Below are 112,294 nucleotides of genomic sequence, written 5' to 3' on the forward strand. Positions count from 1 at the left end.
CGCCGGTGCGCGCTGCTGAAGTCCGCGTCACGACCCTGCCTCCGTTCCGGAGCGGCGGCCCTGTTGACGGCGCCGTCGGGCGATTCTATCTTCGGTGAATCCGACCAGTCGGTATGTTCCATTGGTCTCGGGGGAGTCCGCGTCCGTTCCGACGGCGAGGTGACGTCCATGTCCGGTCCCCCGTCCGCCGACCTCCTGGAACTCCGCGATGTGACGGTCCGCTTCGGCGGGCTCCTGGCGCTGGACGCGGTGTCGCTCACCGCGCCGCGCGGCCGTGTCACCGGCGTCATCGGCCCGAACGGGGCCGGCAAGACGACCCTGTTCAACGTCGTGTGCGGCTTCGTCCGGCCCGAGTCGGGCGAGCTGCGCTGGCGCGGCGCGCGCCTCGGCCGGCACCGGCCGCACGACCTCACCCGGCTCGGCATCGGCCGGACGCTGCAGGGCCTCGGCCTGTTCCAGGGGCTGACCGTCCTGGAGAACGTCATGGTGGGCGCCGACCGGCACGCCCGCACCGGGTTCGCGTCCGGGCTGCTGGCGCTGCCGCGCGCCGACCGCGACGAGGCCGCGCTGCGCGGCCGCGCCCTGGCCCGGCTGGAGGAGCTCGGCATCGCCGACACCGCCGCGCGGCCGCCCGGCGGGCTGCCGTACGGGGTCCAGAAACGGGTCGCGCTCGCCCGCGCGCTGGTCTGCGAGCCCGACCTGCTGATGCTGGACGAGCCCGCCGCCGGGCTGTCGGCCGCCGAGATCGACGAGATCGCGGAGCTCATCCGGGGGATGCGCGGCGGCCCCGGCGTCGTCCTCGTCGAGCACCACATGGACCTCGTCATGGGCGTCTGCGACCGGGTCGTCGTCCTCGACTTCGGAAAGGTCATCGCGGCCGGCGAGCCCGCCGGGATCCGCGACGACCCGGCCGTCCTGGACGCCTACCTCGGTGAGGAGGTCCGCCATGACGAAGGCACTGCTTGAGGTGCGCGGGCTGGACGTCGACTACGGCGCCGTGCGCGCCCTGCGCGGCGTCGACCTGTCGGTGGAGCGCGGGTCGGTCACCGCCGTCCTCGGCGCGAACGGCGCCGGGAAGACCACGCTGCTGCGCGCCCTGTCCGGGCTGCTGCGGCCCGCGTCCGGGACGATCGAGCTGGACGGGCGGGACCTCACCCGCGCGGCCGTCGAGCGGATCGTCCGGCTCGGCGTCGCGCACGTCCCGCAGAGCGGCGGCGTCATCACCGAGCTGACCGTCGCCGAGAACCTGCGGCTCGGCGGGCTGTGGCGGGGGGACCGCGCCGCGCTCGCCCGCCGGATCGACGAGATGTACGCCCTGTTCCCGCCGCTCGCGGAGCGGCGCTCGCTCCCCGCCGCGACGCTGTCCGGCGGGGAGCGGCAGATGCTCGCGCTGGCCCGCGCGCTCACGGGCTCGCCCCGGCTGCTGCTCGTGGACGAGCCGTCCCTCGGCCTCGCCCCCCGCGTGGTCGCCCGGCTCATGGCCGTCCTGCGGCGGCTCTGCGACGAGGACGGCCGGACGGTCCTGCTCGTCGAGCAGAACGCGCGCAGCGCCCTGTCCATCGCCGACCGCGCGATCGTGCTGGACCTCGGCGCCGTGGTCGCCGCCGAGCCCGCCGCGACGATCGCCGCCGACGACCGGCTCCGCCACGCCTACCTGGGGTTCTAGATGGTGCGCTTCATCAATCTCACGCTCGCCGGCATCACCTCGGGCGCGGTGTTCGCGGCGGTCGCGCTCGCGCTCGTGCTGATCTGGCGCGCCACCCGGGTCGTCAACTTCGCGCAGGGCGCCATGCTGATGATCACCACGTTCATCGCGTGGAGCGTGATCGACGCGGGCGGCTCCTACTGGCTCGCGCTCGGCGCGGCGCTCGCGTCCGGGCTGGTGCTCGGCGCGGTCGTCGAGCGGGTCGTCGTCCGTCCGGTGGAGAACAAGCCGCATCTGAACGCCGTCATCGTCACGCTCGGGCTGTTCGTCGTCCTCCAGGCCGCCGCCGGGATGATCTGGGGCGACACCCCGCACTCCTACCCGCCCGCGTTCACGATCCGGGGCCTGTCGGTCGCGGGCACCTGGCTGCTGCTGTCGCCGTTCGACCTGTTCGTCATCGGCGCCGTCGCCGCCGTGATGGTCGCGCTGACCCTGCTGTTCGTCCGGACCGACCTCGGCCTGAAGCTGCGCGCCGCCGCGTTCGCCCCCGAGATCGCGCGGCTGCAGGGCGTCCGGGTCGGCCGGATGCTCACGCTCGGCTGGGCGCTCGCCGCGCTCGTCGGATCCCTCGCCGGGGTGCTCGTCGCCCCGTCGGTGTTCGTCGGACCCACTCAGTTCGACGCGATGCTCGTGTTCGGGTTCACCGCCGCCGTCATCGGCGGCCTCGACAGCCCCGCCGGCGCCGTCGTCGGCGGGCTGCTGCTCGGCTGCGCGCTGAGCTACGTCTCCGGCTACGTCAGCTCCGACCTGGTCACGATGGGCGCGCTCGCCGCGCTCATCACCGTCCTGATGGTCAGACCGAACGGGCTGTTCGCCGCGAGCGGCGGAAGAAGGGTGTGACGCCGTGTCCATTGACAGCCGGGCGCTCTTCAGGCTCACCCTCGTGCGCCACACCTGCGGCGCGGTCGCGGCGATCGCCGTCCTGTACGTCCTCACGACCACCGCGGGGCCCTACCGCGACCTGCAGATCGCGCAGGCCGCCTACCTCACCTGCGCGGTCGCCGGGCTGACCGTGCTGACCGGGCTCGGCGGGCAGATCTCCCTCGGGCACGGCGCGTTCATGGCGGTCGGCGCCTACACCGCCGCGCTCCTCATCATCCACCAGGGCTGGCCGCTCGCCGCCGTGCTGGCCGCCGCCACCGGCGCCACCGCGCTCACCGGCGCCGTCGTCGGCGCCGTCGCCGCCCGGCTCGAAGGGCCCTACCTGGCGGGCGCCACGCTCGCGTTCGCCATCGGGCTCCCCGGCCTCGCGAACTACGAGCCGCTCATCGACCTCCTCGGCGGGCAGAACGGCCTCGCGGTGCCGCCGCCCGTCCCGCCCGCCGGGCTCGGCGCCGCCTTCCCGCTCGAACGGTGGCAGGCGTGGATCGCGTGCCTCGGCGCCGTCCTCACCCTGTTCCTGCTCGCCAACCTCACCCGCGGCCGGTTCGGCCGGACGCTGCGCGCCGGCCGCGACGACGAGATCGCCGCCGCGCTCGCCGGGCTGCGTGTCGCCCGGCTGCGGATCGTCGCGACCGTGGTGTCCGCCGCCTGCGCCGGCCTCGCCGGGGGCCTGCTCGCGCTCGTCGCGACGCTCGCCGCGCCCGGCGCGTTCCCGCTCGCGCTGTCCCTCCAGCTCATCGCGGCGATCATCATCGGCGGGCTGGGCAGCCTCGCCGGCGCCGTGTGGGGCGCGCTGATCCTCGTCTTCGTCCCGACCTGGGCGTCGGACGCGGCGTCGACGTCGGGGCTGTCCCACAACATCGCGTCCAACCTCCCCCTCGCCATCTACGGCCTCGTCCTCATCGCGGTGACGCTGGCCTTCCCGCGCGGCCTCCAGGGCGGGCTGCGCGATCTCGGCGGCGCCCTCCGGCGCCGCCTGCCACCGCCCCGGCTCCCGACCAACCCCCCAGGAGGAGCAGATGAAGCGACCACGGACGATGCGGGCGCTCGCCCTGATGACCGCGGCGGTGCTGGCGGCCGCGGCGAGCGCGTGCGGCGGTGACGGCGGCGACGGCGACGGCTCGTCCGCGCCCGGCGTGACGGCCACCACCGTCACCATCGGCAGCCACCAGCCGCTGACCGGCCCGGCCGCGCCCGGCTACAGCGCCAACTCCGCCGCCTCCAAGGCGTTCTTCGACTACGTGAACGCCAACGGCGGCGTGCACGGCCGCAAGATCGTCTACAAGTACGTGGACGACGCCTACAACCCGACCCAGACCGTCGGCGTCGTGCAGAAGCTCGTCCTCCAGGACAAGGTCTTCGCGATCGTCAACGGGCTGGGCACGCCGACGCACTCCAAGGTCGTGGACTACCTGAACGCCCAGCGCGTCCCCGACCTGTTCGTCGCGTCCGGCTGCAGCTGCTGGGACCAGCCGAAGAAGCACCCGCAGACGTTCGGCTTCCAGACCGACTACATCCGCGAGGGCAAGATCCTCGGCGACCACGTGAAGAAGGCGTTCGCCGGCAAGCGGATCGCGTACTTCTACCAGAACGACGACTTCGGCCAGGACGGCGTCAAGGGCCTCGACAAGTACATCCCCAAGGACCAGGTCGTGACCCGGCAGTCCTACCAGCCGGGGAACACCGACATCGGCGCGCAGGTCCAGGCCATCGCGCAGGCCAAGGCGGACGTCGTCGTCATGTTCAGCATCAACACCTACACCGCGCTGTTCCGGCTCGCCGCCCTCAAGCTGAACTTCAAGCCGACCCTCGTTGTCAGCGGCGTCGGCTCCGACCCGATCACCCTCACCGGGCTGCTGGAGAGCTTCGCCAAGAAGGGCGGCTCCGCCGTCGAGGGCAACCCCCTCATCCAGGGCATCATCACCGCCGGCTACCTCGCCTCGCCCGGCGACACCTCGAACGGCTGGACGCAGCTCTACAAGAAGATCCACGCCCGGTACATCCCGAAGCTGCCGTTCAACGGCAACATCGTCTACGGGATGTCGGTCGCGTACACGTTCGTCCAGGCACTGCAGGCCGCCGGTCCCAACCCGACGCGGGCGGGCCTGGTGGCCGCCCTGGGCAAGTCGAAGTTCACCGGGCCCGGCCTCGTCCCGTTCGCCTTCGGCACCGGCTCGCACGCCGGCTACACCGGTGCGCAGATGGGCACGATCAAGGGCCAGGCCATCGTCCCGCTCGGGCAGCCCCTCACCACCGACGCCGCCGACGGCCCCATCACCCCCTACACGACGCCGCAGCCGCCGGCCCCGGCCAACGGGATTCCGCCGGCCCCCTGACCAGGCTCCTCGGGGCACGTCCTTTCTGCGGGTAGCGTGATCTCCGCAGAAAGGACGGTCCTGGTCTCGAGACGCGCGTTCACGATCGGCGGCTGCCACGACGACGCGTACCGGCGGCGGCTGCCCGGTCAGCTCGCGTTCCTCGGCCGGCACCTCGCGTCCCGCTGATCCCGCCGGTCAGGCGGGGGCGGCCGGGTCCCCGGCGCGGACCAGCCAGTTCAGCAGCAGCATGACGTCGAGCCGGTCCGCCAGGTCGGAGAACCGGCCGTCGGTCACCTCGGCGATCCGCCGCAGCCGGTAGCGGACCGTCTGCTCGTGGATGTGCAGCCGCTCCGCCGCGATGACCGCGTTGTCGCCGCACTGCAGGTACGTCAGCAGCGTCTCGATCAGGGGCCCGCGCCGCGCCGCCGGAAGATCGAGGAGCGGTCCAAGGACGGTCGCCGCGGTCGCGCCGATCAGCTCCTCGGCGGCGAGCGTCGCCAGTGACGCGACATGGTCGGCGCACCGGACAGGGACGCCCTCCGGAAGCATGCCGCGCTCCACCAAGGTGAGGGCGTGCCGCGCCCAGCGCAGCGACACCGCGCCCTGCCCCAGCGGGACAGCCGGCCCGATCGCGGCCGTGCCGAACCGCCGCAGCACGGGCCACAGCCGGTCCTGGCCCGGCCCCTCCGGATCGGGGACGATCAGGAACGGGACGGCGGCGTCCCAGTCGGCGAGGACGCCCGGCGGCAGGATCCGGCCGCCCGCCGGAGCGCCCGGCGGAAGCGCCACCACCCCGATCCGGCGCGGCGGATCCCACCGGGCCGCGGCCGCCGCCTCCGCGAGCGCCTCCCGCCCCGGGGCGGGCTCGACGACCAGCAGGTCCCGCAGCCGGTCGCGGCGCCGCTGCCGCTCGGTCGCCAGCTGCCCCTGCTCCCGCGCGAAGCCCCGCGCCGCCGCGTCCGCGATCCGCGCGACCAGCATGAACAGCGAGTCCGTCAGCCGCCCGAGCGTCTCCCGCGACCAGCCGAGCCGGTAGGCGTCCATGATGAACCGGCGGCACGCGACCTGGCTGCTGACCCGCATCGCCGTCTGCAGCGGCTCCAGGCCGCGCCCGTTGCGCGCCTCGAGCTCGCCCAGGCGCGTGTACATCTCGGTGATCCGGCGTGCGTCGGCGTCCGGGTGGTCGACCGAGTCGATGAAGAACGCGACGGTCTCGCTGACCGTCTCCTCCATCCGCGCGACGTACTCCGCCTCGCCGCCGCCGGCGTATTCGGGGACCTGCGCGCGGATCTCACGCTCCATCTCGTCGACGGCGGCCTGCAGATGCTGCCGGAGCACATCCGGCAGCTCGGCGGGCATGGCTTCGTGCGACATCCGATGTCCGTTCGGGGCGGGGGGTGGGTCGGGCTCACCTTAGGCAACATCGGGTTCTCTGTCATCACCCTCCCAGGCGCGGGTACCCGGGTGCATCTGAGTAGCCGAGCGGATACCCGGCCACCGGCCCCGGCGCCACCATCGCCCTATGCGCATCATCTGCCCGGGATGCCGGACGCCTCTGCAGCCGGGTCCGCGACCGGCCTGCCCGGTCTGCGACCTGGTCCTGACCGGCCCGGCCGCCGCCGAACTGTGGAACGTGGACGTCCTGCTCCTCGACCTGAACCGGCGGCGCCGGGCACTCCTCGCGGGCCTCTACCGGGCGACGCCCGCTGCCGCCCCTGCCGTCCCAACCGCGGCCGGTGGATTCGCGGGCCGGCCGGGTGCCGCGAAGCCGGATGCCTCCCGGACCACGGCCCGGAACGTGCTGCTCGGCGTGGGCGGGGCGATGCTCGGCGTCGCCGCCGTCGTGTTCACGGTGCTCACCTGGACGACGCTCGGGCCCGGCGGGCGGGCGCTGCTCCTGCTCGGGCTCACCCTGCTGACCCTCTCCGCCGCCGCGGCGGTGGCGCGGCGCGGGCTCACGGCCACGGCGGAGACGGTCGCGCTGCTCGGGCTCCTGCTCGTCCTGCTGGAGGCGTTCGCGGCGCACGCCAGCGGGCTCGCGGGCCTGGACCGGCTGGACGCCCGCTGGTACATGGCCGGGGTGCTGGCCGCCGTCGCGGCCGGCTGGGCCGGGTACGGGCGGGCGGTCGGGCTCCGGCTCGCCCCGCCCGCCGCGCTCCTGGTGGCGCAGCCGGCGCTGCCGCTCGCCGCCGCCGCCCTGGGCGCCGGACCGTCCGGGGCGGCGTTCGCGCTGCTGGCCGTCTCCGCCGGCGATCTGGCCGTCCGGCGCGCCGCCACGCGGACGGCGACGGCGGCGGGGCTCCTCGCGGGCTTCGCGGGGACGGCCCTGGCACTGGCCCACGCCTCGTCCCCGGAACCGGACGCCCACTGGTCCGCGGCCGCCCTGATGGCGGCGGCGGGAATCGCGGCGGCGTGGGCGCACCGGCTCCACCCGGTTCTCGCGGCCCTCTCGGGGGCGCTGCCGCCGGTCGCGGTCGCCACGGTGCTGCCGCTGTCCGGCCGGTGGCTGCCGGCGGGTGCCGCGCTCGCCGCCGTCGCGGCCCTGGCCGCCGCGCGCCTCGCGCCCGCCCGGCTGCGGACGGCCGCGTCGGCGGGCGCGGCGGCCGCCCTGGCGGGATGCGCGGCGTGGATCCTCCCGGCCGCCGGCGCGCAGGCGCTGCGCCCGGCCGCCCGCCTCGCGGCCCCCTGGTCCGGGACGGCGCGCGGCCCCGGCGTGTGGGCGGCGGACCTCGGACCCTGGACATCGGACGCGGCGCCCCTCGTTCTTGCCCTCGTGCTGGCGGTGCTCCTGGCGGCGCGGCTCCGGCAGGCCGCTCCGGCCGTGGCGCTCCTCGTCGTCCTGACCACGCCGGGCCTGCCGTTCGGAGTGCTGCTCGCGCTCGTCCTCGCGGCCGCCGCCGCCCTCGCGGGCTGGGCGGCGCTCGACCGGACGGCCCGCCCGGCCGCCGGGGCGGCGGCGGTCATCGCCGCCTGCTGGGGGGTCGCGGAATCGCTCGCCGTGCAGGAGGCCACGCTGTCGGTGCTGGCGGCGGTGACGGTCATGGCGGCCGCCTTCGCGACGCTGCCGATCCTGCGGGACGGCGCCGCCTCCGTCGCCGTCCTCGCCCTGGCCGGCGAAGCGGCCGCCTCTTGCCTGGCCGCCGGACTGGCCCCCCGGCACGCGGCCTTCCCGATGCTCGCCGCAGCCGCCCTCGGCCTCCTGACCGCCTCCGCCCTCCGCCCCTCCGCCCCTCCCGCCACCTCTGCTCCTCCTGGTGCCTCCGCCCCGCGTGCCGCCTCCGCTTCGCGTGGCGTCTTCGCTCTGCGTGGTGCCGCCTTCGGGATTCCTCCGGTTCCGCGGGGGCGGGCCGGGGGTGCGGTGCGCGGGGTTCCGGTGGAGGTGTCGGCGTGGGTGGCGGCGGTCGCCGGGATCCTGCTGGCGGCCGGGCACGCCGCCGAGTCGAGCCTCGCGCTGGCGGTGGCCGGTGTGCTGGCCTTCGGGTGCGCGGTGCGCGCCGACCGGCGGGCCGCCGCGTGGGCGGGGTCGGCGCTGCTGCTCGCCGCGTGGTGGGTGCGGCTCGGCGCGTCCGGGATCACGGTGCCGGAGGCGTACACGCTGCCGGTGTCGGCGGCGCTGCTCGTGATCGGCCTCGTCCGCCGGTCCCGGGGCACCGCGGGGAACTCCTGGACGGCCTACGGCGCGGGGCTGACCGCGACCCTCGGCCCGAGCCTGGTGGCGGCGTGGACCGACTCCGGAGGCCCCCGCCCCCTCCTGCTCGGCGCGGCGGCGGCCGTGCTCGTCCTGGCCGGTGCGCGCGCCCGGCTGCAGGCGCCGCTCGCGCTCGGCGCGGCGGTCCTGCTGCTGGACGCGGCGCGCTGGCTCGGCCCGTACGCGTGGGAGGCCCTCGCGAAGCTGCCCGGCTGGGTGCCGATCGCCGCCCTCGGCCTCGCCCTGCTGCTGACCGGCGCGACCTACGAGCGGCGGCTGCGCGACCTGCGCCGGCTCCGCGACGCCCTGGCACGCCTCGGCTGAGGCGTCAGCGGACGCCCACGACCCCGTACAGGACGGGCGGGAGCCCCGCCGGGGCGCCCACCTCCGCCACCGGGACGACGCCGGGCGGCAGCGGCGTGAACGGGCCGAGCAGCCGGCGCAGCTCGCCCGCGCCGCGCGGGAACAGCCGGAACCCGCCCGCGGCGCCGCACAGCCGGGCGGCCTCCCCGCACGCGGCGGGCGCGAAGTCGGCCGTCACGTGCGTGATCACCATGGCGCTGCCGGGCGGAGCGGCGGCTCCGAGCGCGGAGACGGGCGTCCACGGGTCGGGGAGGAGGTCCAGGACGGACGAGAACACCAGCGCCACCGGCTCGGCCGGGTCGATCAGCCGGCGCATCTCTGGGCTGGCCAGGATCGCGGCGGGGTCGCGCAGGTCGGCCCGCAGGGCGGCGAGCTCCCCGTCTCCGATCAGCAGCGCCCGCGTGTGCGCGATGACGAGGGGGTCGTGGTCGATGTAGACGCAGCGGGCGCCGGGCCCCGCGAGCCGGTGCAGCCCGGCGGAGGTGGGCAGACCGCAGCCGAGGTCGACGAACTGCCGGATGCCGCGCGCGGTGAGGTCCGCCACCGCCCGCGCGAGGAAGGCGCGTCCGGCACGGGCGGCGGTCGCCGCCTGCGGCAGGGCGGCGAGGACCCGTTCCGCGAGCTCGCGGTCGGCGGCGTAGTTGTCCTTGCCGCCGAGCAGACAGTCGGTCACGCGGGCGCTGGATGGGCCGGTCAGGTCGAGCGGCGGGCCGGCGCGCGGCCGTTCCGCCGCGCGCCCGTGCCGGGGCGCCGGGGGGTGGGGTGCCGGGAAGCCCATGCCGTGTCACCTGCCGCCTGTCCAAGGGAGTGGTGCGGTGGTTCACCTCCGACGGTAGGGGGCCGGGGCGTGCCCGCGCGGGGCGGCGGGCGTGTGCCGGACGTCACCGTGGCCGGATCGGGCCGGGCGGGTTTAGTGCGTGGTCGGGGGTCCGGCGCGGGGATCAGGAACGCGGCGGGCGAGCGGCCGGTCGCGGAACGCGCGCGGCGCGGCGATCATCTGACCGGTTCCGGTCATGACTTTTCCCTGACCGGCGTCTCCGGTGCCCGTCAGGTCCCGATCCTGGCTGCCGCCACATGAGCCACGCCGGGCGGCGGCCTCGCCACGCCGCGACCGTGCCCCGGCGTGGTCGGCGGGGTGTGGGTTCAGGTGCGCATGTAGACGCGGATCGCCGTGCCCTCCGGGCCGGTGTGCACGCGGACGAGGTCGGCCAGGTGGTTGACCAGGAGGATGCCCCGGCCGCCGTGCGGGCTCATCTCGGCGGGGCGGCGGCCCGCGAGCGGGTCGGTGATCGTGCCCGCGTCGCGGATCTCGCAGACGACGTGGCCGTCCTCGGCCCAGATCCGGAGGGCGCCGGAGCCGCCGCCGTGCACGCAGGAGTTGGCGGCGAGCTCGTTGACCGCCAGCTCCAGATCGCCGACGGCTGCGGGGGAGAGGCCGAGGCGTGCCGCGTGCGCGCAGGCGAACTCGCGGACGAGGGGGAGCGCGCCCAGCTCGAAGTGCAGCGCGACGGCGGCCGGGGGCTCGGGCAGCGGCCGGTTGTAGCCGCTGATCACCCGTTCGGGGGCGTAGTCGCCGCTGGGGCGGTCGCCGTCGCGGTCGATGATCAGGGGGTGGGTGACGCGGGCGTCGGCGAGCACGGCGCCGTCGAGGCCGTCCTCGTCGTAGGGGCACAGGATCGACACGTCGCGGCCCTCGAACGCCAGGTTGATCAGTGCCTCGTGCTGGGCGCAGGCCGGGTACTCGGCGGGCGACCGGCCGGGCCAGATCGGCTCGCCGATGATCCGGACGTGGCCGGCCGCCTGCCGGTCGGCGAAGGCGCGCAGGACGCCGGGGATGATGCGGCCGGGGTTGCGGCCCGCGGCGTGCATGTCGATCCAGGTCACGTCGGCCGCGATGTCGGGGACGGCGTTCCGCAGGACGCCGAGTCGCGGGCCGGGGACGGCGACGGCCACGGGCTCCCCGGCGGCGCGGCCGGCGCGGATGAAGGGGACGGTGCCGGCGAGGTACTCGTCGTCGCCGCGGTAGAAGAGCGCGGGATGGTGGAACGTGGCCGCAGGTGCGCCCCGGGGTGTGCCGGGCCTGGCCTTCATCGCGCCGTCACTCCGTTCCAGACAGCCGTCACATGCTCAGGGACGAGGGTACGCGGCGCTGTCCGTGGTCGCGACCACGGAGGTCCGCCGTGTCCGCCGCGGGGAGATCCTCGCAGGTCGGTACCCGTCTCCGCCAGCCGAAAACTCCAATAAGGCGGACATATGCCGTCAACGGGTCGGCTCGTCGGCCTCCACCAGCAGCGCGTCGACGACGTCCGTGAGGCGGCCCCGGCGGCGGTGGGCGGCGCGCTGACGGTCCGCTCCCGTGCCCCGGCGGAGCAGCCGCCGCAGCCCGTGCACGACGTGGTCGAGGTCACCGGCGGCGCTCAGCGCGGGCAGCGCGTGCGCGAGCAGGTCGGCGGCCAGGGCCCGGAACGGGGCGGGCCGGCCGGTGCGCACGTCCACGCCCGTCCCGGCGAGCCCGTCCCGGGCGGCCAGCCAGTACGCGGCGCGCAGCAGCTCCTGGGGCGGGTCGGGCGCGGGCTCGCCCGCGTCGACCGCCACCGCCGCGACCTGCACCAGCGCCCGGACGAGCGCCGCGAACACGGTCGCCTCGGCCGCGGTCGGCGCCACGTCGGCGAGCCGGATCTCGATCGTGGGCAGCCGCGCCGACGGCCGCACGTCCCAGAAGATCGTCCCGGTGTCCATCAGGGCGCCGCAGCCGAGCAGCGTTCCGACCACGTCCTCGTAGTGGGCGTAGGACGCGAAGTGCGGCGGCGGCCCCGCCACCGGCCAGCGCGCCCACGTCAGCGCCCGCCAGCAGGCGTGCCCGGTGTCACGGCCCGCCCAGTACGGCGAGTTCGCGCTGAGCGCCAGCAGCGTCGGGAGCCACGGCCGCAGGTGGTTGCCCACCCGGACGGCGCGGTCCCGGTCGGGCATCTCGACGTGGACGTGGCAGGAGCAGATGCACTGCTCGTCGTCCAGGCCCCGGTAGGTCGCGACGCTGTCGGCGTAGCGGGCGCCCGGGGTGATCGGCGGCGGAAGGAGCTCGCCGAGGACGGGCGTGCCGCTCGCGGCCAGCCGGACCCCTTCGTCCCGCGCGGCCGACGCCATCGCCGCCCGCATGGCCCGGACCTGCTCGGCCAGCTTGGCGAGGTCGTCGCACGGCGGGGTCTTCGCCTCGGCGAGGAAGGCGATGAGCTCGGTGGACGCCCGCTCGCCCAGTTCCCCGGCGGCGGCCCGCTCGACCACGTCCGCGGCGCGGGGCACGACCCGGCGGGAGCGGGGATCGACGACGAAGTACTCTTCCTCGATGCCGAATCGCAGGGCCATCCCACCACCTCGGGTCGCGGCGGCACTCCTCCGACGTTACGTCAGGACTCGAAGAAGTACAGCGACAGCGCGATGAGATGGGTGACGACGACCACGCCCAGACCGAAGAAGAACAGCATCTTGGCCGGGGCGTGCTCGAAGTAGGTGCCCCGCTTCAGCGGACCCATCTCCGCCTGGCGGGCGGCGATCCGCTCCTCGATGGGAGGCCGGCCGAACATCGTCAGTGCTGCGGGTCGTCGACGATGACGTCGGTCATGATGTCGACGGCGAGCGCGATGATCCCGCCGAGGACGGTGATCGCGGCACCCGCGCCGAACATGATCCAGTTCGGGCCCTGGGTGAGGGCGAAACCGCCGATGGTGAAACCGGCGAAGATGATGGCGACGGCGACCCAGGACTTCGGGCGCCCGGCGTGGCTGCCAGTCGACGACATGCGTGAGCTCTACTTTCGCGTTGCGTGGGGGCGTGCGGTCGAACTCTAGCAACGCCCCGCCCGCCGGGCGCCGCGGGGTGCGCGCAGGCCCCGCGCGCCGCGCCCGCCCGTTGACCGGGACCCGCCCACCGGCGCCGAGTACCCGCTCGCTTACGATTCCGGACATGACGGTGCCGCCTGAAGAACTGGAACTGGCCGCCGCCTTCCCCCCGGCCGAACGCGACCGGTGGCGGGAGATGGTGAAGGGGGTGCTGCGCAAGTCCGGCGCGGCGACCGAGGAGACCCCCCTCGACGCGATCGAGGACCTGCTGGCGCGGGAGTCCTACGACGGGGTCGCGGTCCGCGCGCTCTACACCCGGGAGGACGCCCCGTCCGGGCGGCCCGGCCTCGCCCCGTACGTCCGGGAGGTCCGCCCCGAGGGCGAGGGCCTCGCCGGATGGGACGTCCGGCAGCGGCACGCCGACCCCGGCGCGGAGGCGACGCGCGCGGCGATCCTCGCCGACCTCGAGAACGGCGCCACGTCGGTCTGGCTGGAGCTCGGCGACGCGGGCGTCCCGGTCGCCGCCCTCGACGAGGTGCTGCGGGACGTCCTGCTCGACCTCGCCCCCGTCGTCCTGGACGCCGGGGCCCGGACGGGTGAGGCCGCCGAGGCGTTCCTCGCCCTGGCGGCCGGGCGCGGGCAGGCCGCGGCGGTGTCCGGGAACCTCGGCGCCGACCCCCTCGGCCTCCAGGCACGCACGGGAGACCAGGGATCGCTGGACGAGGCGGCCGCGCTGGCCGTCCGGTGCGTCCGCGAGTTCCCGAGGCTGCGGGCGATCGTGGTGGACGGCACCGTCCACCACGACGCGGGCGGGAGCGACGCCGACGAGCTCGGCGCCGCCGTCGCCGCCGGGACCGCCTACCTGCGCGCCCTCACCGGCGCCGGCCTGACCGTGGACGAGGCGTTCGGGCAGATCGAGTTCCGCCTCGCCGTGAACGCCGACCAGTTCGGCTCCATCGCCAAGCTCCGCGCGCTCCGCCGCCTCTGGGCGCGGGTCGCGGAGGTGAGCGGCGCCGCCGACGGGACGTCCGCGCGGATCCACGCCGTCACGTCGTCGGCGATGATGACCCGCCGCGACCCGTGGGTGAACATGCTGCGCACCACGATCGCCGCGTTCGCCGCGGGGGTGGGCGGCGCCGACGCCGTCACCGTCCAGCCGTTCGACGCGCGGCTCGGCCTGCCGGACGGGTTCGCCCGCCGCATCGCCCGCAACACCCAGACGCTGCTGCTGGAGGAGTCGAGCCTCGCCCGGGTCGTCGACCCGGCGGGCGGCTCCTGGTACGTCGAGCGCCGCACCGAGGACCTCGCCGAGGCGTCCTGGGCCTGGTTCACCGAGATCGAGAGGGCCGGCGGGCTCGCCGCCGCCCTCGGCTCCGGCCTGATCGCCGGCCGGCTCGCCGCGACCTGGGAGCGGCGCCGCCGGGACATCGCCCGCCGCAAGGCCCCGCTCACCGGTGTCAGCGAGTTCCCCAACCTCGCCGAGACCCTGCCGGAGCGGGCGCCCGCCCCCGAGCGCCCCGGCGGCGGCCTGCCGGTCGTCACGTACGCGCAGGACTTCGAGGCGCTCCGCGACCGGTCCGACGCCCATGCCGCCGCCACCGGGAGCCGCCCCGCGGTGTTCCTGGCCACGCTCGGCCCGATCGCCGCGCACACCGCGCGCGCGTCGTTCGCCGCGAACCTGTTCCAGGCGGGCGGCATCGCGACGGTCACCGGACCGCCGGAGGAGTTCGCCGCGTCCGGCGCGCCCGTCGCCTGCGTGTGCGGCAGCGACAAGCTGTACGGAGAGGGCGCGGCGGACGCGGCGCGGACGCTCCGCGAGGCCGGTGCCGTGAAGGTCTGGCTCGCGGGTAAGGGAACCTACGAGGGCGTGGACGGCAACGTGTACGCGGGATGCGACGCGATCGGCGTCCTGGAGAGCACCCTCGACGACCTGGGAGTGAACCGATGATCCCCGACTTCAGCGGCGTCGAGCTCGGGCCGCCCGCCCCCGCCGAGGAGGCCGCCAAGCAGTGGCGCGGCGCGGCGTCCGAGGCCACCGGCCGCGAGCCGGACGCCGAGACGTGGGAGACCCCCGAGGGCATCGGCGTCCCGCCCCTCTACACCGCCGACGACCTCGCCGGGCTCGACTTCCTCGGCACCTACCCGGGCATCGCCCCCTACCTGCGCGGCCCCTACCCGGCGATGTACGCGACGCAGCCGTGGACGATCCGCCAGTACGCCGGGTTCTCCACCGCCGAGGAGTCCAACGCCTTCTACCGGCGCAACCTCGCCGCCGGGCAGAAGGGCCTGTCGGTCGCGTTCGACCTCGCGACCCACCGCGGCTACGACTCCGACCACCCGCGCGTCTCCGGCGACGTCGGCATGGCGGGCGTCGCCATCGACTCGATCTACGACATGCGGCAGCTGTTCGACGGGATCCCGCTCGACCGGATGTCGGTGTCGATGACCATGAACGGGGCGGTGCTGCCCGTCCTGGCCCTCTACATCGCGGCGGCCGAGGAGCAGGGGGTGAAGCCGGAGGCCCTGGCGGGGACCATCCAGAACGACATCCTCAAGGAGTTCATGGTCCGCAACACCTACATCTACCCGCCGTCGCCGTCGATGCGGATCATCTCCGACATCTTCGCGTTCACCTCCCAGCGGATGCCGAAGTACAACTCGATCTCGATCTCCGGCTACCACATCCAGGAGGCCGGGGCCACGGCCGACCTGGAGCTCGCCTACACGCTCGCCGACGGCGTCGAGTACATCCGCGCCGGACGCGAGGCCGGCCTCGACATCGACGCGTTCGCGCCCCGCCTGTCGTTCTTCTGGGCGATCGGCATGAACTTCTTCATGGAGGTCGCGAAGCTCCGCGCCGCGCGCCTGCTCTGGGCGAAGCTCGTGAAGGGGTTCGACCCGAAGAACCCCAAGTCGCTGTCGCTGCGGACGCACTCGCAGACGTCCGGCTGGTCCCTCACCGCGCAGGACGTCTTCAACAACGTCGCCCGCACCTGCGTCGAGGCGATGGCCGCGACGCAGGGCCACACCCAGTCGCTGCACACCAACGCGCTGGACGAGGCCCTCGCCCTCCCCACCGACTTCTCCGCGCGCATCGCCCGGAACACGCAGCTGCTCATCCAGCAGGAGTCCGGGACGACCCGCACCATCGACCCGTGGGGCGGCAGCGCCTACGTCGAACGGCTCACCTACGACCTCGCCCGCCGCGCCTGGGGCCACATCACCGAGGTCGAGCGGGCCGGCGGCATGGCGAAGGCGATCGACGAGGGCTTGCCGAAGCTCCGGATCGAGGAGGCCGCGGCCCGCACCCAGGCCCGCATCGACTCCGGCCGCCAGCCCGTCATCGGCGTGAACAAGTACCGGCCGGACGTCGAGGAGGACATCGAGGTCCTCAAGGTCGACAACGCGGCCGTCCGGGCGCAGCAGATCGAGAAGCTGCGGCGCCTGCGCGAGGAGCGCGACGAGGCCGCGGCGCGCGGCGCCCTCGACGCGCTGACCCGCGCCGCCGGGGCCGCCGAGGACGGCACCCGCGACCCCGGCCTCGGCCAGAACCTGCTCGCGCTGGCGATCGACGCGGCCCGCGCGAAGGCGACCGTCGGCGAGATCTCGGACGCCCTGGAGAAGGTGTACGGGCGGCACGCCGCGCAGATCCGTACGATCTCCGGCGTGTACCGGGACGAGGCGGAGGTGGGTTCGGGCGGCGTAGTGAACAAGGTGACGAGCATCGAGAAGGCGCGGGCCGCGACGGCCGCGTTCGAGGACGCCGAGGGCCGCCGGCCCCGCATCCTCGTCGCGAAGATGGGCCAGGACGGCCACGACCGCGGCCAGAAGGTGATCGCGACCGGGTTCGCCGACCTCGGCTTCGACGTCGACGTGGGCCCGCTGTTCCAGACCCCGGCGGAGGTCGCCCGGCAGGCCGTGGAGGCCGACGTGCACGTCGTCGGGGTCAACTCCCTCGCCGCCGGGCACCTCACGCTGGTGCCCGCCCTCCGCGAGGAGCTCGCCGCGCTCGGCCGCGAGGACATCATGATCGTCGTGGGTGGGGTCATCCCGCCGCAGGACTTCGACGAGCTGCGCGCCGCGGGCGCCGCCGCGATCTTCCCGCCCGGCACCGTCCTCGCCGACGCCGCCCTCGGCCTGATCGCGGAACTGGCGGCCGCACTGGGGCACGAGGCCCCTTGAGGTACGGGCTCGAGGAGTACGTGACCGGGGTCCGGGACGGGTCGCGGGCGTGGGTCGCGCGGGCGATCACGCTGGTCGAGTCGACCCGTCCCGACCACCGGGACCTCGCGCAGAGGCTGCTCGTCGAGCTGACCCCGCACACCGGGAACGCCCGCCGGATCGGCATCACCGGCGTGCCCGGGGTCGGCAAGTCGACGTTCATCGACGCGCTCGGCACCGGTCTCACGGCGCAGGGGCACAGGGTCGCGGTCCTCGCCGTCGACCCGTCGTCCACCCGGACGGGCGGCAGCATCCTCGGCGACAAGACCCGGATGGCGCGGCTGGCCGTCGACCCGCACGCGTTCATCCGGCCGTCCCCGACGGCGGGCACGCTCGGCGGAGTCGCCAAGGCCACCCGCGAGGCGATGGTCGTGATGGAGGCGGCGGGCTACGACATCGTCCTCGTCGAGACGGTCGGGGTCGGGCAGTCCGAGACGACCGTCGCCGAGATGGTCGACTCGTTCCTGTTCCTCACCCTCGCCCGCACCGGCGACCAGCTCCAGGGCATCAAGAAGGGCGTCCTGGAACTCGCCGACGTCATCGCCGTGAACAAGGCCGACGGCGACCACGCGATGGAGGCGAAGCGGGCCGCCCGGGAACTGTCCGGGGCGCTGCGGCTGCTGCGCAGCGACGAGCGCGCCCGCGACATCCCCGTCCTGACGTGCAGCGCGCGCGACAACACCGGCCTGGACGAGGTGTGGGCGCGGATCGTCGAGCACCAGGACGCGCTCCGCGGCTCCGGCGAGCTGGAGGCGCGGCGCCGCCGCCAGCAGGTCGGGTGGACCTGGGCGATGGTCCGCGACCGGCTGCTGTCCGACCTGCACGCCCACCCCGCCGTCCGGCGGATCGCCCCCGGCCTCGAGACCGAGGTCGCCGAAGGCACCCTCACCCCCGCGCTCGCCGCCGAACGCATCCTCGCGGCGTTCACCGGCGGCGGATGAGCCCGGGAACGGGTTGCCCCGGGTCCCGGCAGGGCCGGGCGGCCATCCGGTAGAACAGTCGGATGGACGTCATCGCGCTCGATGATCCGACCGACGCGCAGATCCGGGAGTGGCACGGCGTGCTCGCCGCCGTCCATGCGGCCGACCACGCCGGGGAGCCCGCCCCGACCCGGGCGCAGACGGCGGCGCTGCTCCTCGGCGCGGAACCGGGAACCCGGCGGCGCCTGTGGGCCGTGCCCGCCGCCGCACCGGATCACGGCGCCTCCGCCGCGCCCGGCGGCTTCACCGCCGTGCCCGAGGGCGGCTTCGCCGCCGTCGCGCTGCTGCGGCTGCCCGGCGCCCCCGGCGCGGAGCGCCCCGGCGAGATCGACATCCGGGTCCGGCCCGGCCACCGGCGGCGCGGCATCGGCCGCCGGCTGCTGGCCGTCGCCGCCGAGGGCCTGCGCGCCGACGGGCGGACCGGCGTCATCGCGCAGGTGATGGCCGGGACTCCCGCCGTCCCGTTCCTGGAGTCGCACGGGTTCTCCTGCGTGCTGACCGTCCGCGGCATGGTGCTGCGCCTCGGCGACCTCCCGCCCGGCCGCGCCGAGGAGCTGGTCGCCGCGGGCCCGGAGGGCTACCGGCTGGTCCGCTGGCGCGGCGTCGTGCCGGACGAGCACGCCGCCGCCCTCGCCCGCGCCAAGACCGCCATGGCAGACCCCGCCGAGTTCGCGGGCGAACAGTGGGACGCCGAACGCGTCCGCGAGACCGCCGAGGTCGTCGCGAAGCGCGGCGACGACCTCTACACGGTCGCCGCCCTGCGCGGCCCGGTCGTCGCGGGGTTCACCGAGCTGGTCGTCCCGCACGGCGCCGCCGGACGCGCCGCGCAGTACGACACGGCCGTCGCGCCCGAGCACCGCGGGCGGCGGATCGGGCTCTGGGTGAAGGCCGCGATGCTGCGGTGGCTGGCGGAGGAACGCCCCGAGGTCCGCGAGATCGAGACCGACAATGTCGGCGACAACGCGCACATGCTCGCCGTGAACGCGGAACTCGGCTTCCGCGTCGAACGCGAGTCGATGGAGTACCAGGCCGCCGCGGCCGATCTGCCGTCCCTGTCCGCCTGACGAACGCCGCGCATTACCGGGAAAAACACGTTGTGCGCGAGACCCCCGTATCGGCACCCTGATGGAGGTCTTCGGGAAATACCCGGAGACCCGGCGAATTCGCCGGAGCATTCCTTCGTCGTTCATCGGAGAACACCGCGGCGTTAATGCGGATTTCCGGGTTCGAATCCCGGCGAGGGAGCGCAGAGGGGAGGTGGACCCGGTGGCCGTGCTCGTCCTGAACGCCTCGTACGAGCCGTTACAGAAAGTCGACCTGCGGCACGCCATCCGCATGCTGGTGCGCGAGGTGGCCGTCGTGGAGGAGGCGGAGGAGGGCCGGACGATCGGCGCCTTCCCCGTCCCGCGCGTCCTGCGCCTGGTCAGGTACGTCGCGATGCGGTGGCGGCACGGCCGCCGGCCGCCCTGGAGCAAGCGCGGCGTGTACCTGCGCGACCGCGGCCGCTGCTGCTACTGCGGGCGCCGCGGCGACACGATCGACCACGTCCACCCGCAGTCGCGCGGCGGCGGCGACACGTGGGAGAACACCGTCCTCGCGTGCGGCCGCTGCAATAACCGCAAAGGCGACCGCACCCCGGCCGAGGCGGGGCTGACGCCGCGGTGGGAGCCGAAGGTCCCCCGCTGGGAGGATCTGGTCTCCTAAAGCGTGCCGGGGGGCCGCGAAGCGCGGCCCCCTGTAATCTCCTGGTCACACTGCGTGTTTCTCGAAGCGGCCCAGACCAAATGGGCGATTGTGGTAATGTGCCGCCAATTCATAGCTTTGTTACCCAGGAGTGATCTGTGACGGCCCAGGACAGCACAGCGCGGACCTCGCGGCGGCGGACGGCGGCGCGGCGGCTCACCGCGGTCGTCCTCGCGGCGGGGATCGCGGCGGCGCTGCCGCCGGCCCCGGGGATCGCGGCGCGCGTCCCGGCGGAGCCGAAGGACCTCGCGAAGGAGTACGCCAAGCTGCAGAAGCGGGCCGCCGCGCTGTCCAAGGAGTACCGCGGCGAGCTGCTGTCCCTGGAGAAGGCGAAGAAGGAGGCGGAGCAGGCCGGCGTGGCGGCCGCCCGCGCGAGCCGCGACTACGAGGTGGCCCGCGCCGACATCGCGCGCCTTGCGTCCAGCAGCTACATGACCGGCCGGCTCGACATGATGCCGCTGCTGGCCGGCCCGACCGGCTCCGGCATCCGCGACGCGACGGTCATCGAGCACCTCAGCCGCAACAACGGCCGCCGGGTCACCGGCCTGCGGGAGCTCTCGGAGCGGACGGCCCGCTCCCAGCGGGAGGCCAGGACCAAGCTGGACGCGGTGAAGCGCGAGGTCGAGGACCTCGAGAGCCAGCGCACCCGCGTCCGCAAGCTGCTCGCAAAGTACAAGCCGGAGACGCCGACCGAGAAGGCCCCGACCGGCGGGCGCCCCGACGGGGTGAACGGCACGAAGTCACCGATCATCGGCAACTCGATGACGGCCCGGATGCGCACCGTCCTGCTCGCGGTCGACGGCAGGTTCGGCGCGTTCCCCGCGATCGGCTGCGCCCGCCCCGGCGACCCGCAGGACCACGGCTCCGGCCGGGCCTGCGACTTCATGGAGAGCAGCGGCGGCGCGATGCCGAGCGCGTCGGCCCGCAGCCACGGCGACGCCGTCGCCCAGTACCTGATCGGCAACGCGTCCCGGTTCGGCCTGAAGTACATCATCTGGCGCCAGCGCATCTACGACTTCCGCGGCAGCGGCGGCTGGAAGATGATGGAGGACCGCGGCAGCGTCACCCAGAACCACTACGACCACGTCCACGTGTCGGTGCTCTGAGGCCCGCCGTCAGAGCTCGACGACCGTGCGGTCACGGGCGGAGCGCGCCGCCGCCTCGATGACCTCCAGGCCCGTGATCGCGTCGGCGAGGGTGACAGGCGGCGGGCCCTCGCCCCGCAGCGCCGCCGCCACCGCCGCGTAGAAGTCCTGGTAGGCGCCCGGATCGGTCGGTTCGGGACGGTCGTCGCCCGGTGTGCCGACCCGGCCGTACGCCGCGGCGGGCGCCGTGCCGTAGCCGGGGTCCCTCGGCGTCATGCCCGCGCGGAGCGACTCCTCCTGCACGTCCATCCCCGACACGGTGTAGGACGCCCTGCCGCCGAGGACGCGGAAGCGGGGGCCGAGCTGCGCGGCGGCCGCGGACATCCACAGGTGCGACCGGACGCCGTCCGCGTGGGTCAGCGCGAGGAAGACGTCGTCGGGGGCGGCGGCTCCCGGCCGGCGGGTGTCGATCTCGGCGTACACGGCCGCCGGGCGGCCGAACAGCGTGATCGCCTGGTCGATGAGGTGGGAGCCGAGGTCGTAGAGGATGCCGCCCGCGTCGCGGGGGTCGCCGCTCTCCTTCCAGCCCGCCCTGACCTCGGGACGCCAGCGCTCGAACCGCGACTCGAACCGCCGGATGCCGCCGAGGGCCCCGGACGTGACGAGGCGCTGCACCGTCCGGAAGTCGCCGTCCCAGCGGCGGTTGTGGAACGGGACGACCGGCAGGCCACGGACGGCGCTCAGCGCGGCCAGCGACCGGGCGTCCGCGGCGGAGGCGGCCACCGGCTTGTCGACCACGACCGGCATCCCGGAGGTGAGGGCCGTCCGGGCGAGGGGGACGTGGTGCCGGTTCGGCGCGGTGATCACGACGAGGTCGTAGGCGCCGGTGACGCCCCACAGCCGGTCGGCGCCGTCCAGGACCCGCGTGTCCGGGTACCGCTCGCGGACGGCGTCCTGCCGGGCGGGGTCGCCCGTCACCACGGCGGCGAGCCGCAGCCCGGCCGCCGAGGAGATCAGGGGGGCGTGGAACACCGCGCCCCCGGTGCCGTATCCGATCAGCGCAACACGCAGGTCCATGCCCTGATCATGGCCGATGCGGCGGCGGGGGCGCGGCGGCGGGGTCGCCGTACCGGGATCAGTCGAACAGGTCGGGCTGCTCCCGGGTGATCTGGTCGTACAGCGGCTGGTAGTTGATCCAGCCGACCAGGTCATTGCCGATCTGCCCGTGCGTGAGGACGGCGTTCTCGTGCTCGATCGGGACGACCTCCCCGGCCGCCTTCGCGAGCAGCTGCACCTGGCAGGACCGCTCCATCGTGATGAACCACCAGGCGGCCGCGTCGACGGTGTCGCCGACCGTCAGCAGCCCGTGGTTGCGCAGGATGACCGCCTTGCTCCCGCCGAGGGCGGCGGCGATCCGCTTGCCCTCCTCCAGGTCGGTGACGACGCCGGTGTAGTCGTCGAACAGGCCGTGGTCCTGGTAGAACGCGCAGACGTCCTGCGTGATCGGCTCCAGCTTCCGGCCGAGCGCCGACATCGCCCGCCCGTAGGTGGAGTGGCTGTGCGCGGCGGCGACGACGTCCGGGCGCGCCTGGTGGACCTGCGAGTGGATCGCGAACGCGGCCTCGTTGACCGGGTAGCGGCCCTCGACGACCTTGCCCTCGTGGTTCACCAGGATCAGGTCGCTGACGGTGATGTGCTTGAAGGACATGCCGAACGGGTTGACCCAGAAGTGGTCGGTGCGCTCGGGGTCGCGGGCGGTGATGTGGCCGGCGACGCCCTCCTCGAAGCCGAACTTCCCGAAGATCCGCAGCGCGGCCGTCAGGCGCTCCTTCCGGTGCCGGCGCTCGTCCTCGACGCTGTCGAAGGCCGGCGGCAGCCGGAAGATCAGATTGGTCGGCAGCTTCTCGAGGAACTCTTCCTCATCGGACATCGGCGCGCTCCGGGGTCGTCTGTGGTTGTTCTGCGCCCACCGAACACCATCGCGGGACGGCCGGTAAAGGCCGGTGCGGTCCAAGCCGGGCGGATCCGGTTGTCCCGGCGGGACAACCAGGGCACAGAATGGACGCATGGAGGGCGACCGATTCCTGCGGCTCCTGATCGAGCGGGCCGACGACGCCGCGACGCTGGAGGCGACCGTCCAGGCCGCCCGGAGCAGGTCCGAGCTGGTCGCCGCGCTGCCCGAGGAGGAGACGCGGCGGCACACCCGCGCGCTGGTGCGTGGCGTGCGCGCCGCCCTGGCCGGCGGCGGTCCGGGCGCCGAGGTGCTCGCCGCCGCGGAGCTGCTCGGCTCGGACCGGGCGCGGCAGGGCGTCCCCGTCGCCGCCCTCCTGGACGGCTTCCAGGCGGGCCGCGCCCACCTCGTCCGGACCCTCGTCGACGAGGGCCGCCGCACCGGCGTCCCCGACGGCGTGCTCCTGGACGGGGTGTCCCGCATCGACGAGATCACGACCGCGCTCGTCCACCGGATGGTGCACGCCCACCGGATCGCCGAGCTGGAGATGGCCCGCACCACCCGGGAGTCCCGGGTGCAGCTGCTGCGGCAGCTCCTGCACGGGGAGGCCGTGACGGTGCGCGCCCCCCTCGACCCCGCCGCCGCGTACCACTGCGTCGTGTCGGACGTCAGCGACCCCGCCGTCGCCGCGCGGCTGGAGACCGCCCTGACGGCGGCCGGGCCGGGGCTGTGCGGGCTCGTCGACGGGCGGCTCGCCGCGCTCGTCGCCCGGCTGCCGGACCCGCCGCTCACCGGCCCGCTGCTGGTCGCCGCGCCGCCCGCCCGCCCCGCCGCCGTCGCGCCCCGCTACGCCCTCGGCCGCCGGGCGCTGCGCGCGGGAGCCGCCGCCGGGCTGACCGGGCTGCGCGCCCTCACCGACCTCGCGCTGCTCACCGCCGCCGACGCCGAACCCGAGCTCGGCGGCCTGCTGGCCGCCGATCTCCTGCACGGCCTCGACCGGGACGACCCGTTCCACGTCGAGCTGGCCGTGACCGCGCTCGCCTACCTCGACCACGGCGGGCGCGTCGCGCCCACGGCCGCCGCGCTTCACGTGCACGGCAACACCGTGAAGTACCGCGTGCGGCGCTTCAAGGAGCTGACGGGGGAGCCGCTGCTCGACGCGTCCGGCGGGGCGGCGGTTCCGAGGGCCGCGAACCGGTGGTGGGCGCTGCGGCACTGGCTCGGCGCGGGATGACGGGGCCCACCGCCGGATGATCTGATGGGATCATGCCGCTCGAAGGGGAGATACGGGTGCGGATCAGCACGGTGATGTGGCCCACGGCGTCCTGGCCGGAGGCGGGGGAGCTGTGGCGGCGGGCGGAGGATCTCGGGTTCCACCACGCCTGGGTGTACGACCACCTCGCCTGGCGCGGCACGACCCCCTGGTACGACGCCTACACGACGCTCGCCGCGGCCGCCGCCGTCACGTCCCGGATCCGGCTCGGCACGCTCGTCACGTCCCCGAACTTCCGGCATCCGGTGCCCACCGCGCACGCGATCAGGACGATCGACCACGTGAGCGGCGGCCGCCTCACCGTCGGCATCGGCTCCGGCGGCACGAACCGCAGGTCCGACGCCGGGGTCCTCGGCGGAGACGAGTGGACGCGCGGCGAGCGCACGGCCCGCTTCACCGAGTGGACCACGCTGCTCGACCGGCTCCTGCGCGGCCCCGAGACCACCTTCGAGGGGGCCCACTACTCCGCGCGCGAGGTGCTCGCCTCGCCGTGCGTGCAGCGCCCCCGCGTCCCCTTCATGATCGCCGGGGACGGGCCGCGCGGCCTTGCGCTCGCCGCCCGCTACGGTGACGGCTGGGTCACCTCCGGCCACGCCGAGGGCCGCGCGGCGCGGGACGTCGTCCGCGACCGGGTCGCCGCCCTCCGCGCCGCGTGCGCCGAGGAGGGCCGCGAGGTGGGGAACCTCATGCTGATGACGGGCTTCACCGACGATCCTTGGCTGGCGTCGCCGGCCGCGTTCACCGACCTCGCCGGGCGCTACGCCGAGCTCGGCATCACCGAGATCGCCCTGCACTGGCCGCGCCCCGGCACCCAGTGGGACGCCGACATGACGGTGTTCGAGGCGATCGCCGCCGAACACCGCGGCGCCGACCGCTCCTGAGCCCACGAGGAACCCCCGCATGCCGTTCGTCCTGCTCGCCTTCGCCATCCTCTTCGAGGTCACCGCCACCCTCGCGCTGCGCGGCAGCGAGGGGCTGTCCAAGGCCGGGCCCACCGCAGTCGTGATCGTGGGGTACCTGCTGTCGTTCGCGCTGATGGCGAAGGCGCTCACCTCGCTCAACGTCGGCCCCGTCTACGCGATCTGGTCGGCGCTCGGGACCGTCGGCGCGTTCGCCGGCGGCGTCCTGCTGTTCGACGAGCCGGTCCGCCCCGTCACGGTCGCGGGTGCGGCGATCATCGTCGTGGGCGTCGTCGTGATGAACCTCGGCGGCGGCGTCGGCCACGGCTGAGCGGCGCCTCAGACGGGCTCGGCGAGGGTGCTCCCGCGGCGCCGCCCGAGCAGCTCCGCGATCAGCGCGGTCGGAGTCCCGCCTCCGAGCGCGCGGAAGTCGCGGCTGAGGTGGGCCTGGTCGTAGTAGCCGCACGCGGACGCGGTGCCGGCGAGGTCCGCGCCGTCCGAGAGCATCGCGACGGCCCGCTCGAAGCGCAGCACCCGCGCCGCCGCCTTCGGCGGGAGCCCGGCCTGGTCGCGGAACCGCCGCGCCAGATGCCCGCGGCTCCAGCCGACCTCGGCGGCCAGCGCCGCGACGGTGATGCCGCCTCCGGCCGCGAGCAGCCGCCAGGCGTGCGCCACCTCCGGATCCGGCGCGGGCCCCGCCTCCAGCCGCGCCAGCAGGAACGCGTCGAGCAGGTCGAACCGCGCGGCCCAGGACGGCGCCTCCGCGAGCCGCTCGACGAGCCGCGCGGCGGACGGGCCGAGCAGGTCCGGCAGCTCCGCGGCGGCGTTCGTGAGCCGCCCCATCGGGACGCCGAGCAGCGTGTAGCAGCCCAGCGGGGTGATATCGAGCTGGACGCCGCGCAGGCCGCCCGGATGCTCGTATCCGCCGGGCCCGTCGTACAGGCCCGCGACGAACGAGCCGTAGTGCCGGGCTCCGGCGCCGGGATCGGGGAACCGGAGGTACAGCGGCGGCCCCAGATTGAGGATCACGGTCGCGGTGCCGCCCGGAAGCGTCCGCGTCCGGCCCGGGACGCCCCCCTGCTCCCAGTAGCCGTCGTAGGAGCGCAGGAACGGGCGCAGCGCCGGATGCGGGCGGCCCCGCGCCAGCCACCAGCCACCCCGGTCGCCGATCTCGACCGGCCTGCCGCCCATCCGCCGGCTACTCGTACATCTGCCCGCACACCGCGAGCCGCGCGAGGTCGCCCCACGTCATCGTGGTGAGCTCGCGGACGGGGGAGCGGACGGGCGGGCTCCCCGGGGCGGCGGGCAGCGGGACGCGGGCGCCGTCGGCGGCGTCCCAGCCGCCGAGGCCGCCGGCCGCCGCGCACTCCAGGTACGTCGCCGGATCGAAGTTGTACCAGCGGGCCGGGGTGGCGCGGGGACCGGAGCCGGGCGGGCGCGGCGCGTCCACGCCGAACCGGGCGTCCGGGCCGGGCGGGTGCGCGAGGAAGTCCTCCAGGTCGGCGAGCTGGGACAGGACGACCCGCTCCCAGTCGGCGAACCCCTCGGGGGCCCCGGACAGGGACAGGTCCTTGCCGCTCCACGCCGGGTCGTAGGGCGGCGGGGCCGTGCCGGCCGCTGCCGCGAACAGCGCCGCGACGTCGTCCGGTCGCAGATCGGCGCGGTCGCCCAGCGGCGCCGCCGCCTTCCAGAGCGCGCGCAGGAACGCCGACAGCGACCACGACGCCGCCCGCACCTCCCGCCCGAGCCGCAGGAAATGCAGATAGAGATCGCGATTCGTGCGGACGCTCGGCACTCGGCCCTCCGTGGTCGGCTCAGCGATCGGGCAGGCCCCCGTGCGGAGAGTGTCGCACACCGCGGCGGACCCCCGGGCGGAGGTCCGCCGCCGCGGTCACGCCTTCGCGCGGTGCAGCACCTGGAGCTCGGTGAAGCCGTGCAGGCCCCACGGGCCGTTCTCGACGCCGACGCCGCTCCACTTGAAGCCGCCGAACGGCTGGTGCGGGGCGAGGGCGAGGTGCGTGTTCACCCATGCGGTGCCGCACTCGAGGCGGCCCGCGACCTCCGCCGCGCGGTCGGCGTCCGCGCTCCACACCGAGCCGGACAGGCCGAAGCTCGTGCCGTTGGCGCGGGCGAGCGCCTCGTCGAGGGAGCCGTACCTGATGACCGGCAGCGCGGGGCCGAACTGCTCCTCGTCCACGATCCGGACGCCGTCGGCGATGTCGGCGAGGATCGTCGGCTCGAAGAAGTACCCGGGGCCGTCGATCGGCCTGCCGCCGGCGGCCGCGCGGGCGCCGCCCGCGATGGCGTCGGCGACGAGTTCCGACACGCGCTCGTACTGCGGCCGGTTGTTGATCGGCCCGTACTGGACGCCCTCCTCCATGCCGTTGCCGACCTTCACCGACCTGGCGCGCGCGGCGAGCGCCTCCACGACGTCGCCGTACAGCGACTCCGGCGCGTACACCCGCTTGATCGCCGAGCAGACCTGGCCGTTGTTCATGAACGCGGCGCCGAACAGCTTCTCGGCGATCGCGGCCGGGTCGGCGTCGTCCAGCACGATCGCCGCGTCGTTGCCGCCGAGCTCGAGGGTGACCCGCTTCAGGTCGGGCGCGGCGGCCGACGCGACCCGCTTGCCCGTCTCGACGCTGCCGGTGAAGCTGATCTTGCGCGGGACCGGGTGCGCGGTCATCCAGGCGCCGAGCTCGTCGCCGCCGGTGACGACGTTGAGCACGCCCGGCGGCAGGACGTCCCGCAGCACCTCGCCGACCTTGAGGCTGGACAGCGGCGTGTAAGGGGACGGCTTCAGCACCATCGTGTTGCCGGCGAGCAGCGCGGGCGCGATCTTCCACATGCCGAGCAGCAGCGGGTAGTTCCACGGCGTGATCGCCGCCACCACGCCCATCGGCCGCCGCACCACCTCGACGCGCGCGGACGCGTCGTCCTGGATGACCTCGGGGGGCAGTTCGAGCTCGGCGTAGTACTTGAGCCAGACGCCGCCGGCGACGACCTCCATCGTCGCGTCGGCCAGGGGCTTGCCCTGCTCCAGGGTGATGATGCGGCCGATCTCCTCGGACCGGGCGAACAGGACGTCGGCGGCGGCCAGCAGCGCCTTGCGCCGGGCCGGCTCGTCGGCGCGCCACGCCGGGAAGGCGTCCCGGGCGGCGGCCATCGCGGCGTCGAGCTGGTCGCGGGACGCGTCGGGCGCCTGCTCGGCCACCTCCCCGGTGGCCGGATCGACGACCCCGAAGGTCGCGGGGGCGGCGACGGACTCGCCGCCGATCGTCATGGTGAAGTGCTCCGGCACGTTGACCCTCCGCTCAGACACAGAACCGAACGACGTTCAGTATTCACCCGGAGCGGCCGGAATACGAGAGCGCGGGCCACTTCCCGTACGGGCGGCCCGCACGCCGCGCGGAAGGGGGCGGGCCGCATCAGGCGAGGACCGGGACGACGGAAGGGCCGCGCGGCCCTCACCCGCTTCCTCGGCGGATGACGGCCGCGCGGCCCCTCGACGGATACCGCAGCGCCGCTGCTAGGCGTCGAACACGCGGTCCAGCAGGTCCCGGTAGCCGCGCAGCGCCAGACGGAGCCGCTCGGTGTCGGGCCGCTCGTCCCGGCCCGGGGCGGGCGCCTCCGACAACGCCCGGCGGTGCGCGGCGACCGCCCGCCCCAGCGCGTCCGTGACCTCGCCGGCCAGCTCGTCCGCGCGGCGGACGGCCTCGGCGGGGTCGTCCACGAACCCGGACTGCACCTCCCGCCACCGCTGCCGGAACCGCTCGCTGTCCGACGGGTCGAGCAGCCGTTCCGGCAGCCCTCGCCGGGCGGAGTCCGCCGCGGGCCCGTGCCCCTGCGCCTCAGGCCGCTCGCCCGCCTGGCCCGGGGCCGCGCCCTGCCGGGGAACCGCGACGGGCTGAGGAGCCGTGTCACGCTGCGAAGCCGTGTCCTGCCCGGGTACCGCGCCCGGCCGGGACGCCGCGCCCTGGCGGGGCGCCGTGCCCGGCTGGGAGGCCGTGTCCTGCCCGGGTGCCGCGCCCGGCCGCGGGGATGCGGCCTGCTGCGGGGGTGCCGCGTGCCGTCGGGGCTCCGACGGCGGTTTCGGCTGCCCCGCCACCCGGGTGTCACTCGGGGTCGCGGTGCCGTCCGGGGACGTGGTGCCGTCCGGTCGCCTGGAATGGTCCATCACTCGCTCAGCTCCTCGGCGTCTCGTCGCCCTTTGCGGGTGTTTCGGCAGGTGCCCTGCCGGCGGCTTCCGCGCGGGGTTCCGCGACGCTGTCGTGGTGGCCGTCGGCGCGGTCGCCGAGGCGGTCGGTGGCGGGCACCTGCAGCAGCTCCTCGAACAGGGCGCGGTAGTGCACCATGGCCTGCCGCAGCTCTTCCGTGGACGCCTCCTTGGCCCGCGCCCGCGCGCTGATGTCGTGCGCGTGCCTGTAGTGCTCCAGCGTCCGGCCGTGCTCCACCGACAGGTGGGCGACCCGCTCCTCGAAGCCGTGCGTCGGGTAGCCGCGCTCGCCCATCACCACCGTGACGAGGCCGTCCGCCTGCTCGACGGCCGCCTCCGGGGTGTCGACGAACCGCTCCTGGACGCGGATCCACTGCTCCCGGTACTGCTCCCGCTGCGAGGGGTCGAGGTCCCGCAGCTCCAGTTCCCCGTGCCGCTGCTCGCGGGACATCAGCTCCCGCTCGGCGGCGGCGCGGCCGCCGCTGCTCTCCACGGTGCGGTCGTACTCGGGGCCGAACCGGCGGCGCAGCCGCCGGGTCCGCGCCCGGGTCCAGGCGAGGTACGCGACCCCCGCGACGGCCGCGACGGCGAGGGCCGCGACGACGACCACGATGACGGTCGACATGGTCTGTCCTCCAACGTGCGTCGGATCGAATGGGCGCCCGATGCCCGGAGGCGGGCAGGTCAAACGAAACCCTGGTAGCGGCCATGTTCCGCCACGGTTTCGGTCCTGATTCGCCCCGAAGATCGCCTCTCTGTGTGATCCGCGCCGATATGCTGTGAGGCGCCCGGTTCGCGTGCTGTGCTGAGCGCGGAACCACCCCCCGCGCCGGGTCGCGGCGCGTCCGATGGGAAGTGATGCGCGGTGCGCCATGCCTTCGGCCTCATCCTCGGCGTCCTGCTGACCCCGGCGCTGCTCTACGGCACCGCCTGGGGGTACGCGCAGGCCGGGCAGTCGTTCGACGGAACCGGGCGGGAGATCACCGACGACACCCGCATGTACGGGGCCTTCGCGCTCCTCGCCGCGGTCGGTCTCGTGACGGGCGTCGTGATCGTCGCGCGCTGGGCGTCGCCGCTGGTGTCGCTCGTCCCCGCCCTGGCCCTGCTGGGCCTCAGCGGGTACTTCCTGTTCGACCCCGGCCGCGTCCTCGACCTGCCCGGCCGGGTGCCGCCGGCCGGCGACCTCGACACCGGCCTGCGGCTGCTGCTCGGCTCCGGCGTCTACGCGATGATGGGGTTCGCGCTGCTCATGCCCACCTGGGCGCCGCGCCGCTGGGGTTCCGGCCACGAGGCCGAGGCGGCCGACCGGGCGTACTACTCGGCGCTCGAGCGCTGACCGCCGGGCGCGGGCCGCCCGTACGCCCGGTCGCCCCGGTACAGGGACGCGAGGACGTCCTCGATCCCCGTCTCCCGAAGTGCGATGTCGCGGACGTCGTAGCGGGCCGCGAGCGCCGCGATGACCGCCGCCGCGTTCGCCGCGGGCGGCAGCCGCAGCCACTGGCGCGGCCCGTCCGCCCGCTCGGCCTCGATCCCGTCCAGCGCGATCGGCGGCGCGGGGCGGTCCAGCTCGACCACCAGGACCCGGTCGGCGCCCACGGTGCGGCGCAGCTCGCCCAGGCCGCCGTCGTACGCCAGCCGCCCGTGATCGATGATCATCACCCGGCGGCAGAGCCGCTCGATGTCGCCGAGGTCGTGCGTGGTCAGCAGGATCGTGGTGCCCCGCTCGGCGTTGATCCGGGCCAGGAACTCCCGGACGGTCGCCTTGCTGACCACGTCCAGGCCGATGGTGGGCTCGTCCAGGACGAGCAGCTCCGGGTCGTGCAGCAGGGCCGCCGCGAGGTCGCCGCGCATCCGCTGCCCGAGGCTGAGCTGCCGGACGGGCGTCGCCAGGAACGGCTCCAGCTCCAGCAGCGCCGTGAGCTCGGCGAGCCGCGTCCGGTGCGCGGCCGCCTCCACCCGGTAGAGCCGCCGGACGAGCGTGAGGCTGTCGCGCAGCGGCAGGTCCCACCAGAGCGTGGTGCGCTGCCCGAACACGACGCCGATCCGGCGGGCCAGCGCGGTGCGGCGGCGGGACGGGTCCAGCCCGCACACCGTCAGCGACCCCGACGACGCGGCGAGGATGCCGGTCAGCATCTTGATCGTCGTGGACTTGCCCGCGCCGTTCGGGCCGAGGTAGCCGACGAACTCGCCGCGCCGGACGGTGAACGACACCGCGTCCACGGCGGTCACGGCCGTCCGGGCACGGCGCCGCAGCACGCCGCCCGCCCGCGTGAAGGTCTTCGTCAGCGCGGCGGCCTCGATCACCGCGTCACCCATCGCGTCCTCCTCAGCTTCCCGTCGACCGGTAGTGCCGCAGCCCTGCCCGCCACGCCACCGCCGCCACCGCGCAGACCAGCGCCGCCACCGCGGGCGAGGCGAACCGCGCCGCGCCCGGCAGGCCCAGCGGGTCGGGACGGTCCAGGACGTACAGGGCGGGCTGCCAGTTCACGAACGCCAGCGGCACGACGAACGTGACGCCCCGCACGAGGTCGCGGGCGAACATCGACATCGGGTACTGGGTGAGGAACCCGCCGCCGTAGGTGAGCGCCTTCGTGGCCCCGCGGCTCTCCAGCAGGACGAACTGGACCGCGCCCGCCAGCACCCACAGCCCCCCGAAGATGAACGCGCCCGCCGCCACCATGGCCGGGACCATCGCGACCCGGCCGGGCGTCCAGGTGGTGTCCAGCCGGGGGAGCGCGAGCGCGAGCACCGTCACGGCCGGGACGAGCTTGCCGACCCGGCGCGGCGAGTACTCCTCCGTCGCCACCTGGATCAGCGGGCTGACCGGCCGGACGAGCATCGCGTCCAGGGTGCCCCGCCGCACGTGCTCGCCCAGCCGTTCGGTGCTGCCGAGCACCAGGTCGGCGATCCCGAACGACAGTGTGGCCGTCCCGTACAGGAACAGGGCCTCGGCGACGTCGAAGCCGGCGATCCGCGGCGCGCGGGTGAACATGAGCGCGATCGCGGCGACGTCCAGGCCGGTGACGACCGCCGTCCCGGCCGTCAGCATGGCGAGGGACACCGGGTACTGCGCGGCCGCGCGGATCCACGTCCAGGCCAGCAGGGCGTACATCCGGGCGGCGCCGGCCGGGTCAGCCACCGTGCACCACCAGCCTCCGCCGCGCCGCCCGGGTCAGCAGCGCGCCCGCGCCGAGCAGGACGAGCGCCCAGCCGGCCTGGAAGCCGAGGGCGCCGAGCAGCCCCGCTCCGGTGCGCCGCCCGAGGAACACGTCGGCGGGAACCTGGATCAGCGCGGCCCACGGCAGGGCCATCGCGGCGGAGCCGAGCGCGCCGGGGAACACGACGAGCGGAAGGATCATCCCGGAGAAGAACAGCGACAGGACCAGGGCGACGGCCTCCGGGCCGCGGTGGTCGTGGACCCAGAACGCGCTGAGCGCCACCAGGTAGCGGAGCGCGAAGCCCACCACGACCGCGAGCAGGACGGCCGCCGCGAACGCGGCGGACGCGGCCGGGCCGGGAACGGTGAGCGGGAACACCAGCGCGCCCGCCAGTAGCGGCGGCCCGCCGCGCAGCAGCAGGGCGGCGGCCGCCCGGCCGAGGTCGTCGGCCAGCCACCAGCCCTGGAGGCCGACGGGGCGGTGCAGGTCGATGGCGACGTCCCCGGTGCGGATCCGCTCGGTGAGGTCGATGCCGCCGAAGATCTGCACGGGCCCGATGAGCGCCTGGGTGATGAAGCAGAAGGTGACGGCGTCGGCGGCGTCGTACCCGCCGAGCGCCGGACGCGCCGCCCACAGGGCGAGCAGGACGTAGGCGCGCATGAACCCGAACGCCGTGTTCGTCACGGCCTCCGCCAGGGCGCCCAGCGGGTACGCGGAATGGCGGCGGAAGCCGAACCACCACGCCCACGGAAGAACGCCCACTCGTCGGGAGCTTAGCCAGGGTGGCTCTGCGTCACCATGTCATTTCCCACAGAGGACGATGGGAAGTACAGAAGGCCCCCGCGGGTGTAGGAGCGCGGGGGCCTTCCGTGTCACCGGAGGGGGGCCGGCGGATCAAGGGGTCGTTCGCACTCGGCCTTCGCGCGCCCGGGAACGGTCGTGGAGCGGTCCGCAGGGTGGGCGCGCGAGGCCGAGGCCGAGGGGACTCAGTGGAACTGGCCCTCTTCGGTCGAGCCCTTGAGGGCGGTGGTGGAGCTGTCCGGCGCGATCGCGGTGGACACCATGTCGAAGTAGCCGGTGCCGGCCTCGCGCTGGTGCTTGACCGCGGTGAAGCCGCGGTCGGCCGCCGCGAACTCGCGCTCCTGGAGGTTGACGTAGGCCGTCATGCCCTCGCGGGCGTAGCCGTGGGCCAGGTCGAACATCCCGTAGTTGAGGGCGTGGAAGCCCGCCAGGGTGATGAACTGGAACTTGAAGCCCATGTGGCCGAGCTCGCGCTGGAACTTCGCGATGGTCGCGTCGTCCAGGTGCTGCTTCCAGTTGAAGGACGGGGAGCAGTTGTAGGCCAGCATCTGGTCCGGGTACTCGGCCTTGACGGCCTCGGCGAACTTGCGGGCCAGCTCCAGGTCCGGGGTGCCGGTCTCCATCCAGATGAGGTCGGAGTACGGCGCGTAGGCCTTGGCGCGGGCGATGCAGGGCTCGATGCCGTTGCGGACCCGGTAGAAGCCCTCGGCGGTGCGCTCGCCGGTGATGAACTCGCGGTCGCGCTCGTCGACGTCCGTCGTGATCAGGGTCGCGGCCTCGGCGTCGGTCCGCGCGATGATCAGGGACGGGACGCCGGCGAGGTCCGCGGCGAGGCGGGCCGTGTTGAGCGTCTTGATGTGCTGCGAGGTCGGGATGAGGACCTTGCCGCCGAGGTGGCCGCACTTCTTCTCGGAGGCCAGCTGGTCCTCCCAGTGCACGCCCGCCGCACCGGCGGCGATCATGCCCTTCATCAGCTCGAAGGCGTTGAGGACGCCGCCGAAGCCGGCCTCGGCGTCCGCCACGATCGGGGCGAGGTAGTGCGTGTCGCCCGAGCCCTCGGCCCACTGGACCTCGTCGGCGCGCAGCAGGGCGTTGTTGATGCGGCGCACGACGGCCGGGACCGAGTTCGCCGGGTAGATGCTCTGGTCGGGGTAGGTCTGGCCCGCCAGGTTGGCGTCCGCGGCGACCTGCCAGCCGGACAGGTAGATGGCCTTGAGGCCGGCCTTCACCTGCTGGACCGCCTGCATGCCGGTGAGCGCGCCGAGCGAGTGGACGTAGTCCTCCTCGTGCAGCAGCTTCCACAGGCGCTCGGCGCCGAGGCGCGCGAGGGTGTGCTCCTCCTGGACCGAACCGCGCAGCCGGACGACGTCCTCGGCGGAGTAGGTCCGCTCGATGCCCTTCCAGCGCTCGTCGGTGTCCCACTGCCGCTGCAGCTCTTCCGCTGCGCCCTTGAGGCGACCTTCGCTCATGTCTCCAGCCCTTCTGTGCCGTCCCCTGGGTGCTTGACCACGACTATGCCCCCTCCGCAAGACCTAAATGAACTCGCGGGTAACAGAAGAACTTCGAAAATTCCGGTACCATCAAGGCGTGACGACCTTGCGGCCAGAAGAACCCCTCAACTTGACGAGTGACGTAGATCTCGTCACCTTCGGGCAGCGTCTGCGCCACCTGCGGCGCGCTCGCGGGATGACGCTGTCGGATCTCGGTGAGCGCGTCGGGCGCGCGCCGTCCCAGCTCAGCCTGCTGGAGAACGGCCGCCGCGAACCCAAGCTGTCGCTCCTGCAGTCCCTCGCCACCGCCCTCGAATGCCCGGTGGAAGAACTGCTGCGCCGCCAGCCGCCGTCCCGCCGCGCCCAGCTCGAGATCGCCCTGGAGGAGGCCCAGCGCGACCCCCTCTACCGGACGCTCGGCCTGTCGCACCTCAAGGTCGGCAAGCGGATGCCCAACGAGATCATCGAGCACATCCTCGCCCTGTACGGGGAGCTCAAACGCAGCCGGACGAAGCCGACCGCGAGCCCCGAGGAGGCCCGCAAGGCCAACGCCGAGCTGCGCCGCCAGATGCACGAGCGCGGCAACCACTTCGCCGACATCGAGCGGGTCGCCGCCCAGACCCTCGACGCCGTCGGCTACCGGGGCGGCGCCGTGTCCCAGGGCATGCTGATGACCCTGGTCGGGCACTTCGGCTTCACGCTCCGCTACGTCCAGGACCTGCCCCGGTCCGTCCGGTCGATCACCGACCTGCGGAACCGGCGGATCTACCTGGAGCGCGAGCAGCTCGGCATGCACACGCCCCGCACGATCCTGCTGCAGACCCTCGGCCACATCGCGCTGGACCACGACCAGCCCCGCGACTTCGCCGACTTCCTCCGCCAGCGCGTCGAGGCCAACTACTTCGGCGCCGCGATCCTCATGCCGGAGGTCAGCGTCGTGCCGTTCCTGCGGGACGCGAAGGCGGCGCGGGAGCTGTCGGTCGAGGACCTCGCGGACGTGTTCTCCGTCTCCTACGAGATGGCGGCGCACCGGTTCACCAACATGGCGACCCACCACCTCGACCTGCAGCTGCACTTCACCAAGAACGACGAGAACGGCACCATCTACAAGGCGTACGCCAACGACGGCCTGGCGTTCCCGCAGGACGAGGACGGCGCCATCGAGGGCCAGCGGATGTGCCGCGAGTGGGCCGGGCGGCACGTGTTCACCGCCGAGGACCGCTTCTCCGTCTACTACCAGTACACCGACACCCCCAAGGGAACGTACTGGTGCCTGTCGCACATCGACCCGAGCCACGAGCGCGACTTCGCGATCACCCTCGGCGTCCGGTTCGAGGACTCCCGCTGGTTCCGCGGCCGGGAGACGACCCGCCGCGTCAAGTCGGCCTGCCCGGACGGCGACTGCTGCCAGCGGCCCCCGAAGGAGCTGTCGGACCGCTGGGAGGGCATGGTCTGGCCGTCGGCGCGGGCGCACTCCCACGTCCTGTCCGTCCTGCCGCCGGGCGCCTTCCCGGGCGTGGACGAGGCGGACGTCTACACCTTCCTGGACAAGCACGCCGCGGAGTGACGGGCGTGTTGTCGGCCCGTTAACTTCCTGGGTCGCATGCCCGTTCTCCCTCCCCCGGGTGAATGATCAGGGTTCGTCCGGTGTTCCCTGATGGTGAGACCCCTATTTCGGGAGGGAGAGCGCGTGCTGCCCGAGGTCGCCACGTGGTTCCGCCGCCGCACGAGCGCGGCGGCGGACTGGCCGCCGGAGCGGCTCCTCGACGCCAAGCTCGCCGGCGGGGACGGCACCGCCGTCAGCGTCGTGCTGCCCGCCCGCGACGAGGAGGCGACGGTCGGCGCGATCGTGTCGGCCGTCCGCGCCGACCTCATGGAGCGCTGCCCCCTGGTCGACGAGATCGTCGTGATCGATTCGCGGTCGCGGGATCGGACCGCCGACGTCGCCGCCGCGGCAGGGGCGACCGTCGTCGCTCAGGACGACGTCCTGCCCGGCCTGGGCCGGATGTCCGGCAAGGGCGAGGCGCTGTGGAAGTCGCTCGCCGCCACGTCCGGCGACCTGATCGTCTTCGTGGACGCCGACCTGCGCGAGTTCACCTCCGCCTACGTGACGGGCCTGCTCGGCCCGCTGCTGGCCGACCCGTCCGTCGGCTACGTCAAGGGCTGCTACGACCGCCCGCTCCTCACCGGGGACCGCCCCGCCGAGGGCGGCGGCGGCCGGGTCACCGAGCTGGTCGCCCGCCCGCTGCTCAACCTGCACTGGCCGCGGCTCGCCGGGATCGTCCAGCCGCTCGGCGGCGAGTACGCCGGCCGCCGCGCGCTGCTGGAGCGGCTCCCCTTCGTCACCGGCTACGGCGTCGAGCTCGGCCTCCTCCTGGACGTCCTGCACGACGCGGGCCTGGACGCGATCGCGCAGGTCGACCTCGGCCGCCGCGTCCACGCGCACCAGTCGACCGAGGCGCTCGGCGCGATGTCGGGCCAGATCATGCTGACGGCCTGGTCGCGGCTGGAGCGGCACGGCCGCATGGTCCCGCTCGGCGCGCCCGCGACCGCCCTCACCCAGTTCCGCCGCGCCGGCTCCGGCCACACCGCCCGGACGGGCGACATCGCGGTGGGGGAGCGCCCGCCGATGATCGAGGTCCCCTCCTACGCCGCGGCCAGGGCCCCGTCCGGCCGCCGATGAGCGCCCGCTGTGACTCCGGCCACGGTGTTACCACCGGTAACGGCGATCGGTGCTACCGTGGGTAACAGGCGATTATTGGAGAAGGGGTCAACAATGACGAGCGCCGAGACGCCGCCGTTCTCGCTGGAGCTCAGCGACGACGTCCGCGAAATCCAGGAGTGGGTCCGCGAGTTCGCCCGGGACGTGATCCGGCCCGCCGCGGAGGAGTGGGACGAGCGCGAGGAGACGCCCTGGCCGATCATCCAGGAGGCGTCCAAGATCGGTCTGTACTCCCTGGACTTCTTCGCCGGCCAGTCGTTCGAGCCGACCGGGCTCGGCATCCCCGTCTCCTTCGAGGAGCTGTTCTGGGGCGACGCCGGCATCGCGCTGTCGATCGTCGGCACCGGCCTCGCGGCGGCGTCCGTCGCCGCCGTCGGCACGCCCGAGCAGACCGCCGAGTGGGTCCCGCAGATGTTCGGCACCCCCGACGACGTCAAGCTCGGCGCCTTCTGCGCCTCCGAGCCGGACGCCGGCAGCGACGTGGGCTCCATCCGCACCCGCGCGGTGTTCGACGAGGCCAAGGACGAGTGGGTGCTGAACGGCACCAAGACCTGGGCCACCAACGGCGGCATCGCCGACGTCCACATCGTGGTCGCGTCCGTGTACCCCGAACTCGGCACCCGCGGCCAGGCGAGCTTCATCATCCCGCCGCGCACCCCCGGCCTGCGGCAGGGCCAGAAGTTCAAGAAGCACGGCATCCGCGCCTCCCACACCGCCGAGGTGATCCTCGAGGACGTCCGGATCCCGAGCCACCTGATCGTCGGCGGCAAGGAGAAGTTCGACGAGCGCATCGCCCGCACCCGCGAGGGCAAGAGCGCCAAGGGCCAGGCCGCCCTCAAGACCTTCGAGACCACCCGCCCGTCCGTCGGCGCGATGGCCCTCGGCGTCGGCCGCGCCGCCTACGACTACGCCCTGCAGTACGCCCAGGAGCGCGAGCAGTTCGGCAAGAAGATCGGCGACTTCCAGGCGATCGCGTTCAAGCTCGCCGACATGAAGTGCCAGCTGGACGCCGCCCGCCTCATGGTGTGGCGGGCCGCCTGGATGGCCCGCGCCGGCAAGGACTTCGACAACGCCGAGGGCTCCATGGCCAAGCTCGTCGCGTCCGAGATGTCGGTCCGCGTCACCGAGGAGGCCATCCAGATCCTCGGCGGCAACGGCTACACCCGCGAGTACCCGGTCGAGCGCATGCACCGCGACTCCAAGATCTTCACGATCTTCGAGGGCACGTCGGAGATCCAGCGCCTGGTCATCGGCCGCACCATCACGGGCCTTGCCGTCCGCTGAGACGGCCGCTCGAAGAGGCTTCCCGCCGCCCGCGGGGAGCCTCTTCGCGTGCAGGGCGTCCCTGAGCCGCCGCGCCGTCCGGGCAGAACCGAGCCCGCCGATCCCCGGCGGGGAACGGGCATTTCGCCCGGCGGATATGACCGTTTGAGGTCAGCGGGCGGGCTTGCGGGTGGAACAAGATCGCGTCACCGTGTGGGCAGCCGATCCGGAGAGGCCCCCCGCATGCGCTTTCCCTCGCGTTTCCGCAGACCTGCCGCCTTCGCGCTTCTCACGACCCTGGTGACCGCTTCGGGCGTCGCCGTGGCGGCGCCCGCCAGCGCGGCGCCGCCGGCGGGGACGATCCAGTCGACCACCGACCTCGGCCCCCTCGCCTGGGACTCCCGCATCATCGGCCGGGACGCCGGGTTCTCGGTGAAGTGGGGGAGCGGCTCCATCTGGGTGTTCGGGGACACCGCGATGACGGTCGCCGGCTCCGACGGCGACAACTGGGCCGACAACACCTCGGCCACGACGACGGACCTCAGCGCCGCGAACGGGATCTCGCTGCTTCCGCCCGCCGGACGGGAGACCACCGACGGCGCCGGGGTGCCCACCGAGTACCTCCCGCTCTCGCAGTGGGAGAGCTACTTCAACCACGCCAACGATCCCGTCCGCTGCTCTCCGCCGGGCCAGGGGGACTGCGGCAAGCAGTACTTCCTGTGGCCGGCGCAGCCGGTCGCCGACCCGGCCCGCAACCGGGTGATCTACCCGTTCACGTCCGGGATCCGGGGCGGGTCGGTCACCGACCCGTTCGGCCAGTACTGGGGCACCGGGTTCGCGGTCTGGAACGCGTCCACCGGCGCGATGACCCGCCCGGAGACCGGTCCGGTGCCGGGCGGCGCCTCATGGGACAAGTGGGTGATGTTCCACGGCCAGGAGACCTCCTACACCCCCGTGACGACGGTGGGCTCCACCGTCTACAGCGTCGGCTGCGCGCAGGACTGGGTCGTCTACCACTGCTCGCTCGCCCGGGTGGGACTGGCCGACATCCTCAACCGGAGCGCCTGGCGCTTCTACGCGGGCGGCGGCACATGGTCCGCCACCGCCTCCGACGCGGTGACGATCTTCGACGGCGGCAGCTCGAACAGCATGTTCTACAACCCGTACCTCGGCAAGTACGTGGCGGTGTACGGCTTCGACCGGGTCTCCTACCGGACGGCCGACCAGCCCTGGGGGCCGTGGTCGGACGAGGCGAAGCTGTTCGACACGGTGCCCGCACCGCAGGGCAAGTACAACTACTTCGGCCTCGCCCACCCCGAGTACGGCAACGGCAGGACCCTGTACCTCACGTACTCGCACCCCACGTCCGACTGGGGCGGCGAGGTCCGCGTGCAGCGCGTGGTCTTCAACTGAGGCGGGCGCCCCGCCGGAGGATCGCAGGCCGGGGGTGTTGTCACCGGGTAACACCCCCGGTAAGTTCTTTCCATGTCCGATCAGTCCGCCCGCGGAGCGCGGCCACGGCGCGACCCCGGCAGGCGGCGCGCGCTGCTCGAGGCGGCGGACCGGGTCATCCAGCGGGAGGGGCCGGAGGCCTCGATGGCGGCGATCGCCGCCGAGGCGGGGATCAGCAAGCCGATCCTCTACCGGCACTTCGGCGATAAGAGCGGGCTGTACCAGGCGCTGGCCGAGCGGCACACCCGCAAGCTGATCGAGGGCATCCAGGCGGAGTTCTCCCGCAACGGCGCCGTCCTGGCCCGCACGCGATCCACCATCGACCGGTACCTGTCGACGATCTCGGCGAACCTCGACCTCTACCGGTTCCTCATGCACCGGGCGAGCGCCGAGGACGCCGCCACGCACAGTGCGATGAGCACGATGATCCGCGGTGTGAGCCGGGAACTGGCCGAGGTGATGATCGCCGAGGGGCAGATGGCGGACCGCACCCGCGCGTACGTGTGGGGCCACGCGGTCGTCGGCATGGTGCAGACTGCGGGAGACTGGTGGCTCGACCACGCCGGCGAGGTGCCGAGGGAGGCCGTGGTCGACGGCCTGGCCGACCTCATCCTCGGCGGGCTGCCGGCCGCCGCGGCGGACGCCCGCGTCCTCCAGCCGGTCCACGAAGAACGAACTCCGAGGTGACTGTTGCAGACCGACCTGCGTCCCGAACCCGCCGTCGAGACCGAGCGGCGGCCCTGGGGGAGCTTCGAGCGCTTCACGCTGAACGAGCCCTCCACCGTGAAGATCATTCACGTGGAGCCGGGGCAGCGCCTCAGCCTGCAGCGGCACCGCGACCGCGACGAGCTGTGGGTGGCGCTCGACCCCGGCGCCGTGTTCGAGGTGGCCGGCGAGCGGATCCTGCCCGAGGTGGGGGACCGCGTCCTCATCCGGGCCGGTGAGACCCACCGGCTGAGCTCCGACGGGCCCGCCGTGCGGGTCATGGAGATCGCCTTCGGGAACTTCGACGAGGACGACATCGAGCGCCTGGAGGACTCCTACGGGCGGGCCTGACCGGCCCCCCGCGCGGCGGCGCGCCCCGGAGTGGCCTCCGGGGCGCGCGAGCCGGTAGGCTCGGCACATGCGAACCGAGAGCCGCCGGTGGTGGCGCCGCTGAGGCGGCGTCGGTTCGTGCACGTTCGACATCCAGCGACCGCCCTCACCCGGCGGTCGTTTCGCGTCCCGGCCGGGCGGGGGCCCGAAAACGAGGGGCCACCGCGGTGGACACCGTCTCAGCGCAGCCGCTGACCAGCGAATTCGTCACGGCCGGAGGGGTGCGGGTGACCCGCACCGCGACCCCGGTCGACCCCGAGCGCAAGTCCGACGTGCTCAACGCCCTCGTCGCCGCGGTGGGGGAGCGGCGCGGCGGCGTGCTCAGCTCCGGGATGGAGTACCCCGGCCGCTACAGCCGCTGGCACATGGCCTACCTCGACCCCTGCCTGGAGATCACCGCGCGGGGCCGGACGATCGCCGCCCGCGCCCTCAACGACCGCGGCCGGGTGCTGCTGCCCGCGATCGCCGGCGCCGTCCGGGGCACCGGCGAGGTGCGCGCGGACGGCCCCGGCCTGATCGAGGTGTTCGTCCCGCCGACGGAGGAGTTCTTCCCCGAGGAGGAGCGCAGCCGCCAGCCCACCGTGTTCACCGCGCTGCGCGCCGTCGTCGACCTGTTCCGCTGCGACGACCCCCACCTCGGCCTCTACGGGGCGTTCGGGTACGACCTGACGCTCCAGTTCGAGCCGCTGACGCTGCGCCGGGAGCGCCCCGCCGACCAGCGCGACCTCGTCCTGCACCTGGCCGACGAGATGGTCGTCGTCGACCGCAAGCGCGAGACCTCGCACCGGATGTCGTACGACTTCGAGGTCGGCGGCGCGAGCACGGCGGGCCTGGCGCGCGCCACGCCCGCGACCCCCGTGCCCGTCCCGGCCGAGCTTCCGGCCCAGCCGGTGCCGGGCGTGTACGCGCAGATGGTGCGGGACGCGAAGGAGAGGTTCGTCCGCGGCGACCTGTTCGAGGTGACGCCCGGCCACGCCATGTACGGCCGCTGCGACTCGCCCGCCGCGTTCTTCGAACGGCTCCGCGAGACCAACCCGGCGCCGTACGAGTTCCTGTTCAACCTGGGCGACGGCGAGTTCCTGGTCGGGGCGTCCCCGGAGATGTTCGTCCGGGTGTCGGGCGACCGGGTGGAGACCTGCCCGATCGCCGGGACGATCCGGCGCGGTGCCGACGCGCTGGAGGACGCCGAGCAGATCCGCGCGATCCTGTCGTCGGCGAAGGACGAGTCCGAGCTGACGATGTGCACCGACGTGGACCGCAACGACAAGTCGCGGATCTGCGTCCCCGGCAGCGTCAGGGTGCTCGGCCGCCGGCAGATCGAGCTGTACTCGCGGCTGATCCACACCGTCGACCACATCGAGGGGCGGCTGCGGCCGGGCTTCGACGCGCTCGACGCCTTCCTCACCCACATGTGGGCGGTGACCGTCACCGGCGCGCCGAAGACGTGGGCGATGCAGTTCATCGAGGACCACGAGGACTCCCCGCGCCGCTGGTACGGCGGCGCCGTCGGGTGCGTCGGGTTCGACGGGTCGATGAACACCGGCCTGACACTGCGGACGGCGCAGATCCGCGACGGGATCGCGACCGTCCGGGCCGGGGCGACGCTGCTGTACGACTCCGACCCCGATGAGGAGGAGCGCGAGACGCACCTGAAGGCGAGCGCGCTGCTCGGGGCGCTCGCGGAGGGCCGGGCGGACGCGGCGGTCCCGGAGCCGGCCGCGGCGGAGCCCGCGGGCGAGGGCCTGAAGGTGCTGCTGGTCGACCACGAGGACTCGTTCGTCAACACGCTCGCCGACTACTTCCGCCAGCAGGGCGCCGACGTGGTGACGCTGCGGCACGGGTTCCCCGCGCGGCTGCTGGACGAGCACGCGCCCGACCTCGTCGTCCTGTCGCCCGGTCCGGGGCGTCCGGAGGACTTCGCGACCTCCGCGCTGCTCGACGCCCTCGACGCGCGCGGCCTGCCGGTGTTCGGGGTGTGCCTCGGCCTGCAGGCGATGGTGGAGCACGCGGGCGGCGAGCTGGCGCTGCTGCCCGAGCCGTCGCACGGCAAGCCGGGCCGGGTGAAGGTGACCGGCGGGGAGCTGTTCGAGGGCCTCCCGGACGAGTTCACCGGCGCCCGCTACCACTCGCTGCACGCGACGCCGGAGCGGGTGAAGGGGTTCCAGGTGACGGCGCTGACGGGCGACGTGGTGATGGCGATCGAGGACGCGGCGAAGCGGCGCTGGGCCGTCCAGTTCCACCCGGAGTCGATCCTCACGGCGGAGGGCCGGGCGGGGCACCGCATCGTGGCCAACGTCCTGCGCCACTGCCGGGCATGACCGAAAAGGTGATTTGGGTCATTTGAAATCAAACTTGGGTTTTACCTTGCCGTGAACGGGGACCCCGTGGCCATGATGTTCATCCTGTGGCTCCTCGCGGTGATCCTGGTGATCGCCGGAATCTATGTCATCCTCGCCCGTCGCGACCTCCTCTGGGGGATCGTCCTCATCGTCGTCGGCCTGCTCGTCGGCCCCGGCGGCGTCAGTATCTTCACCTGACCGAAACCCTCACACCCGTAATGGGATCACCCGGAGCCCCCGCCGACCGGCGGGGGCTCCGGGTGGCCCCGGTCACCGGCCCCCGTAGAGGGCCGCGAGGCGGGCGGCCGTGGCGGCCATGTCGGCGCGCAGTTCCGGCGGGTCGAGGACCTCCACCTCGCCGCCGAGACCCAGCAGCTGGGCCGCCGCCACGCGCGGCGACTCGACGGGCAGGCGGGTGGTCACCCACCCATCGCCGTCGGGCTCCCCGGCCGCGCTCTCCGCCGCCTCCGCCGCGAACGGCTGGACCGCGCGCCGCAGACCGCGCAGCCCCGCCGGGCTCAGCCGCACCGTGACCTCCTGCCGGTGCATCGACCGCAGGAACTCCGCCGCGGCGTCCCGCCAGTGCGCGGCCAGATCGAACGACCCGTCCCGGACGAAGGACGCCCCGGTCGGCGCCACCGCCGCCACCCGCTCCACCCGGTACGTGCGCGGCGCGCCGCCGACCCGCGCCACCAGGTACCAGGTGCCGTTCTTCAGCACCAGCCCGTACGGCTCGGCCGTCCGCGACACCTCCGCCCCGCCCCGCCGGTAGCGCAGCTCCACCACCTCGTCCGACCAGACGGCGCGCGCCAGGTCGCGCAGCAGCGGCGGCGGCTCCGACACCCCGAACCAGCCCGGCGCGTCCAGATGGAACCGCTGCCCGGCGCGCAGCGGCGCGTCCCGCAGCGACCTCGGCAGGGCCGCGAGGACCTTCAGGCCCGCCGCGGCCACCGCGTCGGCCAGGCCCATGTCGCCCGCGGGGCCGGGCAGCCCCGCGAGGAACAGCGCCTCCGCCTCCGCGCGGCTCAGCCCCGTCAGGCGCGTCCGGTAGCCGTCGACGAGCCGGTACCCGCCGTTGCGGCCCTGATCGGCGTAGACGGGGATGCCCGCCGACGACAGCGCCTCGACGTCCCGGTACACGGTCCGCTCCGAGACCTCCAGCTCCGCCGCCAGCTCCCGCGCCGTCATCGCCTCCCGCGCCTGGAGCAGCAGGACGAGCGAGATCAGCCGGGACGCGCGCACGCCCCCATTCTCCCCGCGTTCCCGACGAGATCGTGTCAGGAACCCCCGACATGCTGTCCGCGCAGGTCCCGGGCCTGTTAGCTTCGCGGACGTGCAGACCGCAGACACCTCCATCGAGGCGTTCATCGACGCCCTCCCCAAGGTCGAGCTCCACGTCCACCTCGTGGGCTCCGCCTCCGTCCCGACCGTCCTGGAACTCGCGCGCCGCCACCCCGACGGGCCCGTCCCCGTCAACGAGGAGGAGCTGCGCGCGTTCTACGAGTTCCGCGACTTCCCGCACTTCGCCGAGGTGTACGAGGCGGTGTCCAGCCTCGTCCGGAGCCCGGAGGACGTCGCGACGCTCGTCACCGGCGTCGCCCGCGACCTCGCCGCGCAGAACGTCCCGTACGTCGAGCTGACCGTCACCCCCTACACGCACCAGCGGGCGGGGATGCCGATGCCCGTGATCACCGAGGCGCTCGACCACGCCGTCCGGATCGCCCGCGAGGAGCACGGCATCCGCGTCGCCTACATCTTCGACATCCCCGCCGAGTTCGGCGCGGCCGCCGCCCGCGGCACCCTCGACCACGCCCTGGACCACCCGCCGCTCGCGCTCGTCGGGTTCGGGATCGGCGGCATCGAGCAGGTCCGCGCGGCCCACCGGGACGCGTTCCGCGACGCCTTCACCGCCGCCCGGAAGGCGGGGCTGCGCAGCCTCCCGCACGCCGGTGAGATGACCGGGCCCGAGACGATCTGGGAGGCCCTCGACGGCTACGGCGCCGAGCGCATCGGGCACGGCATCAACTGCCTCGCCGACCCCCGCCTCGTCGCCCGCCTGCGCGAGACGCAGCTGCCGCTGGAGGTGTGCCCGACGTCCAACGTCCGGACGGGGCAGGTCGCCGACCTGGCGTCGCACCCGCTGCCCCGCATGCTGGAGGAGGGCCTGTTCCTCACCCTCAACAGCGACGACCCGCCCATGTTCGGCACCACGCTGACCGGCGAGTACCGCGCCGCCGCCGAGGTGTTCGGCCTCGGCCGCGCCGAGCTCGCCGACCTGGCCCGCAACGCCGCCGAGGCCGCCTCCCTGGACGACGCGTCCCGCCGCGCGGTCATCGCCGACATCGACGCGCTCAGCCCGCCGGCGAGGCGCTGACCTCCACCCGCGTGTCGTGGAACACGGGCCCGCCGCCCATGTCGGTGTCGCGCTCGGCCACGACCGCGTTGGCGTTCGCGCCGCCGGAGAACTTCGCCCAGTGCCCCTTCGACGTCGCCGCCACACCCGGCCTGACCTGATCGGTCACGTCCAGGACGGCCTCGAACGCGCCGCGGTCGTTGCCGACCCGCACCTTCTGCCCGGCGGCCAGGCCGCGCGCCGCCGCGTCGCCGGGGTGCAGCCGGACGGTCAGGGGACCGCCGCGCCGCCGCAGCTCCGGGTTGTTGCCGAACGTCGTGTTGAGGAACTCGTGCGACGCGGCGGAGACCAGCGCGAGGGGGTAGCGCTTCGCGCGCTCGGCGTCCGCGACCTCGACGGGCGGCGTGTACCGGGTGCCCGCGAACTCGAACCGCCCCGAGGGGGTCTCGAAACCGTCCTTGTACGGGACGAAGGGGTCGGGCACCGCCATCCGCACGAACCCCTCCTTCCGCAGCCGGTCGAGGGTGATCCCGGTCATCCACGGGTGATCGGACGCGAGGAGCCGCTCGGCGAGCCGCTCGTCCGAGTCGTACAGGGCGGGCTCGTCCAGCCCCATGGCCCGCGCCAGCCGCCGGAACGTCTCGGTGGTCGGCAGGCACTCGCCGGGCGGCTCCACCGCCGGGGCGTTCCACGTCAGGTACAGGTGCCCGTACCCCTCGTGCAGGTCGGCGTGCTCGTGCTGCATGGTCGCGGGCAGGACGATGTCGGCGTAGTCCACCGTGTCCGTGGGGAACTGCTCCATCACGACGGTGAACAGGTCGTCCCGCTCCAGGCCGCGCCGCACCCGCCCCTGCGCCGGAGTGCTCGCGACCGGGTTCGCCGCCATCACGAACAGCGCCTTGACCGGCGGGTCCTGGACGTCCAGGAGCCCTTCGCCGAGCCGGGTCATCGACAGCGTCCGCACCGGCGCCGGGCGCAGGTCGTCCCGGTAGAGCGCCGCCTTGTTCAGCTTCACGTGCCCGGACGTCGAGTACGCGACGCCTCCGCCCCGCCGCGCCCAGTCGCCCGTCACCGCCGGGATCCCCGCCAGCACCCGCAGCGTCGACCCGCCGCCCGCGTTCCGCTGCAGCCCCTGCGTCGCCCGGATCGCGGTCGGCCGCGTCCGCGCGATCAGCTTCCCGAGCGCGGTGATCCGCGCCTCGTCCAGCCCGGTGATCTCGGCGGCCCGCGCCGGCGGGAACGCGGCGATCTCCTCCCGGAACGCCTCCCACCCGGCCGTGTGCCGCGTGAGGAACGCCTCATCCTGCGCCCCCAGGCCCACGATCACGTTGAGCAGTCCGAGGGCCAGCGCCGCGTCCGTGCCGGGCAGCGGCGCGAGATGCTCGTCGGCCTGCTGCGCCGTCCGCGTCCGGACGGGGTCGATCGCGACGATCCGCGCCCCCGCCTTCCGCGCCGCCTGCACGAACTTCCACACGTGGTGCCCGCTCGTCAGCGGGTTCGTCCCCCACAGGAGGATCAGCTTGGCGTGCGCGAGGTCCTCCGGGTCCATCCCGCCCGCCGACCCGAGCGAGGTCTCCAGACCCGCCGTGCCCGCCGCCGAGCAGATCGTCACGCCGTGCGCCGACGCCCCGAGCACGTTGAAGAACCGCCTCCCGGAGAACCCTTCGAGCCCCTGCAGGTACCCGAGCGTTCCCGTCCCCCAGTAGGGCCAGACCGCCTCGCCGCCGTACTCCCGGACGATCCCGTCGAGCCGCTCGGCGATCTCGGCGAGCGCCTCCTCCCACGAGATCCGCTCGAACCGCCCCTCGCCCTTGGCGCCCACCCGCCGCATCGGGTACAGGATCCGGTCGTCCTGCGAGGCCCGCTCCAGCCACCGGTTCACCTTCGTGCACAGGGCGCCGCGCGTGTACGGGTGGTCGGGGTTGCCCCGCAACCCCACGGCCTCGCCGTCCCGCACGGTGACGACCCACGAGCACCCGTCCGGGCAGTCCAGAGGGCAGGCTCCCAGCACCTTCAGCTCCGACCCCATGAATCCCTCCCGGTTAGGCGAACCCCTCCAGTCTGCGTCATCCCACCAGGAGTCCGACCCCCTCATGCCCCTGACGTGTGCTCCGGTACCCCTGTCGCGTTCGCTCGGCGAGGGTGGTTTCCTATGGGCGAAGGAAACGACCGGTGGGGGAGCAAGATTGAAGAGCGTCGAACCAGAGGTTTTCCTCGTCGCGCGGCCGGAGCTGGACTACGACGAGGTCGCCCGATACCTCCGGGATGTGGGCGGGGAGAGCTGGGTGGAGCGCCTCGACCGGGGAGATCTCGACACCGAGCTGAACGACCCGCAGAACCTTGCGGAGTTCGCGGGACGTCTCTGCTACCGCTCCTGGGAGCCCGGCCTCAACCCCAACGTGGTCAGGGTGCGCACCGACCAGGGGCAGTACCTGGAGAACATTCTCCGGAGCCTGCACGGCTCGGTGCTGGAGCACGTCAGTTTCAGCTTCGTTCTCCATAATGTGAGCCGTGTCCTGACCCATGAGCTCGTCCGGCACCGCCCTGGGGTGGCGATCTCGCAGGAGTCGCTCCGATTCGTCCGTCTTCAGGACATTCCGTTCTGGTTTCCGGAGTGGGCCCGTGAGGACGCCGAACTCATGAAGCGTGCCACCGCCATGCTGGAACAGATGGAAGAGTTCCAGGGTTGGATGGCGGAGCACTTCGGACTCGATGATGAGGGCGTGCCGTTCAAGGAAAAGAAGCACAAGACCTCCTTCATGCGCCGTTTCGCCCCCGAGGGTGTCGGTACCGGGTTGGTCTGGACCGCCAATGTCCGCACGCTCCGCCACACCATCGAGAACCGGACGGCTCCGGGTGCTGAGGAGGAGATCCGTCTGCTCTTCGGCAAGATCGGCGAGACGATGCGCAGGGAGGCCCCCGACTTGTTCGGCGACTATGTCGTCGAGGACGGTGCCTGGATCCCGAAGTGGCGCAAGGTCTGACTCTCTTTGGAGCATGCTGCGGTAGGGGTTACCGCCTTGGCGAGCCGACGAAGATGCGGTTCGCCAGGTAGTTGTCCATGGGAAGGGCGGTGACCAGTTCATAGGTTGTTCCGACTCCACCCGGCGCGATCTCAGTGATCACGTCCGATTTTCCTATCGAAGTGGACCCGTTCCGCTTGGCGAGCGATTGTTCGCTGTTGCTCTTCGTTCTGTGGCAGGGCGCGCACGCCGGGCGCAGATTCCGGACGTCGAGTGCTTTGAGCAGGTCAAGGACTACCGGGACCTCGTGGTCGAGAACCAGGTTTGCGCGTTCGTAACTCTCCCCGCATAGGTAGCAACGGTCGATCTCGGCGATCAAGCGTCCTCGCTGCATAGACGTCCAGACCTCGATTCGGGTCCGCAGCGAAGGCGGTATGAGCCTCTCGGACGGAAACACCGTCCTGCCCGTGACGATGATCGAGTCTCCGAGGTACTGCTGCTTGCTGGATCTCCGTCAGTGTGGTCGCCGGCGTGCTGCGGCGGCTCGGCCCGCATGCTGATCAGTCCACATCACGGGTCATCTGACCGTCTCCGCCTCGTTGGTGGCACGTCGCCGCCGAAGGCGCCGCGCGGTCGTTGGTAGGTACCGGGTCCATGAGGTGCTCGGTCGGCCGGCGGGCGCCGGTGCGCGTGCGGTTTCCGCTTCAGGGGTGTACGTACAGCGTAAATTGCGTCAGGGTTGGGCGGCATGGCGGACATCGTGATTCCCGCGGATGCGGGGGAACTGCCCGGATACCTCGCCGTCCCCGAAGGGGAGGGGCCCTGGCCGGGCGTGGTCGTCCTCTTCGAGGCGCTCGGGGCCACCGAGGACATGCGCGAGCAGGCCGACCGGTTCGCGGCGCGGGGGTACCTCGCGCTGCTGCCCGATCTGTACCGCGGGGCGCCGTGGCTGCGGTGCGTCACCAAGGCGATGCGGGACATGCGGGCCGGGCGCGGCGCCACCTACGACGCGATCGAGGCGGCGCGGGCGTGGCTGGCCGGGCGGGACGACTGCACGGGTGACGTGGGGGTGTGCGGATTCTGTCTCGGGGGCGGGTTCGCGCTGGTCGCGGCGGCGCGGTACGACTTCCAGGCGGCCGCCGTGAACTACGGGATCCTGCCGCGCCGGCCGGAGGAGGCGCTGCGGGGCGCGTGCCCGATCGTGGCGAGCTACGGCGGCGCCGATCCGACGCTGCGGGGCGCGGCGGGGAAGCTGGAGCGGGCCCTGGAGGCCGTGGACGTCCCGCACGATGTGAAGGAGTACCCGGCCACGGGGCACGGATTCCTCACCGAGACGGTGGCGCCGTTCGGCCCCGTGACGAGGATCGCTTTCGGGCTCGGCAAGGGCAGGGAGAACGCCCCGGACGGCTGGGACCGCATCTTCGCCTTCTTCGGCGAGCACCTCAAAGAATCTACAACGTAAAGGCGGCGGCCTCGATTACCCCGCACGTCATCGTCGCAGCTACCTGACGTCGGTAATGTCCTGATCATGACGACGATGCTGGGCGATGTGACACCTGTGGGGGAGCGGCTGAAGGCCTGGCGGCGGCAGCGCCGGCTCAGCCAGCTGGAACTGGCGTCGGCGGCGGGGGTGTCGACCCGGCACCTCAGCTTCGTGGAGACGGGCCGGTCGGCGCCGAGCCGCGCGATGGTGCTGCGGCTGGCCGAGCATCTGGACGTCCCGCTGCGCGACCGGAACCTGCTGCTGGTGGCGGCCGGGTTCGCGCCCGCCTATGCGGAGACCCCGCTGGAGGAGCCGAGGATGGACGCGGTGCGCGCGGCGCTCGGGCAGGTCCTGGCCGGGCACGAGCCGTTCCCCGCGGTGGTCGTCGACCGGTTCTGGAACCTGATCGACGCGAACGACGCGGCCGGGCTGTTCCTGGAGGGGGCGCCGCCGGAGCTGCTGGAGCCGCCGCTGAACGTGCTCAGGCTGAGCATGCATCCCGACGGGATGGCGCGCGACATCGTCAACCTGCCGGAGTGGCGCGCCCACATGATCGACCGGGTGCGGCGGCACGTCGCGCTGACGGCCGACGCCTCGCTCGCCCGGCTCTACCGGGAGCTGCGGGACTTCCCGGGCGGGGTGGCGGAGATCACGTCGCCGGTGGGCGGCGGGGTCGTGGTGCCGCTGCGGATCCGGCGGGACGGTGGTGAACTGGCGTTCTTCAGCACGGTCGCGACGTTCGGGACGCCGGTCGACATCACGGTGGCGGAGCTCGCGATCGAGTCGTTCTATCCGGCGGACGCCGCGACGACCGCGTTCCTGCGCGAGCGCGCGGGCTGGTGACCGGGGACGGGCCGGTGCCGTGATAGGAACCTGTACCGAATGGCGTTCGGGGGAGGACCGATGAAGATCACCGGCATTCTGCAGCACCGGGCCTGGCAGGAGAAGGTGCTCCCGCCGGTGGAGCAGGTCCGTCCCGGGCTGTGGTCGATTCCGGTGCCGCTGCCGAACAACCCGCTCCGGTACGTCCTGGTATACGGGCTGGAGCTGGCCGACGGCATCGCGATCGTGGACGCGGGCTGGGACACGGCCGAGGCGTGGGACGCGCTGTGCGCCGGGCTCGGCACCGCCGGCTACCGGATCACCGACGTGAAGGCGGTGCTGGTCACGCACCTGCACCCCGACCACTACGGCCTCGCGGGGCGGGTGCGGGAGGCGTCCGGCGCGTGGGTGGCGCTGCACCCGGCGGACGCCGGGCTGCTGCGCGAGCGGTACCGCGACTTCGACGGGCTGATCGCGGCGATGCGGCGGCAGATGGAGCTGCACGGCGTCCCGGACGAGGAGGCGGGGCCGCTCGCCGACGCGTCCAGGAAGATCCTCCCGCTCGTCCGGCACACCGACCCGGAGCTGCTGCTGGAGGACGGGGAGCAGGTCCCGATCGCGGGCTGGAACCTCCGGACCGTCTGGACGCCCGGCCACTCGCCCGGCCACGTGTGCTTCTTCGAGCCGGACCGGCGGCTGCTGCTGTCGGGCGACCACGTCCTGCCGCGCATCACCCCGACGATCGCGGTGCACGCCCAGCAGCGGCACAACCCCCTGGCCGACTTCTACGACTCGCTCGACAAGGTCCGCGTGCTGGACGCCGAGGAGGTGCTGCCCGCGCACGAGTACCGGTTCGCCGGCCTCGCCGACCGGGCGCGCGCCCTGGCCGACCACCACACGGCGCGGCTGGACGAGATCGCCCTCGAGGTCATCAAGGCGGGCGCGGACGGCGCGACGGCGTGGGACCTGGCGCGGCGGCTCACCTGGTCGCGGCCATGGGAGCAGATCCAGCCGTTCATGCGCCGGTCGGCGATGCTGGAGACCCTCGCGCATCTGGTGATGCTGGAGACGCAGGGGCGGGTGACGGCCGTCCAGGACGCGCCGCCGTGCCGCTGGCGCGCGACGCCGGTGCCACCGGGGGCCTAGCCGAGGCGGCCGCGGCGAGCGGTCACTCGTAGGCGGTTCCCGGCTTGCGGGTCGGAGTGACCTTCTGTGTGCGCATCTGGTAGAGCGGGTCGCCCTGGGGGTCGTCGCCGGGCTGCCACACACCGACGACCTTCACCCATCTGCCGTTGGCCGGGGCGGGGGCGTCCAGGACGGCGACCCGCAGCGCGATCGCGTCGGCGGCGCAGCAGTTCAGCTGCAGGCGGGTCACCGACCAGCCGCCCTTCGCGCCGGGCGTGACGAAGCCGGTGAGCTCGACCCGGCGGCCGGTGAGGGTGGCGGCGCGGCCGTTGTGGGCGTCGTACACGCGGAGCATGAACTCCCCGATCGACAGGGGGAACGGGTCCCGGCCGGGTGGGAGCGCCTGGTCGTCCCCCGCCGGCTTCGGGGGAGGGGCGGCCGGACGGGCGCCGGCCCGGACGGCGGTGAAGAGGCCGAGTTCCGGCGGCGCGATCGCGAAGATCGCCACGACCGGGAGGCAGAGCAGCCATGCCACGCGCGGGCCGCCGGGGCCGTGGTGGTGGCCCTCATGCCCGTCCCGCGGGACGGGGTGTCCGTCGTCCCGCCAGTCGCGGCGGATCCCGGCGGCGCCGAGCACGATGAGGACGGCGGCGCAGGCGACCAGCGGGTGGCGGAGGCCCGGCTTGACGTACCGGACGACCTCGCCGGTGACCAGGGTGATCCACAGGACGGCCCCGCCGAGGAGGACCATGAGGAGGTTCTGCATGGCGCGGGTCACAGGAACAGCGCTCCCACGGTGGAGCCGACGGCGACGGCCAGGACGAAGGTGAGCGGGACGAACCGCACGGCGAAGCTCCTGCCGAAGATCCCCGCCTGCAGGGCGATGAGCTTGAGGTCGACCATCGGGCCGACGACCAGGAAGACGAGCTTGGCGGTGGGGGAGAAGGGGGTGAGGCCGGCGGCAACGAACGCGTCGGCCTCCGAGCAGATCGACATGAGCACCGCCAGGACGGCGAGGGTGAGCACGGCCGCCCAGGGGACGCCGGCGATCCCGGTGACCCACCCGGCGGGGACGACCACGTTGATGGTCGCGGCGGCGATCCCGCCCACGACGAGGAAGCCCCCGGCGTGCATGAAGTCGTGGCGTGCGGCCTGGCGGAACGCCTCCCACCTCCCGCCGGTGCGCTCGGGCCCGGAAGGGACGCGCAGCCATTCGCTCCTGCCGAACCGCAACCAGGTCCAGCCGGCCAGGACCGCGACGATCAGGGAGGCGCCGAACCGGGCCAGGACCATCTCGGGCCGGCCCGGGAACGCGACCGCGGTAGCGATCATGATGACGGGGTTGATCGCCGGGGCGGCGAGCAGGAACGTCAGCGCCGCGGCGGGCGCCACCCCGCGGGCCATCAGGCCGCCCGCGACCGGCACCGAGGCGCACTCGCAGCCCGGCAGCACGGCCCCGGCCGCCCCGGCCACCGGGACGGCCGCGGCGGAGCCGCGCGGCAGCAGGCGCGTCCAGACCCGCGCGGGCACCAGGACGGTGATCGCCGCGGAGAGTGCGACCCCGAACACCAGGAACGGCAGGGCCTGCACGCAGATCGCGATGAAGATCGTCGACCATGCCTGGAGGGCGTCATGGGCGACCCGCGGCGCGACCTGGATCCTGGTGATCGCCAGGACCGCCACGAATGCGGCGAACAGCCACGCCGCGTCCGGTCCGGGTGCGGTCCGGGCGGGCCGCCACCCGGCCGGGGGAAGGGTCTCGTCCGGGGAGGGCGGGGTTCGGGTCACCCGGACACGATGCCACAGATATGGAAACCGTTTCCGTTGTCGGTTCTCGCGCCTGGTGGCGCGGCGCGTCGCGGAACCGGGCGGCCCCCGGTCAGGCGGTATCGGTGCTGTCGGCGGTGGCGTAGCCGGGGACGGCGGCGTCCTCGGCGTGGAGCAGGTCGTGGTGGATGCGGGTGAGGGGCACGCCGAGCCGCTGCAGCGCGGTGACGGTCCGCCGGATCATGGGGTCCGGCCCGGCCACGTAGGCGTCGTGGCCGTCCCAGTCGCGGATGCGGTCCAGGACCTCGGGCGGGGTGCCGCGCAGGCCGGGGAACCCCGCGGACGGCGGCTCGTCCGTCCGGGACACGACCGGCACCACGGTCAGCGCGGGGCAGGAGGACTCCAGCAGCCGCAGGTCGGGCAGGTCGTACAGGTCGCGCTCGGTGCGCGCGCCGACGATCAGGTGGACGCGGCGCCCGCCGCCGCGCGCGGCCTGCTCGGCGATGGCCTTGAGCGGCGCGAGACCGGTGCCGCCGGCGACCAGGAGCAGGTCGGGGCCGGGGCCCGGGGCGAGGGTCATCCCGCCGAGGGCGGGGCCGAGCAGCAGGCGGTCGCCGGGAGCGGTGTGCCGGACGAGGGCGCCGCTGACCCATCCGGCCGGCACGGCGCGGACGTGCAGGCGCAGCAGCCCGTCGGGGCGCGGCGCGCCGGCGAGCGAGTAGGGCCGCCAGACGCGCGGCCAGCGGGCGGTCTGGACGGTGAGGTGCTGCCCGGCGCGGAACGGCAGCGGGCGGCCGGGGCGCAGGGTGAGGACGGCGAGGTCGGGGGCGCGGCGGTCGTGCTCGACGACCTCGGCGGCCCACCAGGGCGGGTGGTCGGCGGCGTCCCGCTCGGCCGCCCGGATCATGGTCGCGGCGGCGGCCTCGTAGGCGGCGACCCAGCCGGCCTCGGCCTCGGGGCTCCAGAGGTCGGCGGCGAACCGGCGCAGTGTGGCGATCAGCGCGGTGCCGACGGCGGGGTAGTGCTCGGGGAGGACACCGTACTTGCGGTGGTCGCGGCCGAGTTGGGCGAGGTAGCCGTTCAGCTCGCGAGGGCTGTCCTGGCTCCACACGATGCGGGTCAGCGCGCGGAAGAGGCGGTCGCGCTGGGCGTCCATCGCCGGCGGGAACAGGGCGCGCAACCGCGGATTGGCGGCGAAGAGGCTGCCGTAGAAGAATGCGATGGCCTTATCCGGTTCCGGTTCCAGCCGGGCGAGGGTCTCCTTGGCCATTCGGGGTTCCATTGACATCGGGTCGTTCGCCCCCTCGGGCTTTCGGGGGCCGGTGACGCCGTCACCGGGCGTCCCGGGGCCCGGCCGGTGTCCGGCTCGCTGAGAGTCTCGCATCCATAAGCCCAGGTCCTCAAGCGATTCCGGGCACGGAGGAGCACTCTGCACGTTGGGTAATCGACCGCTAATTCACTGTCATCCGCCAAAATATGACAAAGCAGGCGAAATACTGATCAGTATGCGCCGATCATCCCGACCCGGAATCGGATGAACGCAGTTCGGTTTCTTCGCGGGCATCGCGGAACCGGGATTCCGTCCCCATGACGGCGCGCCGGACCTCCCGTCAGGGCGGTGCACAGATCTATCACCAAGGCGAATTTTTCCGGACGAACCCCCTCGCCTCCGCCGTCCGGCCCCGAACCGATCTTCCTGCACCCGGTGCGAAGATCCCGGCCGTGCGGCAAGCTGGCCGGGCAGGGGTCACGGCGCGGACGGCCGGAGGGGGCCGGCGACGCGTCCTGTCGGGGGACGGAACTGACGCGTCGCCGCGGTCCGGCGGCGGGCCGTGACCGCGCCCAGCAGAGGGGATGGCACGCATGACAGAGGCGAACCGGGGGGTCCCGGACCCCCGCGCCGTGGCCGGGGGAAGCGACGCGCCGCCGCTCATCGGCGTCACCGCCCAGCTCGAACCGGCCCGCTGGGGCCAGTGGATCCGCGAGGCCGCGCTGCTGCCCGTGCCGTACGTGCGGGCGGTCGAGCGCGCGGGCGGCGTCCCGGTCCTGCTCCCCCCGACGGGGAGCCTGCGGGGGCTCGATCCGCTGCTCGAGCGGCTGGACGGCATCGTCCTCGCGGGCGGCGGCGACCTCGATCCGGAGCTGTACGGGGCGGAGCGGCACCCCGAGACGGGGCCGCCGCAGCCGCGCCGGGACCGGTTCGAGCTGGCACTGGTCCGCGCGGCCATCGCCGCGGACGTGCCGTTCCTCGCGATCTGCCGCGGGATGCAGGCGCTGAACGTGGCGCGCGGCGGAACGCTCGTCCAGCACCTGCCCGAGGTGGTGGGGCACGACGGGCACGCCCCGTCCCCCGGCAGGTTCGCGGCGCACCCGGTGCGGATCGGCGCGACGAGCCTGACCGGCAAGATCCTGGGGGAGGCGGCGGACGTCCCGACCTACCACCACCAGGCGGTGGGCCGGCTCGGCAAGGGGCTCGTCGCCGTGGCGTGGGCGGACGACCAGGTCGTGGAGGCCGTCGAGCTCCAGGGCCACCGGTTCGCCGTCGGCGTCCAGTGGCACCCGGAGGAAGGCGACGACGGGCGGCTGTTCGAGGCGCTCGTCGCGGAGGCGTCCGGCCGCTGACGGCGGCGGCCCCGCCTCCGCCCGGCGGCGGGTCTCCGGCACGGCGGCGGGTCTCCGGTGGTTGGCGGCCCGTTTCGGGGGAAGGCGATCAGTGGATTCCGCCCCTCGTCCCCCCGGAGGCCGCCGCATGCCCCTGCACCCGCAGACCGAGAGCTTCCTGGAGCTGCTGGCGGGCTGGACGTCCCCGCCGCCCGGAGCCGGCGCCCAGCCCTCGATCGCGGAGATGCGCCGCCGCATCGCGACCGCGTTCCCGTCCGTGCGCCGCGAGCTGCCGCACGTCCGCGACCTGGACGTCGCGGGGCCGGGCGGCGGCGTCCCGGTGCGGGTGTACCGGCCGGTGCCGCCGGACGCGGGGCCGCTGCCCGCCGTGGTGTACCTGCACGGCGGCGGCTGGGTGCTCGGCGGCGTCGACAACGTGGACGCCGCGTGCCGCGACCTCGCGACCGGCGCGGGCTGCGCCGTCCTGAGCGTCGACTACCGGCTCGCGCCGGAGCATCCGTTCCCGGCCGCCGTGGACGACGCCTGGGCGGTCGTCGAGGCCGTGGCGGACGATCCCGCCCGGTACGGGGTGCGGGACGGCGCGCTCGCCGTGGCGGGCGACAGCGCGGGCGGGAACCTCGCCGCCGCCGTCGCGCTGCTCGCCCGCGACGCCGGGATCGCGCTTGCGCACCAGCTGCTCGTATACCCGGCGACGGACACCGCCATGGACACCCCGAGCTGGCGGGCGTACGGGTCGGGCTACGGGCTGGACGGCGCGACACTCGCCCGGTTCCTGGAGCTGTACCGGGACGGCGCCGACCCGTCCGACACCCGGCTGGCGCCGCTGCGCGCGCGGAACCTCGCGGGGGTCGCGCCCGCCACCGTCATCACGGCCGAGTACGACATCCTGCGGGACGAGGCCGAGCTGTACGCGGCGCGGCTCGCGGCGGCGGGGGTGCCGGTCGAGGCGCGCCGCTACGACGGTGTGGTGCACGCGTTCTTCCTGCTGCCCGAGATCTTCGATGCCGGTGCGGAGGCGATGGGGTTCGCTGTGGCACGATTGCGCGCGGCGTTCGCGGGACGGGACCGGGAGGCGGGTCGGCATGGACGGCAACGGCTATGAGGCGTACGAGCGACTGAGGATCGACCGGGCCGCGCCGGGGGTGCTGCGGGTGACGATCAGCACGCCGGGGAGGCTGAACGCGGTCGACGCGGCCGGGCACCGGGAGCTGGCCGAGATCTGGCGGGACGTGGACGCCGACGACGACGTCCGCGCGGTGGTGGTGCGCGGCGACGGGACGGCGTTCTCCGCCGGCGGCGACCTCGCCATGATCGAGGAGATGATGGGCGACCACGCCGCGCGCCGCCGCATCATGCGGGAGGCGCGCGACATCGTGCTGAACGTGGTGAACTGCTCGAAGCCGGTGGTGTCGGCGATCCAGGGCCCGGCGGTGGGGGCGGGCCTCGCGGTGGCGCTGCTGGCGGACGTGTCCGTCGCGGGCCGCTCCGCGAAGATCATCGATGGGCACACCCGGCTCGGTGTCGCGGCCGGCGACCACGCCGCCATCATCTGGCCGCTGCTGTGCGGGATGGCGAAGGCCAAGTACCACCTGCTCCTGAACGACGTCCTCACCGGCGAGGAGGCCGAGCGGATCGGGCTCGTGTCGGTGTGCGTGGACGACGACGAGGTGCACGACCGGGCCCTGGACATCGCGGGGCGGCTCGCGGCCGGCCCCGCCGAGGCCCTCGCGTTCACCAAGCACGCGCTGAACCACTGGCTGCGCCTGGCCGGGCCGACGTTCGACGCGTCCCTGGCGCTGGAGTTCTTCGGGTTCACCGGCCCGGACGTGCGGGAGGGCGTCGCCGCGCTGCGCGAGAAGCGCCCGCCGAAGTTCGGGTAGCGGTCAGCCGAACCGCTTGGCGAGGGACTCCAGGCCGGGGCCGTAGATGCCGTGGGCGAGGGTCTTCTCCATCGCCTCCTCGTCGCCGGCGTCGGCGGAGAACTCGCCCCACCACTCCACGAACGCCTGCCCGGTCGCGGTGACCGGCGCGACCCGCAGGTGGCCGTGGGCGCCCCGGATCGGCAGCGGCGACTCGATGATGAGGTACCAGTAGGTGCGGCCGGCGTCGTCCAGCCCGGCGAGCCGCTCGCGGAACACGGTGTCGGCGGGCCCGATGATCCGGCGGACGCAGCCGACCCGGTCGGGCGGGCCGCCGTCCTCGATGACGCCGGTCCGCACGCCCGGCATCCACTCGCCGAGGTTCCCGAAGTCGCGCAGGTAGGACCACACCTCGTCGGCGGTGGCGTTCAGGACGGCGCTGGCGTACGACCTCGGCATCGCGGTTCTCCTCGGGCGGCGGCTCTTCCGGAAACGAGCGAAGGCACCGCCGGGCGGGCGGTGCCTCCATGCTCGCCCGGAAGATGTGACCGGGGCAACATCCGGATCAGTACGACTTGGGCAGCCCCAGCTCGTGCTGGGCGATGTGCGCGAGGACGAGCTCCTCCGCGACCGGGATGTTCTTGGCGATCCGCGCGTCCCGGAACATGCGGGCCACCGGGTACTCCATCGAGTACGCCATGCCGCCGTAGGTCTGGAACGCCCGGTCGGCCGCCTGCCAGGCCGCGTCGGCGGCGGTGAGCTTGGCGACGTTGGCCTCGGACCCGCAGGGCCGGTTCCGGTCCCAGAGCCACGCCGCCTTGTAGGTCATGAGGCGGGCGAGGTCGACCTGCGCCTTGATCTTGGCGAGGGGGAACGCGACGGCCTGGTTCGTCCCGATGGGCTTGCCGAACGGGGCGCGCTCCCTGGCGTACTCACACGCGATCTTGAGGGTGAGCTCGCCGAACCCGACACCGCTCGCGGCGGCGAGGATCCGCTCGGGGTTGAGGATGTCCCACATGACGGCGAAGCCCTGGTCGACCTGGCCGAGGACGCGGTGGGCGGGGACGCGCACGTCGTCCAGGAACACCATGTTGGACGCGACCACGTTCGTGCCCAGCTTGGGGATCGGCCGGTAGGTGAGCGTCCCTTCGGCCACGGCCTCCTTGATGTCCACGAGCAGCACGGTGAAGCCGTTGGTGCGGGGCTTCGCCTCGGCGGCCGGGATCGTCCGGGTGACCAGGACGAGGAAGTCGGCGCGCTCCACCCCGGAGATCCAGATCTTCTGGCCGCTCACGAGGAACCCGTCGCCGTCGCGGCGGGCGTGGGTGCTGATGTTGATGGCGTTGCTGCCCGCGTCCGGCTCGGTGATCGCGAAGCAGGTCTCCAGCTCGCCGGAGGCGATCCTCGGCAGGAACTCGCGCTTCTGCTCGCCGGTGCCGTGCCGGGCGATGGTGAGGCCGCCGAACGCGGGGGTGAGCAGGTACATGAAGGACGCGGCGCCGCCCGCGCCGCCCTCGGCGAGCGCCTCCAGCGCGACGACGAGCTCCAGCAGGCCCTGGCCGGCGCCGCCGTACTCCTCGGGCACGGCGAGGCTGTGCCAGCCGCCCGCGATCAGCTCCCGCCAGACCTCCTCGGGCCAGCGCTTGTCCTCATCGCAGCGGGTCCAGTACTCCTGGTCGTACTTGGCGGCGATCGCCAGCACGCCCTCGCGCACCGCCGCCGCGCTCTCCGGCAGGTCGAAGTCCATGGCGTCACTGTAACCGATGGAGTAAGTGGTCACTGACAGGTGGTCCGGGCCATGAAACCGGGCGTCCCGGGTAGGCGGTACGACGCGACCGTACCCGAGGGGGAAGCATGCGCACGATCACCGTCACGGACCCCGCGACCGGCGGACCGGTCGGCACCCTGACCGCCGGCGACGCGGCCGACGTCGAGGCGGCAGTCGCCGCCGCGCGCGCCGCCGCGCCCGGCTGGGCCGCGGTGCCCGCCGCCGAGCGCGGCGCCGCCCTGCACCGGGCCGCGGCCGCGATCGAGGAGCGCGCCGGCGAGCTGGCCGCGCTGGTGACCGCGGAGATGGGCAAGCCGCTCGCGGACGCGCGCGGCGGCGTGGCCGCCGGGACCGGCACGCTCCGCCAGTACGCCGAACTCGGCCCGCTGCACGGCGCCCGCAGCCTCCAGGGCGGCCGGGACGCCGCCGACTTCATGGTCCGCGAGCCGTACGGGACCGTCGCCGCGATCACCCCGTGGAACGACCCCGTCGCGATCGCCTGCGGCCTGATCGGCGCCGCCGCCGTCACCGGCAACACGGTCGTCCACAAGCCGTCCGAGCGCACCCCGCACACCGGCGCGCTGCTGACGGAGCTGCTCGCCGGCCGCCTCCCCGACGGCGTCGTGAACCTCGTCACCGGGGACGGCGCCACCGGCGAGGCCCTCGCCGCCCACCCCGGCGCCGACGTCATCGCGCATGTCGGCTCCACCCGCACCGGCCGCCGCATCGCGGAGCTGGCCGCCCGCACCGGCGCGAAGGTCCTGCTGGAGAACGGCGGCGCCGACCCCCTCATCGTGGACGCGGGCGTCGGCCCCGCCTGGGCCGCCGAACAGGCCGCGATCGGCTGCTTCGCGAACGCGGGGCAGATCTGCACCTCCGTCGAGCGCGTCTACGTCCACGCCGACCTGGCGGAGGAGTTCCTGGACGCCCTGACCACCCGCGCGCAGGTTCTCCGCACGGGCCCCGGCACCGACCCCGCCACCGAACTCGGCCCGCTGGTGGACGAGCGGCACCGCGCGCAGGTCCACGAGCAGGTCGAGAAGGCGGTCGCGGACGGCGCCCGCGTCCGCTGCGGCGGCGCGATCCCCGGCGGCCCGGGCTGCTTCTACCCGGCGACCGTCCTGTCCGGCTGCGACGACGCCATGGCCGTCATGGCCGAGGAGACGTTCGGCCCGGTCGCGCCCGTCCGCACCGTGGGGTCGTTCGACGAGGCGCTGGAGGCGGCCGCGGCGTCCCGCTACGGCCTCGCCGCGACCGTCCTCACCCGCGACCTCGCCCACGCCCAGCGCGCCTGGCGGACCCTGGCCGTCGGCACCGTCAAGATCAACGCGGTGTTCGGCGGCGCGCCCGGCGGCGCCGCGACCCCCCGCCGCGCCAGCGGACGGGGCTTCGGCTACGGCCCCGAGCTGCTGGACGAGATGACGGCCGTGAAGGTCGTCCACCTCCAGGCCGTCATCCCTTGACGGTGAGCAGCGGCCGCAGCTCCGCGACCGGCGTCGCCACACCGGCGCCGCGCAGGCGCCGGCGAGCGTCCGCGGGTCGCCGTGCCCGCGCAGGACGAAGCTCGGCGCGCCCATCGACCCGGGCACGATGACCGGCTCGCCCCATATCGCGTAGGGACCGCCCGCCATCGCGGCGTGCCCGCCCGCCGGGGGCGCCCCCGTGCGGTGCACGACCCGCTCGCCGTCCCGCCAGAGCAGGTTGTGCGGCGCGTCGTACAGCAGCCGTGCCTCCGGATCGCCGCACTCGGCCGCGAGGCCCGTCCGCATCGTCAGCGACAGGAAGAACCGGTTCCCGAAGGTGAGGTTCGCGGCGTTGCCGAAGCCGTCGCGAGGAGAACCGACGCTAGCCGGGGGAGCGCACCCCGTTTTCCGGGACGCCCATGTAGGCCGTGACCATGCGGGCGATCATTTCGGCCACCATCTCCGGCGGGGCGGACGGCAGCATGATGTGGCTCATCGTGAGGCGCACCGCCGCGTCGGTGACCTCCGTGAAGGCGGCCGGGTCCAGGCTCGGCCACTGGGCGAGGGCGTGCTCGGCGAGCCGGTCCCTGGCGGTGAACAGCACCGGATCGGCCCGCGTGGTGAGCAGCGGGAGCAGCTCGTCGCCGCCCGCGCCGGTCAGCACCAGCTTCGTCAGCCGGTCGTCGGCGGCCGTCTCCAGCGTGAACAGCACCGCGGCGCGGACCGCCGCGTGCAGGTCGCGATGCTCCGACAGGACGCGGTCGATGCCGTCGACGTAGCGGTCGTTGTCGCGGACCACGACGGCCTGCGCGAGGCCCCACTTGTCGCCGAACTCGTTGTAGACGGTCTGCCGGCTCACGCCGGCGGCGGCCGCGACGTCCGCCATCCGGACCCCCCGGTAGCCGCGCTCGACCAGCAGTTCCGCGGCGGCGTCCAGCAGGGACTCGCGGACGGACCGTCCAGCGGTGCTCATCGGGGCTCCTCCGGGTGGGCTGGTCGGGCGGCGCGCTCCGGTCATCATTATCATCGCCGGACCATCGGACGGACAGGGGAGCGGCGCGTGGGCGGGATCCTGGTGGCCAACCGCGGCGAGATCGCGCTGCGGGTGCTGCGGGCGGCGGCGGAGCTCGGGCTCGCGACCGTCGCGGTCCACACCGGCGACGACGCGGACGGGCTGCACGTCCGCCGCGCGGACGCGGCGCGGGCGCTGCCGGGCGACGGCCCCGCCGGGTACCTGGACGCGGCCGCGCTGGTCGCGGCGGCGCGGGACGCGGGCGCGCGGCTGGTCCACCCCGGGTACGGGTTCCTGAGCGAGAACGCCGCGTTCGCCGCCGCGTGCGCGGACGCGGGGCTCGCGTTCGTCGGCCCGCCGCCGGAGCTGCTGGAGCTGTTCGGCGACAAGACCCGGTCGCGGGAGCTGGCCCGCGAGGCCGGCGTCCCGGTCACGGCGGGCACGGACGGGCCGGTCACGCTCGCCGAGGCGGAGGCGTTCGCCCGCGCCCACGGTCCCGTCATGCTGAAGGCCGTCGCGGGCGGCGGCGGGCGCGGCGTGCGGACCGTCCGGGATCCGGGCGGGATGGCCGCCGCGTACGAGCGGTGCCGGTCCGAGGCGCTCGCCGCGTTCGGGAACGGCGCCCTCTACGTGGAGCGGTACGTGCCGCGCGCCCGCCACATCGAGGTGCAGGTGATCGGGGACGGGTCCGGCGCCGTCACGCACCTGTGGGACCGGGACTGCAGCGTCCAGCGCCGCAACCAGAAGCTCATCGAGATCGCGCCCGCGCCCGCGCTGCCCGCCGCCGTGCGGGACGCGCTGCTGGACGCGGCGACCGCGATGGCGTCCCGCGCGCGGTACCGGAGCCTCGGCACGTTCGAGTTCCTCGTCGCGGACGGGGCGTTCTGGTTCCTGGAGGCCAATCCCCGGCTCCAGGTCGAGCACACCGTCACCGAGGAGGTCACCGGCGTCGACCTGGTGAAGGCGCAGATCCGGATCGCGCTGGGGGAGACCCTCGCCGACGTCGGACTGGCCGCGCCACCGCCCGTGTCCGGCTGCGCGATCCAGGCCCGCGTCAACGCCGAGACGCTCGACGCGGACGGCGTGCCGCGCCCCCGGTCGGGGACGCTGACGGCGTTCGCGCCGCCGTCCGGACCGGGCGTCCGCGTCGACACCCACGGATACCCCGGGCTCGCCGTCGGGGTCCGCTACGACCCGCTGCTCGCGAAGGTCGTCGCCCGCGCGGAGGACCTGCCGTCGGCGGCGGCCCGCGCCGGCCGCGCGCTCGCCGAGTTCGACATCGCGGGCGTCGCGACCGGGATCCCGCTGCTGCGGGCCGTCCTGCGGCATCCGGACTTCACCTCCGGCGGCGTCCACACCGGGTTCCTCGCCGACCACCTCGCCGAGCTGCCCGTCGAGGCGCCCCGCGCCGCCGCGGCCGGCCCGGCGGGCGGCGTCGCGGTCCGCGCGCCCATGCCGGGGACGGTCGTGGGCTTCGACGTGACGGAGGGCGAGCTCGTCCGCAAGGGGCGGCCCGTCGCCGTCATCGAGGCGATGAAGATGGAGCACGTCGTGCACGCCCCCGAGCCCGGCATCGTCCGGACGTTCGCCGCCGAGCCCGGCGCGGCCGTCGCCGAGGGCGCGCCGCTGCTGTTCCTCGAGCCCGCCGACGCGGACGGCGAGCACGTCGCCGAGGAGGACGCCGCCGACCCCGACGCGATCCGCCCCGACCTCGCCGAGGCGCTCCGCCGGCATGCGGTCGGGCTGGACGCCGCCCGCCCCGAGGCCGTCGCGAAACGGCACGCGCGCGGCCACCGCACCGCCCGCGAGAACATCGCCGACCTGTGCGATCCGGGCACGTTCGCCGAGTACGGGCCGCTCGTCGTGGCCGCGCAGCGGCGCCGCCGCCCGCTCGAGGAGCTGATCGAGAAGACGCCCGCCGACGGCCTGGTCTGCGGCATCGGGGACGTGAACGGCGCGCAGGCCGTCGTCCTGTCCTACGACTACACGGTCATGGCCGGGACGCAGGGCCACCTCAACCACCGCAAGACCGACCGGATGCTGGAGATCGCCCACCGCCGCCGGCTGCCCGTCGTGCTGTTCGCCGAGGGCGGCGGCGGGCGGCCCGGCGACACCGACACCACGACCGTGTCCGGCCTGGACGTGACGACCTTCCACGCGATGGGGCGGCTCAGCGGGCACGTCCCGTCCGTCGGGATCGCCAACGGGCGCTGCTTCGCCGGGAACGCGGCGCTGCTCGGCATCTGCGACGCCGTGATCGCCACGCGGGACGCCAACATCGGGATGGGCGGCCCCGCCATGATCGAGGGCGGCGGGCTCGGCGTCTTCGCGCCCGAGGAGATCGGCCCCGTGTCCGTCCAGGAGCCGAACGGCGTCATCGACGTCCTGGTGGACGACGAGGCGGAGGCCGTCGCCGCCGCCCGCCGCTACCTGTCGTACTTCCAGGGCCCGGCGAGCGACTGGGATCACGAGGACCAGCGGATCCTCCGGCACCTGATCCCCGAGAACCGGATGCGGGCCTACGACGTCCGACGCGTCATCGGCCACCTCTGCGACACCGGGTCGGTGCTGGAGCTGCGCCGCGCGTTCGGTCTCGGGATCGTCACCGCGCTGGTGCGGGTCGAGGGCCGTCCGATGGGCCTCATCGCCAACGACCCCGCCCACCTCGGCGGCGCCATCGACCGCGACGCCGCCGACAAGGCCGCCCGGTTCCTCCAGCTGTGCGACGCGCACGGCCTGCCCGTCGTCTCGCTGTGCGACACCCCCGGCTTCATGGTCGGGCCGGACGCCGAGGAGACCGCGACCGTCCGGCACTTCGGCCGCGTCTTCGTCGTCGGAGCGAACCTGCGGGTCCCGCTCGTCACCGTCGTCCTGCGCAAGGGCTACGGGCTCGGGGCGCAGGCCATGGCGGGCGGCTCGTTCGCCGCGCCGCTCGCCACCCTCGCCTGGCCGACCGGCGAGATCGGCGGCATGGGCCTGGAGGGCGCCGTCCGGCTGGGGTTCCGCGCCGAACTCGCCGCCGCCGAGGACCCGGACGCGCTGTTCGCCGAGATGGTCGCCCTCGCCTACGAGCACGGCAAGGCGCTGAACGCCGCGTCGGTGTTCGAGCTGGACGACGTCATCGACCCCGCCGACACCCGCCGCTGGATCACCACGGCGCTCGGCTCGGCGCCGCCTCCCGAAGGCCCGCCGCGTCCCTGGATCGACACGTGGTGACGCCGCGGACCTCGGCCGGCGGGCCCGCCGCGACCGTCCGGCCCGCGTCCAGGAGGTGGACGACGTCGCAGACGCCCATCACCGGCTCCAGCGCGTCCGCCGTGACGACCACCGCGACGCCCTCCGCCGCGACGTCGCGGACCAGGACCTCCAGCGCGCGCGAACGATACGGCGGCAGGCCCGCCCACGGCTCGTCCAGCAGGAGGACGGCGGGCTCGGCGGCCAGGGCCCGCGCCACGTCCGCGAGCCGCGCGACCTCCGCCGGGACGTTCCCGGCGCGGCGGCCCGCGTACTCGGCGACGCCGACCCGGGAGAGCAGCTCGTCGGCGCGGCGCCCGGTGTCGCGGCGGGCGTCGCGGCGGCGGCGCCGCCGGTCCCGCGCCGACCGGCCCGCGTAGGGCGCCCTCCGGGCGTGCCGGTCTGCGGCGGCCCGGACGTGCTCGTGGACGGTCGCGCGCCCGAACGGCCCCGGCCGCTGCCCGGCGCGCGCGACGCCCGGGGCGGACCGGCCGGTCAGCTCCGCGCCGTCCAGCAGGACGGCCCCGGCGGCGGGGCGGCGCCGCCCCGCGATGACGTCGATGAGCGTCGTCTTGCCCGCTCCGGGCGGCCCGACCAGACCGGTGACGGCGCCGGGGAACGCGGCGAGCGCGACCCCGTCGACGGCCGTGACCTGGCCGAACCGCACCGTCACGCCCGCGACGAGCAGACCTTCCGCAGCGGCCATCCGCATCCTCCGCGACGGCTCGATGTGATATAGATCACTGACGAGTGCTCACCCTACTGACCGCCCGCGCGACCGGCAACGCCCCCACGGCGGGGGCCGGGGGGCGCGGATCACGGTTCGGTTGCGGACCGTTAAGGCCAGATGCCGCGATCCCTGGCATTTCGTAGGTTCCGGACAGACCAGGCGCCTTTGTCGACACCCTCCGAGGAGACGCCCATGTCCCACGTCCCCCGCCGCGACCTGCTCGCCGGAGCCGCCGCGCTGGCCGGCTTCGCCACCGCGGGTCTGCTGCCCGGCAGTGCCGCCGCCGCGACCCGGCAGCGGCCCGGAGCGCTGCGCGGCCCGTCCCTGACCCCCGGCGACCGGGCCGTCACGGCCCGCGTCGACGCCCGCCGGGCGCTCACCCACCTGCGGGCGCTGAGCGACGGCATCGGCTGGCGCGTCGCCGGCACCTCCCGCGAGCACCGCGCCGCCCGCTACATCGGGCACGTGCTGCGCGATCTCGGCTACCGCACCGAGCTGCAGCCGTTCCCCGTCCCCGACAAGAAGCTCGCCGAACTGCGGGCGCGGGGCGTCCACTGGCAGAGCGCCGCCGCGGCGAACGGCGCCGCCGGACGCGCCGCGGGCGAGATCACCGACCTCGGCGCCGCCACCGAGGTCACCACCGACCTGACCGGGCGGCTCGCGCTGTTCACCCGCGTCGCGGGACGGGAGCTCGACCAGGCGAAGGCGGCCGCCGCGGCGGGCGCCGCCGCCGTGCTGATCGTCAACGTGCGCAGTACCACCTACCCCGAGCGCAAGGCCGCGACGTTCTTCCCCGTCCTGGCCGAGGCCGTGCCGGTCCCCGTGCTCGGCATCGCCGAGTACCACGGCGCGCGGATCCGCGCGGGCGTCGCGCGGCTGTCCCTGGAGGTCACCGCGCACACCGGCCTGACCTCCTACAACGTCATCGCCGAACGCCGGGCCACGCTCCCGAACCCCGACCGCAGGGCCGTCATCGTCAGCGCCCACTACGACAGCGTCCCCGGCTCGCCCGGCGGCAACGATGACGGCAGCGGCACCGCGCTGTGCCTGGAACTGGCCCGCGCCCTGCGCCGCCTCCCCACGCAGAAGGACCTGCGGATCTGCCTCTGGGGCGCGGAGGAGCTCGGCCTCGTCGGCGCCCGCCACTACGTCAAGCAGCTGGACGACGCGTCCGCCGCGCGCATCGCCGGCTGCTTCCAGAACGACATGGTCGCCACCAGCCATCCGCCGGCGGGCACGTACTGGCTGCTGTCGGTGGACGGCGCCGCCAACACCACCACCGACGCCATCGCCGGGGCCGCCGAGCGCCTCGGCTACTCCGGCCAGACCAAGGGCCCGACCGCGCGCGGCTCCAGCGACCACGAGGCGTTCTTCGAGCGCGGCATCGCCGCGGGGAACTTCAGCTGGCGCGGGGGAGAGGCCCCGAGCCAGCTGGAGCCCGTCTACCACACCCCCGAGGACACCGTCTCGGGCAACATCAGCCTCCAGCGCCTCCAGGTCTCCCTCGAGCTGATCGGCTGCGCCGCCTACGACGTGGCCCGCCACCGCTAGCGACGTGGCCCGCCACCGCTGGTCCGACCGGCGGCCCTTGGGCGGGAGCACAGCGGAACGGCCGGGCTGTTGACCGGCATGCCCGGCCGTTCCTAGGGTGACGGTCATACCGACCAGTTGGTATGTCCCCCCCGTTCCGGAGGCCGCCCGTGAGCACCGCACCGCCCGACGCCGACGAGCTGAGCAGGAGGGTCGCGGCGTTCCTCGCCGAGCACGATCCCGCCGCCACCGATCGCCTCAAGTTCCTCCGCGCCCGGTTCGACGCCGGGCTGGCGTGGGTCCACTACCCGCGGGGCCTCGGCGGCTGCGACGCCCCCCGCGCCCTCCAGCGCGACGTCGACCGCCTGTTCGCCAAGGCCGGCGCCCCCACCAACCGCCCCGAGCGCAACGGCATCGGCCTCGGCATGGCCGCCCCCACCCTCCTCGCCGCCGGGACCGACGAGCAGCGGGCCCGCTTCCTGCGCCCCCTCTGGACCGGCGAGGACATCTGGTGCCAGCTGTTCAGCGAGCCCGGTGCCGGCTCCGACCTCGCAGCCCTCGGCACCCGCGCCGTCCGCGACGGCGACCGCTGGATCGTCAACGGCCAGAAGGTCTGGACGTCCATGGCGCACGAGGCCCGCTGGGGCCTGCTCGTCACCCGCACCGACCCCGACGTGCCCAAGCACCGGGGCATGACCTACTTCGTCCTCGACATGACCGCCCCCGGCGTCGAGGTCCGGCCGCTCCGCCAGCTCACCGGCGAGGCCGAGTTCAACGAGGTGTTCCTCACCGACGTCGAGATCCCCGACGCGCACCGCCTCGGCGAGGTCGGCGACGGCTGGCGGGTCTCCACCCACACGCTGATGAACGAGCGCGTCTCCATCGGCGGCGCCGCCGTCCCCCGCGAGAGCGGCATGATCGGCGTCGTCGCCGGCCTCTGGCGCGACCGCCCCGAGCTGCGCACACCCGGCCTGCACGGCGAGCTGATGCGGCTCTGGGTCGAGGTCGAGGCCGCCCGGCTCGCCGGTGAGCGGCTCCGCCAGTCCCTCGCCGCCGGACGCCCCGGCCCCGAGGGCTCCGGCACCAAGCTCGCGTTCGCGAAGCTGAACCAGGAGGTGTCCGGCCTCGAGCTTGAGATGCTCGGCACGGACGGCCTCCGCTACGACGACTGGACGATGCGCCGCCCGTCCGAGGTCGACTTCACCCGCCGCTCGCCCGGCTACCGCTACCTGCGCGCCAAGGGCAACTCCATCGAGGGCGGCACCTCCGAGATCCTGCGCGGCATCATCGCCGAGCGCGTCCTCGGCCTGCCCGGCGAGATCCGGGTCGACAAGGACGTTCCCTGGAAGGACCTGCCGAAATGACCGACCTGCTCTACGGCGAGATCGAAAGCGACCTGCGCGGCGGGGTCCGCGACCTCCTCGCCGGGAAGGCGCCCTGGACGGGCGTCCTCGCGGGCGTCGAGAAGGACGACCCCTTCGACGCCGACCTGTGGCACGCCCTCGCCGGCCGGTTCGGCGCGGCCGGGCTCGCCGTCCCCGAGGAGCTCGGCGGCGCGGGCGCGTCCTGGCGCGAGGCCGCCGTCGTGGCCGAGGAGATCGGCCGCGCCGTCGCGCCCGTCCCGTTCCTGACCAGCGCCGTCATGGCGACCGCCGCGCTGCTCGCGGCCGGTGAGAGCGACCTCGTCGGCGACCTCGCCGAGGGGGAGCGGATCGCGGTCCTCGCCGTCCCGTTCGGCACCCCGCCCGGCGAGCCGCCCGCGCGCGTGCGGGTCGCGGGCGGCGCTCTCACCGGGGAGGTGCCGGGCGTCGCCGACGGCCTGGCCGCCGACGTCCTGCTCGTCCCCGCCGCCGACGGCCTGTACGCCGTGGACGCCGCCGACGCCGGACGCGCGCCCGTCACGTCCCTCGACATGACCCGCCGCCTTGCCGACACGGCCTTCGACGGCGCCCCCGCCCGCCGGGTAGCGGACGGGCCGGGCGCCGTGCGCGCCGGGCTGCTCACCGGCGCCGCGCTGCTGGCGTCCGAGCAGCTCGGTATCGCCGAGGGGTGCCTCGACGCGACCGTCGCCCACGTCAAGACCCGCTACCAGTTCGGTCGGCCGATCGGCTCCTACCAGGCGCTCAAGCACCGGCTCGCCGACCTGTGGACGGCCATCACGCAGGCCCGCGCCGTGGCCCGGCACGCCGCCGCCTGCGCCGCCGCCGGCGACCCCGACCTGGAGATCGCCGTCGCGGTCGCGCAGGCGCACTGCTCCGCCGTCGCCGTCAAGGCCGCCGAGGAGTGCGTCCAGATGCACGGCGGCATCGGCTTCACCTGGGAGCACTCCGCGCATCTGTACCTCAAGCGCGCGAAGAGCGCCGCGATCGCGCTCGGCACCCCGGACCGGCACCGCGCCGCCCTCGCCGCGCTGGTCGACCTGCCGCCCGCGTGACCCGTGCGGGGCGGGGCCGGCCGGGTCCCGCCCCCCCGCCGGCGGCGGGAGGCGTCAGCCGGTGATGACCGCGCAGACCCGCGTGCCCGGACGGAACGCGCCGCCCTCGACGAGCTCGTAGATCCCGTACATCATCTTCGCCGTGTAGACCGGGTCGAGGACGACGCCGTGCCGCGCGGCGAAATCGCCGATGAACGCGTCCAGTTCGGCGGAGCGCCTGGCGTAGCCGCCGAAATGGAAGCCGTCCCGGACCCGCCAGGTCCCCCGCCGCTCCCCGTAGGCCTCCCTCTGGAGGCGCTCGACCTCGGCGTCCAGGAATCCACCCTTCAGGACGGCGAATCCCAGCGCCTCCTGGCCGGGGGCGAGACCGGCGGCGATCCCGGCGAGGGTCCCGCCCGTCCCGCACGGGCAGCACACCACGTCGAACTCCGGCAGCTCCGCTCCGAGCTCAGCGCACCCCCGCAGGGCCAGCGGATTGCTCCCGCCCTCGGGCAGCAGGTAGAAGTCGCCCCATTCCTCATGGAGCGCCGCGACCACGTCCGGTTCGTGCTTGCGGCGGTAGGCCGTCCGGTCCAGGTAGCCGAGCCGCATGCCCCGCTCCACCGCGAACGCCAGCGAGTCGTTCAGCGGCAGGTGCTCCTCGCCCCGCACGATCCCGATCGTCTTGAACCCGTGCAGCGCGCCCGCCGCCGCGACGGCCCGCAGGTGGTTCGAGTACGCGCCCCCGAACGTCAGCACCGTACCGCGCTCCCGCGCGGGCTCCAGGTTGTACTCGAGCTTGCGCCACTTGTTGCCCGGCAGCAGCGGATGGACGAGGTCGTCGCGCTTCAGGAACAGCCGCACGCCCCGCGCCGCCGCACGGTCGTCGTCCAGCTCCACCACCGGGGACGCGGTCACGGCGGGGGGAGCCGCAGCTTCTCGCGCAGCGCCCGCTGCACATCGCCGATCGGCGGGCGCGCGTCGACCGTCACCACGTACTCCTTCCGGCCGAACAGCTCCAGCACCGGGTCGACCTTCTCGTGGTAGAGCCGCAGCCGCTCGGCGAGGGCCTCCTCGGTGTCGTCCTCCCGCGTGACGAGGTCGCCGCCGCACACGTCGCAGCGGCCCTCGCGGGTCGGCCGGTCCGCGATCAGGTTGTAGTCCATCCCGCACCGCGAGCAGAGCCGCCGGGCGAGGACCCGCCGCCGCACCTCCGCGTCCGGCAGGTCCAGATGGATCACGCCGTCGATGTCGTAGCTCTCCAGGAAGAACTCCGCCTGCCGCCGGTTGCGCGGGAACCCGTCGATGACGAACCCGAAGTTCCAGTCGTGCTGGTCGAGCCGCGCCCGCACGATCCCCTCCACCATGTCGTCCCCGACCAGCTCGCCGGCCGCCATGACGCGCCGGACCTGCGCACCGAGCTTGGTGTGGTTCTGCACGTGCCAGCGGAAGATGTCGCCGACGCTGATGTGCACGAGGTCGAGGTCGCGCGCCAGCAGCTGCGCCTGCGTCCCCTTCCCGCTGCCCTGGGCGCCGATGACGATGTACTTGCGCATGCCGGCCACCCTATGCGGGCGATCAGTGCGGGGGCCGCAGCAACCTGCCGAGACGCCGGATCCGGGAGCGGTCCGGGACGTGCTCGGGCGCCTGGCCGGGCGCCGTCAGCTCCTCCAGCAGCAGGTCGAACGCCGGCGGCCGCACGCACACCAGCGTCGCCCGCGCCCGCCGCGCGCAGTGCAGCCGCACCGACGGCCGCAGCAGCCGCGACAGCGCGCTCCGCGTCCCGTGCCCCACCACCAGGATGTCGTCGTCGCCCGCCAGCCGCACCAGCGTCGCGCCCGGCTCCCCGACCAGCGCCAGCGCGGTCAGCTCGACCCCCTCCGGCGGGCCGTCGCACACCTCCGCCAGCAGCCGCGCGATCAGCTCCGCGCCCGACCCGCGCAGCGCGTCCGAGACCCCGCAGCCGAACTGCCCGGCGGCCGACACGTGCGGGGGCAGCGGCGCCGCGTGCGCCACCAGCAGCGGGAGCCGGCGCAGCCGCGCCTCCCCGATCGCCCACGAGAGAGCGCAGCGGGCACCCGCGGAGTCGTCCACCCCCACCACCACGCGGGGGCCGCCCTCCGGTCTCGCGATCACGGTCCCCTCCCGAGGCCGATGACGATGTGCCCTCTAGGGTGCAGGTATACCCGCCTTCACGGAAGTGTTTCCGCCCCCTGAAGCGCGGGTTTCCGAAAAACGACCCGTCCCGGGCGAGGAGGTGCGATGCAGGCGGTCGCCTATGACGCCTTCGGCGCGGCCCCGCGGCTGCGCGAGCTGCCCGATCCGTCCCCCGGCCCGGACGGCGCCGTCGTCCGCGTCGAGGCCACCGGCGTGTGCCGCAGCGACTGGCACGGCTGGCAGGGCCACGATTCCGACATCCGCGCGTTCCCGCACGTCCCGGGGCACGAGTTCGCCGGGACGGTCGAGGCCGTCGGCGCGCGGGTCGCCCGCTGGCGGCCCGGTGACCGCGTCACCGCCCCGTTCGCCTGCGGCTGCGGCCGCTGCCCGTCCTGCGCCGCCGGCGACCAGCAGGTGTGCGAGGCCCAGACCCAGCCCGGCTTCACCCACTGGGGCTCCTTCGCCGAGTACGTGACGGTCGAGGCCGCCGACGTCAACCTCGTCCGCGTCCCCGACGCGATGGCCTACCCGGCCGCCGCCGCCCTCGGCTGCCGCTTCGCCACCGCGTTCCGCGCGGTCACCGTCCGCGGCCGCGTCGCCGCCGGGCAGTGGGTCGCCGTGCACGGCTGCGGCGGCGTCGGCCTGTCCGCCGTGATGATCGCCGCCGCGGCCGGCGCCCGCGTCCTCGCCGTCGACGTCGCCCCGCAGGCCCTCGCCCTGGCCCGCCGCTGCGGCGCGTCCGCCGTCCTGGACGCCGCGCTCCACGACGACGTCGCCGCCGCCGTCCGCGACGCCACCGGCGGCGGCGCCCACCTGTCCCTCGACGCCCTCGGCAGCCCCGCGACCGCCCGCGCGTCCGTCGCGTCCCTGCGCCGCCGCGGCCGGCACGTCCAGGTGGGCCTGCTGCCCCCCGCCGCCGGCCGGACCGACCTTCCCATGGACCGCGTGATCGCGTACGAGCTGGAGATCCTCGGAAGCCACGGCATGCCCGCGCACGCCTATCCCGCGCTGCTGGAACTCGTCCGCGCCGGGACGCTGCGCCCCGACCTGCTGATCAGCCGCGTCCTGCCCCTGTCCGCGGGCCCCGGCGCCCTCACCGAGATGCGCGGCCCCGGCATGACCATGCTGGAGCCTCACGCCTCCTGACCGGGCGCGTCCGACAGCCAGAGCCACCCCTGATCCGTGGTCTCCTTGCACTTCACCGCCACCGGCCGGTACCGCGAACGATCCACGTAACCGTTGTTGCGGACCACGTCCTGGAACAGCCGCTCCGACACGATCATCGCCAGGTCCGAGTCCGACAGGTCGATGCCCGCCCGGACCGCCTCGCAGTCCAGCATCCGGAACAGATGCACCACCGCGTGCCCCGAGACTCCGTACCGGTCCCGGAAGACGGGGCCCATGTGCACGGCGAGCCGCAGCCGCATCCGTGCCGCCGGCGCGAGCAGCCGGTTGCCGCGCCGGAGCACCGCGCCGAGATGGTGCGCGAGCGGATCCAGCAGCAGATGCGCCGGGATGTCGGCCGACGGGACGACGAGGACCCCGTCGCCCCGGTCCTCGACATGGCAGTCGTCGACGGACAGCCATGTGATCGCGAGCGCGTGCGCGAGGTGCGCGTACAGCCTCTCCCTCAACCGGTGCTGGATGCCCTCGTCCCGATCCGGACCCCCGAAGGCGACCACGTCGGCGGCCAGCAGCGTGGAATAGGAGCGCGCCGTCAGGATCGGCTCTCCGGCGGCGCTCGGGCGGACGGCGCGCGGTCTCCGCACGGACAACGGCGGCGGATCGGTGTCCGTTGGTACCCTCCGAATCATACGGAGTATGCTCATCGTGGATCGAGACCTTTCTGCGTGACGGTTTTCGGTCTCCGGCGGGGCCCTGTGATGGCAGGGCCCCGCCATTCATTATGAAGTGGCTCACCGGGCCCCCGTGTGCGCGGCGGATTGCGCGCAGGAGATCTGCTTTCGCGCAGATCGCAGGTATCTTTCTCCCACCTGTCGCGGCGCCAAGAGGCATAGCGGAAGCACGCTACCTGCCATCCGACGCATGGGCGGGTGGCGCTGCGGCAACAAGCGCGCGCCGCAGGTCGGACAGGTCTGGCGGCCTGGTCACCCGTGGTGCTGCTCGTGTTGACGGCGGGGTCGGAGGGGCGAGCGAGGACGGCGGCGGGGACGCCGAACGCCTTGATTGGGACGCCCGCAAACCGCCACCACTCGTTTCGCGAGGTGACCGATGGCCGTGCGCCGATCGCGGCATGGCATTTTGACAACTTGCTCCGCGCTCTTGGCGATCTGCCACCTCGCTGATTTAATCTGAGCAACTCGAAGGGCGGCGAACGGCTATGCGTCTTTTGGCACAGAGAGTCAGGGTGGATCTTTGCTCGCCGAGTAAGGAACGGGCATGAGCGTGCCTTCCGGCGCGGGACCCGTGGTCCTGCGCGCGATCCTGACGAGCGAGCTCCAGCGGCTCAGGCAGGAGCGCGGCGCGACGCAGGACCAGGTCGCCAACGCTCTCGACTGGTCGACCTCCAAGCTGATCCGGATCGAGGGCGGCGCGGTCGGCGTCTCCATCACCGATCTGCACGCCCTCCTCCGCTTCTACGGGCTCGGGGATGGAGCCTCCGAAGTGGCCGAACTGACGGAGATCGCCCGTGGCGCGCGCAAACGCGGCTGGTGGGACCTCTACAAGAACGACGTCCCGCAGGACTACCTGAGGTACATCGGCTACGAGGCGGGCGCCGCGACGATCCGTAGCGTCCAGCCTCTGGTCGTGCCGGGGCTGCTGCAGACCGAGGACTACGCGAACGCGATGACCATCGAGTTCGTGCAGTCGCCTCCTGACCGCGACATCGTCGTCGAGGTCCGCATACGGCGGCAGGAGGAATTGTTCTCCCGAGCCGACCAGCCGCAACTGCACATGGTGATCGACGAGGCCGTGCTGCGCCGCCGGGTCGGCGGCCAGCGCGATCCGGGGATCATGCCGCGCCAGCTGTCACTGCTGCTCGAGATGCTCACCAGGCCGAACATCACGATCGAGGTCATCCCCTTCTCCCAGGGTGCGCATTTCGGGGTGCTCGGCGGTTTCACGATCCTGGAGTTCGCCGACCCGCGACTCACCGACGTGCTCTACCTGGAGCGGCTCACTCTTTCGGCGCTTCCCGGTGCCGACCGGGACGCGAGGATCGCCGACTACCGGGCGGGATATGAGAATCTCAGAAAGCTCGTCCTGCCGGCCGAGGAGACGGCGCCGTTCATCGAAGACGTCATCGCTTCCATGGCCTGATCGCGGCGGCGTACCTTCTCGGCATGCTTGTCGGAAATGTGCCACTTGTTGTGAATTGAGGCTAGTAGTGCCGCGATTGTTTCCCTTGGAAATTGAGAAGACCGGGGGCGCGTGGTGCTAGGCAATTCAGGGGTGCTCTCGTAACATGCTCCTGTGATTCTCATGGGGCAGGAGGGCCTGGAGTGAGCCGGGCTGCGCGGCCGGCATCGGCGACCGCTGGAACAGAGGATGCGATCGTCCCGGACGCCGCGGCGTGCGTCTGGCGTACGGCGTCCGCCAGCGAGAACACGGAGTGCGTCGAGGTCTCCTCGGCCGGGTCCCGCGTGCTGATCCGGGACTCCAAGGATGTGGCGAGCGGCGTGATCGCGGTGCCTCGGCGGGTGTTCGGGGAACTCGTCGCCCGGTTGCGGGACGAATAGGTCGGGTCGGCGGGCGATCGCCGGTTCTGTCGGTGGGGGCGCCTATGGTCGGTGGTGAAGAGGGGCCGGGCCAAGGGGTGTCGGTCCATCCGTGACCGTGCCGAGTGAAGGTGACCACCTCATGACCGACAGCACCATCGACAGCGGGCAGGACTTCGAGCGGCTCGCCGATCCGTACCGGCGGGAACTGCTCGCGCACTGCTACCGGATGCTCGGGTCCATCCACGACGCCGAGGACCTCGTCCAGGAGACCTATCTGCGGGCCTGGAAGTCCTACGGCGGGTTCGAGGGGCGGTCCTCGCTGCGGACGTGGCTGTACCGGATCGCCACGAACGCGTGCCTGACGGCGATCGACCAGCGGGGGAACCGGCCGATGCCGTCGGGGCTCGGGGCGCCGGACAGCGAGCCCGAGCGGCCCGTCGTGGCGTCGCCCGAGGTGCCGTGGCTCGAGCCCGCGCCGGACGCCCTGGTCGGCGGAGACGCCTCCGATCCCGCGACGATCGTCGCGGCGCGGGAGAGCACCCGGCTGGCGTTCGTCGCGGCGCTGCAGCGGCTGCCCGCCAACCAGCGGGTGGCGCTGCTGCTGCGCGACGTCCTCAAGTGGCGGGCCGCCGAGGTGGCCGAGTTGATGGAGATCTCCACCGCCGCCGTCAACTCGGCGCTGCAGCGGGCGCGGGCGCGGCTGGAGGAGGAGCCGCCGCTGCGCGACGACCTCGCCGAGCCCACGGACCCGGGGCGGAAGGAGCTCCTGGAGCAGTACGCGAAGGCGTTCGAGGACGCCGACGTGAACCGGCTCGTCGAGCTGTTCAAGAAGGACGCCGTGTGGGAGATGCCGCCGTACCCGCAGTGGTTCGTCGGCGCGGAGGGCATCGTCCGGCTGATCAAGGCGCAGTGCGGGCCGGAGCCGGGGGAGCTGCGGATGATCCCGACGACCGCCAACGGGCAGCCGGCGTTCGCGGTGTACCGGCGCGACGAGGACGGCGTCCACCGGCCGTTTCAGCTCCAGGTGCTCACCGTGACGCGGGACGGGGTGGCGCGGGTCGGCGCGTTCTTCGACACCTCGCTGTTCGGCGTGTTCGGGCTGCCCGAGACCGCCTGACGCCCTCCGCCGAGCGGAATTCCCCTGACGTCGGCCGCTGAGCGGATACCTCCGGGCACCTTCGGACGCCGTCCGCCGGGCGGAGAGCCGACGTGCCCCGGCGCCGGGCCGAGGCGGGCGAGACCGGCGCGATTCCCTTCACATCGTCTCGTTCGAGGCGGTGGTCTTCGGCGTGCCCGGAACCGAGTGGCGGTGCCGCTTCTTCCCGGCCGCCCTGAGATGCACATCACGTAATTTGGCAGGGCCTGAATTTTTGCGTACTGCGCAAGTTGGTCGTACCGTGGGCGTATGACGGAAATCGGGCTGCGCGAGCGCAAGAAGGCCGCGACCCGTGCGGCGCTCAGCCGGGCGGCCGCGCGGCTCGCGGTCGAGCGCGGCGTGGACGGCGTGACGATCGAGGAGATCGCCGAGACCGCCGGCGTGTCGGCGCGCACCTTCCACAACTACTTCGCGGGCAAGGAGGAGGCGATCACCGCCCCGCTCACCGACGGGGTGCTCGCCATCCTCGACGGCCTGCGCGCCCGCCCGTCCGGCGAGCCGGTCTGGGACGCGCTGCACGCGGTCGTCGCGGGCCTGCTCGCGGAGGCGGCGGCGCAGCCGGCCGAGGCCGTCGCGCTGCTCCGCGTGATCAAGACGGACCCGTCGCTGGTCGCGAGCCGGCTGTGCGGGCTCGCCGAGATGCAGGGCCGGGTCGCCGGGCTGATCGCGGAGCGGACCGGCACCGACGCCGGACGCGACGTCTACCCGCACCTGGTCGCGGGCGCGGCGGGGGTCGCCATCCGCGCCGCCGTGGACCTGTGGTCGGACGACCCGTTCGGCACCGATCTCGGCGTCCTGATCGACACGGCGTTCGCGCAACTGCGCGCGGGACTGCCGCCGCCCGTCCCCGATCCCGTCTAGCGGTCCCGCTCCCACCCCGGCCCGCTGTGCGCCCCCTTGAGTCCGCCCGGCGATGCCAAATAATCTTCTTTACCGATGGGAAAACTCTCTTGGCCACCCTGCTGTACCGGCTCGGCCGGTCCTCCTTCCGCCACCGGCGGCTCGTCGCCCTCCTGTGGGTGGGGCTGCTGGTGCTGTGCGGCGCCGGCGCCGCGGCCCTGAAGGGCCCCACGTCCACCGAGTTCTCGATCCCCGGCACGGAGTCGCAGCGCGCGATCGACCTGCTGTCCGAGCGGATGCCGCAGGCCGCCGCGGACGGCGCCACCGCCCGCGTCGTGTTCGCGGCGAAGGACGGCGCGAAGGTCACCGACCCGGCCGCGAAGGCGGCCGTGCGCACGACCGTCGCGGCGCTCGGCGAGGAGCCGAACGTCGCGTCCGTCGTCGACCCGTTCGACGCGCGCTCGGTGTCCGCGGACGGCCGGATCGCCTACGCCCAGGTGACCTACACCGTCACGCCGATCGAGGTCACCGAGGAGATGCGGGACGGCCTCGCCGCGGCGGGGCAGGCGGCGCGCGACGCCGGGCTCCAGGTGGAGATGGGCGGCAGCGCGACCGAGACCATCCCCGAGCAGAGCGCCACCGAGATCATCGGCGTCGGCGTCGCGGCCGTCGTCCTCGTGATCACGTTCGGCTCGCTGATCGCGGCGGGCCTGCCGCTGCTGAACGCGCTGCTCGGCGTCGCGATCGCCATGTCGGTGATCACGGCCGCGACCGGCTTCATCGACATGAGCTCCACCACCTCGACGCTCGCGCTGATGCTCGGGCTCGCCGTCGCCATCGACTACGCCCTGTTCATCGTGTCCCGCTACCGGCACGAGCTGGAGGAGGGCCGCGAGGGCGAGGAGGCCGCCGGGCGCGCCGTCGGCACCGCCGGGTCCGCGGTCGTGTTCGCCGGCCTGACCGTCGTCATCGCCCTCGCCGGGCTCGCCGTCGTGGACATCCCGATCCTCACCGAGATGGGGCTCGCCGCCGCGTTCGCCGTGGTCGTCGCCGTCCTCATCGCGCTCAGCCTGCTGCCCGCCCTGCTCGGCTTCGGCGGGCGCCGCGTCCTCGGCGGGAGGATCCCCGGCCTGCGCGGCGACCGGACCGGGGACGGCCGGGAGCCGGCGGGGGCGCGCTGGGCGCGCGCCATCGTCCGCCGGCCGGTCCCGGTGCTGCTCGCGGCCATCGCCGCGCTGGGCGTGATCGCGATCCCCGCGACCGACCTGCGCCTCGGCCTGCCCGGCGACGAGATCGCCTCGCCCGACACCACCCAGCGCAAGGCGTACGACCTGCTCAGCGCGGGCTTCGGCGCCGGCGTCAACGGCCCGCTGCTCGTCGTGGTGGACGCCGGGAAGGCCGGTGCCGCGCCCGCCGCGGCGGCGAGGTTCGCCGGTGAGATCGAGCGGCTGCCGGACGTGGCCGCCGTGACCGCCCCCGTCCCGAACAAGGCCGGGGACACCGCGCTGCTGACCGTCGTCCCGAAGAGCGGTCCGGGCAGCCAGGCCACCGAGGACCTCGTCGCGGAGATCCGCGACCGCGCCGACGCCACCGGCGCCGACGCGATGGTGACGGGGCAGACCGCGATGGCGATCGACGTTTCCGACAAGCTCGGCCAGGCCCTCGCGCCCTACCTCGCCCTCGTCGTCGGGCTCGCGTTCGTCCTGCTCATGCTGGTGTTCCGCTCCGTCCTCGTGCCGCTGAAGGCGACCCTCGGGTTCCTGCTCACGGTCGCCGCCACGTTCGGCGCGGTCGTCGCGGTGTTCCAGTGGGGCTGGCTCGCCGGGCTGCTCGGCGTCGAGGAGACCGGCCCGATCATGAGCCTGCTGCCGATCTTCCTGATCGGTGTCGTGTTCGGCCTCGCCATGGACTACCAGGTGTTCCTCGTGACCCGGATGCGCGAGGAGTTCGTGCACGGCGCCACGCCCAGGGACGCCGTCGTCATCGGGTTCGAGCACGGCGCCCGGGTCGTCACCGCCGCCGCGGTGATCATGATCGCGGTGTTCGCCGGGTTCATCGCCGCCGACGAACCGATGATCAAGATGATGGGCTTCGCGCTCGCCGCCGGCGTCGCGGTCGACGCCTTCGTCGTCCGGATGACGATCGTCCCGGCCGTGATGGCGCTCGCCGGCCATGCCGCGTGGTGGCTGCCCGGATGGCTGGGGCGGATCCTGCCGAACGTCGACGTCGAGGGCGAGAAGCTGCGCGGGGTCCTGGCCGGGGCCCCCGCCCCGGTGGCCGACCGCGAACCCGACCCGGCCCGGGTCTGACCCTGTCCCGGCGGCGAAGGACGGCATCGATGAGGACCAAGCCGGGACGGCCCGCGCCCGTTCGCGAGCTGGTGCTGATCACCGTCCTGTTCGGGCTCTACAAGCTCGGACGGTTCTTCGCCGCCGGGAAGGTCGCGGACGCCTTCGACAACGCGCACGGGATCTGGCGCCTCGAACGGCTCCTCGCCCTGCCCAGCGAGACGGCCGTGCAGGAGGTCCTCCTGCGCCACGAGACCCTCGTGTACGCGGCGAACGGCTACTACGCCTACGTCCACTTCCCCGCGACCGCCGCGTTCCTGCTCTGGATGTACCTGCGGCGGCCGACGCACTACCGGTGGATCCGGCGGCTGCTGGTGGCGCTGACGGGGGCCGGGCTCGTCCTGCACGTCCTCGTCCCCCTGGCCCCGCCGCGGATGCTCGCCATGACCGGGCTGATCGACACCGGCGCCCGGTTCGGCCCGGCGGTGTACGGGGCGCCGCACGCCGACTCGGTCGCCAACCAGTACGCGGCGATGCCGTCCCTGCACATCGGCTGGGCCGCCGTCGTCGCGTTCGGGCTCATCGCGAGCACGCGCACCCGGTGGCGCTGGCTGTGGGCGGCGCACCCCGTGCTGACCGTCGCGGTCGTGGTCGCCACGGCCAACCACTACTGGCTGGACGGCGTGGTCGTCCTCGCCCTGCTGTCCGCCGCCGCCCTGCTGGTGAGGCCCCCGCGCCGCGCCGCCGGCCCGGTGGGGCCGCCCGCGGCCCTGGACGGGCCGCGGGCGGAACGGGGCGGCGGTGAAGGCTCCGTTGCGGGGAGCGGTCCGGTCGCCGCCCGGTGACCGGACCGGGCGATCAGCCGCCGGGCGCCGCGCCCAGCGTGTCGAGCAGCTCGCCGACCGGCTGCAGCTTCTCGTACAGCAGCAGGACGGGCTCGCCCGGCCCCGCCATGCCGAGGGCGGACGTCAGCGCCGCCTTCAGGTCGCCGGCCGGATGGTGCCGGACGTCCGGGCGGCCGCGCCGCAGCCCGTCCACGATCAGCCGGGTCATCTCGCCGGGGCGGCGGCCCCGCAGGTCCTCGTCCTCGTAGACGACGACGCGGCCGAACGTCCCGGCGAGCGCCCGCGCCGTCTCCACGACGAGCGCGTCGGCCCGGTCGCCCGGCAGCGTGACCGCGGCGACCCCGGACCGGCCCCAGCGCCGCTCGACGAACGCGCCGATCGCCGCGACCGCGGCCGCGTTGTGCGCGTAGTCGACCAGGATCGGGTTGGACCCGAGCCGGTACACGCAGCCGCGGCCCGGGTTGCGGGTGTGCGGCTCGAACGTGCGCAGCGCCCGCGCGCCGACGTCCACCGGGACGCCGAGCGCCCTCGCGGCGGCCAGCGCCGCGAGGGCGTTCTCCACCACGTGCGCGGCGGCGCCGCCGTAGCAGCCCGCGACGTCCTCGACCGGCAGGATCCGGGTGCGGCGCTCGCCGCGCGCCTCGGTCAGCCAGCCGTGCTCGGCGAAGTAGGCGGTCCCGTTCGCGGCCAGGTGCTCGGCGATCCCCGGGGCGTCCGGCTCCGGCGCGAAGTAGCGGATCTCCAGGTCCCGCTCCCGGACGCGGGGCCGCCGCGCCATGCCCGCGCTCGCCGGGTCGGCGGCGTTCAGCACGAGGTGCCCGCCCGGCCGGACCTCCTCGGCGACCAGCGCCTTGATCTCGATGAGGTCGTCCAGCGACAGCGCGCCGTCGACGCCGAGGTGGTCGGCGGTCACGTTCGTGACGACCGCGGCGTCCGCGCGGTCGTAGCCGAGGCCGCGGCGGACGATCCCGCCGCGCGCCGTCTCCAGCACCGCCGCCTCCACCGACCGGTCGCCGAGGACCATCTCGGCCGACCGGGGCCCGGACGCGTCGGACCGGTGCACCAGCCGCCCGCCGACGTACACGCCCTCGGTGGTGGTCATCCCGGTGCACAGCCCGTCCAGCTCCAGCATGTGCGCGATCATCCGGACCGTCGTGGTCTTGCCGTTGGTGCCGGTGACGGACACGATCGGGATGCGCGACGGCATCCCGTCCGGATACAGCAGTCCGACGATGTCGCCCGCGACGTCGCGCGGCGCGCCCTCGTGCGGCTCCAGGTGCATCCGCAGGCCGGGCGCGGCGTTCACCTCCAGGACCCCCGCGGCGCCGCGCTCGGCGGGCGGCGGGGCCGCGATGTCGGGCAGCCGCAGGTCGATGCCGCACACGTCCATCCCGACGGTGGCGGCGGCCCGCACGCACAGCGCCGCGACGCCCGGGTGGACGTCGTCGGTCACGTCCCGGCTGGTCCCGCCGGTGGACAGGTTCGCGTTGCGGCGCAGCCACACCGTCTCCCCGGCGGCCGGGACCGTGTCCGGGCCGTGGCCCTGCCGGGTGAGCTGCGCGATCTCCGCCCGCCCGAGCGCCAGCCGGGTCAGCGGACGGTCGTGGCCCTCGCCCCGCGCCGGGTCGTCGTTGACCCGCGCGGCGAGCTCGGCGACCGTGGCCGCCCCGTCGCCGACGAGGTGCGCGGCGGTCAGCTCGGCGGCGGCCGCGACGCGCCCGCCGACGACGAGCACCCGGTAGTCCTTGCCCGGCACGTACGCCTCGACGAGCACCTCGCCCGCGTCCCCGGCCGCGGACGCGAACGCCGCCACCACCTCCGGCGGGGTGCTGAGCCCGATGTGCACGCCCTCGCCCTGGTGCCCGGCCACCGGTTTCAGGACGACCGGGCCGCCGATGTCGTGCAGCGCCTCCAGGGCCTCCGCCGGGGACGCGGCGATCCGCCCCTCGGGGACCGGGACCCCCGCGTCGGCGAGCAGCCGGTGCGCGAGCCGCTTGTCGGCCGCGACCTCCATCCCGATCGCCGAGGTGCCGTCCGTCATCGCGGCCCACAGGCTGCGCCGGTGCACGCCGTACCCGAGCCGCAGCAGGTTGAGGTCCCCGACCCGGTGGACCGGCACGTCCCGCTCCCGGGCGGCCCGCGCCAGCGCGGCCGTGCTCACCCCCAGCCGGCCCCGCTCATGACGGGCGCGGACGCGCGCCAGATCGTCGGCCAGGTCGGGCGCGCGGCCCTCCAGCACGCCCGTCACCAGCCGGATCGCGAGCCCGATCAGGTCGGTGACGACGGTGTCGCAGGACGGCTCGTCCAGCGGGCACTCCAGGATCACGTCGAACCGGCCGTCGCGGCCGCCGCCGTCGCGGTCCTGCGCGGCGCCGCCGGCGCGGACCGTCCGGCCGAAGTACACCTCGCGGCCGATCAGGCCGGACAGCTCGAGCGTGACGTGCTCGGTGACGTGTCCGAAGTAGGTGCCGCGCTCCATCGCCGCCAGCAGCCCGCCGGGCCGTCCGGCCGCGCAGTGGTGGGCGGCGAGGCCGGGCAGCGCCGCGACGAGCCGGCCGGCGAAGCCGGGGTGGTCGGTGGTCTCGTGGCCGGTCAGCCCCTGCAGATCGAGGCGGGCGACGGCGACGGGCCGGGACAGGTAGACGTTCGGGCCGCCGAGGCGGCGCAGTCCGTCGAGCCGCACGGGCTACCCCACCTCCCCGTTCGCGCCGCGCATCGTGCCGATCGCGGGGAGACGGTCGTGCATCTGGAACGAGCAGCCGGCGGGCAGCAGGTGCAGCGACACGTCGAACATCGCCATCGGCTCGTCGTCGGACGCGGCGTAGGCGACGGTGGCCTGGCCCGCGTCCACGACCGTGACGACGCCGGTGCCGACGACCGTGAAGTGGCCGTCCCCGACGACGATCGCGGTGTCCTCGTCGATGCCGACGCCGAGCAGCCGGATGTCCAGCGCGATGCCGCTGAGCAGCCGCGGCAGCCGGCCCCGCTCGTTGAAGTGCATGTCGATGAGGACGTTGTCGAGCAGGCCGAGGCCGGGGCCGACCTTGACGCTGCTGGCGGCGACGTCGTGGCCGTGGCCGCCGAGGATCATCCAGTGGCCCATCGCGGTCGCGCCCGCGCTGGTCCCGGCGATGACCAGGCCCTCCTGCTCGAGCCGCCGCTTGAGCAGCTCGTTGGTGCGGGAGCCGACGAGGGTGCGGATCCGGGACTGGTCGCCGCCGCTGAACAGCACCCCGGTCGCCGACTCCAGCGCCCGCAGCGTCGCGGAGTCGTCGGCGGCGGCCCTGCCGAGCAGCCGCAGCTCCCGGACCGAGGTCACGCCCAGCCGGCCGAACACCGCGGTGTACTGGTCGGCGACCTCCTCGGGCACCTCGGTGGCGGTGGTCACGACGACGATCCGGGCGTGCTCACCGCCCGCGAGGCCGGCGAACGCCTCCAGCGGGCCCGCCCCGCAGGTCCGGTTCTCCGCCCCGCCGATGATCAGTAGCCGGCCCTTGCGTCCGGCGTCCCCCTGTTGCTCTTCCACGAACCGTGACTACCCCCCGATCACGCTCGGTAGTCTCGCGAACGCGGAACCGCCGTGCCGGACGGGCCTGCCGCCGGCCGTGACGCGGTGACACCCTCCGGACACGCGCTGGGAATCTTCGGGTCCGGCCGAGCGCTGACACCTGTACGGGGGAATGACCATTCCGTGATGTTCGCCCGGCAAGATGCCCTCCCGGCACTTACAGGCTGGAGAATCCTGGATGAGTGATCTGCCGCGCCGCGCGGTGACCCGTACCGCCAAGCTCGCCACGCTCCCCATCGGCTTCGCCGGGCGCACCGCCCTCGGTTTCGGCAAGCGGACGATCGGCCGCCCCGCCGAGGCGGTCGCGGCGGAGGTCCAGCGCCGCACCGCCGAGCAGCTGTTCGCCGTCCTCGGCGAGCTGAAGGGCGGCGCCATGAAGGTCGGCCAGCTGATGTCGATCTTCGAGGCGGGGCTGCCCGAGGACGTCGCCGGGCCGTTCCGCGCCAGCCTCACCAGGCTGCAGGAGGCGGCGCCGCCGCTGCCCGCCGCGTCCGTCCACAAGGTCCTCGCCGAGGCGTTCGGGGACGCCTGGCGCGAGGAGTTCGCCGAGTTCGACGACCGGCCCGCCGCCGCCGCGTCCATCGGGCAGGTCCACCGGGCCGTCTGGCGCGACGGCCGGACCGTCGCCGTCAAGGTCCAGTACCCCGGCGCCGCGCAGGCCCTGATGAGCGACTTCAACCAGATCTCCCGGCTGAGCCGGCTGTTCACCCCGCTCTTCCCGGGCGTCGAGGTCAAGCCGGTCGTCGCGGACCTGAAGCGGCGGCTGGAGAAGGAACTCGACTACGCCGACGAGGCCCGCAACCAGACCGCGTTCCACGACGCCTACGACGGCGACCCCGACTTCGTCGTCCCGGCCGTCGTCGCGCAGGCGGGGAACGTCCTGGTCACCGAGTGGCTGGACGGCACCCCGTTCGCCGACGTGATCGCCGCGGGGGACCGGGCCGGGCGCGACCGGGCCGGGCTGCTGCTGTTCCGCTTCCTGCTGTCCGCCCCGGCGCGCTGCGAGATGATCCACATCGACCCGCATCCGGGGAACTTCCGGATCATGCCCGACGGCCGCCTCGGCGTCCTCGACTTCGGCGGCGCCGCGCACGTCCCGGCGGAGCTGCAGTGGTCGATCGGGCGGCTGCTGCGGATCGGCACCCTCGGCGACGCGGAGGAGATGGTCGAGGCGCTCCGGGACGAGGGCTTCCTCGCCCCGGACGGCGACGTGGACCCCGAGGAGGTCGCCGCCCTCGTCGCCCCGCACGCCGCGCCGTTCGCCGTCGAGCGGTTCCGCTACACCCGCGCGTGGATGCGGGAGCAGACCGCGCGCGGCTTCGGCCTGGCGTCCGACCTGCGGCCGGGCGGGCTCGCCCGGCAGTGGCGGCTCCCGGCGCAGTACCTCGCGGTGAGCCGCGCCCTCGCCGGCTGCGGCGGGGTGCTGTGCCAGCTGGAGGCCGAGGGGCCGTTCCGCGCGGAGGCCGAGCGGTGGCTGCCCGGCTTCACCGACGACGACGCCGGCGCGGGGGAGATCACCGCCTGAGCGCGCGGGCCTCCTCTTCCTCCACCTCGCGGTTCCACTCGCGCTTGCCCGCCCGCCAGCCGTCCTCGTCGCGGCCGCGTCGCCAGTAGCCCGAGATCGACAGCCGCTCCAGGGGGAGGCCCCGGTCGACGCGCAGGTGCCGCCGCAGCGCCCGGACGAACCCGGCCTCGCCGTGCACGAACGCGTGCACCTCGCCGTCCGGGAACTCCAGCTTCTGGACGGCCTCCACCAGCAGGTCGCCGACCGGGGCGCCGCCCCGGTACAGCCAGACGATCTCGGCGTCGCCGGGGCAGGCCGGCTCCTGCCGCTCGGCCGCGTCGGCGACCTCGACGAACGCGCGCACGGGCGCGCCCGCCGGGATCCGCTCCAGCGCGGCGGAGATGGCAGGCAGCGCGCTCTCGTCCCCGGCGAGCAGGTGCCACGCGGCGTCCGGGCGCGGCGCGTACGCGCCGCCCGGACCGAGGAAGCGGATCACGTCGCCGGGCCGGGCGTTCGCCGCCCACGGCCCCGCGAGGCCCGCGTCGCCGTGGTGCACGAAGTCGATCGTCAGCTCCACGGCCGCCGGGTCCCACGCCCGGACGGTGTAGGTCCGGGTGACCGGCCACTGCTCGCGGGGCATCTCCGCCCGGATCCGCTCCATGTCGAACGGTTCGGGATAGGCCGTCCCCGGACGCGGGAACAGCAGCTTGACGTAGTGGTCGGTGTACTCGCCCGCCGGGAACCCGGCGAGGTCCGCCCCGCCGAGCACGACGCGGATCATGCGCGGGGTGATCCGCTCGGTGCGCAGCACCGTCCCCCGGTGAAGATTCGGACCCCGTCGCGCCGGCTCCGTCGCCATGGCGTTCCCCCGTGTCTCGACGTCTGCTTAGGTAAGCCAAAGTACCCCTCGGGGAGAGGGGTGACCGGCGCGCGCCGTACTTCATCCCGACAACGGCCCGCCCGCTCGACCGGAACCGCACCCGTCCACCCCTCGACCCGGAAAGGGACAGCCGCATGGCCGACTTCGTCGGAGCCCTCGACCAGGGCACGACCAGCACCCGGTTCATGGTCTTCGACCACGGCGGGAACGAGATCGCCCGCCACCAGCTGGAGCACGGGCAGATCATGCCGCGGGCCGGCTGGGTCGAGCACGATCCCACCGAGATCTGGGAGCGGACCCGCTCGGTCATCGAGTCCACCCTCACCAAGGCGAACCTGACCCACAGCGACCTGGCCGCGTTCGGCATCACCAACCAGCGCGAGACGACCGTGGTCTGGAACCGCCGCACCGGACGCCCCTACTACAACGCGATCGTCTGGCAGGACACCCGCACCGACCGCATAGCGTCCGCGCTGGAGCGCGACGGCCGCGGCGAGACCATCCGGCACCGCGCCGGGCTGCCGCCCGCCACCTACTTCTCGGGCGGCAAGGTGCAGTGGATCCTGGAGAACGTCCCCGGCGTCCGCGAGGCCGCCGAGAAGGGCGACGCGGTGTTCGGCAACGTCGACACCTGGGTCCTGTGGAACCTCACCGGCGGGACGGACGGCGGTGTGCACGTCACCGACCCGACCAACGCCAGCCGGACGATGCTGATGGACCTGGAGACCCTCGACTGGGACGAGCAGCTCCTGTCGTTCTTCGGCATCCCCCGCTCGATGCTCCCCGAGATCAGGCCGTCGTCGGCGCCCGAACCGTACGGGACGACCCGGGCGACCGGCCCGCTGCGCGGCGAGATCCCGGTCACCGGCATCCTCGGCGACCAGCAGGCCGCCACGGTCGGGCAGGTGTGCTTCGCGCCCGGCGAGGCGAAGAACACCTACGGCACCGGCAACTTCCTGCTGCTCAACACCGGCACCGAGCTCGTCCGGTCCAAGGCGGGCATGCTCACCACCGTCTGCTACAGGTTCGGCGACCAGGCCCCCGTCTACGCCCTCGAAGGGTCGATCGCGGTGACAGGGTCGGCGGTGCAGTGGCTCCGCGACCAGCTCGGCATCATCTCCGGCGCGGCGCAGTCGGAGTCGCTCGCCCGGCAGGTCGACGACAACGGCGGCGTCTACTTCGTCCCCGCGTTCTCCGGCCTGTTCGCGCCCTACTGGCGCTCGGACGCGCGCGGCGCGATCGTCGGGCTGTCGCGGTACAACACCAACGCGCACCTGGCCCGCGCGACGCTGGAGGCGATCTGCTACCAGTCCCGGGACGTGGTGGAGGCGATGCACGCCGACTCCGGGGTCTCCCTGGACGTGCTCAAGGTCGACGGCGGCGTCACCGCGAACGAGCTGTGCATGCAGCTCCAGGCCGACATCCTGGGCGTGCCGGTGTCCCGGCCGGTCGTCGCCGAGACCACCGCGCTCGGCGCCGCGTACGCCGCCGGGCTCGCCGTCGGGTTCTGGAACGGGACCGACGAGCTGCGCCGGAACTGGAACGAGGACAAGCGCTGGCGGCCGACCTGGGACGAGCGGCGCCGGGAGGAGGGCTACCGGGGCTGGAAGAAGGCCGTCGAGCGCACCTACGGCTGGGTCGACGTCGACTGAGCCCGGAACAGGCCCGTGACCTCCTCGACCGTGCGGAGGATCTCGACCGTCTCGTCCAGCGGCATGAGGGGCGACTCGGTGCGGCCCGCCCGAAGGCAGCGCGCGACCTCCTGCGCCTGGTAGGTGTAGCCGTGCCCGTCGACGCCGGCGGTGACCGTCTCCGGGTCGCGCCCGGCGCGCACGACCGTCATCGAGGCGGGGCGGTAGAACGGCGGCGCGACGTCGATCCGGCCGCGGGTCCCGACGACCGTCGCGGCGTGCGGGGAGTCGCCCCGCAGCCCGCAGTGCAGCAGCGCGACCGCGCCCGAGTCGTAGCCGAGCAGGATGCCGGTGTTGGCGTCCACGCCGGTCGGGGCGGGCGAGGCGGTCGCCTGGACGGACGCGGGCGCGCCGAGCAGCGGCCACGTGAACGACAGCACGTAGCAGCCGAGGTCGAGGAGGGCGCCGCCGCCGAGGTCCGCCGACCAGAGGCGATGCCCCTCGTCGAACTCCGCCGCGATGGAGAAGTCGGCGTACACGGCGGTGACGTCGCCGATCGCCCCGTCGGCGACGAGGTCGCGGATCCGCCGGACGAGCGGGTTGAACCGCGTCCACATCGCCTCCATGGCGAAGACGCCCCGCTCGCGCGCCAGCGCCGCGAGGCTCTCGGCGTCGGCGGCGCGCGTCGTGAACGGCTTCTCCACGAGGACGGCCCGGCCCGCCTCCAGGCACAGGCGGGCGGGCTCGTAGTGCATCGGGTGGGGGGTCGCGACGTACACGACGTCGACTCCCTCGTCGGCGGCGAGGTCCCCGTACGAGCCGTGCGCGCGGCCGATCCCGTACCGGGCGGCGAAGTCCTCGGCGGTGCCCGCCGACCGCGACCCGACGGCGGCGACCTCGTGGTCGGGGAGGCGCAGCACGTCCTCCGTGAAGACCGCGGCGATGCCGCCCGTCCCGAGAATGCCCCAGCGCACCGGTGAATCGACCATGGAGTGATCGTAAACGGGCGGCCGGGATCAGCGTTCCGCGAGCAGGCCGGTCCGGAGCCGGTCCAGCGTCGCGCGCAGCAGCCGCGACACGTGCATCTGCGACAGCCCGATCTGCTCGGCGATCTGCGTCTGCGTCTTGTTGCCGAAGAACCGCAGCAGCAGGATCGTCCGCTCCCGCTCGGGGAGGCCGTCGATGAGCGGGCCGAGCGCGTGGCCGTCGATGAACGCGTCCAGGGCGGGGTCCTCGGAGCCGATCTGCTCGCCCACGGTGCCGCCGTCGCCGTCGCGCGCGCCGTCCACCGGGGCCTCCAGCGACAGCGGCCGGTACGCGTCGCACGCCACGATCACCTCGATCGTCTCCTCCTCGGTGATCCCCATCGCGGCGGCGATCTCGGCGGTGGTCGGGGCGCGGCCGTGCTCGCGGGTGAACTCCTGGACGGTGCTCTGCAGCACCGGCCGGGCCTCCTGGATCCGCCGCGACACCCGCATGCCCCACGTCTTGTCCCGGAAGTGGCGCTTCACCTCCCCGGTCACCACCGGGTAGGCGTAGGTGACGAACCGGTCGCCGACCTCGGGGTCGAACCGGTTGATCGCCTTGACCAGCCCCAGGAAGGCGACCTGCTGGAGGTCGTCGAGGGGCTCGCCCCGCCCGGCGTAGCGGCGCGCGACGCTCCGCACGAGCGCGGTGTGCAGGTCGACGATCCGGGAGCGAAGCCGCTCGCGGCGCGGATCGCCGGGTGACAGCCGGTTCATCTCCGCCAGCAGCCGCTCCGCGTCGCCGTCGGGGGCGCGCGCCGGTTCGGCGGGCCGCACCGGCGCCGGGAACGGGGACGAGGTCGCGGCCTGGGCCCGTGCGGCGGGTCGCGGTGGTCTCGCCCTCTGCGCCGACGTCATCGAGTGTCCTCCTTCTCACGGGAGTTCTGCGGGAAAGGGTGGATCTGCTCGGCTCCGTGCCTCTACCCGGCCGATCACGGATCACACGGACGCCCGGTTCCGGACGCCCCGAAAAGGAACGGGCCCGGCATCGGGATCACATGGCGGGAACGGGCGGCGACCTCCAGCGGTTCACAAGGTTCATCGAGGCGCGCGGCGTCCGACGGGCGCCTGGCGCGGCCGGATCGACCGGCCGGAGCCCTGATCGATAGGATCCGGCGATGCCGGACCATGCCGACCCCGCCGCCGAGCCCGGCGGCCCAGCGGCGCACCGGGCCGGCGTCCCCGCCCGCGCCATCGACCCCGACGTCGATCTGCGCGTCCCGCCCCAGGCCGCCGAGCTGCGGCGCGCTCCCTGGTCGACGCTGGGGGCGATCGCGCTGGGCGGCGCGCTCGGCGCCCTCGCCCGCGCCGGGGTGACCGCCGGCGTCCCGCGCCCGCCCGGCGGGTTCCCGTGGGCGGTGCTCGGCGTCAACACCACGGGGTGCCTGCTGATCGGCGCGCTGATGGTGCTGGTCGCCGAGACCCCGCGGGCGCCCCGGCTCGCCCGGCCGTTCCTCGGCACCGGCGTGCTCGGCGGCTTCACCACGTTCTCCGCGTACGCCGTCGACATCCGGGCGCTGCTGGACGAGGGCCGGCCCGCGGCCGCGTTCGGTTACGCCGCCGGCACCCTCGCCGCCGCGCTCCTGGCCGTCGCCGCCGGCGTCCGCGCCACCCGCCGCCTCGTCCGCCGCCTCGTACGCCCCGCGGAACGGGGGAGCGGACGGTGACGATCCTGCTGATCGCGCTGGGCGGGGCGCTCGGCGCGCCGCTGCGCTACCTGGCCGACCGCGCCGTCCAGGCCCGGCACGGCGGGGTGTTCCCGTGGGGCACGCTCACCGTCAACGTCGCCGGGTCGGCGCTGCTCGGGTTCCTCGCGGCGCTCCCCGTCGGCGGAGTCGCGATGGCCTTCGCGGGAACCGGCCTGTGCGGCGCCCTCACGACCTACTCCACGTTCGGGTACGAGACGCTCCGCCTCGCCGAGGACGGTGCCCGGCTCCCGGCCGTGCTGAACGCGGCCGGAAGCGTCGCCGGGGGCCTCGCCGCCGCCTGCTGCGGCGCGTGGGCCGCGGCGGCGGTGTCCGGCTGAGACACCTGGCGCGGCCCAGGCTCGCGGCCCCGTACACGAAGGCACCGGACCGGCGAGTGGGCCGCTCACTGACTCTGCCCGCGCCGCCCGATCGGTAAACGGGCGGGTGTCCATACCGTCCCCCCGGAGCGGGCTCAGGCGGGACGGGCGATCAGCAGTTCACGGGCGAACCACTCGATCGTGCCGCGCAGCCCCTCGTCCACCGTCACGCGGGGACTCCAGCCGAGGACGTCCCGCGCGAGCGCGGTGTCCGGCCGCCGGACCTCCGGGTCGTCGACCGGCCGCTCGACGAACCGGACGGTGGATGACGAACCGGTCAGCTCGATGATCAGCCGGGCCAGGTCCAGCATCGAGATCTCGTACGGGCTGCCGATGTTCACCGGCCCCGGATGGTCGGACATGGCGAGCGCGATGATGCCGCGGACGGTGTCGTCCACATGGCAGATCGACCGCGTCTGGGAGCCGTCCCCGGCGACGGTGAGCGGCTCCCCGGTGAGCGCCTGCCGCAGGAACGTCGGGACGGCGCGGCCGTCGTCCGGCCGCATCCGCGGCCCGTACGTGTTGAAGATCCGCACGATCGCGGCGTCCAGCCCCCGCGAGTGCCGGAACGCCGACGTCAGCGCCTCCCCGAACCGCTTCGCCTCGTCGTAGACGCTGCGCGGCCCGATCGGGTTGACGTTCCCCCAGTACGTCTCCGGCTGCGGATGGACCAGCGGGTCCCCGTACACCTCGGAGGTGGACGCGAGGACGAACCGCGCGCGCTTGCGCTCGGCGAAGTCCAGGGCGTTGCGGGTGCCGACGCTGCCGACCTCCAGCGTCTGGATCGGCAGCCGCAGGTAGTCGGCGGGCGACGCCGCCGACGCCAGGTGGAACACGTACCCGACGTCGCCGGGGACGTGCACCGGCTCGGTCAGGTCCCGCTTGGCGAAGTGGAAGTCCCGCCGTCCGGTGAGATGGGCGATGTTGCGGGCCGGGCCCGTCAGCAGGTTGTCGAGGCACACCACCGCGATGCCGCGGGCCAGCAGCGCCTCGCACAGGTGTGAGCCGAGGAAGCCGGCGCCGCCGGTCACCACCGCGCGTTCGTGTCTCATTCTCGTCCTCCGTTCTCTCAGGCGGGCGCCCGGGCGAGCGCCCGGCCCGCGGCCGCCACGGCGTCCGCCGTGGTGATCTCCAGCAGTCCCGGATGCGGGTCGCGGCCGTGCGGGTCGCCGCACCGGCCCGCCCACAGCACCAGGTGCTGCGCCCGGTCGGGCGGCCCCCACCGCGCGGGCGGCGTCGGGCCGAACAGCAGCACCGACGGGGTCCGGTAGGCGGTCGCGAGGTGCGCGACGCCGGTGTCCCCGCACACGACGAGCCGCGCGCCCGCGACGAGCGCGGCGAGCTCCGCCGGCCCGGTGCGGCCCGCGAGGCACGCGCCGCCGCCGAGCCCGGCGAGGTCCACGACCCGGCGGGCGAGGAGCGCCTCGCCCGCGCCGCCGGTGACGGCGACGCGCTCGCCCGCGTCCCGGAGCGCCGCCGCGACCGCGGCGAACCGCTCGGCGGGCCAGCGCCGGGCGCCGCAGGCGGCGCCCGGGTGCACCACGACGGCTCCGGGCGCGGGCGACGGCACCGCCGGGACCGGCAGGTCCAGGTCGGCGGGGTCGGCGTCCAGGCCGTGGGCGCGCACGAGCCGGCACCAGCGCCCCGCCTCGTGCTCGTCGGGATCCCAGTCGGGCCCCTCGGTGTGCGGGACGCCGGGGTGCGCGAACGCCACCAGCCGGCCGGGCCCGAGCGCGGCGAGCAGCCGGTGGCTCTCCGGCCCCCGCCCGTGCAGGTTCACCGCCACGTCCACCGGTCCGATCGGCGCCGGCGGCGGGTCCAGGCCGTCCAGCGGCAGCAGGTCGTCGACCGCGCCGGTCGCCTGCGCCAGCGGCGCCAGCGCGGCGGGGGCCGCCAGCGTGATCCGCGCCCCGGGCAGGCCGCGCCGCACCCCCCGCAGCGCCGGGACGGCGGTGAGCAGGTCGCCGAGGCCCAGCGCCCGCAGCACGAGCACCCGCCGCGCGGTCGCCGCGATCGCCGCGGACGCGGCGGCGCCGTTCACGCCCCCGCCCCCGACGCCGTTCACGGCCCCGCCCACGTTGCCGTTCACGGCCATGAGGGTTCCTTCGCCGGGCATACGACCAGCTCGCGCACCTCGCAGCCGGGCGGCTGCGCGAGCGCGAACGCGACCGCGGCGGCGACGTCCTCGGGCCGGTTCAGCTTGGCGTCCGGCCCCGGCCGGTACCGCTCCTCGCGGTCGTCGAAGAACGCGGTGTCCATGCCGCCGGGCACCAGCAGCGTGACGCCGATCCGCCCGGCGAGCTCGGCGGCCAGCGCGCGAGTGAAGCCCACGACCCCGAACTTGGACGCGCAGTACGCGGTCGCGTCGCTCAGCGCCCGGAAGCCGAGCGTGGACGCGACGGTGACGATCCGCCCGTTCGGCGCGTGCTCCAGATAGGGGAGCGCGGCCCGGACCACGGCGGCGGTGCCGAGCAGGTTCACCGCCACGACCCGCTCCCACCGGTCGGCGGGCACGTCGCCGAGCGTGCCGCACGCGTCGACGCCGGCGGCCGCGACGACCGCGTCCAGCCCCCCGGCGGACCGGGCCAGGCAGTGCACGGCCCGCTCCGCGCAGGTCCGGTCGGTGAGGTCGGCGAGCATGTGCGCGTGCCCGTCCTCCGGCGGGCGCAGGTCCAGGACGAGGGGAGTTCCCCCGTCGTCCGCGACGCGCCGCGCGACGGCCGCGCCGAGCCCGGACGATCCGCCGGTGATGAGGACGTTCATGACGCGCTTCCCTTCGTGGTCGACAGCAGGCGGGTCGTGGAGCGCCCCGCCAGCAGCGGCAGCAGCACCACCTCCCCGCCGTGCGCCCGGACCGTCGCGGCCTCGGGCAGGTCCGTCCCGGCGTAGTCGGCGCCCTTCACCCACACGTCCGGCCGCAGCCGCTCCAGCAGCGGCACCGGCGTGTCGTCGTCGAACACCACCGCGGCGTCCACGTCGCTGAGCGCCTCCAGCACCCGGACGCGGTCGGCGGCGGTCGTCACCGGGCGCGTCGGGCCCTTCATCCGGCGCACCGACGCGTCCGAGTTCACGCAGACGACCAGGCAGTCGCCGAGCCGCCGCGCCTGCTGCAGCAGGCTCACGTGCCCCGCGTGCAGCAGGTCGAAGCAGCCGCCGGTGGCGACGACGGTGCCGCCCGCGCGGCGGACCCGGGCGGCGATCTCGTAGCCGTCCTCGCCGCGCTCCGGGACGATCCGGGCGGTGCCGGGTTCGGCGAGCCGCGCCGCGACCGCCGAGGCCGCCCCCGCCCGGACGAACCGCGACGCGCGCAGGACCCCCTCGGCCACGGCGTCGGCGAGCGTCCCGCCGCCCGCGAGGACGTCCAGCGCGCCCACCGCGAAACTGTCGCCCGCGCCGCACGTGTCGCCGCGTGCCGGCTCCGCGGGCGCGAGGAACGGCGCCTCCGTCCCGTCGCACAGCAGGGCGCCCTCCGCGCCCAGCGTGATCGCGACGCCGTCCAGGCCCCAGCGCTCGGCGAGGTGGCGGCCCCGCCGGCCGGCCGCCGCCAGCCCCGTCCCGGGGATGTCGGCGCCGCCGGCGGAGGTGAGCCGGGTCGCCTCCGCCTCGTTCGGGGTGAGCAGTCGGGTGCCCGGCACGGGCGGTTCCCCGCGCGGATGCGGGTCCCAGACGACCGGGACCCCGCCGGGCAGCCCCGCCAGCAGCGACCGGACCGCCCGGTGCCGGGTGACGCCCCGGCCGTAGTCGGAGACCAGCACGGCGCCCGCGCCCGCGATCGCGTCGGCGACCCGGGGGCCGACCGGCCCGTCCTGCGCCCGCCCCTCCCCGGCGTCCAGCCGCGCGACCGCGTGCTCCCCGGACCGGATCCGCAGCTTGCAGGGCGTCCCGCCGCGCAGGTGCAGCGCGGCGACCGCCACGTGCCGCTCCAGCATCGCCCGCAGCCGGCGGCCCGGCTCGTCGTCGGCGAGCGCGGCGACGAGCACCACCTCCCGCCCCGTCGCGGCGGCGAGCAGCGCCGCGAGCCCCGCCCCGCCGGGCCGGGGCCGCTCCTGGGCCCCCTCCACGACCGGGACCGGCGCGTCCGGGCACATCCGGCTGCTGCTGCCGACGATGTCGATGTCCAGCAGGACGTCGCCGACGACGACCAGCGGCGCGGTCATCGCCGCACCCCCAGCGTCTCGTCGATCACCCCGCACAGCAGGTGGATCGCGGCGAGATGGATCTCCTGGACGGTCGCCGCCGACCCGGCGTCCACGGCGATCGTCTCGTCGCAGACGTCCGACAGCGGGCTCGGCGCCGGCCCGGTGACCGCCCACGCGGTCAGCCCGAGCCGCCGGGCGAGCCGCGCCGCCGCCACCACGTTCGGGCTGCGGCCGCTGGTCGACAGGCAGATCAGCACGTCCCCGGCGCGGCCGTGCGCCCGGACCTGCCGGGCGAACACCTCCGCCGCGCCGTAGTCGTTGCCGATCGCCGTGACGGCCGAGGTGTCGCCGTGCAGCGGGATCGCCGACAGCGGCCGCCGGTCGTCCTCGAACCGGCCGGTCAGCTCGGCCGTCAGATGCTGCGCCTCGGCGGCGCTGCCGCCGTTCCCGCAGGCCAGCAGCCGCCCGCCCGCGCCGAGCACGACGGCGAGCCGCCGCCCCCACGCGGCGATCGTCGGCACGTGCGCCCGGAACCGCAGCGCGGCCTCGGCCAGTTCCTCGAGCCGCCGCTCCTGGACGACGGCGGCGGTGGTCGCGGTGGTCGTCATGCCGGCACCCCGCACACCGCGTAGGCCCGCTGGTAGACCTGGGCGGTCTCCGACGCGATGCGGGACCACGAGTAGCGGGTCCTCGCGCGCCGGGCCGCGTTGGAGCCCATCGCGGCGCGGCGGTCCGGGTCGTTCAGCAGGCGGCGGAGGGCGGCGGCCGCCGCCTCCGGGTCCCGGGGCGGGACGAGCAGGCCCGTCACGCCCGGCAGGACCGTGTCCAGGTGCCCGCCGACGGCGGTGGCGACGACGGGGACGCCGCACGCCATCGCCTCCAGCGGCACCATCCCGAACGGCTCGTACCAGGGCAGCGTGACGACGGCGGACGCCGACCGCAGCAGCGGCGCGACCTCGGCGCGGCCGAGCCGGCCGAGGAACGCGACCCGGTCCGCGACACCGGCTTCGGCCGCGGCCCTCCGCAGCCGCCGCACCTCGGGATCGGCGTCCAGGCCCGCGCGGGGCGGGCCGCCCGCCACGGCCAGCTCGGCGCCGGGCAGGTGCGCCAGCGCCCGGATCGCGGTGTCGACGCCCTTGCGCTCAACGAGCCGCGACAGGACGACGAGCCGGTGCCGGCCGTGCCCGGCGGGCGCGTTGCCGTCCGGCCGGAACAGGCCGAGGTCCACGCCGCACGGGACGACCGAGACGCGCTCGTCCGGCACCCCCATCGCGGCGAGTTCGGCGACCTCATCGGAGCAGGTCGCGATGACGGCGTCGGCGTCCCGGCCGATGGCCCGCTCCAGGCGGAGCCTGCTCGGGGGGCTGGTGTCGCTCCGGCCCTGGTGGCGGCGCTTCACCGTGCCCAGCGCGTGGTAGGTCTGGACGACCGGCATCCTGCGCGCCTCCAGCGCGCCCCGCGCCGCCTGCAGCGCGGCGAGGCCGCTCATCCAGAAGTGCGCGTGCGCCACGTCCGGCGGATCGTCCGCCCAGCGGCGCTCCAGGTGGCGGCCGAAGTCGCGCATCCACGGCAGCAGGTCGTCCTTCGCGACCTCCCGCGGCGGGCCCGCCACGACGTGCTCGACGACCACGCGGGGCGCGAGCCGCACCCGGTCCGGGAGGTCCGGGCCGTCGCGCCGCGTGTAGACGGTCACCTCGTGGCCCTGGCGCCCGAGTTCCGCGGCGAGCTCCGCGACGAACACGTTCTGCCCGCCGCCGTCCGCACCGCCCAGCCGCGCCGGCGGCGGCGCGCCCCCGGTGCCGCGGGCGGCCGCCAGCGGGCTGGCGTGCTCGGAGACCATGGCTATCCTCATCGCGTTACCTCCTCGAGAGTCCGCCGCCAGTCGCGCAGGAAGCGCGCCAGGCCGTACCGCTCGACGGCGTACGCCCGCGCCTCCTTGCCCATCTGGCGGGCGCGCGCCGGGTCGGCGGCCAGGGTCCGGGCCGCCTCGGCCAGGGTGGCGACGCGGGTCGACAGCACCCCCGCCTCCGGCGGCACCGCCTCGACCGCCTCGGTGGTGGCGAGCGCCACCACCGGCAGGCCGAGCATCATCGCCTCGATCAGCGCGAGGCCGAGGGACGTCCACCGGTAGGGGTGGACGTAGACGCGGCGGCGCGCGAGCTCCTCGTGCATCCGCGCCTGCGGGAGGTCCTCGAACGTCCACAGCGACTCCGGCGGGATGCCGAGCCGCTCCGGGGCGTCCGCGACGTTCATGCCGAACAGGTCGAGGGGGACCGCCGCCGCGAGGGCCGGGAGCAGGTCGGTGCCGGTCACCCGGCCCCGCCGCAGCGGATCGTTGATGACGACGCCGGCGCGCGGCATGTCCGCCTGGTAGCGGTAGCCGGGATCGGCGACGCCGTGCTCGATGACGCGCGCGGGCGCGCGCCCGGTGTTCCAGAACAGCCGGTTGAAGTGGGTGACGTGCACGACGGGGATGTCGGAGCGGTCGTGCAGGAAGTGCCGGCTGTCGGGCACGACCTCCTCCGGCAGGCTCGCGTCGGACGGGGTCCGGCGCGGCGTGTCGTGCTCGACGTACACGGCGGGGACGTCCCGTCCGGGGCGGCGGCCCAGCCACTGCTCGGTGAGCCGCAGCTCGTGCGGGCGCTGGAGGACGACGGCGTCGACGTGCTCGTCCCGCAGCCGGTCGAACGGCACCTCAACCGCCCGGTCCGGCCAGCGGAACGTCCTGGGGCGGCCCCGCCCGTCGGGGCCCCGGTCCGGGACGAGCGGCACCAGCGTCGTCTGCGGGCCGTGCACGAACGACGTCGCCCACGAGCCGTGCACATGCCACATCAGCACCCTCATCGGGCGTACACCTCCTCCACCGGGGCCCCGGCCTCGACCGAGGCCATGACCTCCACCGCCGCGGCGACCTCCCCGGCCGTCACCGACGCCAGGCACGGATGCCCGGGGACGGGGCACTCCCGCGCCCGGCTGTCCCGGCAGGCCGCGCGCTGGTCGCCGAGCAGCGCCAGCGGCACCCCGAACGGCGCCCACCGCGCCGCCGGGACGGTCGGCGCGAACAGCGACACCACCGGCGTGCCGACGGCCGCCGCGAGATGCGCCGGGCCGGTGTTCCCGGCGACGACGGCGCGCGCCCCCCGCAGCACCGACGCCAGCTCCGGCAGCGCGGTCCGGCCGCCGAGGTCGAGCCCGTCGGACCCGGCCACGTACGCGGTCAGCTCCTTCTCCCGCCGGTGCCCCGTGACGACGACCCGGTGCCCGGCCGCGGCCAGCAGCCGGACGGCCTCGGCGCACCGCTCCGGCGGCCACGCGCGGGCCGGCACCGACGTGCCGGGATGGACGACGAGATAGGCGCCGCCGCCGGTGAGGTGCCCCGTCGCGGGCAGCGGCTCGCGCACCCGCAGCCGCGGGTCGGAGGGCGCCGGGAACCCGGCGTCCTCGGCGAGCGCGAGCATCCGCAGCGGCTCGGGCACCTCGCCGTCGGGCCGGTGCCGCAGGTCGAGCAGAGACCCGGGGTAGTCCTCGCTGATCCCGCCGATCCACGGCGTGCCCGCGAGGCGGAGCAGCAGCGCGAGCGGCAGCGGCGACTGGTGGAACGAGGTGAGGATCAGCGCGCGGTCGAACCCCCGCAGCCGCTCCGTGGCGTCCGCGATGTCGTCCGCCTCGACCGGGCAGGGCTCGGGGTCGATCCACGGCGCGCACCATTCGATGACGCCGTCCACGCCGGGCAGCAGCTCGGCGGCGGCCCGCCCGCGCGGCCCGCACAGCAGCACCACCTCGTCGGCCTTCCGCGCGACCGCGCGGATCGCGGGCCCGGCCAGCAGGACGTCCCCGATGTTGTCCTGGCGAGCGACGAGAACCCTCACCGCGGCCCCCGTCCCTCGAGGATCAGGGCGACGGCGGCGGCGAGCGTCGGGACGACCTCGCGAGCCCGCGCGATCTCGGCCGGGCGGGTCCGGCCGGTGGGCACGAGGATGCCGCGCGCCCCGGCGGCCGCCGCGGCCTCGACGTCGGCGCCGATGTCGCCGACGACCGTGCAGGCGTCCGGCGGGGCGCCGAGCCGGCGGGCCGCGCGCTCGATCATGCCGGGTGCCGGCTTGCGGCACGCGCAGCGGTCCCCGGGGCCGTGCGGGCAGAACTCCCACGCGTCGAACGGCCCGAGCAGCTCATCGACGCGCGCGTTGACGGCGCGCACGTCCGCGATCGTGATCCGGCCCCCGGCGACGCCCGACTGGTTCGAGACGACCCCGATCCGGGCGCCGTGCGACCGCAGCCGGTCCAGGGCTTGCCGCGCGCCCCGCACCGGCTCCACGCGGGCGGGGTCGCCGTTGTACGGGACGTCCCGGATGAGGGTGTCGTCCCGGTCGAACAGCACGACGCGCGAGCCGGCCCAGGCGGCGGCCCGGCGGTGGCGCCACAGGCCCCGCAGCCGGTGCCAGACGGCCGCCGGCGGGATGACGGCACTGGTCACGGCCATCGTCACGATCTCGCCGGGGGTGCGCGGGCCCGGCCGCACCCGCGTCCACGCGAACCGGGCCGTCAGCGCGAGCCACACGGCCCCCGCCCCCGCCGCCGCCGCGGCCGCCGTCCCGCCGCCGGCGTGCGCGGCCGCCCTCCGGTTCCGGGTGAGCGCGATGGAGGGCGGCACCGTGGGTTCGGGCGCCCGCCGGCCGGCGAGCGCGGCCTGGGCCGCCGCCAGTGCGAGCAGCCCGGCGCCGGTCGCCAGGAGGTGATGGCGCAGCATGCCCCGGCCCTCGCCGGCGCGGGCGCGCCAGCCCCGGCCGTGCAGCCGCCACATCAGGACGTCGTCGGCGTTGCCCGCCTGCGCACGGACCGACGCCCAGAACCCGGCGCCGCGGACGGGGTGCGCCACCTCCCGGCCGCCCCGGACCAGCCGGTGCCCCGCCGCGAGGACGCGCAGCGCGAGGTCGGCGTCCTCCCGGTAGGCGCGGCGGAACCGCTCGTCGAACCCTCCGGCCGCGGCGAGGACGTCCCGCCGGTACGCCATGTCCGCGGTGATCCAGCGGGCGGAGGCGAGCCCGGCGGTGCCGCGCTCCAGGTCGGTGGGGCGGCGGCCGTCCGGCGCGGGGACCGTGACGCGGCCCTGCGTGCCCGCCACGTCGGCGGGCAGGCCCGCGAGGTCCCCGGCGAGCTTCGCGGTCCACTCCGGGCCGGGGACGACGTCGTCGTCCAGGAACGCGACCCACTCGGTGGCGGCGGCCCGCCACCCGGTGTTGCGGGCGGCGGCCGGTCCGCGCCCCCCGGAGCGGAGCACGCGGACGTCCACCGGACCGGCCGGGAACGGCGGCGGCGGCGCGTCCGGCCGGGGCCGGTCGTCCACCACGATGATCTCGTCCGGTGCGGGGCCGGGGCCGCGCGCGGCCGACGCCTGGACGGCCTCCAGCACCGCCCGCAGGCTCGCGCGGCCGATGGTCGGCACGACGACGGCGCAGCTCACCGGCGCACCTCCGGGCGCCGGACGACGAACGGGCCGATGGCCAGCAGGTCGACGGGGGCGGAGCCGAAGCACTCCAGCGCGTCGCGCGGGTCGTCCACCATCGGGCGGCCCGCCGTGTTCAGGCTGGTGTTGATGAGGACGGGCAGGCCCGTCCGGACGCGGAACTCCTCCAGCAGCCGCGCCACGAGCGGCTCGTCGTCCGCCGACACCGTCTGGACGCGGGCCGTGCCGTCCACGTGCACGACCGCGGGGATCCGCTCCCCCCAGCCGGGCCGGACGCGGTGCACGAACAGCATGTAGGGGCTCGGGATCGGCCCGTCGAACACCTCGGCGGCGTGCTCCAGCGCGACCATCGGCGCGATCGGGCGGAACTGCTCGCGGCCCTTCACGTCGTTGAGCCGCTCCACGTTCGCGGCGTGCCCGGGATGCGCGAGCAGCGAGCGGTGCCCGAGCGCGCGCGGCCCGTACTCCGACCGGCCCTGGAACCACGCGACGACCCGGTCGTCGGCGAGCGCCTCCGCGACGGTCGCGGCGAGGTCGGCGGGCCGCTCGTAGCGGATCTTCGCGGTGTCGAGCCACCGGGCGATATCGTCGTCGCTCCACTCCCGGCCGAGCGCCGCGCCCGGCATCGCGGTGATCGCGTCCCCGGCGTCCCGCGCCACGTGCAGCGCGGCGCCGAGCGCGGTGCCGGAGTCCCCGGCGGCGGGCTGCACCCAGATGTCGTCGTAGGGCCCGGTCTCCGCCAGCCGCGAGTTCGCGACGCAGTTCAGCGCGACGCCGCCGGCCAGCGTCAGCCGCCGCGACCCCGTCCGCCCGTGCAGCCAGGACGCCAGGTCCAGCAGGACCTCCTCAAGCCGCAGCTGGACGCTCACGGCCAGGTCGGCGTGGTCGCGGGTCCACTCACCGTCGGGGGCGCGGGCCTTGGCGAGCGCCCCCCAGTCGATCCGCTCGACCGCGAACCCGCCGTCGCCGGTGGCCCGCACCCGCTCGCGCAGCTCGTCCAGGAACCGGGGCTCGCCGTAGGACGCGAGCGCCATCACCTTGTACTCGTCGCTGGACCGCAGGAACCCCAGGTGCTCGGTCAGGTCCTCGTACATGAGGCCGAGCGAGTGGGGGAGCCGCTGCGCGTACAGCGTGGTCAGCGTGCCGTCCGCGTACGTCCCGGCGAGGTGCGAGTGCGACTCGCCCCGGCCGTCCAGGACGAGGACGTCGCCGTCGCCCGGCCCCGGCGCGGCCAGCCCGGCGGACGCGGCGTGCGCCACATGGTGCGGGACGTACCGGACGATCCCCGGGTCCAGCCCCGGCAGCGCGGCCGCCAGGAAGTTCGGCGCCCGCCGCGCGTACAGGGTCCGCAGCCGCTCCCACTGGGCGTCGTGCCCGTCGAGGCCCGGCTCGACGAGGGCCGGGTCGTAGGAGTAGGCGACGGCGTCGAGGTCGCCGGGCTCCAGCCCGGCCTCGCTCAGGCACCATCGAGCCGCCTTCTCCGGCAGCTCCCAGGCGGAGAACGCCACGGGCCGCTTCCCGTGCTTGCGGCGGCTGAAGCGTTCCTCTTCGGCGGCGGCCACGACCCGTCCGTCCACCACCAGGGCGGCTGCGGGGTCGTGGAAGATCGCGTTGATTCCGAGCACGCGCATGGGCGGCCTCGATTCGGCACAGCGTCGGGATGAGAGCCGGTGCCGTCGTCGTAGGCACCGCGATCGGGGATCCGCCGGCACCGATCGCCGCGGTAAATCCCCTATAGGTGATTTGGCATTGCCGAGCCGGACGGCTCTAAACAACTGCGGTCCGCCGTGACCTGCGGGAACAGCGGGACGGACGGGCCGCGAGCGCATGGAGGGCCGCGAGTACGCGGACGGGACGGCGCCCGGCTAGGCGGGCCGCGCACGCCCGACGGGCCACCGACGTTTCACGGGCGCGCACCGGGTATCGCGGCGGGAACCCCTGGACGGCCGACACGAATGAGGTACCGATGCGCGCCTAGTGATCAACTGCATGCTCAAGCGCTCGCCCGAGACGTCCATCCGTCCCGGCCCGCCCTCCTGGCCGCTCAGCGGCCGAACGTGCCCACGAGCGTGCCGGTCGCGACGACCTTGTCCTGGACGGCGGCCCTCAGGTCCTCCGCCGTGAAGCCGGGTCGGAGGCCGGACGGCTCCGACAGCCCGTAGAGCCGGAAGAAGTACCGGTGCGTCTCCCCGGGCGGCGGCATCGGGCCGCCGTACCCCGCCGACCCGTAGTCGTTGCGGCCGGGGACCGCCTCGGTGGGGAGCTCCCCGGCGTCCACGCCCGTCGTCGCCGGATCGATCCCGGCGAGCAGCCAGTGCGCGAACGTTCCGGACGGAGCGTCCGGATCCTCGCAGGCGAGGGCGATCTCCACCACGTCGTCCGGCGCCTCCGACCACTCCAGCGGCGGGGACACATCCCCGTGGTCGTGGGCGAAGTCCGACGGGATCATCGCGTGATCGTTGAACGCCTCACTGCGCAGCGTGATCTCTTCCATGACGGCGTCGTGCCCGGTCAGAGGTGGTCAATGCGCGCTGGACGCCGCCCACAGGTCGATGCCGGCCTCCACCGCGTCCCGGTCGATCGCGGCGAGCTCGTCCGCCGTGAAATCGAGCCGGTCCAGCGCGGCGAGGTTCTCCTCCAGCTGCGCGACGCCGCTCGCGCCGATCAGCGCGGAGGTGACCCGCCCGTCCCGCAGCGCCCAGGCGAGGGCCATCTGCGCGAGCGACTGGCCGCGCCCCGCCGCGATCTCGTTCAGGGCCCGGACGTGCCGCAGGTTCTCCTCGGTGAGCAGATCGGTCGAGAGGGAGGTGCCCTTCGAGGCGCGCGACCCCACCGGGACGCCGTTCAGGTAGCGGCCGGTCAGCATCCCCTGCGCGAGCGGCGAGAACGCGATGCACCCGGCGCCGATCTCCTCCAGGGTGTCGAGGAGGTCGGCCTCGATCCAGCGGTTCAGCATCGAGTACGACGGCTGGTGGATCAGCAGCGGCGTCCCCATCTCGCGCAGGATCGCGGCCGCCTCCGCCGTCCGCTCCGCCGAGTACGAAGAGATCCCCGCGTACAGCGCCCGCCCGGACCGGACGGCCGTGTCGAGGGCCCCCATCGTCTCCTCCAGCGGGGTCTCGGGGTCGAAGCGGTGGCTGTAGAAGATGTCGACGTACTCGACGCCCATCCGCTTCAGCGACTGGTCGAGGCTCGCCAGGAGGTACTTGCGCGACCCCCATTCGCCGTACGGGCCGGGCCACATGTCGTACCCCGCCTTGGTGGAGATGAGGATCTCGTCCCGGTACGGCGCGAAGTCCTCCCTGAAGACGCGACCGAAGTTGGTCTCCGCGGACCCGTACGGCGGCCCGTAGTTGTTAGCCAGGTCGAAGTGCGTCACACCGAGGTCGAACGCGCGGCGCAGGATCGCCCGCTGTACGTCCAATGGCCGGTCGTCACCGAAGTTGTGCCACAGCCCGAGCGAGATCGCGGGCAGCTTCAGCCCGCTGCGCCCGCACCTCCGATACGGGGTCCGCTCGTACCGATCGTCTGCCGCGACATGGACCATGGTCGGCAGTATCCAGTGCCGTCGGTCGCGGCGGGGATGACGCTCCGTCATGAGCAGCCCATGATCTCCGGGGAAGATCCGACAAAGTTCCGGCGCCGAGCCTGGCATGTCCGGGAGGCGTGAAGGAGCGTGGAAGGTGGCAGATTCTTGCTGAGACTTCGACGAGGAGGTCATGGTGTCTGTTCTGCGCAGCTTCGTATCGGGTTCGTGGCATGCTCCGAGCGACGAGGGGGCGCCGTTGCACGACGCCGTGACGGGGGAGGAGATCGCGCGGATCTCGTCCTCGGGCGTCGACATGGGCGCCGCCCTGGAATGGGGGCGGCGGACCGGCGGGCCCGTGCTGCGGGAGCTCACCTTCCATCAGCGCGCGTCCCTGCTCAAGGCTCTCGCGTCCCACCTGCGGGAGCACCGCGAAGAGCTCTACGCCCTCTCCGCCCGGACGGGCGCCACGCGGAACGACGCGCGGTTCGACGTGGACGGCGGCATCGGCGTCCTGTTCGCGTACGCGAGCAAGGGCAAGCGGGAGCTGCCGAACGACACCGTCCTCCTGGAGGGCGACGTCGAGCCCCTCGGCAAGGGCGGCACGTTCGTCGGGCGGCACCTGCTGGCGCCGTCGCACGGTGTCGCGGTGCAGATCAACGCGTTCAACTTCCCGGTGTGGGGGCCGCTGGAGAAGCTGGCGCCCGCCTTCCTCGCGGGCATGCCGAGCCTCGTCAAGCCGGCGAGCCCGACCGCGTACCTGACGGCGCGGCTGGTCGAGCTGATCGTGGAGTCGGGCCTCCTGCCGGAGGGGTCCGTGCAGCTGGTGTGCGGGGAGCCCCGCGACCTCCTCGACCACCTCACCGAGCAGGACATCGTCGGGTTCACCGGATCCGCGTCCACGGCGGCCCTGCTGCGGACGCATCCGGGAATCGTCCGGAACTCGGTGCGGTTCAACGCGGAGGCCGACTCGCTCAACTGCTCGGTCCTCGGCCCGGACGCCGCGCCCGGAACGCCCGAGTTCGACCTGTACGTGGGCCAGCTCGTCACGGAGATGACGGTCAAGGCGGGGCAGAAGTGCACCGCGATCCGGCGGGCGCTCGTCCCGGAGGGGATGCTGGACGCCGTCGCCACCGCCGTCCGCGACCGGCTCGCCGGGATCGTCGTCGGCGATCCCGCCGATCCCGGGGTGCACATGGGCGCGCTCGCCGGCCTCGACCAGCGCGAGGAGGTGCGCCGGTCGCTGAAGGCGCTCCTGGACGCCGGGACCCTCGTCTTCGGCGATCCCGAGCGGGCGGACGTGCGGGGCGCCGACGCGGAGCGGGGCGCGTTCATGTCGCCGGTTCTCCTGCGCGCCGACGACCCCGGCCGCCCCGAGCCCCACGAGGTCGAGGCGTTCGGGCCGGTCAGCACCCTGATCCCGTTCCGGGACGCCGCGCACGCGGTCGAGCTCGCGGCGCGCGGGCGCGGCAGCCTCGCCGGGTCCGTCGTCACCGCCGATCCCGCCTTCGCCCGGCGGATCGTGCTGGGCGCCGCGCCGTGGCACGGGCGGCTGCTCGTCCTGAACACCGAGGACGCGAAGGAGTCGACCGGGCACGGGTCGCCGCTGCCCGCGCTCGTCCACGGCGGTCCCGGACGGGCCGGGGGCGGCGAGGAGATGGGCGGCGTCCGGGGCGTGGTCCACCATCTGCGGCGCACCGCCGTCCAGGCCGGGCCGTCGATGATGACGGCGCTGACCGGCCGCTGGGTGCCGGGCACCGACCGGAACGTGACCGGGGAGCACCCGTTCCGCAAGCACCTGGAGGACCTGCGGGTCGGCGACACCGCCGTGGGCGGCCCCCGCCGCGTCACCCTGGACGACATCGAGCACTTCGCGGAGTTCACCGGCGACACCTTCTACGCCCACATGGACGAGGAGTCGGCGCGCGCCAACCCGTTCTTCGGCGGCCGCGTCGCGCACGGCTACCTGGTCGTGTCGTTCGCGGCGGGCCTGTTCGTCGACCCGGCCCCCGGGCCCGTCCTCGCGAACTACGGACTGGAGAACCTGCGGTTCCTGGCACCGGTGAAGCCGGGCGACGAGCTGACGGTCACGCTCACCGCGAAGGAGATCACGCCCAGGGAGGGCGCCGGTTACGGCGAGGTCCGCTGGGACACCGACGTCACGAACCAGGAGGGCGCGTCCGTCGCGAAGTACGACGTGCTGACCCTGGTCGCGAAGCGCCCCGGCTCCGGGGACGGCTGACGGGTCAGGCGGGGATCACGCACACGGGCGACGGGACGGCCAGACCCGGCCCGTCCTGGGCCGGAATCCCGTCGTCCCCGATCCGGAACGCCGTGACCGTGTGGCCGCGCTCGTTGGCGACGTACAGCCGGTCGCCGTCGACGTGCAGGTCGCGCGGCCACGCCCCGCCGGACGGGACGTCCGCGACCGGCTCCAGTGCCGCGCCGCCGTCCAGGATCCGGTGGGCCGTCACCACATCGGGGCCCCGCGCCGACGTGTACACGAACCCGTCCCCGACTTTGATCGCCGCGCACTGCGCCGGGCCGCCGGACGCCGTCGCGGCCGACTCCGCGACGACCTCCAGCGCCGCGTACCCGCCGGACGGGCGCAGCACCAGCAGCGTCGCGGCCAGCTCGGTGACCACGTAGACGTGCCCGCTGGGGTGGACGGCCAGGTGCCGGGGCCCGCACCCGGCCGGGAGCCGCGTCTCCCCGGCGAGCGCGAGCGTCCCGCCGGAGAGCGTGAACGACCGGACGAGGTCGGCGCCGAGGTCCGTCGCCAGGACGTGCCCGTCGGGCGCCGCCGCCGTCATATGGGCGTGCGGCCCCTCCTGCCTGGTCGCGTCCGGCCCGCTCCCGCGCCCGGACGCCACCAGGGGCGTTCCGGCGAACGCGCCGTCGGCGCCGAGAGGGACGGCGTGGACCGTCCCGGACCCGTAGTCCGCCACGACCAGGTGACCGTGCTGCACGGAGAGGTGGCAGGGCAGCGACCCCACGGCGGCCGACCCGAGCGAGCGCAGGGATCCGCCCAGCACCGAGTAGGCCGTGACGGTCCCCGCCTCGGCCTCCTCGACCGCGTAGAGCACGTCCGCCGACGGGTGCGTCGCGAGGAACGACGGCGACGCGGCGTCCACCGCGAGCCGGGCGCGCTCCGGGAGCCCGCCGGGCGCCAGCGGGACCCGGTACACGCCGGACCCCGCCCCCATCTCCCCGGTGTAGGTCCCGACCCACAACGCCCGCGAACCCACCACGACCCCCCACCAGCGAAGACACCGTCTCCGGGAGCCTAACGCCCCGGATGATCTCCGGGGGCCGCCGCGGCGGAAGGTGCAACGGCCGCCCGGCGGGGAAGGGTCCGCCCGTATGATCGCCGCTGGGGGAGGCGCGGCGTCCGGGGGACGGGGCCCGGACGGCGATCCGCTGCCCCGCCGAGGAGATGAGAGAGACGATGACCGATATCACCGAGGCGCCGGAGTGGGCCGCGCTCTCCGAGCACCAGGCGGCGATCGGCGGGCGCCACCTGAGGGAGCTGTTCGCCGGCGACCCGGGCCGCGTCGCCCGCATGACCGTCACCGCGGGGGACCTGCTCCTGGACTACTCCAAGCACCGGATCACGGACGAGACCGTCCGGCTGCTGGTCGCGCTCGCCGAGCGCGCCGGGCTGCGCGCCCGGATCGCCGAGATGTTCTCCGGCGCCCACATCAACGTCAGCGAGGACCGCGCCGTCCTGCACACGGCGCTGCGGCTGCCGCCCGGGACGCCCCTGACCGTGGACGGCCAGGACGTCGCGGGCGACGTGCACGCCGTCCTCGACAAGATGGCCGACTTCGCCGGCCGCGTCCGGGCGGGCGACTGGACGGGGTTCACCGGCAAGCGCATCACGACGGTGGTGAACATCGGCATCGGCGGCTCCGACCTCGGCCCCGCCATGGCGTACGAGGCGCTCCGCGACCACGCGGACGCGGGCATCACCTGCCGGTTCGTGTCGAACATCGACCCGGCCGACATCGTCGGGACCCTCGCCGACCTCGACCCGGAGCAGACCCTCTTCGTCATCAGCTCCAAGACGTTCGGGACGCTCGAGACCCTCACCAACGCGAAGGTCGCCCGGAGCTGGCTCGTGGAGCGGCTCGGCGACGAGAAGGCCGTGTCGCGGCACTTCGTCGCCGTGTCCACGAACGCGGAGCGGGTCGCCGGCTTCGGCATCGACACCGCGAACATGTTCGGGTTCTGGGACTGGGTGGGCGGCCGCTACTCCTTCGACGGCGCGATCGGCCTCTCCTTGATGATCGCCATCGGCGGCGAGGCGTTCCGGGAGATGCTCGCCGGGTTCCGGGAGATCGACGAGCACTTCCGGACGGCGCCGTTCGAGGCGAACATGCCCGTCATCATGGGGCTGCTCGGCATCTGGTACACCGACTTCTTCGGGGCGCAGACGCGGGCCGTCCTGCCCTACAGCCAGCGCCTCCACCGGTTCCCCGCCTACCTGCAGCAGCTCACGATGGAGTCGAACGGCAAGTCGGTCCGCGCGGACGGCGTGCCGGTCGTCGCGCAGACCGGTGAGATCTTCTGGGGCGAGCCCGGCACCAACGGCCAGCACGCCTTCTACCAGCTGCTGCACCAGGGGACGCGGCTCGTCCCCGCCGACTTCATCGGGTTCGCCGAGCCCTTCGAGGACCCCGCCGGCATGCACGACCTGCTCACCGCGAACCTCCTCGCGCAGACGTCCGCGCTCGCGTTCGGCAAGACCGCCGAGGAGATCGCCGCCGAGGGCACGCCAGCCGAGGTCGTCCCGCACAAGGTGATGCCGGGCAACCGGCCCACCAGCACGATCCTCGCGCCGAAGCTGACGCCGAAGACGCTCGGCGCGCTCGTCGCGCTGTACGAGCACATCGTGTTCGTGGAGGGGACGATCTGGGGCATCGACTCCTTCGACCAGTGGGGCGTCGAGCTCGGCAAGGTCATGGCGATGGACCTCGCGCCCGCCCTCACGTCCGAGGAGCCGCCCGCCGAGGCGCCCGACGCGTCCACGGCAGCGCTCGTGCGGGCCTACCGCGCGATGCGGGGCCGCGCCGTCTGACCCCGGAGCGCGGAGAGGCCCGCCGGGACCTCCCGGTGGGCCTCTCCGTTCTCTCGCACGTGTTCTCGTGAGCGAACGGTCCGCTGCTCAGCGCGCGTTCGGCAGCGGGCCCTCGGCCCACCCCCACGCCTCCAGGAGCGTGCGGAACTCGTCGAAGGAGATGAAGCCGTCGCGGTCGGTGTCGGCCTGCTCGAACCGGTCCTGCACCTCGGCCCGCGTCCAGGACAGCCCGAGGCCCTCCAGGACGATCGTGAACTCCATCAGATCGAGTTTCTCGTCGCCGCCGAGGTCCGCCCGGTTGAACACGGTGAGAAGGTCGTCCCCGGTCGGTCTGCTCGTCATCTCGCTCCTCACATCTGTCCGAATGTGCCCGCATCATGCCATAGCGGAGACCGGGCCCCTCCGTGAAACGCCGCAGCGCCGCGAGCGGTTCCGCCGGCGTTCGCCCGCGCGTCCCATGAGCGGCTCCGCCGCTCCGCCGTCAGCGTCTCGCGACCGCCGTCAGAGCGGCTGCGCGGCCTCGCGGTAGTCGCGCGGGCTGACCCCGCGCTCCCGCTTGAACGCGGTGCTGAGCGCGAACGCGTCCCCGTAACCGACCCGCCGCGCGATGGCGTCCAGCGTCGCGTCGCTCTCGCGCAGCAGGTCGGCGGCCTGCGCCAGGCGCAGCCCGGTCAGGTACGCCATCGGCGGCTCGCCTACCAGCCGGCCGAACCGGCGCGCGAACGCGGCCCGGGACGCGCCGACCGCCGCGGCGAGGTCCGCGACCGTCCACAGCCGGGCCGGGCGGTCGTGCAGCAGCCGCAGCGCCGGGCCGACCACCGGGTCGCCGTGCGCCCGGTACCAGCCGGGCGCCGCCGCGTCCGGCCGCGCGAACCAGGCCCGCAGCACCGCGATGACCAGCAGGTCGAGGAGCCGGTCGAGGACGACGTCCTGGCCGGGCTCGTCCTTGCCGATCTCCTCGCCGAGCAGGGCGGGCAGCGGCGACGTCCAGGTGTCGCCGCGGACGACGGCCAGCGGCGGCAGCGCGGCCAGCAGCCGTCCGGTCACCGCGCTCCGCGACTCGTAGGTGCCGACCAGCATGACGGACGAGCCGTCCGGGGCCCCGCCCCAGGCCCGCACCCCGAGCGTCATCGCCTCGGACACGCCGACGCCCTCCGGGGTGGTGCAGACCTGCCCGGGATGCACGATGATCCGCGGCGGTGTCGCCGGGTCGTCGGCGACCGTGTAGGGGGCGGGGCCGCGGCAGACCGCGATGTCGCCCGGCCCCATGCGCTGCGGCTCCGCGCCGTCCGGCATGACCCAGGCGTGGTCGCGCACCATCGCGAGGAGCGTCAGCGGCGCCTCGTCCCGGATCCGGATCGACCACGGCGGGTCGAACGACGCGCGGAGCAGGAACGCGCCCCGCGCCCGGGGCCCGTCGAGGAGATCGGTGAGCGCGTCCATGGCCCGAGCGTAGACGCTCGCACATGCCGGGGCGCCTCTCGGCGATGTCGCCGCCGATCACCCGCCGGTTGACTGGCAAGTGTGAAACCCACTCTCTCCGCCCTGTTCGCCGGACTGTCGCTTCTGCTGGCCGCCGGGATGACCGGAAGCTTCTTCGTCTTCACCGCCGGCGTCATGCCGGGACTGAACGCGGCGCGTCCCGGCGCTGCGATCGCCGCGATGCAGGGCATTAACCAGAAGATCCAGAACCCCGTGTTCCTCGGGACGTTCATGCTGCTGCCCGTCGCGGCGGTGGTGGCGGGCGTCCTGCTGCTGACGATGGACGAGCGGCCGTCCGCGCTGTTCTTCTTCGCGGCAGCCGCCGTCTACGTCGTCG

Annotated in this window: 104 protein-coding genes and 1 pseudogene (2 of these 105 cut by a window edge); 52 read left to right on the top strand and 53 right to left on the bottom strand. The window is 74.5% G+C overall.

The window, feature by feature from the left end:
- Positions 1 to 31, bottom strand: the beginning of a protein-coding gene (locus tag IE99_RS0111720) for a TetR/AcrR family transcriptional regulator (RefSeq protein ID WP_030168206.1). It extends 575 nt beyond the left edge of the window; 31 of the gene's 606 nt are visible here — the first part of the coding sequence; it begins with the start codon at positions 29 to 31; its stop codon lies beyond the left edge, outside the window.
- Positions 32 to 168: 137 nt separating this feature from the next.
- Here IE99_RS0111720 and IE99_RS0111725 point away from each other — a divergent pair, with 137 nt between their 5' ends.
- Genes IE99_RS0111725 through IE99_RS33400 form a run of 6 tightly spaced genes read left to right on the top strand, consistent with a single transcriptional unit; the run spans position 169 to position 5,091 of the window.
- Positions 169 to 966 (top strand): ABC transporter ATP-binding protein, encoded by a 798-nt coding sequence (locus tag IE99_RS0111725; protein ID WP_030168209.1) that lies wholly within the window; start codon positions 169 to 171, stop codon positions 964 to 966.
- Positions 947 to 1,666, top strand: a complete 720-nt coding sequence (locus IE99_RS0111730) for an ABC transporter ATP-binding protein (RefSeq protein WP_030168211.1) — start codon at positions 947 to 949, stop codon at positions 1,664 to 1,666. Before IE99_RS0111725 ends, IE99_RS0111730 begins: the two co-directional genes overlap by 20 nt.
- On the top strand, positions 1,667 to 2,545 hold the full coding sequence (locus tag IE99_RS0111735; RefSeq protein WP_030168214.1) for a branched-chain amino acid ABC transporter permease: 879 nt from the start codon (positions 1,667 to 1,669) through the stop codon (positions 2,543 to 2,545).
- 4 nt (positions 2,546 to 2,549) lie between these two features.
- The gene (locus IE99_RS0111740; RefSeq protein ID WP_084219448.1) at positions 2,550 to 3,689 is read left to right on the top strand and encodes a branched-chain amino acid ABC transporter permease; all 1,140 of its coding nucleotides are present in this window, start codon (positions 2,550 to 2,552) and stop codon (positions 3,687 to 3,689) included.
- Entirely contained in the window at positions 3,607 to 4,923 is a 1,317-nt protein-coding gene (locus tag IE99_RS0111745; RefSeq protein WP_030168219.1) for an ABC transporter substrate-binding protein, read from the top strand. Before IE99_RS0111740 ends, IE99_RS0111745 begins: the two co-directional genes overlap by 83 nt.
- 36 nt (positions 4,924 to 4,959) lie before the next feature.
- Entirely contained in the window at positions 4,960 to 5,091 is a 132-nt protein-coding gene (locus tag IE99_RS33400; protein ID WP_281176520.1) for a hypothetical protein, read from the top strand.
- A 9-nt stretch (positions 5,092 to 5,100) separates the two neighbouring features.
- Here IE99_RS33400 and IE99_RS0111755 read toward each other — a convergent pair whose 3' ends face one another.
- Positions 5,101 to 6,279, bottom strand: coding sequence for a PucR-like N-terminal domain-containing protein (locus tag IE99_RS0111755; protein WP_030168221.1), 1,179 nt, complete (start codon positions 6,277 to 6,279; stop codon positions 5,101 to 5,103).
- A 148-nt stretch (positions 6,280 to 6,427) separates the two neighbouring features.
- Here IE99_RS0111755 and IE99_RS0111760 point away from each other — a divergent pair, with 148 nt between their 5' ends.
- Positions 6,428 to 8,917, top strand: coding sequence for an SCO7613 C-terminal domain-containing membrane protein (locus IE99_RS0111760; RefSeq protein ID WP_051712410.1), 2,490 nt, complete (start codon positions 6,428 to 6,430; stop codon positions 8,915 to 8,917).
- 4 nt (positions 8,918 to 8,921) lie between these two features.
- Here IE99_RS0111760 and IE99_RS0111765 read toward each other — a convergent pair whose 3' ends face one another.
- The 5 genes from IE99_RS0111765 to IE99_RS0111790 all read right to left on the bottom strand — a co-directional run bounded on the left by IE99_RS0111765 (position 8,922) and on the right by IE99_RS0111790 (position 12,752).
- Positions 8,922 to 9,734 (bottom strand): SAM-dependent methyltransferase, encoded by an 813-nt coding sequence (locus tag IE99_RS0111765; RefSeq protein ID WP_051712411.1) that lies wholly within the window; start codon positions 9,732 to 9,734, stop codon positions 8,922 to 8,924.
- A 365-nt stretch (positions 9,735 to 10,099) separates the two neighbouring features.
- Positions 10,100 to 11,047 carry a sensor histidine kinase gene (locus IE99_RS0111775; protein WP_037559204.1) on the bottom strand — a complete coding sequence of 316 codons (948 nt, stop codon included), beginning with the start codon at positions 11,045 to 11,047 and terminating at the stop codon, positions 10,100 to 10,102.
- Between the two features lie 168 nt (positions 11,048 to 11,215).
- Entirely contained in the window at positions 11,216 to 12,319 is a 1,104-nt protein-coding gene (locus tag IE99_RS0111780; RefSeq protein WP_030168234.1) for a carboxylate-amine ligase, read from the bottom strand.
- Between the two features lie 41 nt (positions 12,320 to 12,360).
- Positions 12,361 to 12,537 carry a hypothetical protein gene (locus tag IE99_RS32400; protein WP_169744415.1) on the bottom strand — a complete coding sequence of 59 codons (177 nt, stop codon included), beginning with the start codon at positions 12,535 to 12,537 and terminating at the stop codon, positions 12,361 to 12,363.
- Positions 12,538 to 12,539: 2 nt separating this feature from the next.
- Positions 12,540 to 12,752, bottom strand: a complete 213-nt coding sequence (locus tag IE99_RS0111790) for an HGxxPAAW family protein (RefSeq protein ID WP_030168237.1) — start codon at positions 12,750 to 12,752, stop codon at positions 12,540 to 12,542.
- A gap of 164 nt (positions 12,753 to 12,916) precedes the next feature.
- On the opposite strand from IE99_RS0111790, the gene IE99_RS0111795 reads away from it, so the two are divergent.
- From IE99_RS0111795 to IE99_RS0111820, 6 genes are all read left to right on the top strand, one after another.
- Positions 12,917 to 14,740 carry a methylmalonyl-CoA mutase subunit beta gene (locus IE99_RS0111795; RefSeq protein WP_030168240.1) on the top strand — a complete coding sequence of 608 codons (1,824 nt, stop codon included), beginning with the start codon at positions 12,917 to 12,919 and terminating at the stop codon, positions 14,738 to 14,740.
- The gene (gene scpA, locus IE99_RS0111800) at positions 14,737 to 16,974 is read left to right on the top strand and encodes a methylmalonyl-CoA mutase (protein ID WP_030168243.1); all 2,238 of its coding nucleotides are present in this window, start codon (positions 14,737 to 14,739) and stop codon (positions 16,972 to 16,974) included. Before IE99_RS0111795 ends, scpA begins: the two co-directional genes overlap by 4 nt.
- Positions 16,971 to 17,954 (top strand): methylmalonyl Co-A mutase-associated GTPase MeaB, encoded by a 984-nt coding sequence (meaB, locus tag IE99_RS0111805; protein ID WP_030168245.1) that lies wholly within the window; start codon positions 16,971 to 16,973, stop codon positions 17,952 to 17,954. Before scpA ends, meaB begins: the two co-directional genes overlap by 4 nt.
- A gap of 62 nt (positions 17,955 to 18,016) precedes the next feature.
- Positions 18,017 to 19,057, top strand: a complete 1,041-nt coding sequence (locus IE99_RS0111810) for a GNAT family N-acetyltransferase (RefSeq protein WP_030168248.1) — start codon at positions 18,017 to 18,019, stop codon at positions 19,055 to 19,057.
- Positions 19,058 to 19,259: 202 nt separating this feature from the next.
- A complete protein-coding gene (locus IE99_RS0111815; protein WP_030168251.1) occupies positions 19,260 to 19,697 on the top strand; it encodes an HNH endonuclease in 438 nt (145 codons plus the stop codon).
- A gap of 137 nt (positions 19,698 to 19,834) precedes the next feature.
- The gene (locus IE99_RS0111820; protein ID WP_030168255.1) at positions 19,835 to 20,842 is read left to right on the top strand and encodes a VldE C-terminal domain-containing protein; all 1,008 of its coding nucleotides are present in this window, start codon (positions 19,835 to 19,837) and stop codon (positions 20,840 to 20,842) included.
- Between the two features lie 9 nt (positions 20,843 to 20,851).
- Here IE99_RS0111820 and IE99_RS0111825 read toward each other — a convergent pair whose 3' ends face one another.
- Together IE99_RS0111825 and IE99_RS0111830 are read right to left on the bottom strand one after the other, a co-directional pair.
- Positions 20,852 to 21,898, bottom strand: a complete 1,047-nt coding sequence (locus tag IE99_RS0111825) for a Gfo/Idh/MocA family oxidoreductase (protein ID WP_030168258.1) — start codon at positions 21,896 to 21,898, stop codon at positions 20,852 to 20,854.
- 58 nt (positions 21,899 to 21,956) lie between these two features.
- A complete protein-coding gene (locus IE99_RS0111830; RefSeq protein ID WP_030168261.1) occupies positions 21,957 to 22,751 on the bottom strand; it encodes a class II aldolase/adducin family protein in 795 nt (264 codons plus the stop codon).
- A gap of 136 nt (positions 22,752 to 22,887) precedes the next feature.
- Between IE99_RS0111830 and IE99_RS0111835 the strand changes: the two genes are divergently transcribed.
- From IE99_RS0111835 to IE99_RS0111845, 3 genes are read left to right on the top strand one after another with little or no spacing between them, the layout of a single operon-like run.
- Entirely contained in the window at positions 22,888 to 24,006 is a 1,119-nt protein-coding gene (locus tag IE99_RS0111835; protein ID WP_030168263.1) for a helix-turn-helix domain-containing protein, read from the top strand.
- Between the two features lie 32 nt (positions 24,007 to 24,038).
- Positions 24,039 to 24,926, top strand: a complete 888-nt coding sequence (locus IE99_RS0111840) for an LLM class flavin-dependent oxidoreductase (RefSeq protein ID WP_211258788.1) — start codon at positions 24,039 to 24,041, stop codon at positions 24,924 to 24,926.
- Positions 24,927 to 24,945: 19 nt separating this feature from the next.
- Positions 24,946 to 25,275, top strand: a complete 330-nt coding sequence (locus tag IE99_RS0111845; RefSeq protein ID WP_030168269.1) for a DMT family transporter — start codon at positions 24,946 to 24,948, stop codon at positions 25,273 to 25,275.
- A gap of 8 nt (positions 25,276 to 25,283) precedes the next feature.
- Here IE99_RS0111845 and IE99_RS0111850 read toward each other — a convergent pair whose 3' ends face one another.
- From IE99_RS0111850 to IE99_RS0111870, 5 genes are all read right to left on the bottom strand, one after another.
- Positions 25,284 to 26,135: a helix-turn-helix domain-containing protein gene (locus IE99_RS0111850; RefSeq protein ID WP_084219449.1), complete on the bottom strand. Its 852-nt coding sequence runs from the start codon at positions 26,133 to 26,135 to the stop codon at positions 25,284 to 25,286.
- 7 nt (positions 26,136 to 26,142) lie between these two features.
- A complete protein-coding gene (locus IE99_RS0111855) occupies positions 26,143 to 26,739 on the bottom strand; it encodes a hypothetical protein (protein WP_245623168.1) in 597 nt (198 codons plus the stop codon).
- 96 nt (positions 26,740 to 26,835) lie between these two features.
- Positions 26,836 to 28,245, bottom strand: a complete 1,410-nt coding sequence (locus tag IE99_RS0111860) for an aldehyde dehydrogenase family protein (RefSeq protein WP_245623169.1) — start codon at positions 28,243 to 28,245, stop codon at positions 26,836 to 26,838.
- Between the two features lie 228 nt (positions 28,246 to 28,473).
- Positions 28,474 to 29,121, bottom strand: a complete 648-nt coding sequence (locus tag IE99_RS30220; protein WP_051712412.1) for a hypothetical protein — start codon at positions 29,119 to 29,121, stop codon at positions 28,474 to 28,476.
- A 7-nt stretch (positions 29,122 to 29,128) separates the two neighbouring features.
- Positions 29,129 to 29,785, bottom strand: coding sequence for a hypothetical protein (locus tag IE99_RS0111870; protein ID WP_211258789.1), 657 nt, complete (start codon positions 29,783 to 29,785; stop codon positions 29,129 to 29,131).
- A gap of 240 nt (positions 29,786 to 30,025) precedes the next feature.
- Here IE99_RS0111870 and IE99_RS0111875 point away from each other — a divergent pair, with 240 nt between their 5' ends.
- Positions 30,026 to 30,496 (top strand): hypothetical protein, encoded by a 471-nt coding sequence (locus tag IE99_RS0111875; RefSeq protein WP_051712413.1) that lies wholly within the window; start codon positions 30,026 to 30,028, stop codon positions 30,494 to 30,496.
- Here the strand turns inward: IE99_RS0111875 and IE99_RS0111880 are convergent.
- From IE99_RS0111880 to aceA, 4 genes are all read right to left on the bottom strand, one after another.
- Positions 30,475 to 31,476, bottom strand: coding sequence for an ABC transporter ATP-binding protein (locus IE99_RS0111880; protein WP_051712414.1), 1,002 nt, complete (start codon positions 31,474 to 31,476; stop codon positions 30,475 to 30,477). The genes IE99_RS0111875 and IE99_RS0111880 overlap by 22 nt on opposite strands.
- Positions 31,477 to 31,486: 10 nt before the next feature.
- Positions 31,487 to 32,272, bottom strand: a complete 786-nt coding sequence (locus tag IE99_RS0111885) for an ABC transporter permease (protein ID WP_030168295.1) — start codon at positions 32,270 to 32,272, stop codon at positions 31,487 to 31,489.
- A 19-nt stretch (positions 32,273 to 32,291) separates the two neighbouring features.
- Positions 32,292 to 33,080, bottom strand: a complete 789-nt coding sequence (locus IE99_RS0111890) for an ABC transporter permease (protein ID WP_030168298.1) — start codon at positions 33,078 to 33,080, stop codon at positions 32,292 to 32,294.
- Positions 33,081 to 33,304: 224 nt separating this feature from the next.
- Entirely contained in the window at positions 33,305 to 34,588 is a 1,284-nt protein-coding gene (aceA, locus tag IE99_RS0111895) for an isocitrate lyase (RefSeq protein ID WP_030168301.1), read from the bottom strand.
- Between the two features lie 151 nt (positions 34,589 to 34,739).
- On the opposite strand from aceA, the gene IE99_RS0111900 reads away from it, so the two are divergent.
- The 8 genes from IE99_RS0111900 (at position 34,740) to IE99_RS31810 (ending at position 43,678) form a co-directional block, all read left to right on the top strand.
- Positions 34,740 to 36,176: a helix-turn-helix domain-containing protein gene (locus IE99_RS0111900; protein ID WP_030168304.1), complete on the top strand. Its 1,437-nt coding sequence runs from the start codon at positions 34,740 to 34,742 to the stop codon at positions 36,174 to 36,176.
- Between the two features lie 123 nt (positions 36,177 to 36,299).
- On the top strand, positions 36,300 to 37,292 hold the full coding sequence (locus IE99_RS0111905) for a glucosyl-3-phosphoglycerate synthase (RefSeq protein WP_211258790.1): 993 nt from the start codon (positions 36,300 to 36,302) through the stop codon (positions 37,290 to 37,292).
- Between the two features lie 93 nt (positions 37,293 to 37,385).
- On the top strand, positions 37,386 to 38,615 hold the full coding sequence (locus IE99_RS0111910; RefSeq protein ID WP_030168310.1) for an acyl-CoA dehydrogenase family protein: 1,230 nt from the start codon (positions 37,386 to 37,388) through the stop codon (positions 38,613 to 38,615).
- 279 nt (positions 38,616 to 38,894) lie between these two features.
- Positions 38,895 to 40,007, top strand: a complete 1,113-nt coding sequence (locus tag IE99_RS0111915; protein ID WP_030168313.1) for a DUF4185 domain-containing protein — start codon at positions 38,895 to 38,897, stop codon at positions 40,005 to 40,007.
- Positions 40,008 to 40,079: 72 nt separating this feature from the next.
- A complete protein-coding gene (locus tag IE99_RS0111920; RefSeq protein WP_030168316.1) occupies positions 40,080 to 40,733 on the top strand; it encodes a TetR family transcriptional regulator in 654 nt (217 codons plus the stop codon).
- A gap of 3 nt (positions 40,734 to 40,736) precedes the next feature.
- Positions 40,737 to 41,102: a phosphomannose isomerase type II C-terminal cupin domain gene (locus IE99_RS0111925; RefSeq protein ID WP_245623170.1), complete on the top strand. Its 366-nt coding sequence runs from the start codon at positions 40,737 to 40,739 to the stop codon at positions 41,100 to 41,102.
- Positions 41,103 to 41,308: 206 nt separating this feature from the next.
- Positions 41,309 to 43,459 carry an anthranilate synthase component I gene (locus tag IE99_RS0111930; protein WP_030168319.1) on the top strand — a complete coding sequence of 717 codons (2,151 nt, stop codon included), beginning with the start codon at positions 41,309 to 41,311 and terminating at the stop codon, positions 43,457 to 43,459.
- A 72-nt stretch (positions 43,460 to 43,531) separates the two neighbouring features.
- Positions 43,532 to 43,678 (top strand): GPGG-motif small membrane protein, encoded by a 147-nt coding sequence (locus tag IE99_RS31810; protein WP_245623177.1) that lies wholly within the window; start codon positions 43,532 to 43,534, stop codon positions 43,676 to 43,678.
- A 72-nt stretch (positions 43,679 to 43,750) separates the two neighbouring features.
- Here IE99_RS31810 and IE99_RS0111940 read toward each other — a convergent pair whose 3' ends face one another.
- The gene (locus IE99_RS0111940; RefSeq protein WP_030168322.1) at positions 43,751 to 44,722 is read right to left on the bottom strand and encodes a helix-turn-helix transcriptional regulator; all 972 of its coding nucleotides are present in this window, start codon (positions 44,720 to 44,722) and stop codon (positions 43,751 to 43,753) included.
- A 91-nt stretch (positions 44,723 to 44,813) separates the two neighbouring features.
- Here IE99_RS0111940 and add point away from each other — a divergent pair, with 91 nt between their 5' ends.
- Positions 44,814 to 45,854: an adenosine deaminase gene (gene add / locus IE99_RS0111945; RefSeq protein WP_030168324.1), complete on the top strand. Its 1,041-nt coding sequence runs from the start codon at positions 44,814 to 44,816 to the stop codon at positions 45,852 to 45,854.
- Here add and IE99_RS0111950 read toward each other — a convergent pair.
- Positions 45,832 to 47,862, bottom strand: coding sequence for a molybdopterin-containing oxidoreductase family protein (locus tag IE99_RS0111950; RefSeq protein ID WP_030168328.1), 2,031 nt, complete (start codon positions 47,860 to 47,862; stop codon positions 45,832 to 45,834). The genes add and IE99_RS0111950 overlap by 23 nt on opposite strands.
- Before the next feature lie 157 nt (positions 47,863 to 48,019).
- On the opposite strand from IE99_RS0111950, the gene thyX reads away from it, so the two are divergent.
- Positions 48,020 to 48,817 (top strand): FAD-dependent thymidylate synthase, encoded by a 798-nt coding sequence (gene thyX / locus IE99_RS0111955; RefSeq protein WP_030168331.1) that lies wholly within the window; start codon positions 48,020 to 48,022, stop codon positions 48,815 to 48,817.
- A 28-nt stretch (positions 48,818 to 48,845) separates the two neighbouring features.
- Here thyX and IE99_RS31115 read toward each other — a convergent pair whose 3' ends face one another.
- Entirely contained in the window at positions 48,846 to 49,175 is a 330-nt protein-coding gene (locus IE99_RS31115) for an HNH endonuclease (protein ID WP_211258791.1), read from the bottom strand.
- A gap of 369 nt (positions 49,176 to 49,544) precedes the next feature.
- On the opposite strand from IE99_RS31115, the gene IE99_RS0111960 reads away from it, so the two are divergent.
- The 3 genes from IE99_RS0111960 (at position 49,545) to IE99_RS0111970 (ending at position 52,247) form a co-directional block, all read left to right on the top strand.
- Complete coding sequence (locus IE99_RS0111960) at positions 49,545 to 50,258, top strand: dienelactone hydrolase family protein (protein WP_030168335.1); 714 nt, start codon at positions 49,545 to 49,547, stop codon at positions 50,256 to 50,258.
- A gap of 66 nt (positions 50,259 to 50,324) precedes the next feature.
- Entirely contained in the window at positions 50,325 to 51,122 is a 798-nt protein-coding gene (locus IE99_RS0111965) for a helix-turn-helix domain-containing protein (RefSeq protein ID WP_030168338.1), read from the top strand.
- A gap of 60 nt (positions 51,123 to 51,182) precedes the next feature.
- Positions 51,183 to 52,247, top strand: a complete 1,065-nt coding sequence (locus IE99_RS0111970; protein ID WP_051712416.1) for an MBL fold metallo-hydrolase — start codon at positions 51,183 to 51,185, stop codon at positions 52,245 to 52,247.
- A gap of 22 nt (positions 52,248 to 52,269) precedes the next feature.
- On the opposite strand, the gene IE99_RS0111975 is transcribed toward IE99_RS0111970, so the two are convergent.
- The 3 genes from IE99_RS0111975 to IE99_RS0111985 all read right to left on the bottom strand — a co-directional run bounded on the left by IE99_RS0111975 (position 52,270) and on the right by IE99_RS0111985 (position 55,263).
- Positions 52,270 to 53,004 (bottom strand): TIGR03943 family putative permease subunit, encoded by a 735-nt coding sequence (locus tag IE99_RS0111975; RefSeq protein ID WP_030168344.1) that lies wholly within the window; start codon positions 53,002 to 53,004, stop codon positions 52,270 to 52,272.
- Entirely contained in the window at positions 53,001 to 54,014 is a 1,014-nt protein-coding gene (locus tag IE99_RS0111980; RefSeq protein WP_037559209.1) for a permease, read from the bottom strand. Before IE99_RS0111980 ends, IE99_RS0111975 begins: the two co-directional genes overlap by 4 nt.
- Positions 54,015 to 54,105: 91 nt before the next feature.
- Positions 54,106 to 55,263, bottom strand: a complete 1,158-nt coding sequence (locus IE99_RS0111985; protein WP_245623171.1) for a globin domain-containing protein — start codon at positions 55,261 to 55,263, stop codon at positions 54,106 to 54,108.
- Between the two features lie 593 nt (positions 55,264 to 55,856).
- On the opposite strand from IE99_RS0111985, the gene IE99_RS0111990 reads away from it, so the two are divergent.
- The 3 genes from IE99_RS0111990 (at position 55,857) to IE99_RS0112000 (ending at position 58,495) form a co-directional block, all read left to right on the top strand.
- The gene (locus tag IE99_RS0111990) at positions 55,857 to 56,615 is read left to right on the top strand and encodes a gamma-glutamyl-gamma-aminobutyrate hydrolase family protein (RefSeq protein WP_051712419.1); all 759 of its coding nucleotides are present in this window, start codon (positions 55,857 to 55,859) and stop codon (positions 56,613 to 56,615) included.
- 127 nt (positions 56,616 to 56,742) lie between these two features.
- Positions 56,743 to 57,717, top strand: a complete 975-nt coding sequence (locus tag IE99_RS0111995) for an alpha/beta hydrolase (RefSeq protein WP_051712420.1) — start codon at positions 56,743 to 56,745, stop codon at positions 57,715 to 57,717.
- Positions 57,698 to 58,495, top strand: coding sequence for an enoyl-CoA hydratase/isomerase family protein (locus IE99_RS0112000; RefSeq protein WP_030168356.1), 798 nt, complete (start codon positions 57,698 to 57,700; stop codon positions 58,493 to 58,495). The genes IE99_RS0111995 and IE99_RS0112000 overlap by 20 nt, the downstream gene beginning before the upstream one ends.
- 3 nt (positions 58,496 to 58,498) lie before the next feature.
- Here IE99_RS0112000 and IE99_RS0112005 read toward each other — a convergent pair whose 3' ends face one another.
- Together IE99_RS0112005 and IE99_RS0112010 are read right to left on the bottom strand one after the other, a co-directional pair.
- Complete coding sequence (locus IE99_RS0112005; RefSeq protein WP_030168358.1) at positions 58,499 to 58,933, bottom strand: SRPBCC family protein; 435 nt, start codon at positions 58,931 to 58,933, stop codon at positions 58,499 to 58,501.
- A gap of 106 nt (positions 58,934 to 59,039) precedes the next feature.
- The gene (locus IE99_RS0112010; protein WP_030168361.1) at positions 59,040 to 60,221 is read right to left on the bottom strand and encodes an acyl-CoA dehydrogenase family protein; all 1,182 of its coding nucleotides are present in this window, start codon (positions 60,219 to 60,221) and stop codon (positions 59,040 to 59,042) included.
- A gap of 107 nt (positions 60,222 to 60,328) precedes the next feature.
- Between IE99_RS0112010 and IE99_RS0112015 the strand changes: the two genes are divergently transcribed.
- Complete coding sequence (locus IE99_RS0112015; RefSeq protein WP_030168364.1) at positions 60,329 to 61,705, top strand: aldehyde dehydrogenase family protein; 1,377 nt, start codon at positions 60,329 to 60,331, stop codon at positions 61,703 to 61,705.
- Between the two features lie 66 nt (positions 61,706 to 61,771).
- Here IE99_RS0112015 and IE99_RS33635 read toward each other — a convergent pair.
- Positions 61,772 to 62,047, bottom strand: a pseudogene (locus tag IE99_RS33635) (RtcB family protein); the annotation flags it as partial.
- 40 nt (positions 62,048 to 62,087) lie between these two features.
- The gene (locus IE99_RS0112020) at positions 62,088 to 62,678 is read right to left on the bottom strand and encodes a TetR/AcrR family transcriptional regulator (protein ID WP_030168368.1); all 591 of its coding nucleotides are present in this window, start codon (positions 62,676 to 62,678) and stop codon (positions 62,088 to 62,090) included.
- Positions 62,679 to 62,765: 87 nt separating this feature from the next.
- Here IE99_RS0112020 and IE99_RS0112025 point away from each other — a divergent pair, with 87 nt between their 5' ends.
- Positions 62,766 to 65,933, top strand: a complete 3,168-nt coding sequence (locus IE99_RS0112025; protein WP_030168370.1) for an acetyl-CoA carboxylase family protein — start codon at positions 62,766 to 62,768, stop codon at positions 65,931 to 65,933.
- On the opposite strand, the gene IE99_RS0112030 is transcribed toward IE99_RS0112025, so the two are convergent.
- Complete coding sequence (locus tag IE99_RS0112030; protein ID WP_030168373.1) at positions 65,866 to 66,657, bottom strand: ATP-binding cassette domain-containing protein; 792 nt, start codon at positions 66,655 to 66,657, stop codon at positions 65,866 to 65,868. The genes IE99_RS0112025 and IE99_RS0112030 overlap by 68 nt on opposite strands.
- Positions 66,658 to 66,873: 216 nt before the next feature.
- Here IE99_RS0112030 and IE99_RS0112035 point away from each other — a divergent pair, with 216 nt between their 5' ends.
- From IE99_RS0112035 to IE99_RS0112045, 3 genes are all read left to right on the top strand, one after another.
- Complete coding sequence (locus IE99_RS0112035) at positions 66,874 to 68,232, top strand: M28 family peptidase (RefSeq protein WP_030168376.1); 1,359 nt, start codon at positions 66,874 to 66,876, stop codon at positions 68,230 to 68,232.
- 122 nt (positions 68,233 to 68,354) lie between these two features.
- Positions 68,355 to 69,575, top strand: coding sequence for an acyl-CoA dehydrogenase family protein (locus IE99_RS0112040; RefSeq protein WP_211258792.1), 1,221 nt, complete (start codon positions 68,355 to 68,357; stop codon positions 69,573 to 69,575).
- On the top strand, positions 69,572 to 70,645 hold the full coding sequence (locus IE99_RS0112045) for an acyl-CoA dehydrogenase family protein (RefSeq protein WP_030168381.1): 1,074 nt from the start codon (positions 69,572 to 69,574) through the stop codon (positions 70,643 to 70,645). Before IE99_RS0112040 ends, IE99_RS0112045 begins: the two co-directional genes overlap by 4 nt.
- Before the next feature lie 54 nt (positions 70,646 to 70,699).
- Here the strand turns inward: IE99_RS0112045 and IE99_RS0112050 are convergent, their stop codons facing one another.
- The 3 genes from IE99_RS0112050 to IE99_RS30225 are packed head-to-tail and all read right to left on the bottom strand — an operon-like array spanning position 70,700 to position 72,760.
- Entirely contained in the window at positions 70,700 to 71,542 is an 843-nt protein-coding gene (locus tag IE99_RS0112050; RefSeq protein ID WP_030168383.1) for a 1-aminocyclopropane-1-carboxylate deaminase/D-cysteine desulfhydrase, read from the bottom strand.
- Positions 71,539 to 72,180 (bottom strand): adenylate kinase family protein, encoded by a 642-nt coding sequence (locus IE99_RS0112055; protein WP_030168399.1) that lies wholly within the window; start codon positions 72,178 to 72,180, stop codon positions 71,539 to 71,541. Before IE99_RS0112055 ends, IE99_RS0112050 begins: the two co-directional genes overlap by 4 nt.
- Before the next feature lie 22 nt (positions 72,181 to 72,202).
- Positions 72,203 to 72,760, bottom strand: coding sequence for a universal stress protein (locus IE99_RS30225; RefSeq protein ID WP_051712421.1), 558 nt, complete (start codon positions 72,758 to 72,760; stop codon positions 72,203 to 72,205).
- A gap of 126 nt (positions 72,761 to 72,886) precedes the next feature.
- On the opposite strand from IE99_RS30225, the gene IE99_RS0112065 reads away from it, so the two are divergent.
- Positions 72,887 to 73,927, top strand: coding sequence for a zinc-dependent alcohol dehydrogenase family protein (locus IE99_RS0112065; RefSeq protein ID WP_030168404.1), 1,041 nt, complete (start codon positions 72,887 to 72,889; stop codon positions 73,925 to 73,927).
- Here the strand turns inward: IE99_RS0112065 and IE99_RS0112070 are convergent.
- Positions 73,915 to 74,556, bottom strand: a complete 642-nt coding sequence (locus tag IE99_RS0112070) for a hypothetical protein (protein WP_157610221.1) — start codon at positions 74,554 to 74,556, stop codon at positions 73,915 to 73,917. The genes IE99_RS0112065 and IE99_RS0112070 overlap by 13 nt on opposite strands.
- A gap of 625 nt (positions 74,557 to 75,181) precedes the next feature.
- Between IE99_RS0112070 and IE99_RS0112075 the strand changes: the two genes are divergently transcribed.
- The 6 genes from IE99_RS0112075 to IE99_RS0112100 all read left to right on the top strand — a co-directional run bounded on the left by IE99_RS0112075 (position 75,182) and on the right by IE99_RS0112100 (position 81,593).
- Positions 75,182 to 76,063 carry a helix-turn-helix domain-containing protein gene (locus tag IE99_RS0112075; RefSeq protein WP_051712423.1) on the top strand — a complete coding sequence of 294 codons (882 nt, stop codon included), beginning with the start codon at positions 75,182 to 75,184 and terminating at the stop codon, positions 76,061 to 76,063.
- 182 nt (positions 76,064 to 76,245) lie between these two features.
- Positions 76,246 to 76,482, top strand: a complete 237-nt coding sequence (locus IE99_RS31815; RefSeq protein ID WP_030168413.1) for a DUF397 domain-containing protein — start codon at positions 76,246 to 76,248, stop codon at positions 76,480 to 76,482.
- A 121-nt stretch (positions 76,483 to 76,603) separates the two neighbouring features.
- Positions 76,604 to 77,581, top strand: coding sequence for a sigma-70 family RNA polymerase sigma factor (locus IE99_RS0112085; RefSeq protein ID WP_030168415.1), 978 nt, complete (start codon positions 76,604 to 76,606; stop codon positions 77,579 to 77,581).
- 288 nt (positions 77,582 to 77,869) lie between these two features.
- Positions 77,870 to 78,481: an acyl-CoA-like ligand-binding transcription factor gene (locus IE99_RS0112090; RefSeq protein WP_030168417.1), complete on the top strand. Its 612-nt coding sequence runs from the start codon at positions 77,870 to 77,872 to the stop codon at positions 78,479 to 78,481.
- 89 nt (positions 78,482 to 78,570) lie between these two features.
- Positions 78,571 to 80,769 carry an MMPL family transporter gene (locus IE99_RS0112095; RefSeq protein WP_037559212.1) on the top strand — a complete coding sequence of 733 codons (2,199 nt, stop codon included), beginning with the start codon at positions 78,571 to 78,573 and terminating at the stop codon, positions 80,767 to 80,769.
- 29 nt (positions 80,770 to 80,798) lie between these two features.
- On the top strand, positions 80,799 to 81,593 hold the full coding sequence (locus IE99_RS0112100; RefSeq protein ID WP_051712424.1) for a phosphatase PAP2 family protein: 795 nt from the start codon (positions 80,799 to 80,801) through the stop codon (positions 81,591 to 81,593).
- Positions 81,594 to 81,606: 13 nt separating this feature from the next.
- Here IE99_RS0112100 and cphA read toward each other — a convergent pair whose 3' ends face one another.
- Both cphA and IE99_RS0112110 read right to left on the bottom strand, forming a co-directional pair.
- Positions 81,607 to 84,276 (bottom strand): cyanophycin synthetase, encoded by a 2,670-nt coding sequence (cphA, locus tag IE99_RS0112105; protein ID WP_030168421.1) that lies wholly within the window; start codon positions 84,274 to 84,276, stop codon positions 81,607 to 81,609.
- Positions 84,277 to 84,279: 3 nt separating this feature from the next.
- A complete protein-coding gene (locus IE99_RS0112110) occupies positions 84,280 to 85,119 on the bottom strand; it encodes a cyanophycinase (protein WP_030168422.1) in 840 nt (279 codons plus the stop codon).
- Between the two features lie 220 nt (positions 85,120 to 85,339).
- Here IE99_RS0112110 and IE99_RS0112115 point away from each other — a divergent pair, with 220 nt between their 5' ends.
- Positions 85,340 to 86,686 carry an ABC1 kinase family protein gene (locus IE99_RS0112115; RefSeq protein WP_030168423.1) on the top strand — a complete coding sequence of 449 codons (1,347 nt, stop codon included), beginning with the start codon at positions 85,340 to 85,342 and terminating at the stop codon, positions 86,684 to 86,686.
- On the opposite strand, the gene IE99_RS0112120 is transcribed toward IE99_RS0112115, so the two are convergent.
- Entirely contained in the window at positions 86,676 to 87,524 is an 849-nt protein-coding gene (locus IE99_RS0112120; RefSeq protein ID WP_030168426.1) for a siderophore-interacting protein, read from the bottom strand. The genes IE99_RS0112115 and IE99_RS0112120 overlap by 11 nt on opposite strands.
- Before the next feature lie 155 nt (positions 87,525 to 87,679).
- Between IE99_RS0112120 and glpK the strand changes: the two genes are divergently transcribed.
- A complete protein-coding gene (glpK, locus tag IE99_RS0112125) occupies positions 87,680 to 89,197 on the top strand; it encodes a glycerol kinase GlpK (protein ID WP_030168428.1) in 1,518 nt (505 codons plus the stop codon).
- On the opposite strand, the gene IE99_RS0112130 is transcribed toward glpK, so the two are convergent.
- Together IE99_RS0112130 and IE99_RS0112135 are read right to left on the bottom strand one after the other, a co-directional pair.
- Complete coding sequence (locus IE99_RS0112130) at positions 89,173 to 90,165, bottom strand: Gfo/Idh/MocA family protein (protein ID WP_030168431.1); 993 nt, start codon at positions 90,163 to 90,165, stop codon at positions 89,173 to 89,175. The genes glpK and IE99_RS0112130 overlap by 25 nt on opposite strands.
- Before the next feature lie 27 nt (positions 90,166 to 90,192).
- Positions 90,193 to 91,059 carry a SigB/SigF/SigG family RNA polymerase sigma factor gene (locus tag IE99_RS0112135; protein ID WP_084219453.1) on the bottom strand — a complete coding sequence of 289 codons (867 nt, stop codon included), beginning with the start codon at positions 91,057 to 91,059 and terminating at the stop codon, positions 90,193 to 90,195.
- 260 nt (positions 91,060 to 91,319) lie between these two features.
- On the opposite strand from IE99_RS0112135, the gene IE99_RS0112140 reads away from it, so the two are divergent.
- Both IE99_RS0112140 and crcB read left to right on the top strand, forming a co-directional pair.
- The gene (locus IE99_RS0112140; RefSeq protein ID WP_084219454.1) at positions 91,320 to 91,868 is read left to right on the top strand and encodes a fluoride efflux transporter FluC; all 549 of its coding nucleotides are present in this window, start codon (positions 91,320 to 91,322) and stop codon (positions 91,866 to 91,868) included.
- Positions 91,865 to 92,227: a fluoride efflux transporter CrcB gene (gene crcB, locus IE99_RS0112145; protein WP_030168437.1), complete on the top strand. Its 363-nt coding sequence runs from the start codon at positions 91,865 to 91,867 to the stop codon at positions 92,225 to 92,227. Before IE99_RS0112140 ends, crcB begins: the two co-directional genes overlap by 4 nt.
- Before the next feature lie 134 nt (positions 92,228 to 92,361).
- Here crcB and IE99_RS0112150 read toward each other — a convergent pair whose 3' ends face one another.
- From IE99_RS0112150 to mgrA, 12 genes are all read right to left on the bottom strand, one after another.
- The gene (locus IE99_RS0112150) at positions 92,362 to 93,318 is read right to left on the bottom strand and encodes an NAD-dependent epimerase/dehydratase family protein (RefSeq protein WP_030168439.1); all 957 of its coding nucleotides are present in this window, start codon (positions 93,316 to 93,318) and stop codon (positions 92,362 to 92,364) included.
- A 17-nt stretch (positions 93,319 to 93,335) separates the two neighbouring features.
- The gene (locus tag IE99_RS0112155) at positions 93,336 to 94,361 is read right to left on the bottom strand and encodes a glycosyltransferase family 9 protein (protein WP_084219455.1); all 1,026 of its coding nucleotides are present in this window, start codon (positions 94,359 to 94,361) and stop codon (positions 93,336 to 93,338) included.
- Positions 94,352 to 95,029, bottom strand: coding sequence for an SDR family oxidoreductase (locus tag IE99_RS0112160; RefSeq protein ID WP_030168445.1), 678 nt, complete (start codon positions 95,027 to 95,029; stop codon positions 94,352 to 94,354). Before IE99_RS0112160 ends, IE99_RS0112155 begins: the two co-directional genes overlap by 10 nt.
- Positions 95,026 to 96,423, bottom strand: coding sequence for a D-glycero-beta-D-manno-heptose 1-phosphate adenylyltransferase (gene rfaE2, locus IE99_RS0112165; protein WP_030168447.1), 1,398 nt, complete (start codon positions 96,421 to 96,423; stop codon positions 95,026 to 95,028). The genes IE99_RS0112160 and rfaE2 overlap by 4 nt, the downstream gene beginning before the upstream one ends.
- Entirely contained in the window at positions 96,420 to 97,013 is a 594-nt protein-coding gene (locus IE99_RS0112170; RefSeq protein WP_084219464.1) for a D-sedoheptulose-7-phosphate isomerase, read from the bottom strand. Before IE99_RS0112170 ends, rfaE2 begins: the two co-directional genes overlap by 4 nt.
- Positions 97,010 to 98,257, bottom strand: coding sequence for a glycosyltransferase (locus IE99_RS0112175; RefSeq protein ID WP_030168455.1), 1,248 nt, complete (start codon positions 98,255 to 98,257; stop codon positions 97,010 to 97,012). The genes IE99_RS0112170 and IE99_RS0112175 overlap by 4 nt, the downstream gene beginning before the upstream one ends.
- Positions 98,254 to 99,249: a glycosyltransferase gene (locus tag IE99_RS0112180; protein WP_030168458.1), complete on the bottom strand. Its 996-nt coding sequence runs from the start codon at positions 99,247 to 99,249 to the stop codon at positions 98,254 to 98,256. The genes IE99_RS0112175 and IE99_RS0112180 overlap by 4 nt, the downstream gene beginning before the upstream one ends.
- Positions 99,246 to 100,274, bottom strand: a complete 1,029-nt coding sequence (locus tag IE99_RS0112185; protein ID WP_030168460.1) for a glycosyltransferase family 9 protein — start codon at positions 100,272 to 100,274, stop codon at positions 99,246 to 99,248. Before IE99_RS0112185 ends, IE99_RS0112180 begins: the two co-directional genes overlap by 4 nt.
- Positions 100,271 to 101,866: an HAD-IIIA family hydrolase gene (locus tag IE99_RS0112190; RefSeq protein ID WP_030168462.1), complete on the bottom strand. Its 1,596-nt coding sequence runs from the start codon at positions 101,864 to 101,866 to the stop codon at positions 100,271 to 100,273. Before IE99_RS0112190 ends, IE99_RS0112185 begins: the two co-directional genes overlap by 4 nt.
- The gene (locus IE99_RS0112195) at positions 101,863 to 103,500 is read right to left on the bottom strand and encodes a carbamoyltransferase family protein (protein WP_030168464.1); all 1,638 of its coding nucleotides are present in this window, start codon (positions 103,498 to 103,500) and stop codon (positions 101,863 to 101,865) included. The genes IE99_RS0112190 and IE99_RS0112195 overlap by 4 nt, the downstream gene beginning before the upstream one ends.
- A gap of 413 nt (positions 103,501 to 103,913) precedes the next feature.
- A complete protein-coding gene (locus tag IE99_RS0112200; protein WP_030168465.1) occupies positions 103,914 to 104,363 on the bottom strand; it encodes a YbhB/YbcL family Raf kinase inhibitor-like protein in 450 nt (149 codons plus the stop codon).
- 27 nt (positions 104,364 to 104,390) lie between these two features.
- Positions 104,391 to 105,416, bottom strand: a complete 1,026-nt coding sequence (gene mgrA / locus IE99_RS0112205; RefSeq protein WP_030168466.1) for an L-glyceraldehyde 3-phosphate reductase — start codon at positions 105,414 to 105,416, stop codon at positions 104,391 to 104,393.
- 172 nt (positions 105,417 to 105,588) lie between these two features.
- Here mgrA and paaZ point away from each other — a divergent pair, with 172 nt between their 5' ends.
- Entirely contained in the window at positions 105,589 to 107,637 is a 2,049-nt protein-coding gene (paaZ, locus tag IE99_RS0112210; protein ID WP_211258793.1) for a phenylacetic acid degradation bifunctional protein PaaZ, read from the top strand.
- 4 nt (positions 107,638 to 107,641) lie between these two features.
- Here paaZ and IE99_RS0112215 read toward each other — a convergent pair whose 3' ends face one another.
- Positions 107,642 to 108,646: a lactonase family protein gene (locus tag IE99_RS0112215; RefSeq protein ID WP_245623172.1), complete on the bottom strand. Its 1,005-nt coding sequence runs from the start codon at positions 108,644 to 108,646 to the stop codon at positions 107,642 to 107,644.
- 197 nt (positions 108,647 to 108,843) lie between these two features.
- On the opposite strand from IE99_RS0112215, the gene pgi reads away from it, so the two are divergent.
- On the top strand, positions 108,844 to 110,475 hold the full coding sequence (gene pgi / locus IE99_RS0112220) for a glucose-6-phosphate isomerase (protein ID WP_157610223.1): 1,632 nt from the start codon (positions 108,844 to 108,846) through the stop codon (positions 110,473 to 110,475).
- A gap of 87 nt (positions 110,476 to 110,562) precedes the next feature.
- Here pgi and IE99_RS0112225 read toward each other — a convergent pair whose 3' ends face one another.
- Complete coding sequence (locus tag IE99_RS0112225; protein ID WP_030168471.1) at positions 110,563 to 110,817, bottom strand: EF-hand domain-containing protein; 255 nt, start codon at positions 110,815 to 110,817, stop codon at positions 110,563 to 110,565.
- 159 nt (positions 110,818 to 110,976) lie between these two features.
- On the bottom strand, positions 110,977 to 111,918 hold the full coding sequence (locus IE99_RS0112230; protein WP_030168473.1) for an AraC family transcriptional regulator: 942 nt from the start codon (positions 111,916 to 111,918) through the stop codon (positions 110,977 to 110,979).
- 81 nt (positions 111,919 to 111,999) lie between these two features.
- Between IE99_RS0112230 and IE99_RS0112235 the strand changes: the two genes are divergently transcribed.
- Positions 112,000 to 112,294: the 5' portion of an anthrone oxygenase family protein gene (locus IE99_RS0112235; RefSeq protein ID WP_030168475.1), read on the top strand. 209 nt of this gene lie beyond the right edge of the window; the window shows 295 of its 504 coding nt (coding positions 1-295); its start codon is at positions 112,000 to 112,002; its stop codon lies beyond the right edge, outside the window.

Origin of the sequence: Spirillospora albida, from assembly GCF_000718255.1 — a bacterium.
In the GTDB taxonomy this organism is placed as follows: Bacteria; Actinomycetota; Actinomycetes; order Streptosporangiales; family Streptosporangiaceae; genus Spirillospora; species Spirillospora albida.

Bases quoted from the DNA above. Each gene is read 5' to 3' on its own strand.
- IE99_RS0111970 (WP_051712416.1), top strand. From the start codon at position 51,183: ATGAAGATCACCGGCATTCTGCAGCACCGGGCCTGGCAGGAGAAGGTG.
- IE99_RS0112155 (WP_084219455.1), bottom strand. From the start codon at position 94,361: ATGGCCGTGAACGGCAACGTGGGCGGGGCCGTGAACGGCGTCGGGGGC.
- IE99_RS0112130 (WP_030168431.1), bottom strand. From the start codon at position 90,165: ATGGTCGATTCACCGGTGCGCTGGGGCATTCTCGGGACGGGCGGCATC.
- IE99_RS0112140 (WP_084219454.1), top strand. From the start codon at position 91,320: ATGCCGGACCATGCCGACCCCGCCGCCGAGCCCGGCGGCCCAGCGGCG.
- IE99_RS0112195 (WP_030168464.1), bottom strand. From the start codon at position 103,500: ATGCGCGTGCTCGGAATCAACGCGATCTTCCACGACCCCGCAGCCGCC.
- IE99_RS0112120 (WP_030168426.1), bottom strand. From the start codon at position 87,524: ATGGCGACGGAGCCGGCGCGACGGGGTCCGAATCTTCACCGGGGGACG.
- IE99_RS0111835 (WP_030168263.1), top strand. From the start codon at position 22,888: ATGGAGGGCGACCGATTCCTGCGGCTCCTGATCGAGCGGGCCGACGAC.
- IE99_RS0111850 (WP_084219449.1), bottom strand. From the start codon at position 26,135: ATGGGCGGCAGGCCGGTCGAGATCGGCGACCGGGGTGGCTGGTGGCTG.
- IE99_RS0112150 (WP_030168439.1), bottom strand. From the start codon at position 93,318: ATGAGACACGAACGCGCGGTGGTGACCGGCGGCGCCGGCTTCCTCGGC.
- IE99_RS0111795 (WP_030168240.1), top strand. From the start codon at position 12,917: ATGACGGTGCCGCCTGAAGAACTGGAACTGGCCGCCGCCTTCCCCCCG.
- IE99_RS0111995 (WP_051712420.1), top strand. From the start codon at position 56,743: ATGCCCCTGCACCCGCAGACCGAGAGCTTCCTGGAGCTGCTGGCGGGC.
- IE99_RS0112085 (WP_030168415.1), top strand. From the start codon at position 76,604: ATGACCGACAGCACCATCGACAGCGGGCAGGACTTCGAGCGGCTCGCC.
- IE99_RS0112090 (WP_030168417.1), top strand. From the start codon at position 77,870: ATGACGGAAATCGGGCTGCGCGAGCGCAAGAAGGCCGCGACCCGTGCG.
- IE99_RS0112115 (WP_030168423.1), top strand. From the start codon at position 85,340: ATGAGTGATCTGCCGCGCCGCGCGGTGACCCGTACCGCCAAGCTCGCC.
- IE99_RS0112030 (WP_030168373.1), bottom strand. From the start codon at position 66,657: ATGGCCGCTGCGGAAGGTCTGCTCGTCGCGGGCGTGACGGTGCGGTTC.
- IE99_RS30220 (WP_051712412.1), bottom strand. From the start codon at position 29,121: ATGGACCATTCCAGGCGACCGGACGGCACCACGTCCCCGGACGGCACC.
- pgi (WP_157610223.1), top strand. From the start codon at position 108,844: ATGACCGATATCACCGAGGCGCCGGAGTGGGCCGCGCTCTCCGAGCAC.
- IE99_RS0111910 (WP_030168310.1), top strand. From the start codon at position 37,386: ATGACGAGCGCCGAGACGCCGCCGTTCTCGCTGGAGCTCAGCGACGAC.
- IE99_RS0112010 (WP_030168361.1), bottom strand. From the start codon at position 60,221: ATGGACTTCGACCTGCCGGAGAGCGCGGCGGCGGTGCGCGAGGGCGTG.
- IE99_RS0111765 (WP_051712411.1), bottom strand. From the start codon at position 9,734: ATGGGCTTCCCGGCACCCCACCCCCCGGCGCCCCGGCACGGGCGCGCG.
- IE99_RS0111985 (WP_245623171.1), bottom strand. From the start codon at position 55,263: ATGGCCAAGGAGACCCTCGCCCGGCTGGAACCGGAACCGGATAAGGCC.
- glpK (WP_030168428.1), top strand. From the start codon at position 87,680: ATGGCCGACTTCGTCGGAGCCCTCGACCAGGGCACGACCAGCACCCGG.
- IE99_RS0112020 (WP_030168368.1), bottom strand. From the start codon at position 62,678: ATGAGCACCGCTGGACGGTCCGTCCGCGAGTCCCTGCTGGACGCCGCC.
- IE99_RS0112000 (WP_030168356.1), top strand. From the start codon at position 57,698: ATGGACGGCAACGGCTATGAGGCGTACGAGCGACTGAGGATCGACCGG.
- IE99_RS0111830 (WP_030168261.1), bottom strand. From the start codon at position 22,751: ATGTCCGATGAGGAAGAGTTCCTCGAGAAGCTGCCGACCAATCTGATC.
- IE99_RS0112065 (WP_030168404.1), top strand. From the start codon at position 72,887: ATGCAGGCGGTCGCCTATGACGCCTTCGGCGCGGCCCCGCGGCTGCGC.
- IE99_RS0111880 (WP_051712414.1), bottom strand. From the start codon at position 31,476: ATGGGTGACGCGGTGATCGAGGCCGCCGCGCTGACGAAGACCTTCACG.
- IE99_RS31810 (WP_245623177.1), top strand. From the start codon at position 43,532: ATGATGTTCATCCTGTGGCTCCTCGCGGTGATCCTGGTGATCGCCGGA.
- scpA (WP_030168243.1), top strand. From the start codon at position 14,737: ATGATCCCCGACTTCAGCGGCGTCGAGCTCGGGCCGCCCGCCCCCGCC.
- IE99_RS0111965 (WP_030168338.1), top strand. From the start codon at position 50,325: ATGACGACGATGCTGGGCGATGTGACACCTGTGGGGGAGCGGCTGAAG.
- IE99_RS0112230 (WP_030168473.1), bottom strand. From the start codon at position 111,918: ATGGACGCGCTCACCGATCTCCTCGACGGGCCCCGGGCGCGGGGCGCG.
- IE99_RS0112035 (WP_030168376.1), top strand. From the start codon at position 66,874: ATGTCCCACGTCCCCCGCCGCGACCTGCTCGCCGGAGCCGCCGCGCTG.
- IE99_RS0111735 (WP_030168214.1), top strand. From the start codon at position 1,667: ATGGTGCGCTTCATCAATCTCACGCTCGCCGGCATCACCTCGGGCGCG.
- IE99_RS0111730 (WP_030168211.1), top strand. From the start codon at position 947: ATGACGAAGGCACTGCTTGAGGTGCGCGGGCTGGACGTCGACTACGGC.
- IE99_RS0112225 (WP_030168471.1), bottom strand. From the start codon at position 110,817: ATGACGAGCAGACCGACCGGGGACGACCTTCTCACCGTGTTCAACCGG.
- paaZ (WP_211258793.1), top strand. From the start codon at position 105,589: ATGGTGTCTGTTCTGCGCAGCTTCGTATCGGGTTCGTGGCATGCTCCG.
- IE99_RS0111725 (WP_030168209.1), top strand. From the start codon at position 169: ATGTCCGGTCCCCCGTCCGCCGACCTCCTGGAACTCCGCGATGTGACG.
- aceA (WP_030168301.1), bottom strand. From the start codon at position 34,588: ATGAGCGAAGGTCGCCTCAAGGGCGCAGCGGAAGAGCTGCAGCGGCAG.
- IE99_RS0111790 (WP_030168237.1), bottom strand. From the start codon at position 12,752: ATGTCGTCGACTGGCAGCCACGCCGGGCGCCCGAAGTCCTGGGTCGCC.
- IE99_RS0111870 (WP_211258789.1), bottom strand. From the start codon at position 29,785: ATGTCGACCGTCATCGTGGTCGTCGTCGCGGCCCTCGCCGTCGCGGCC.
- IE99_RS0111775 (WP_037559204.1), bottom strand. From the start codon at position 11,047: ATGAAGGCCAGGCCCGGCACACCCCGGGGCGCACCTGCGGCCACGTTC.
- IE99_RS0112005 (WP_030168358.1), bottom strand. From the start codon at position 58,933: ATGCCGAGGTCGTACGCCAGCGCCGTCCTGAACGCCACCGCCGACGAG.
- IE99_RS0112100 (WP_051712424.1), top strand. From the start codon at position 80,799: ATGAGGACCAAGCCGGGACGGCCCGCGCCCGTTCGCGAGCTGGTGCTG.
- IE99_RS0112135 (WP_084219453.1), bottom strand. From the start codon at position 91,059: ATGACGTCGGCGCAGAGGGCGAGACCACCGCGACCCGCCGCACGGGCC.
- IE99_RS0111810 (WP_030168248.1), top strand. From the start codon at position 18,017: ATGGACGTCATCGCGCTCGATGATCCGACCGACGCGCAGATCCGGGAG.
- IE99_RS0111990 (WP_051712419.1), top strand. From the start codon at position 55,857: ATGACAGAGGCGAACCGGGGGGTCCCGGACCCCCGCGCCGTGGCCGGG.
- rfaE2 (WP_030168447.1), bottom strand. From the start codon at position 96,423: ATGACCGCGCCGCTGGTCGTCGTCGGCGACGTCCTGCTGGACATCGAC.
- IE99_RS0112180 (WP_030168458.1), bottom strand. From the start codon at position 99,249: ATGAGGGTGCTGATGTGGCATGTGCACGGCTCGTGGGCGACGTCGTTC.
- IE99_RS0111755 (WP_030168221.1), bottom strand. From the start codon at position 6,279: ATGTCGCACGAAGCCATGCCCGCCGAGCTGCCGGATGTGCTCCGGCAG.
- IE99_RS0112015 (WP_030168364.1), top strand. From the start codon at position 60,329: ATGCGCACGATCACCGTCACGGACCCCGCGACCGGCGGACCGGTCGGC.
- IE99_RS0112175 (WP_030168455.1), bottom strand. From the start codon at position 98,257: ATGAGGATAGCCATGGTCTCCGAGCACGCCAGCCCGCTGGCGGCCGCC.
- IE99_RS0111960 (WP_030168335.1), top strand. From the start codon at position 49,545: ATGGCGGACATCGTGATTCCCGCGGATGCGGGGGAACTGCCCGGATAC.
- IE99_RS0111745 (WP_030168219.1), top strand. From the start codon at position 3,607: ATGAAGCGACCACGGACGATGCGGGCGCTCGCCCTGATGACCGCGGCG.
- IE99_RS0112200 (WP_030168465.1), bottom strand. From the start codon at position 104,363: ATGGAAGAGATCACGCTGCGCAGTGAGGCGTTCAACGATCACGCGATG.
- IE99_RS0111950 (WP_030168328.1), bottom strand. From the start codon at position 47,862: ATGGGGTCGGAGCTGAAGGTGCTGGGAGCCTGCCCTCTGGACTGCCCG.
- IE99_RS0112075 (WP_051712423.1), top strand. From the start codon at position 75,182: ATGAGCGTGCCTTCCGGCGCGGGACCCGTGGTCCTGCGCGCGATCCTG.
- IE99_RS0112040 (WP_211258792.1), top strand. From the start codon at position 68,355: ATGTCCCCCCCGTTCCGGAGGCCGCCCGTGAGCACCGCACCGCCCGAC.
- IE99_RS0112045 (WP_030168381.1), top strand. From the start codon at position 69,572: ATGACCGACCTGCTCTACGGCGAGATCGAAAGCGACCTGCGCGGCGGG.
- IE99_RS0112160 (WP_030168445.1), bottom strand. From the start codon at position 95,029: ATGAACGTCCTCATCACCGGCGGATCGTCCGGGCTCGGCGCGGCCGTC.
- IE99_RS0112170 (WP_084219464.1), bottom strand. From the start codon at position 97,013: ATGACGACCACCGCGACCACCGCCGCCGTCGTCCAGGAGCGGCGGCTC.
- IE99_RS0111885 (WP_030168295.1), bottom strand. From the start codon at position 32,272: ATGTACGCCCTGCTGGCCTGGACGTGGATCCGCGCGGCCGCGCAGTAC.
- IE99_RS0111920 (WP_030168316.1), top strand. From the start codon at position 40,080: ATGTCCGATCAGTCCGCCCGCGGAGCGCGGCCACGGCGCGACCCCGGC.
- IE99_RS0111845 (WP_030168269.1), top strand. From the start codon at position 24,946: ATGCCGTTCGTCCTGCTCGCCTTCGCCATCCTCTTCGAGGTCACCGCC.
- IE99_RS0111780 (WP_030168234.1), bottom strand. From the start codon at position 12,319: ATGGCCCTGCGATTCGGCATCGAGGAAGAGTACTTCGTCGTCGATCCC.
- IE99_RS0111825 (WP_030168258.1), bottom strand. From the start codon at position 21,898: ATGGACCTGCGTGTTGCGCTGATCGGATACGGCACCGGGGGCGCGGTG.
- IE99_RS0111840 (WP_211258788.1), top strand. From the start codon at position 24,039: ATGCCGCTCGAAGGGGAGATACGGGTGCGGATCAGCACGGTGATGTGG.
- IE99_RS0112055 (WP_030168399.1), bottom strand. From the start codon at position 72,180: ATGCGCAAGTACATCGTCATCGGCGCCCAGGGCAGCGGGAAGGGGACG.
- IE99_RS0111760 (WP_051712410.1), top strand. From the start codon at position 6,428: ATGCGCATCATCTGCCCGGGATGCCGGACGCCTCTGCAGCCGGGTCCG.
- mgrA (WP_030168466.1), bottom strand. From the start codon at position 105,416: ATGGTCCATGTCGCGGCAGACGATCGGTACGAGCGGACCCCGTATCGG.
- IE99_RS32400 (WP_169744415.1), bottom strand. From the start codon at position 12,537: ATGTTCGGCCGGCCTCCCATCGAGGAGCGGATCGCCGCCCGCCAGGCG.